Below are 105,398 nucleotides of genomic sequence, written 5' to 3' on the forward strand. Positions count from 1 at the left end.
ACTACCTCAACAAGACGCTGGCCGGCTATGTCCCGAAACCCGGTCGTCTGACACTGACGCCGATGCTGACCGAAAAGGGTCGCCTGTACGGTGACCTCACCGTTGCGTGCCTGGCGGATGATCACTTCATGCTGTTCGGTTCGGGTGCGATGCAGGATGCGCACCGCCGCTGGTTCGAAAAGAACCTGCCCGAGGATGTGAGCTATGCCAACGTCTCAGATGATTGGCACGGCATTGCGCTGTCCGGTCCAAAGTCGCGCCAGTTGCTGGCCCGCATCACCCGCGAGGATGTCAGCGCTGATGCCCTGAAGTTCCGTGATCTTCGCCAGACATTTGTCGGCGGGGTGCCAGTGATCCTGAACCGAATCTCGTTCTCGGGCGAGTTGGGTTTTGAGATCTACTGCCGTCCGCAATACCTGCTGCGTCTGGCCGAAGCGATCGAAGAGGCTGGTGCCGATCTGGACTATCGTTGGTACGGTGCACGGGCGTTGATGTCGCTGCGCCTTGAGAAAGGCTGGGGCGTCTGGACCACCGATTTCCGCCCTGATTTCAACGCGGTCGAGTCCGGGATGGATGCCTTCATCAATTGGAAGAAGGACTTTTTCGGCAAGGACGCGACGCTGGCCATCAAGAAGGAAGGTGTCACCCGCAAGCTGGTGACAATGACAATCGACGTGGACGGCATCGACGTCTCGAACGATGAAGCGATCCTGAAGGATGGCGAGGCCGTGGGATACGTGTCCTCGGGTGGTTATGCGCATCGCGTCGGCAAATCGATGGCGATGGGGTATGTGTCCACAGACAGCGCGATACCGGGCACAAAACTTCAGGTCGAGATTTTGGGCGATCTGTATGATGCCGAAGTGTTGGGCGCACCGATTTACGACGCCACCGGGGCAAACATGCGCGCGTAAGTTTCGCAAGCAACGGCTGCCAGCAGCCAAAGATCAATCCATTTCTCGCCCACCTGTTCAAGGTGGGCGAGTTACGTTCAGGCCGTTAACCGCCATCAAAGCTTGCCCGTCCTCATCGAAGAAGTGCAGCTTGTCGGTAGGAAAATGCAGACCAATCTGAGTGCCGGGCGTCAGGTCCGTATCTCCGTTCAGACGGACTGTGACCTTGTCCTCGCCGCCACAATCCACAATCAGGAAAGTGTCTGCACCCAGATACTCGATCACCTCGATGATGCCATCTGTTTGACCTTCACCTGCGGCACCGACCTGAATGTGCTCGGGGCGGATGCCAAGTTTTGTGGCCGCCCCGGATCGCGAAAACGGGCCGCTGCGACCGTGCTCCAGGCGGAAACTGTCGCCCTCGGTCGTGCAGGGTAGAATGTTCATCTTCGGGCTGCCGATGAACTGCGCCACGAACAGGTTGGCGGGACGTTCGTACAGCTCGCGTGGTGTACCGACCTGAGCGATCTTGCCGTATTCCAAAACTACAATCCGGTCGGCCAATGTCATCGCCTCGACCTGGTCGTGCGTCACGTAAATCATCGTGCGCTTGAGGCTTTGGTGCAGCTTGGCGATCTCATACCGCATCTCGACCCGTAGGGCGGCGTCGAGGTTGGACAGCGGCTCGTCAAACAGGAACGCCGTGGGGTCGCGGACGATGGATCGACCGATGGCAACCCGCTGCCGCTGACCGCCCGACAGGTCTTTCGGGCGTCGTTCCAGGAACGGTCCCAGCTTAAGAACCTCAGCCGCTCGGTTGACCTGTTCGGCGATGTCCGCCTTGGGGACACCGGCCACCTTCAGTGAGAAGCCCATGTTCTCGGCAACCGTCAGATGCGGGTACAGAGCATAGGACTGGAACACCATCGTCAGGCCACGCTTGGAGGGCGGGTGATCGGTGACATCGCTGTCATTGATCAACAGAGACCCGCGCGAGATATCCTCGAGCCCGCCGATCATGCGCAACAGGGTGGATTTACCGCAACCCGACGGGCCAACGAAGACGATGAACTCACCTTCTTCGATCTTGAGGTCCACGCCCTTAATCACCTGGGCCGAGCCGAACCATTTTTCGACTGATTTTAGTTCGATGCTACCCATCAGGCCCTCCCTGCCCAGTGAAGCCAGACCGCCGCCGTCCAGGTGAAGGCCTTTCCGCCTGCCGGGCTGCCGGTTTTGGGATCGAAGTACTCGGCGAAGCCAAATCCCGAGATCAGATCGCCTGTTTTTTGGCGCAACTGATCTGCTTGCTCGCTATGGCCCAAGTCCTGCAGTCCGAACCCGATCATCATGTTCATGAAGGCCCAGGTGGGGCCACGCCAATAGCGGCGCGCGTCGAACTTCGGCATGTCCGGATCATAGCTTGGAACGGGGTAGGGCACGGTTGCCAGCGTGGTTTTCAACCGTTCCAGCATCTTGTCCGACTCGATACCCGCATACCAGCACAGGTAGGACGCGTTCGAAACGCTGTCGGCCATCTCGCCGGTGTGCGCGTCGCGCGCGTCAAAACTGCCTAGCTCTTCATTCCAAAGGGAATGCGCACCGGCTTCCAGTTTTTCGATGTCTGCGCTGAGGCCTTCAGCGTCCAAGCCAAGCTGTTCGCTGATCACCAACAAGTCCCGCGCAGCGCGCAGCGTAGTGAAGGTCATCGTTGGATCGGCAACACGGAACGGGTTCAGCGTCAGCAGTTCCTGTTGATCCCAGCCCGCCTTTCGGCCGATTTGTACCAGCTTGATGTAGCGGTCATAATCGAACTTCGTCGGGCGATCCTCGCTGTTCACGTGGCTTGTGTCCCGGCGTTGGTACTCGCCCACGTCTGACGCATCCATGCACGCCATGGAGTTGTCCCAGTCAGGCGCGTTGTCGCGGCCTGCTTCCCACGGATGGGTGGTGCAGACGGCCCCAAACTCGTCAAGGCGCCATTTCATGATCCAGCGGTGCCAGGCCAGCAGCTTGGGGAACAGCGCTTTCATCCGGGCGTCTCCGAACCCGGTGTCCTGCTCCCAGATCTTGCGCGTCATCGTGGCCGCGATGGGCGGCTGGATAATGCCCGAGGACGGGATCGGACCATTGCAACCCCAGACATCGGGGCCGGGGAAATACCCCTCGTCCTGCTGGTGGAACAGGATATGAGGCACCATGCCATCATCCCATTGCCCGGTGAAAAGCGTCTCGATTTCCGTCCAGGCGCGGTCGAGGTCGAACTGGGCAAAGCCAAGCGCAGCTATCGCGCTGTCCCAGTTCCATTGGTACGGGTACAGCCCTTCGGTCGGGATGGTGTAGCCGCCACGATCATTGGCAATCAGGATGTTGCGCGCTTCGCGGTCGGGGTTCGTATGTTGGTTCATCTGTGTCATCCTTTGACAGACCCCGCTGTGAGGCCTTTGGTCATGAAACGTTCAAGCCCCAGGAACAGCGCCATGATCGGAACGGTGGCGATCACCGCACCGGCCATCAGGTGCTGACGGGGAATTTCTGAGGAGTTCAGCATCGTGACCCCTCGGGTCAGGGTGAACTTCGACGGATCGTCCAGCAGCATGAAGGCCAGCAGGAATTCATTCCAGGCGATCATGAAGACATAGAGCGACACCGACGCCAGCGCCGGCAGGCTCAGCGGCAGGGTGATCTTCCAGATCACTGCCAGACGGGACAGTCCGTCCATTAGCCCGGCCTCTTCCACCTCGGTTGGCAGACCGCGGAAGTATCCTTGCAGCATGTACAGCGCGACGGGGATCGTGGTGACCGGGTAGATCATCACGATGCCGAGGATCGAGTTGCGCAGGCCCGTTACCGAGAATGCAATGTAGATCGGCAGCGCCAGAACGATCATCGGCACCATGTAGATCAGCAGGATCGAACGTGAGAACGCCTTTTGCCCCTGAAACCGGAACCGAGCCACGGCATAGGCACCGGGGACGCTGAACAGCAGCGTGATGAACACGGTCAGGACCGAGACATAGAAGGAGGTCCAAAGGTAGGTGCCGAAATTGAAATCCTGGAACAGCTCGGTATAGCTGCGGAACAGGGCCGTGCCCTGAGACAGGTCGACCGAGAAATCCAACGGGTTCTGTAACAGCGCCTGTTGGGATTTCAGGCTGGTCATGACCATCACGTAGAAGGGGATGACCACGATCGCCGTGAAAAAGATGTAGCCGAAACCGGTGCAGAACCGGATGACCGCGTCCTCATATTCGTGGCGCGTCAGCTCGCCGAACGGGGTTTCTTTCAGGATCGCGGCCATCGACAGATGCATAACGACGGCAATCGCGATGACCGTGACCAGCACGGCCTGCAAAGACGTGTCAGAGCCGATCAGTACGGGCCCAAATCCGCTCAGGCCGGACAGGCCTAACAGGGCCGAGATGCCCAGTCGCGCAGGCGCACGTTGTTCTGGGAAACGGACGTAGACAAGGCCCGCCAATGCGCCCCAGATCAGGCTCAGCAAAACCTGCGGACGGAACGCATCGCCGGTTGAGAAAGACATGGTGATGGCCGCAGTGGTTGCGATCACCACCATCCACAATGCGCCCAGAACCGGGCCAGTTATATACCCTTTGCGCATCACAGACCCTCCTCTCGGCTGATGAAGCGGAAGAAGACGAAGCTGAAGGCAATCAGACACATCAGGATCACGACGGCGACGGCCGCACCCGCGCCGATGTTCGAGATTGCGAAAGCCTGTTCATAGACATTCACGGTCAGCGTGCGCGTGCCCGCATTGCCGCCGGTCAGCAGGAAGATGTCGTCGAACTTGTTGAACGTCCAGATAAAGCGCAGCAGGAACAGCACCGACAGGATGCCCAAAAGCTGCGGGATGCTCAGTAACCAGAACTTCTGGAACGGTGAGGCCCCGTCCATGTCCGCCGCCTCGTACATGCTGGAGTCGATGGACTGCATCCGCGCCAGAATGAACAGGAACGACAGCGGGAAATACCGCCAGATTTCGAACACGGTGACCATGATCAGCGCCAAAGGACGTTCGCCGAAGAAGTTGATCGGCTCGCTGCTCAGGCCCATCTGCACCAGCAATGCGTTGGCCGAGCCCGAGAAAGGATCGAACAGCGTGACCCAGGTGAAGGCAACGGCGATCACGGGGGCGACGTAGGGGAACAGGTACAGACCTCGGATAAAGCCCTGGCCCTTGAAGCTCTTGTTTAGAAGAAGCGCGGCGAACAGGCCCATGACCAGCGCGCCGATCGTGCCGAAGACCGTGTAGAACAGCGTGACCCACAGGACGCCCCAGAACTCATCCCCGTCAAACACGCGGGCATAGTTTTCAAGGCTGAATTCAAAGTTGGTCAGAACGCTGGACCCGCTGCCGGTGACACGCGGTTCGGACCCTTCCACAGCATCTTCGAAAGCGTCAGGGTCGCCGTCGATGGTGACAGGAACCCGGATACGTTCGCGTTGACCGCCTTCCAGCGTGCCAAAGTCACAGAACAGCTCTTGCCCGTCCAGAACACAGGGTTCGATGATCTCACCGGCGTTAACGCCGTCCGGCAAGACATCGGTCAGTGTCACGCCGTCAATGGCGATTTCCTGACTGGAATTGCGCAGGCGGTATTCGATCCGCAGATCGTCGCCAGATCCTCGCAAACTTTCGCGTACAACCGGGGCCGGCGGGCGCAGGTCAGATAGGGTAAAGGGTTTGAAGCTGATCCAGATGATCGCCAGAAGGGGCAGGATCACAACCAGCGACACACTGATAATGGTCGGAGCCAGCAGCGCCCAGGCCAGACGCGCCTCGCGTTTGGCTAACGCCCCGGTTCCGGTCGGTGGGGTGGCCGAAGTCATGGGGTACCTCGAAGGGTTGGGTGCAGCGGCGCGACCGCCGCTGCAGATGCCAGTGAGTGGTGGCGTTACTCGACCTTGGCGAGTTCTTCATTCATCGCCGCAACGGCTGCGGCGGCGTCAATCTCATCATCGATATACTGACGGACGACGCGGTTGATCGCCTGGCTGTTGATCATCTTCGATGCCAGTGCCAGCTGACCTTCGGCCACGCCCCAACGCTGAGCGACGTCCAGGCCGCCGACGATCTCGTCGATCATAGACTGTTCGTACAGCTCACCCAGCGGTGCCTTGCGGTCGACGCCTACGGGCAGTTCGGACCAGGCCTCAGAGAACGCAGTCGGATTGTCCGCATTGCCGCGACGCACTGGGAATTTGCCCTCGGGCGCAATCGCCAGCGTCTGGGTATAGCCGTCATCCATCGCGAACTTCACGAATTCCATCGCCGCATCGGTGTCCGCGTCGTTTGTGATGCCAAAGTAACGGACGTCACCCCATGCCGCGCCATCGGGGTTCGACGGGCCGGACAGTTTGGTTACGATGCCGGTTTTGCTGGCCAGATCGCGTGAGGTCGGGTCGTCATTGATGGTTGGCGGAGCACTGTCCCGCAGACCGGCCAGTTCATCCAGAATGAAGGGCGACCAAATGATCATCGCGGCCTTGCCGTCAAAATACAGCTCGCGCGATTGCTTCCAGAACAGTTCACCCGGAGGAGACGCCTTGGAGATCGCTTTGTAGAAATCCAGAACCTCGGTGGTCTTGGCTTCGTCCAACGGTTGGAACCCGTCGGGACCAACGGGCGAAACGCCATTGGCCAGGAAAACATGTTCCAAAACCTGGCTCATGAAGTTTTCGTCCACCTTGGTGGCCGAGACAAAGCCATACATCTCTGGCGGGTTGTGCAGTGCTTCCAACGCGGCCTGAATGTCGGCAAAGCTGTCGGGTGCTTCCAGACCGGCTTCGTCGAACAAGTCTTTGCGATAGACCACCATCTGGGTCCAGCCGTCGACCGGAACAGAGGCCGTTTCACCGTTGAACGCCGCCATACCCAGCGCGCCCGGTGCAAACGTATCGGCACCCAGTTCTTCGATCACCTCAGAGGCCGCTTCGGTGTCCAGGATACCGGCTTCGGCCCAGGGCAGGGCGTATTGCAGCGGGTGGTAAACCACATCCGGCAGGTCACCAGCAGCAAAAGCAGCGGTGGCGCGCGTGCCCAGATCGGTTTCTGTAACCGGGATCACCTCAACCGTGGTACCGGTTTCGGCCTTGAACTGGTCGGCCATCTCTTGCTGCTTCGCCAGACGTTCGGGCTGTTCCTCGGTGGTCCAGAAACGGATTGTGTCCGCCTGCGCAGACACGGCAGCCAGCACCAGCGCCAGCGATGTGCCCAGCATCAAGCGCGATGCTTTAGGTGTGAGTTTCATAGTCGGTTTCCTCCCCGGTTATGATCGTTGGATTAGGTTGATTTTTCGCGCCAGTGCCTCGGGTGTCAGCCGGGGTGGCCCGTCGGATTCGCGTGCGATAAGCACGGCGTTGCTAAGTTCGCGCAGGGTTGCGGGCTCTTCACCTCGGGTTTGGCGGATCAGAAGTGTGGCCAGGCGCTCTCCGGCGCGTCTCGAATCCACGCTGAACGTTGTCAGTCCCGGATTTACGTATTGGCATTCGGGAATGCCGTCATACCCCACGATAGACACGTCATGCCCGATCTCCAAACCCAGCTCGGTGCAGACAGGATAACATCCCAGCGCCGCCAGATCGGTGGCACAGACAATTGCCGTTGGTGGGCTGGGCAACTGCATCAAGGCCCTGGCTTCGGCAGCACCTTCCTCGCGTGTTCGCGCGCCTTCGCGTACCAGGTCCGGGTCCATTGTCAGACCCGCGGCCTGCAGCCCCTGCAAGTATCCGTCGCGGCGCAGGCGGCTATAGTTGAACTTGGGATCGCTGCCGATATACGCGATGCGGTGGTGCCCAAGATGGGCCAGGCGGGTCACGGCATTCTCGGTTGCTGTTTCACCCGAAATATCAAACCACGAGATATCGTCCTGCGGGTCCGTTTCGCCGTATCCGGTGCGGCCATAAAGAATGAAGGGAACTTTCAAGTCGCGCAAATAATGGACGCGCGCATCGTCGACCTCGGTTCGGGGCAGGATGAACCCATCCGCTTTACGTTCCTCGACCAGCCGTCCCAACACGTCCAGCATGTCCTTTTCGGACTTTGCAGTCGAGATTGTCATTGTCCAGTCAGAGGTGCTGGCAGCCTCGCAGGCACCTGCAAGAAAGTCCTGAAGGAACGGGTTGTTCCGGTCCGGTTCCCAGCTGTTGATAACCATCGCAATCGCGCGAACCCGGCCGGTTCGGATCGCCTGCGCGTGGCTGAGGGGGCGATACCCCATTTTCCGCGCAGTTGCTTCGACCCGCTTCCTGGTGGTGTCCGAGATGTCCGAGTACCCGTTCAAGGCCCGCGAGACGGTGCTTTTTGAAAGCCCAAGAATGTCCGCAAGCTGGTCCAGCTTAACGCGCCCCGAAGCCGGGGTTTGCCGAAGCGATGATTGTCGCTTTTGCGGTCTTGGATTCGTCATCATGTCATATTAGTTTGCTCCGAAACCGGTTTCGGCAACGAAAAAGTTTAGAAATTTGCAGCAGCCGGCCGCTATCTTGCACAAATTGTCAGCAAGAGTTGGATCTATTCAGTGCAAACTTGGAAAGGCCAGCGTGGTTACCAGAGGCTTTTCTGGGACAAGTGACCCGGATGCGTTGTTTCAAGCGTCCGTTCTGGCGCTATTGGTCGGCAAGGGTGTTTTTCCCGATGCGCTTGCAAAAGCCAGTAGCTGGCGGTTGAACTCCGCGGCGCGTTCAATGTTGACCAGATGACCGGTGGCCGGAAAACGGTGCCATCTGACGTTCGGAAGCGTTTTTTGCAAAAATGCGTTCGTTTCTGCGACCAAGTAGTAATCGTCGTCCCCGGTGATCAGCATAACCGGTTTGTCAAACGCCTGAAGTCGCGCAGTGTCCTCAAACAGAGAACGTCTGTTCCAGTGCAGGGTAGATAGAACGTGGGCTGCCCCTTCGGCCGACTGCCCGCGCAGATTGCTGGCGTAAACCTCCCAACCTTCGGGGTCGTCTTTAATGAAAGACTGATAAGCCGGGTCGTCTTCAAGAACCTCGACCGCGCCATCCCCGCCGCGTTCCTCGCGCAAGCGGATTTCGTGCCCGATCCAGTTGCTGCGATAGCTGGCCTGTTCGGCCGGATCGCGCGGGCCAGAGCTGTTGCCCACCAAAGTCAGGCTTGTGACCCGATCTGGGTGATTCAACGAAAAGTCCAAACTTGTGAAGCTGCCCATTGAGGTGCCGACAAAGTGCGCTGTCTCAAGCCCAAGATGGTCTGCCAATGCCAAGAGGTCGTTGGTGGACTGGCGCTGCCCGTATTGATCGCGCTCCGAAGGAACCGCCGAAGGCAGAAACCCGCGGGCGCAATAAGTGATACAGCGAAAGGATTGCGACAGAACCGGAATTTGGCGATGCCAACTGCGGTAATCGCCGCCGAATTCGTGAACGAAAACGATCGGCTCACCAGTGCCGGTTTCTTCATAAAACAGTGTGATGCCGTCGGCGGTTTGGAATTCGGCCATTTGGGGGTCCTGTCGGAATCGCAAGAAGTAGTTGTTAGCGGGTCAAAGCCGCGATCGCCTCGGCATCATAGCCCAATTCAGCCAGAACCTCGCCAGTATGTTGGCCAAGCTCTGGGGCTGGGCTTTCCTGGAGGGTGGGGTCGGCAATCGGGTTGCGGACAAACCGCATGTCGCGACCGTTGGTGTGCACCGTTGAAAATGCGGCGTATTCTTCGGAAATGGGATTTTCTGCGATGGTTTGGATGTTTTCCACCATCGAACAGGGAATGGCATTGTCGATGAGAATCTGAGTCCAATGGGCTGCCGTGCGCTGTTTCAAATGTGCGCTCAGAACGTCGTCCAGTGCGTCACGATTGGCCAGCCGCGCCTCGTTCCCCTGAAACCGCGTGTCATCCAATAGCTCTTCATACCCGATGGCTTTGCAGAACCGCGGCCAGTCCTTGTCGCTACCCAGGCCGATGACAATGTCGCGGTCCGCGGTTGGATAGGGTTCAAAGGGTGTCATGGACGGGTGGCGCGACCCGATCGGCCCTGGCACGATCCCTGCGTTCAGGTATCGGGCAAAGGCGTTTTCCAGACACACCCACTGGCAGGCCAGCATGGACACGTCCAGATGGCTGGTATCGCTCGCCCCCTTTGCGTCGCGTTCATAAAGGCGCTGAAGAATGCCGATGGTGGTGAACAACGCCGCCGAGATGTCGCCGACCGAAAATCCAACGCGTGTCGGCTGGCCGCCCAATTCACCATTGATGCTCATCATACCACTCATGGCCTGCACAACGATGTCATAGGCAGGCCGATGCGAAAGACTGCCCGTCTGGCCAAAGCCGCTGATCGAGGCAGAGACGAGGCGAGGGTTGATCCGTTTCAGATCGGTATCGCTGCATCCAAGGCGATCACGCACGCCCGGACGCATGTTTTCGACGAACACGTCTGCCGTTGCCAGTAGTTTATGCAGAGCCTCTTTGCCTTGGTCGGTTTTCAGGTCCAGCCTGACCGAGCGCTTGTTGCGGTTCAGGGATGCAAAGTAGAGGCTGATGTCGTCTTCAAACGGCGGAGTGGTGCGGGCGAGATCTCCGGCCGGGTTTTCCACCTTGATAACGTCGGCACCCATGCTGGCCAGCAGCCAGGTGCAGAATGGTCCGGATAAAACAGACGTCATGTCGACGACGCGGATGCCTTTCATCGTTCATTCCTCCCGAGCATGGCCTTGAGCGTTTTCAGATGTGTATTGCTTGCGGCCAGCGCTGTTGCGCACAAGGTGCGACAGATTTCCTCCAGAGAGTCGTTGGCAACCATGTAGTCCACCAGCCCCCACGCGAGGGCATCCCGTGCACTGACTGTGTCGCCTCCCAACAGGATTGCAGCAGAACGTCCCGGACCGACAAGCGCTTGCAGCCGGTCCACATCATATTGGCCGGGCAGCACATTGTTCTTGAGTACCGGATAAGAAAACCGCGCCTCAGGAATGCAAACGCGGATGTCGCACCCCAACGCCAACGTAAGCCCGCCCCCCATGCAAGGTCCATTGACAGCGGCCATAGTTATCACCGGAATTGCGTGCAGCGCCCGCGCCATGTCCTCCCAGAGGTCTGGCCCGTCCGTTTCCTCATAAAGCGTATTCAGGTCCGCGCCTGCACAGAACACGCGCCCACCCGCGCCTGTTATGACTACTGCGCGCAGTTGTTCATTGTGGGCGGCGTCTTGAAAGATGCGGGTTAGCACGACCAGCATCTCAGGCGTCAGCGAGTTGGCTTTTTCGGGCCGGTTGATGGTGACCGTAAGGCAGGCCCCTTCCGTTTGGGTCAGAATCAGATCGTCGCCACTCATGACCGGTACTCCGCCGCCGTCCGGTCAAGCATCCGGATCAGCGCTGGCCATTGGACGTCGCCATGCGGTCCGTTTGCCGGAGACCCCCAATCGTGCAGGGCGCTCATCGCGTCGTCGGTTATTCGGATCGGCTTGTCGGTTGCGGCAAGGATGTTGACCTGAATTTTACATGCCATTTCAAGGTAATAATGGTAGATAAATGCTTCGGCTGCTGTGCGTCCGACCACAAGCAGGCCGTGGTTTTGGAGGAGCATTGCGAAGTCGCTGCCCAAGTCGCGAGCCAGAAGGGCCCCTTCATCCTCGACTGCGGTCGAGTCCTGATATGGATGGCTCGACAGAGTGCCCAACACAAAACCGGCATGCTGGGACAGCGGCAACAACCCATCGGGCATGGCGGAAACGGCGACACCTGCACGAGTATGGCTGTGGATGATGTAATTCACGTCGGGTCGCGCCGAAAGGATGCCTGAATGGATAATGTGCCCAGCCAGGTTTACGATCTTTCCGCTGCCTGGCTTGTCGTCCACCGCGCGTCCGTCAAAAGACATGCGCGTCAGGTTCGAGGCCGTGATTTCGTCGAACATCAGGTCATGCGAGTTCAAGAGATAATGGTCAGGATCGTCCGGCAGGCGCGCTGAGATATGGGTCGATGTCAGGTCGGTCCAGCCGTAGTGATGAGCCAGACGATAGAGCGCGGCCAAATCCTGGCGGATCAGGTTGCTCATCCTGTCTCTCCCAACGCATCACGATAAAGATTGTGGAAATGGCGCAGGCCTACTTCGCTCATCGCGCCGCATCCGTCGCCGATAACATAAGGTCCGGGCTCGAATGCGCGGCTTTGCATTCCTTTCTGAATCTTCGATACCACGACCTCGTCTTCGGCGCCCGTGGTTTCCTTGTGTTTGTGCATCAGGGTGATCACATCCTCGTCCGCGATATCACCGCTCGAGAACCAACGATAGCGGTAGATCGTCTTGTTCCAGGCAACAGGCAGGAATTGCCGGATGGTGAAATAGCCCCCCGGATAGCAGCACATCGAAACGTTGGGGAAGATCCAGTAGGCACCATAGTCATCCGCGCGCGGGCTGGCCGTAAGGTCGTAGTCATACTGTTTTTCGTTTTTCGTTTGCGCCTTACCATCATGCCATATGGTCTTGCCGCGCGGCACGGTGGTGTACCCGTCCATTTCGAGCACGCCATGGGTCAGCGAACTCGCGTGTACGGTCGGGCAGTGGTAGCATTCGTTGTAATTCTCGACCGAGAGCTTCCAGTTGCTGTCATGTGCAATCTCGGTCTCGCACACAAACTTCAGCTGGGTCGGGTCGGGGTGAAAGCTCAGCAGGTTTTGCTTGTATTCTTCTAAATCCGGGGCCATGGCGTTGGCGTTCTCATCCAGATTGACAAAGACAAAGCCGCAGAATTCCTCGACCCTAATCTTGCGCAAGTTGATCTGATCGCAGGTCAGCCCGTCACTCTCAACCGAGCCCGGCGCGCGTCGCAATCGTCCGTTAACTTCGTAAGTCCAGGCATGGTAGGGGCAAACCAGCACTCTTTTTCCTTTGCCGGTTCCCTCGACCAGCGGGTGACCACGGTGGCGGCAGATGTTGTAAAACGCATTTATTCCGCCATCCGGTTCGCGAATGACAAAGATATCCTCGTCTACGATTGTGAACGTTTTAAAGTCGCCCGGGTCGGCGATTTCGGATACGTGGCACACGCATTGCCAAGTGCGGAAGAAGATCCTTTCTTTGTCGATCTCGAACCAATCCGGCTGGGTATAATACTGGGCCTGCAGTGGTGTATCACCTGGCATCTGTTCCCCCACAAAGTCGCGTTCTTTTCGCTGCCGAGCATTAGTCTGCCTTGCTCTGATGGTTCTGCATAGGTAAAGAATTTTCGAACCTAGGGTAATTTCAAGTTGGCCTGTGGATGACCGACTATATACATCAACCTCCGCTTGGGGCCGTTCGCGTTTTTGCCGTTGCTGCCCGCTTTGGAAACTTTAAACGGGCCGCCGCCGAATTAGGCGTGACGCCAACGGCTGTCAGTTCGCAGGTGAAATCGCTTGAGGCCCATCTGGGCTGCTCATTGTTTGATCGTAACGCTCAATCGGTGACGTTGAATGAAGCCGGTCAGCAGTTCGCGGAAGCCTGCGATACAGTCTTTGCGCGGCTGGACAAGGCCGTGCAGGACGTGCGCCAGACCGCCAATCGAACGTCGATCACGGTTGGGGTGGGTGCGCTGATTGGCTCGCAATGGTTGTCGAGGCGGCTCTTCAGTTTTTGGCAAAGATTTCCAGAGACCGGGCTACACCTGCAATACAGCCCCGGCGGAGTGGAATTCTCGGACGGGTTGACAGATATGATGCTGGCATGGGGCGACGGGCGTTGGCCTGGGTTGGTATCTGAGGCACTGCTCCGGTTCCGCACCTCGCCGGTTGTCGCTCCGACAATGCTGGCGGGAAAGTCGCCTCCGGCCGAGCCTGCAGACCTGTTGAATCTGCCGCTGCTGCACTGGAAGGATCAGTTCGACTGGTTGGAATGGTTCGAGGCGAATGGCGTTGAAACCGGTGGTCACCTTCCGGGAGTCGTTATTGACGATTCCAGTGTGTTGCTCAGGGCAGTTTTGTCGGGGCAGGGCGTATCACTCGGGCTTTTGCCGCTGATCGAGGGCGAGTTGCATTCTGGGCAACTGATCCGACCGTTTGCCAGCGATTTCAAACCGTCAAGGTCGTACCACCTTGTCTATCCGAAAGGTGCCTTGGATCAGCCGCAGCTAAAGGCTTTCAGGGATTGGATCGTCGAAGAAGCAGGTCTGCCACGTTGAGCCATCGCAATTTTTGCTGAGGTGCGAACCGGGTTGTTCGCTTTCCCAACCGGCTCAGGCAGCAACTTTGGGGCAAGGATGCGACCGCAAGAACTTTTGGATTTTGGTTGGGGGTTTTGGTAGCGGAGGAGGGACTTGAACCCCCGACACGCGGATTATGATTCCGCTGCTCTAACCAACTGAGCTACTCCGCCATGAGTGAGAGGCGATTTAAGCGAGGGGCCCGAGAGGGTCAAGGGGGAAAACAACTACAAAGCAGGATTATTTTCATCCTTCGCTCAGACCGTCTTGGTCGCGGAATTGGGGGGGCTTCCTGCGTGCTCGGCCATTCTGCGAATGAAGGCGGCGCACGCGTCAGGTGCGGTGATGGGGATCATATGCCCCAGGCCCTCGATCTTTTCGTTGCTCAGTCCGAACCGGGTCATCGGGTCACCATTGGCCGAGGGTGATAGGATCGCGTCCTGCGCGCCATACAGGATACCCCCGTGCACCGAGAGGTCGCCGTAGCGGGCAACCTGTGCGGCAATGCTGACGTCCACTCCGACAACATCCTGAGATGCCGTAATGAAGGCCGAGGGGCGCAGGCCCAGGGCTCCGCCTGCGCGGTCCAGAAAGTCTTCGGGCGGTTGTTCCGGGTCAAACACAGCGCTCAGTGCATGTGGGGCGGTTTTGGCTGAAATTGGCACGGCAATCGTGTTTCCAATAAAGCCACGCAGCCACTCGGTGCGGATTTCCAGCGGTTTGAACACCTGAGGGGTCTCTGGCAGCTTTTGGGTCAGCGGTGCCAGCAGGGCGAGCGCTTTTGTCTTCCCGGGGTGATCCAGCGCCATGGCCAAGGATACGGCCCCGCCAAGCGAATGGCCGACCAGAACGGCATTTGTAATGCCTTTGGTATCCAAAAACTCCTGAATCATGCGCGCCTGCGCGGGCAATTGACCCAAATCGGCGGCATCGCGTGTGGAATAGCCGCATCCGGGCCGATCAACCGCGATCACGTGATAGTCGTCGGCCAATAGGTCCATAATGGCATAGGTGAAATGCTGCAGCTGTCCCGCGAGCCCGTGGATCATGACGATGGACTGATTGGACGGATCACCCTTTTCGACATAGTGGATGCTGCCGCCCTGAACGGGGACAATCTGGCCAAGCTTTGGGACACGATCCAACCCCTGTCGGGTCAGTCGTCGGGTCCACAGGTTCATGCCGACAAAGAAGCCGGCAATCAGCAGGACGATAACGAGGAAAGTGGTCATTTCATCAAGCTCCGCCTGAAGGTGGGACCGGAAGATAGTGCTCCAACCCGGATTGCGCCATACGCTTTTCATACTCGGAAACGGTGCCGGGCCAAAGCGTCGTATTTCGTCCTTGCGCGTCCTGATACCACGACGTGCACCCGCCAACCTGCCATACACTGTTCAGGTGTCGGTCCTTCATTTCCTGTTCGAACGCAGCCTGTTTCTCTGGCCTTGGCGTTATGGCCTGCACCCCGTCTCGCTGCATCTGATCCAGAACCCGGCCGATATGGCGAACCTGCGCCTCGATCATCAGAACGACCGAGTTGTGGCCAAGCCCGGTATGCGGCCCAAGCAAGATGAAGAAATTTGGAAAACCCGCAATGGCAGTACCCAGATGCGCCTGCATCCCTTCCGACCATGCCTGCCTCAGGGTCAGGTCGTTTGACCCTGTGATGTCCAGATTCTCGATAATATCAGTGACGTGAAAGCCTGTGCCCCAGACCAGAACATCGGCCTGCGTGCGGGTGCCATCGGCCAAGATAACCTCATCGCCCTCAATCGATGCCACGCCCTGCGGGATCAAAGAAACGTTGTCCCGCGCCAACGCTGGATACCAATCGTTCGAGCTGAGGATGCGTTTGCAGCCGATCTGGTAGTCTGGGGTCAGTTGTGCGCGCAATTCCGGGTCGGCGATCGCGTTTTCCAGCGATCGCCGCCACATCTTCATGGCAAAGCGCACCATTCTCGGCTCGCCTCGGAAAACGCGATGGCGGAATTCGAACGTCATGTAGATCAGTTTGCGGCGTATCCGGGGCAGCAGCGGGATGCGATGATAGAGTCGGCGCAGCCAGGGTGCGATGGGACCATCGGGCCGGGGCAGGACATAGGGGGCACTTCGCTGAAAGACAGTGACATGGGCGGCGGTTTTGGCGATCTCCGGAACAAACTGGACCGCAGACGCGCCCGTCCCGACGACAGCGACCCGTTTCCCCGACAATGAAACCGAGTGGTCCCACTCGGCAGAGTGAAAGCGCGGCCCCGGAAAGCTGTCAGCGCCCGGAATGTTCGGAATGCTGAGCACGTGCAGGGCCCCTATTGCCGAGACCAGAAATCGCGCAGACCAACGCTGCCCATCTTCGGTGACGACTTGCCATCGTTCACCATCCCAGCGGGCGGCTTTCAGTTTCTGGCCAAAATGGCAGAGATCATAAAGGCCCTCGTCACGGCATATCTTTTGGAGGTAGGCCTGAATCTCTGCGCCTCCGGCATAGGCGCGGCTCCAATCCGGGTTCAGATGCGTGGCCATGGAATAAAGGTGCGAGGGGATATCGCAGGCGACGCCGGGATAGGTGTTTTCGCGCCATGTCCCACCGATATCGTCGGCTTTTTCAAGGATCGCGATGTCGCGGATGCCGCGTTCGCGCGCTTCGATTGCCATCGTCAGCCCGGAAAAGCCCGCGCCGACGATCAGCATGTCAGTGTGATGCTCCATGCGACCGTCCCTCCCAAAACGACCGTTGGCTTGGGCCAGACTATAGGTGCGGAGGGTGGTGTGAACAGCCTCTCGTAAGGTCAGGTGCTGTTCACCGTTCTATCAGCCGCGCAGGATTTCCCCTTTCGGATCAAAGGGCGGCTCGTGCAGGATGGTCGCTTTGTGTGGCCGTCCCAGCACCATCACTTCGACCGCATCGCCGGGTTTGGCACCTGCCACGTAGCCAAGTGCCAGCGACATGCCGACCGAATAGCCATAAGCGCCCGAGGTTACGCGACCGATCCCCTGACCATCTTTGAAGATCGGCTCGCCACCAGTTGCGTCAGCGTTTGAAGCAGCGGTATCGCCTTCGTCCAGATGCAAAAGGACAAGCTGTTCGCGGGCAGGGTTGGCTAGGACCGCTTCGGCTGCTTCTTTGTTCAGGAAATCTTTGCCGAACTTGCACAAGCGATCCAATCCAACCTCATGCGGCCAGTATTCCGGGCTGTATTCGCGGCTCCACGAGCCATAGCCTTTTTCAACGCGCAGGGACATCAGCGCGCGGCTGCCCACCGAACCGGCACCAAACTCGCGACCCGCTTGGACCAAAGCGTCATACAGGCGCGCCTGATCCTCGGTCGCGCAATGCACCTCCCAGCCCAGATCGCCCGTGAACGAGACGCGCAGGGCCAGCACCTCAATCCCGGCCAGTTCGATTTTGGCCGAACGCATGAATGGGAAATCTTCGGTGGCGAGCGAGGTGTTGGTCAGACGCTGCAGGATCTCGCGCGATTTGGGGCCAGCGATGTTGAACCCGCACACTGCTTCGGTACGGCTTTCAAACGTCGTGCCTTCGGGCAGGGGAATCTGTTTGAAGAACCGCTTGTGATAACGCTCGGCCATGCCCGAGCCGATGATCCAGAATTCGTCCTCGGCCACACGGGTCACGGTAAAGTCCCCGGCAATGCCCCCGCGTTTCGAGATCAGAGGCGTTAGACAAGATCGCCCAACCGCCTTGGGCATGGTGTTGGCAAACACGGCGTTTAGCCACTCTTCGGCCCGCGGACCCTTGCAGACGTATTTCGCGAAGTTTGAGATATCGATGATACCCGCACGTTCGCGCAGCATGCGGCATTCGTCACCCACTGGCCCCCACCAATTCTGGCGCGTAAAGCCATTGGTGTCGGTGGCACCTGGCGTGTCCGCGAACCACAAAGGGTGCTCCCACCCCGCGTTCAGGCCGAAAACGGCGCCCATCGTGGCCTGCGTCTGATAGATCGGGCGCGTCCGCGCGGGGCGTCCGGCGCTGCGTTCTTCGTTTGGGAAGTGGATGGCGAACCGGTGGGCATACTGATCCTGCACGCGGGCCATGGTGAATTCCTTGGTCGCCCAGCTGTCGAAGCGGGCCATGTCCCACGCGAACATATCGTACTGCGTCTCACCTTCGATGATCCACTGCGCCGCCATCAGGCCCATGCCGCCGGATTGTGAGAAGCCGGGGATGATGCCGTTGCAGCAGAAATACCCATCAACCTCGGGCACCGGGCCCATCAGAACGTTGGAGTCTGGGGACCAAATCATCGGGCCGTTGATAACGCGCTTGATCCCTGCCTCACCCACGGCGGGCAGGCGTTCGATGGCGTTCATCATGTTCTCTTCGATCCGCTCCAGATCGTCGGGGAACAGATCATGCGCAAAGTCCAGAGGCGTGCCTTCTTCGGCCCAGAACTTCATTTCTTTTTCATAGGCTCCAACCAGCAGTCCTTGGCCTTCCTGACGCAGGTAGTACTCGCCATCGCGATCACTGACCGAGGGCAGGCGGGTGCCGTGTGCTTCGACATCGGCTATGGTTTCAGTGACAAAATACTGGTGTTCGGTCGGCTGCAGGGGCAATTCGATGCCGGCCAGCTTGGCCACCTCGCGCCCCCACAGGCCTGCGGCGTTCACGACCCAAGGGGTGCGGATTTCACCTTTGGGCGTCCGTACGATCCAGGTGCCGTCCTTTTGCTGGTCCGTCGCGGTGACCGGGGTGAACCGATAGATCTGGGCCCCGCGCTGCCGAGCGCCCACCGCATAGGCATTGGTCACACCCGAAGGGTCCACGTTGCCGCCATCGGGTTCGTACATCACGCAGCGAATGCCGTCATAATTGACCAGCGGGTTCAGGCGCTGCGCCTCTTCGATGCTGATCTCATAGAAATTCATGCCATAGAGCTTGGCCTTGGCGGCCTGCAGCTTCAGCTGATGCTCACGCTCTTCCGTCTGGGCCAGATACAGTGATCCGGGTTGGAACACGCCACAGCTTTGGCCCGTTTCGGCCTCAAGCTCTTTGTACAGGTTCATCGTATAGTGCTGGATGCGGCTGATATTGGTGCTGTCATGCAGCCCGTGGATGTTCGCTGCCGCATGCCAGGTCGAGCCTGACGTCAGCTCATCCCGTTCCAGCAACACCACATCCGACCATCCCAGTTTGGTCAAATGATAGAGGATCGAACACCCGATCACCCCGCCGCCAATCACCACTGCCTGTGCATTCGTTTTCATGAGCCTGCCGTATCAAAGTTGGTCCCGCGGTCATGTGCCCCTATCGCGGCGTCACCGACAACGGACATAAATTTCATGTTGGGTTGAGCGGTTTTAATCCGAGGCTAATCTCAGAATTCCAGCTTATGCGCCCGACCATACGCGACCAGTCGTTGGTTCAGTGCATCCGCCTCAGGCGCGCCGGATTCCAGTGCGAAAACAAAGGCATGGGTCAGGTAGAAGCAAGCCGCATCGATATCTTGCGCCGCTTCACGCTCGTCCGCGGCCATAGTGTAAAAACGGATCAGATCGGCAGGATCGTTTCGATCATGCGCGTCCAGCAAAAGGCGATCCAGTTCCTGTTTGTTCATGGGCGTCCACTTGCACCGGGAAATCGGCCTGCCATAACATAGCAGGCCGATCCAAAAGGGTTACTCCGCGCGGCCGTTTTCGACCTGCGTCGCGACCCAATGGTGGAAGTTATGCGTCGGTCCGTCCATCGCGGGCGAGAATCGTCCGCCATCAAACAGCATCCCGTGACGACCCTTCTGCATGCCTTCGACCACAAAGACGTCTTCTTCGAAAACGGTCTTCCACAGCTGAGCGTTTGACGCTCGCAGCCCGTCGTGTTGCGGCGTGTCTTCCACGCTTTTCGCGTAATAGAGCTCAATGTGTTCGACAGTGTTTTCCTGATCTACGGGTTCTAACACAATTGCAAAGGCATGGTCCCGCTGAACACCCAACAGAACGTTCGGGTAAACCGCAATGTACTCCGCGCCTTCGTTCCACTTGTCGCTGAGACCGTCAAAATCTGGAAAGGTCGCGCCGTCCTGATCCGTCAGCTGGCGATAAACCAGCGTGCCCTGACCAGAGTAGTGGCCCCGCGCTTCGATGTTGTAGTGATCTTCCAGCCGGGAATAGCTGTTCAGGCCGGGATGCACCCAAGGCAGGTGGTAACTTTCGCAGTAGTTCTCGACCGCCAGTTTCCAGTTGGTTTTGACTTCAAGCTTGAATGAGGACGTCTCACCGCCATGAAAGACGGGTTGTTCAAACTCTTTCCAGCGTTCCAGCAAGGCACCGTGGACCTCTTCAAACTCGGGCGCGCTGCCGTCGACATTCACAAAGATCACGTCGCGCCAGACATACGAGCGCACGCGTACAAGGCCCAGATCCTCACGTTTGACGTCATCGTGCTTGTTCTGACCCGGACCGCCGACGTGCGGGGTTGCGCGCAGTTCACCTTTCAGGCTGTAGCACCAGCTGTGGTACGGGCAGCGGATCGCGCCGCCGATCTTGCGCGGCGTGTCCACCAGAATCATCCCGCGGTGACGGCAGGTGTTCTGGAAAACCCCGACCTCGCCATCCTTGTCGCGAACGATCAGCAGGGGCATTCCCAGAAAGTCGACCGGCTTTGCATCACCTTCTTCCGGGACGTCCTTGCCAAATCCGATCCCGGACCAGTTGGCATAAAGCACAGAGCGTTTTTCCTCGCCGAAAACAGCCGGGTCGATATAGTGTTCATTAGGCAGGCCGTTCGCGACGTTTACATCGGCCAGAACGGAAGACAGCGCGCTATGCTTGTTCATCGGGCTCTCCTGAGGTTTTGCTGGATGCGTCCTGTTCCTTTTGGCGGATCGTATCTTAATGCCTCAATATCAGAAAAGCTCATCGGTGGGTGATCTCACCTAAACTGAACCTTCTTGAACCTCCTGAATGATCCAGTTTTTCAGGGCGCGGGCGCTGTCCGACAGTTCGTCATCGGGGCGACCCACCAGATAGAACTGGTTTGGCGCCGCCAGTTGGTGAGATCCGATTGGAACCAGTTTGCCCGATTGCAGCATCGGTTGGATCAGTCGTTGCCATCCCAACGCCAGACCTGCGCCTTTGCGGGCAAGCTGTAACGCAACCGAGTAGCTGTTTACGCGGGATTCAATCGGAACCGTTCCTTCATACCCAAGCTGCTGAAACCAGTCCGGCCAGGTCGTCCAGCTTCGGTCTTCGGAGTCCAGGTGGATCAACCGCTCACGCGTCAAGTCCTCCAAATCGGCATCCGCTAGCCGGTCGGCCAATTCTGGGCTGCCGACAGGGACCAGGTGATCTCGAAACAATGGCGTGTGCGATAGGTTGGGATCGCTATCCCTGCCATAGCGAATGAAAAAGTCGACGTCCGGTCGATCCCGGAAAGGGCGGTCCTGTGAAAGCTGATCGACATTGACCTCAGGCATCTCGCGCCAGAACCGAATGACGGCCGGCGAGAGCCACAGCGCCGCCACCGCTGTGGTCGAGCCCACGGTCACCTTTCCCGCCGTGGACCGGTCGCGGATCATGCTGAGCGTTTTCGAGATGCGGCCAAAGGACGTAGACAATGCCTCGTACAGCGCTTTGCCGTCCTCGGTCAGATCGACGCCGCGATGCTTGCGCTGAAACAGGGGTGTATCCAAATCGCCTTCAAGCGCTTTGATCTGATGGCTGACTGCACCCGGCGTGACGGACAGTTCTACGGCAGCGTTTTTGAAGCTGAGGTGGCGAGCTGCAGCCTCAAAGGCGGACAGAGTTGTGAGCGGCGGCAGGTTATAGTGACGTCTGGACATTTCAGCAGGTAAGTTTTTGTCGGCTTTGGTTTAGTTTTGATCAACTTAGTTTTAATTTTTTTGAAGGTGAAAGCCAGAGCCGGTCACGAGATTTGGTGTTTTTTTGCTTCACGTTTGCCGTCGATGTCGTATTTTTCGTCAATACGTCGGTTCTGGCCGAATTTAGTTCTGCCCGTCGCTGTAGTCGTTTTGACCAACAATTATTGCGTTTGGCAGGGTTTTTGGGCGAAAATGCCCGACGCCGCAAGGTGCTTCCGCCGAAATCGACGCACCAACTGACCGCCGGGACAGGCCGAAAGGGAAAGTGATGGAGGCGCGAAACGTATCCCCGGTTGGTTTGCGTATGTATCACCTGAGATTTCCCTGTGTTGAATTCATTGCAACTCAGGATGAGCCGAACCATCGCCTGACACGACAGCAAGGGCGCAACGCAAATACTTTAGGACTGCAGATTTAGGGCCTTTGGCGATGGATTGATCGTCTGCGCCCGGATTAACGGGCCGACTGCATAGGCACCGAGACAACTACAATAAGAACGCGACACCACGGAGGAGAAACATGTCGATACCCGAACCTTTTACGGACGTTGAAATAGAAACGGCCGATGACGGTTTCTATGAAAACTACAGCGTCCCAATCGCCCTGATAAGTAAAGGCATCATGGTGGCCCTTGTACTTTGGGCACTGGTCTTTCCGGCGAACGCTACCAGTACGCTGGGCACATTGAACGGCAAGTTGCTGGAAGTCTTTAACAGCTTCTACATCATCATTGTCGGCGCGTTTTTCTTTTTCCTGGCCATTGTCGCCATCCTTCCGGCCACTGGTCGCCGGATTATGGGAACGCCGGGTGAAAAACCTGAATTCTCGAACTTCTCGTGGTTCTCGATGATGTTTGGCGCCGGTCTGGGCGTTGGTCTGATGGTCTTTGCCACGGCTGAACCGCTGGGCCTGTGGGGGTCGAACCCTGTGGTTGTTTCCGGCGCGGTCGAAGGCAACACGCCTGAGGCTTTGCAGTCGGGGTATCGCTTCACCTTCCTGCACTATGGTTTCCATGCGTGGGCAATCTATGTCGTTACCGGCCTGTCGCTGGCTTATTACGCCTACACGCGCGGTATGCCACTGACCATTCGCTCGGCCCTGACCCCGCTGTTTGGTCGCCTGATGAACGGGTTCCTGGGTCACGTGGTTGACGTTCTGGGTGTTGTCGCAACGATCCTTGGTGTCTCGGTAACCATCGGTTACGGCGTCAGCCAGTTCATCGACGGTGTCTACGCGATCACCGGCATGGGTTGGGTCATGGATCTGGGTGGCGAAGTTCCGACCCCGAGCAAAGTGGGCCTGATCACCGGTCTGGTCGTCATCATGGGCCTGTCGATCATCTCGGCCGTGTCGGGTGTTGGCCGCGGCGTGAAATACCTGTCGAACCTGAACTTGGTTCTGTCGATCATCCTGCTGGGCACCTTCGTGGTCTTTGGTTCGTTCGTCTTTGCCATGACCACATACGGCACGGCGATGGTGGACTACATCCTGCACTTCCTGTCGCTGAGCTTTAATGCCTACGGTCCGCTTTCGGCCGAGGCGTTTGCGGCAGCCTTGCCAGCAGAGGCACAGGCGCATGCCAACGCTCTGATGGGCGGAGCAACCAACGCTTGGGGCAGCTTTGACGGCTTCAAGAGCGGTCTGGAAGGCGCGGCAGCGCAACTGGACGAGGCAACCCTGACTGCAGCCTATGCTGCCGGTGAGCAGGGTCGTCAGTTCGGATGGCAGGCAGGTTGGACCACGTTCTACTGGGCCTGGTGGATCGCCTTCTCGCCCTTCGTCGGTTTGTTCCTGGCGCGCATCTCCAAAGGGCGTTCGGTGCGTGAGTTCATTCTGGGCTGTGTATTCGCACCGGCACTGGTGTGCTTTGCCTGGATGACCATCTTGGGCGGAACCGCAATTGATCTGGAACTGGCAGGCGCTGCCGAGGGTGCGATCATCGGTGCGTCGAACACCAACAAGCTGTTCACGACATTGTCCTACATGATCGATGGCGGGCTTCTGTCCATGCTGAACATCATGTGCGTGATCCTAATCATGACCTTCCTGGTCACCTCGGCGGACTCGGGCATTCTGGTGATGAACACCATCATGTCCGGCGGCAGCCAGGAAACCGGTATCAAGCACCGCATCATCTGGGGTGTGATCCTGACGGCTGTGATCGGCGCTCTGATCTTGGCGGCAGGGGACAACAACCCGATGGACGCACTTCGCAATGCGATGATAATCGGCGCGCTGCCCTTTACCATGGTGATGGGTCTGATGTGCGTGTCGCTGGCCAAGGCGCTTTACCGCGATAGCCTGCGGGACAAGCATTCTGCTGAAACTCAGGCGGCTGAATAAGGTCTGAGTTCCAATAAAGCTAACGCGCCGCCCCGACCGGGGCGGCGTTTTTCGTTCCGGGACGGTGTCGCTTCTTGCAAGCAGATATCGCAATCAGTGAGGTGAGCCGCCGCCGAATCCGCCAGTCTGAGTGCAAGATTGGAGGATTGCCCCGTGAACATTCGCACCACGACACGCGCTGGCGGACGCTCTGCCCGCAGAGCAATGCGCACCGCCCCGAACTTTGAAATGCTGCCTGGCCTGACGCGCGGTATCCCTCTTTGCGAGGTGATGGACGGTAGCCAGGTTGAACGCATCGATAATGCTTCGATGGATATTCTTGAGAATGTCGGCGTTCAGTTCCGCGACCCCATCGCCCTAGAAGACTGGAAGAGGGTCGGTGCCAAAGTCGAAGGTGAGTTGGTTTACCTAGATCGCGGACTCGTGCGCGAACTGATCGCCACCATTCCAAGCGATTTTACCTATCACGCGCGGGATCCGAAAAAGAACGTGCGGTTGGGTGGCAAGCACTCGATCTTTGTGCCGATGACCGGCGCGCCGTTCCTGCGCGATCTGGACGACGTCCGCCGCAACCCGACGCTGGACGATCTGGCGATGTTCCACAAGCTGAGTCACATGATGCCCGCGTTGCACAGCTCGGCGCATCATATCGTGGAACCCTACGATCACCCGATCAGCCAGCGGCATCTGCGGATCACGTATTCCTCGATGAAGAATTCGGACAAGACGTTCATGGGCATGACCACTAGCCCCAAGAACGCCGAGGATGTGATGGAGATGTGCGCCATTCTCTTCGGAGAAGAGTTCCTTGAGGACCACCCCGTCACCACAGGCAACTGCAACGGCAACTCACCGCTGGTATGGGACGAAACCATGCTGGGCGCGATGCGCGCGTTCTGCCGCCGCAAGCAGCCTGTTCTGTGCTCGCCGTTTGTATTGGGCGGGGCAAATACCCCGGCATCCGTTCCGGCCACCGTTGCCCAGCTGAATGCCGAAGCGCTGAGCGCACTGGCCTACACGCAGGTGATCCGCAAGGGTGCGCCTGCGATCTACGGTCACTACCTGTCGACCGTTTCCATGAAGTCCGGTGCGCCGATGGCGGGGACGCCCGAGATCAGCTTGATGAACTTTATGATCGGCCAGATGGCGCGGCACTACGATGTGCCGTGGCGCACCTCGAACACGTTGGGCGGGGCCAAGACGTTTGATGCGCAGGCCGGCTATGAGTCCGCGACCACGTTGCAGGCGGTTGTTCATGCAGGGGCTAACTACATTTGGCATAGCGCGGGCTGGAACGAGGCCGGGATGCACTGCTCTGTCGCCAAGTTCATCGTCGATGCCGAACAATGCGCGATGGCCTACCGCATGGCTGAAGGCCCCAAGTGGCACGATTTCGACCAGGCCATCGCGGCGGTCCCCGATGTTGGCCCCGGCGGACATTACCTTGGCCACCCCCATACGCAGGACAACTTCCAAAGCGCCTTTTTCATGCCGGAACTGTTCGACAACAACTCGATCGAGCAATGGCAGGCTGAGGGCAGCGTCGAAATCACCGAACGCGCGCTCAACCGCGCCCGTACGTTGTTGGCCGAGTATCAAGAACCCAAGCTTGATGAGGCCAAAAACGAAGCCTTGTTGGACTACATCGCCCGGCGCGAACGAGAAATCCCTGCGGCTGATGAGCTGAACCAAAGCTACTAGGCTAATTTTCCCCGAAACTCACCCGCCCGGACCATAGGGCGGGTTTTTTCCTTTCAAGAACGCCACGGAAATCAAACAGTGAAAATCGCCGAAATTCACATCTATAGCCACGATCTGCCAGTCAAAAACGGGCCCTACACGATGGCCAACGCCGAGGTCTGGGCGCTGGATACCACGCTGGTCAAACTGGTTGCCGACAATGGCCTGATCGGTTGGGGCGAGACCTGCCCGGTCGGCCCAACTTATGCCGAGGCGCATGCAACCGGAGCCCGCGCCGCGTTGGCATTGATGGCCGAAGGTTTGGTCGGCGCCGAAGTCTCTGTGCTTGGTCTGCACCGTCAGATGGACAGCCTGCTGAACGGCCACAACTATGCCAAAGCGGCCATCGACATCGCCGCGCATGATTTGCTTGGTAAACAATTTGGGGTCAGCGTGTCGGACCTGCTTGGCGGCGCTGCGGTGGACAAAGTGCCGTCTTACTATGCGACCGGTGTGGGCGCACCGGACGACATCGCGCGTCTGGCGGTGGACAAGTTGGCCGAGGGTTATCCGCGCCTGCAAATCAAGGTCGGGGGCCGGCCGGTCGAGCTGGACATCGAAACCATCCGAAAGGTCTGGGAGGCAATCGGCGGGTCCGGTATGCGCCTGGCCGTGGATGGGAACCGAGGCTGGACAACCCGCGATGCCTTGCGCGTCAGCCGGGAATGCCCGGATATTCCTTTCGTAATGGAGCAACCCTGTAACACGATCGAAGACCTGCAGAAAATCCGCCCACAGGTGAGCCATCCGATCTACATGGATGAAAACAGTACCAGCCTGAACACGGTCATAACGGCGGCGGGCACCGGTCTGGTGGACGGGTTCGGCATGAAAGTCACCCGGATCGGAGGCCTCCAGCCCATGCGCGCCTTCCGGGACGTATGCGAAGCGCGCAATCTGCCCCATACCTGTGATGACAGCTGGGGCGGTGACATCATCGCAGCGGCTTGCACGCATATCGGCGCGACCGTGCGGCCTGAACTGTTGGAAGGTGTGTGGCTGGCCGCGCCCTACATCGACGGCCACTATGATCCCGAAAACGGAATCCGCATCGAGGCTGGGCATATCAACGTGCCAACCGGTCCGGGTCTGGGCGTTGTGCCGGACGAGACCCGCTTTGGCGCGCCTGTGGCATCGTTCTGAGGGAGCAGCTTATGGAATTCGAAGGAAAAACTGCATTGGTCACCGGGGCTGCTGGCGGGATCGGAGCCTCTCTGGTCCAGCGCCTACGCGCCGCAGGGGCCCGGGTTGCTATTGCTGATCGCACGGTCGAGGGGATTGAGGCCGAGGCGCATTTGCCCGGTGATCTGCTGGACCCGACTTACGCCGATACTCTGCCGCGGAAGGCTGCGGATGCGCTGGGCGGGCTGGATATCGTGGTCAACAACGCGGGCGTTATCACGCGTGGTGCGGTCACCGAGACCTCGGATCAGGATTGGTCTTTGTCGCTGGGCGTCAACGTCGAAGCGCCGTTTCGGGTCTGTCGCGCTGCGATCCCGATCATGGCCGCAAATGGCGGAGGTGCGATCGTGAACACTGCATCCTGCTGGGGTCTGCGGCCCGGTCCGAACCATGCGGTCTATTGCATGACCAAGGCGGCCATCGCCTCTCTGACACAGTGCATGGGCATGGACCACGCACATCAGGGCATTCGGATCAACGCGGTCTGCCCAAATGAGGTGAACACGCCGATGCTGCGCTCGGGCTTTACCAAACGCGGGTTCGACCCGGACAGCGCCGTGGCCGAGCTGGGGCAGACTGTCCCACTGGGCCGCATCGCCGAGCCTGAAGACATTGCCGACGTGATCCTGTTTCTGGCCTCGGACGCCGCGCGCTATATGTGCGGAGCGTTGGTCGAAGTGAACGGAGGCAAGCCGGTATCATGACCCGATTTGAAGGCAAGACCGCCCTGGTCACCGGAGGGCGCAGCGGCATTGGTCGGGCCATTGCCGAACGGTTGCGGCAAGACGGGGCGCGGGTGTTCACCGCGCAGCGTGGAGAAGACCCTGAGTTCGAGGGGATCGAGGCGGATTTCAGCGATCCGAATAGCCCGGCAGATGTGATCGCACATGTCATCGACCGGGCAGGGCGTCTGGACGTCCTGGTCAACAATGCGGGTATGATGCAAGAGGCGCTGGTCGAAGAGATGTCGCTTGATGATTGGCACCGCAATCTGTCGGTCAACCTGACGGCGCCTTTTCTGCTGATCCAAGCGGCATTGCCTCATCTGCGGGAAACACTGGGCAGCATCGTCAATATCGGTTCTATCGAAGGGCTGGGCAGCAATCCCGGCCACGCCGCCTATTGCGCGAGCAAGGCGGGCCTGCATGGCCTGACGCGGGCCGTGGCGGTGGATCATGGCGCCGAAGGCATCCGGTGCAACGCCGTGGCGCCCGGCTGGATCGACACGGAACTGAACATGAATTTTATTGAAACGCAGCCAGACCCTGAGGCTTTTCGCCGAGACATCGGCCGCATTCATCCCTTGGCCCGGACTGGTCGCCCCGAGGAGGTGGCAGCCATGGTCGCTTTTCTGGCGTCGGACGAGGCCAGCTTTGTCACCGGTCAGGTCTATACTGTGGATGGGGGGCGCATGAGCAAGCTCAGCCTGCCCTGACGGGCAGGTTCACTCCTTCCCCGATCTCCACTCTTTCCAGATCAGATAGCTGTTTGCACCCAGTGAGGCGAAGGGCTCTGGCGGAAGGCGCGGGGGCATGGGCTGGGCCAGGAAATGATCGGCGATGTCCGAGCCGCCCTGCGCGACAAGTTCTGCAACCCCCATACCCTGCAACGTGCCACGAGCGATGCCCAGACCGTTCTGGCAACAGGCCGAGAAAACGCCGGTATTCAGCTCGCCAAATGCCGCCGATCCGTTTCGGCTGAGGCAAAGCATCCCAGCCCAGCGGTGCTCCATCTTGACGTCCGGCAAATGCGGAAACCGTTCCCGGAACTTGCGGTCATGCACCCAGCCAGCGTTGCGCAGGCGCATGGGGCTGGTCTCGATCGTCGGGTGAAAGGTCGAGCATGTGCGGATCAGGATCCGGTCGCCGTAACTGCCCGAAACGCGCCGGACCGAGGTGCCCATCGGATCAGCGGGCGTGACGGACCAACGGTGTTGGCCGCCCAGCGTCTTGATCTGTTCCGGTGTCAAACGCTCGGTGATCGACGCATAAAGGCAGATGTGCATCAGCCTGCGTTCATAGAAGCCAAAGCTTTCTAGATGACCGTTATTGGCCAGAACAATCCGACCCGTTGAAACCTGCGCTTCGGGTGTTTTAACCAGCCATCCCGCACCTTGTTTTTCGAACCCAGTAACAGGTGAGTTTTCGAACAGATCGACCTGTTTTGAAAGATCAGAGGACAAGGCCCGAATATATCCGGCGGGTTGGATCATCACCGTGCCGGGCGCAAAAAGGCCGGATGTGTAATGCGGGCTGCCCGTGATCTCTTGCATCTGTTGGCGGTCGTACAGCGTACAGGGCTCGCCCAACCGCTCCAGATGAGCGGCGAATTCCTGGTTGTGCCGATCCCCGGCCCGCGTGGCGGCGGCATTGAATTTCCCGCAAGGGTCAAACATTTCCTGTGGCAGGTTGCAGTCCTGCGCGACCTCTGTTGCGAACCCAATGGCACGCCGGTTCAACGCAATGGTTGCCCGGTCCGCCTCCAGCCCATCGCCAGCATAATTGTCCGATGCCAGATCATGCGGCAGGTCGATCATGAAGCCCGAATTGCGCCCGGCAGAGCCATCGGCAAAACGCCCGGCCTCTAACAGAACGACCTTCAGTGTCGGATCAAGCTGGTGCAGCCGCCGCGCGGCTGTCAGGCCCGCAAACCCTCCGCCGACAATGGTGATATCCGCCGATAGGTTCCGGTCCAACTGTGGCAATGGGGTCTGAGGTGGCAGAATGGCGTTCCATCCTGCCGGTCCTGTCTGCCGTGGCAGCCGCTTTGCCGTGTAGACCGTCAATCGACTGCCTCATCCGCATCGTCGGCCAGATCAATCCAGATGGTCTTCAACTGGGTGTACTGATCATGCGCGTGGACCGAGTTGTCCCGCCCCCCAAAACCGGACTGCTTGTAGCCACCGAAGGGTGTGGTGATGTCGCCTTCGCCAAAGCTGTTGATCGTCACGGTGCCCGCCCGGATCGCCCGCGCGCCACGAATGGCGCGTTTCGCGTTGGCTGTGAAGATCGAGGCACACAAGCCATACTCGGTGTCGTTGGCGATCTTGATGGCTTCGTCAAATCCCGAAACTTCGATCACTGAGAGGACCGGGCCAAAGATTTCCTCGCGCGCCAGTGTGTTGTCATTGCCGGGAACTTCGACCACGGTAGCTTCGACAAAGCCTTTGTCAGCTTTGCCGCCGATCACCACGTTCTCGGCCTGATCCAGATAGCCGCACACCTTGTTGTAGTGGTCTTCGCTTACCAATGCACCCATGCGGGTCTCCGGGTCCAGCGGGTCGCCGATGTTCCACTGCTTGGCGTGATGGGCGATGCGCTCCAGCAACTCCGCCTTCACACCCTTATGCACGATCAGCCGGGACGAGGCCGAGCAGTTCTCACCCATGTTCCAGAACGCGCCGTTGACGATATGCGCGGCCACGCGGTCGAGGTTCTCGGCGTCGTCCATAACGATGGCGGGGTTTTTGCCGCCCATCTCAAGTACGACCTCTTTGGCGTTGCTTTCAGCGGAATAGGTCAGAAACCGCTTGCCGGTGACGGTCGAGCCGGTGAAGGAGACCATGTCGATATCCATATGCCGTCCGATGGGTTCTCCTACCTCGGCCCCACCGCCGGGGACGATGTTCAGGACCCCACGGGGCAGACCGGCCTCCATCGCTAGTTCAGCAAGGCGCAGGGCGGTCAGTGTGGTTTCTGCAGCCGGTTTAACAACCACCGAACAGCCCGCCGCAAGCGCAGGCCCGATCTTCCACGCCAGCATCAGCAGGGGAAAGTTCCAGGGCAATACTAGACCGACAACGCCGATCGGTTCGCGCACGACCATCGCGATGTGATCGTCGCTGGCAGGGCTGACCTGATCGTAGATCTTGTCGATCGCCTCGGCGTGCCATTTTAGGCAGTGGATCGTCTCGGGCACGTCAACGGTTTCGCAGTCGTAGATGGTCTTGCCGCTGTCGATGCTTTCCATCACCGCCAGTTCGCGGGCGTTGCGGGTCATCAGCTTGCACAGCCGGATCAGCACGTCCTTGCGGTCCGAGGGGTGCAGCTTCGACCAACGGCCATCGTCAAAAGCCTCACGCGCCTTTTCGACGGCAAAGTCTAGATCCGCAGCGCCACAGGCCGCGATGTCGGCCAGTTTTTCGCCAGTTGCGGGGTTCACTGTCTCGAACGTGTTGCCAGAGATCGCCGGGCGGTACGCGCCATCGATGAAGGCGCTTGTGGGCAGGGTCAGCCCTGCGGCGATGGATTTGTATTCGTCTTGTGTCAGTAGTTCCATTGCTCAGCCCTCCGCCACGATGTCAGCGATTGTTTTCTTCAACACACGCGTCACCTGTTCCAATGCGCGCTTGTCGTCCTTGTTTAGGCCTTTCAACGGAGGCCGCATGGCACCTGCGTCGATGCCGTTCATGGTCACGCCATGTTTGATGGTCTGGATGAACTTGCCACCCTGTTCCAGAACCCGCATCAGCGGCATCATCGCGGACATGATCCGGCGGCCTTTGGCGAAGTCACCTTCGATCACGCAGGCCTGATACAGCGCCACGTGTTCCGCAGGCAGGAAGTTTGACCCGCCGCACACCCAGAATGGCGCGCCCCAGGCAAAGAACTCCAGCGCCTGATCGTCCATCCCGCAGCCCAGCTGGATATGCGGGTAATCGCGGGCCAGCAGATGTACCCGGTTGATATCGCCCGAGCTTTCCTTGATGCCGCAAAAATTCCGGCTGCGGCCGACGCGGTCCAGGAACTCTTCGCCCATCATCGTGCCGGTACGGTGCGGATAATTGTACAGCATTACCGGCAGATCAGCGGCTTTGTCGATGGCTAGCGCGTTCAGAGCGTTTTCGCGATCGGTTGGCACCGAATAGGGCGGGCTGGCCAGCAGGATCGCATCGGCGCCGATCTCTCGCGCACCCGCTGCCAGCGCAATCGAGTCCGGGGTCAGCATCGCGCCTGTACCAACGACCAAAGGCAGGCGACCTTTCAACTGCTGATGCGTGAATTTCGCCAGTTCCAGCCGCTCTTCCACCGTCTGGGCATAGTTCTCGCCGGTTGATCCACCCGAGATCAGGCCATGCACGCCGTTTTCGATCAGGTATTCGATAACGCTGGACAAGGCGTCCCAGTTCACGCCGCCATCCTCGTGATAGGGCGTGACCACAGGGGTATAGATCCCCTCAAACTTGAAAATCGGGTTCATTCCGTCCTCATGCAGGTTTCGAAAGGGGCGGGACGCCCATCGGGACATCCAGCGCATCAGGCATCACGAACAGCTCAATCTGATCGCGTGACAGGTTCCAGTGGTCCTCGGCCAGCTGCGCTGCAGCCGCCTCGTCGCCCGCCTCGATGGCGGCGATGATGGCGTCATGCTGGTTGCTTGCCTCGGACAGGTTTTCGGTCATCTTCGCTGTTTGGGGCCGGTAGAAGGTCATCCCGATCCGAGCATGGTCAATCAGCAGCCGGTTGAAGGACGGCAGCAGATAGACATTGCCCGACATCTCTCCGGTCACATCGTGAAAGCGGTTATTGGCCAGCGCACGATCCTCGGCAGACCCGGATCGCAAGGCAGCTTTGAAGGCCTGCTGCGCCTCTTTCAGGGCGTCAATCTGGGGCCGGGTCGCGTTTTGTGCTGCCAGCCGCAGGATCGCGCCGTAAACCATCGGTGCGGCCAGAAAGAAGTCGCGCAAAGTGGTGTAGGACATTTCTGACACCCGGGCACTGCGGTTGGTGCGCAGGTCCAAATACCCCTCACCGGCCAATTGCCGGAAAACCTCTCGCAGCGGGGTGCGGGACAGGCCGAAGGCGTCCGACAGATGTGCCTCGTCCAGATCCGTTCCGGGCTGCAGGCGTAGGGTCAGGATCGAGACCTTCAGGTGCTCTGTCAGCTCAGCTTTCCGGGATTTTGCGTCGTCTTTCATCCGTTCCTCCAACGGCTGCGCGAATCGTGATTGTCACTTCGTGCACTCTCTGTATTCTATAAAAATACAACTTGTATACAGAAAAAAATCGTGCAGCATGGGCCGTCGACCACGCCAATCTGAATCGGACGTCTATGCGCCAGCCCCGCCACATCACTTTCATTCTGATCGAGGAATTCTCGCACCTCGCCTTTTCCTGCGCGGTCGAGCCGCTGCGGATCGCGAACCTTGTCAGCGGCGAGGACCTCTATGCATGGTCGTTTGTATCCGAGCATGGCGAACAGGCTGTGTGTTCGAATGGATCGGTGACGTTGGTGCATCACGGGTTGGACGCACTGCCTAAAACCGACCAACTGTTTGTGCTGTCGGGCATCCATATGCGTAACCATGTCTCGCGCCCGTTACTTGCGACCCTGCGCCGCGAACGGGCGCGTGGAACCGCTATCGGAGCATTATGTTCCGGCGCGTGGCTTTTGGCCGAAGCGGGTTTCCTGGACGGAATGCAGGCCGCCATTCATTGGGAATATCACGACGCTTTTATGGAGGCGTTTCCCGAGGTGAATTTGGTGCGCAGCGTTTTTGTGGCGGATGAAAAGCATATCACCGCCTCGGGTGGGACGGCGACAGCCGACCTGATGCTGCATCTGATTGAAAAGGACCATGGCGAGGAACTGTCCGTCGCAGTGGCCGATCAGATGGTCTACAACGCGGTGCGCAACGCCACTGCTAAACAGCGGGTGTCTCTGCAATCGCGCAACGGGATGCGTAACGCGCATCTCGCCAAGGCGATCCACATCATGCAGGATTGTATCGAAGCGCCCGTGTCACCCTCGCAGATTGCCGAAGAACTGGGAATCTCGACGCGGCAGTTGGAACGGTTGTTTGGCAAGTACCTCAACACCTCACCAAAGAAGTATTTCATGGAATTGCGGCTTGAGCGTGCGCAAAAACTGCTGCTGCAAACCGAAGCCTCGGTGACCGAGGTCGCCATGGCCTGCGGATTCGAAAACCCGGGGCATTTTTCACGCGTTTACAGGTCGAGTTTCGGTGTGACGCCGCACGCGCAAAAAAACAAAATAGATTAAGAAATCAAAGCGGGGGGAGCGTCTCTGCCGTAAGGCGAGCCTGGCCGGGCAGGCGCTCACCCCCTGGTCCTGCTTCGTACCCCCTCGTTAAAACTGTACTGGTAAACTGGATAGCAGGATTGAGTATTCATAGATGCCGAAGTTGGCATAAGTTTTACGAGATCGTGTCAGATATGTGTGCGATTTGGCTAAAACCTTAATGTTCGCCGCATTTCAACTGTTGACCCAAAGGTGCAAAACAGGCCAACTTAACAGGTGAATTTGTCTGGACATAGTTTTGATTTGGCCACAAAAATTTTTGGATTGGGAAAATCTGGCGAAAAATCCCATTCAAGCCAAGGCATCAGACCTCATATCTTCATCATCTGATTTCGATGGAGGACAGCATGCATCTGGAACACGGTAAATCTGAACACCGCCCCGCCAACGGTGCCGTCGCGATCGCAAACCGCGAACGCCAGATTTGTGATGCTTCCAGCGCAGCAAAGTCCGCTTTTTCCGAAATGACCTCAAAGGCTGGGTACTCGCCAGAGATGGCTGAAGTTCAGCATCGCGTATTCCAGATTTTCCGCTGGTATTTTTTGTCGGCCTATTGCTCGCGCCTGCTGAGCGATGCCTCAAATCGTTTGGAGCACCACACCTTGCAGACCTCGGTCGACGTGTTCAGCGCCGTCCGAATGGCTCTTACTGAAGCCGAGGTGGAAGCGGCAATGACGCTGGTACAGGATGATGTGACGACGATTGCCGCAGCGCGGGCCAACAAAATTGGTTGCCGCGGGCATTCCGCTGGCTGGACTGCCGCAACTTTGCAGCAACGAGGTCGCGAGGTTCCGGCGGAAATCAAAAACGCGCTTGCGGGTGCGTTGTCGGCATCGGTTCGCTTAAACTGATCCACAGAGCCGATAGGTAGCAAAGATCAGGCGCTCGGCGATCTCATCACAGGTAAGTCATAGCGGCGTTCAGACAGCCATTTGGGCAGTCGGATCAGCCATTCGAAACGTGTGCCAGTCAATATCCGACAAAACGCGATCCCGAACACCACCGCCACGGCGACACAGATAGGAATAACGAACAGAGGTTTTGTCACGCCAACAATCTTCGTGAGTATGATCCGCGTCCCGGTGACCGACAGGAAATGCGTCAGACTAAGATAATGGCTGTGGCTACCGATCAGGCCCATCCACTGGGCGCGGCCAGCGTGCGATGCAAGGACGATGGCACCGATGATCGCTGCGACAGAGAGGGCGGGCAACTTGAATAATACGAGTGGTACGTTCTGAAGGTCAAAACTGGCGGCGAGAACAACCAGCACACCAAAACCCGCCGCGCATAGGACAATCACTGTTGGCAAGGCGTTTGAGGCATGGGTCCTGATCCATTCCGATGCATAGGCACCGATAACAAAGTAGACGAACAGTTTGGCCAGTTTGTCGGCGATTACCGCACCTTCAGGCCAGACACCCAAAAGGAACTGGGCCTGAATGATGGCTGCGACATCGACAACATAGACGGGCGGTACAATCCGCAGCAGCCTAAGAATGACAAAGGACAGCGTGAGCGCGTACAGAAACCAAATTGTTGGAAGCGGATCCCAGAGGATCAGAAAGATCTCCCACCAGTAGGTGACCGAATTGGTGATCGGGTTATGGTGTTCTCGTGGCGTTCATCGCGCCGGTATTGCTCAAACGCCTGCCGCAGTGCTGAGTGCCGTTGGCGCAAAACGCGGGCAAAAACAATGTGGCAATTGAGGAACACTGCCGTTTGTTAATCGCGCAGCGTGATTGCCAGTCATTATGCAAACCCATCGCTAGAGAATCGAGCGTTCGAAGACAAACCGAATGACACGAGCCTTCGGCTGTAACAAGATGATGGTGGAGGTGTAAGTCATGGCGGATGTTTTCGACCGCATTGCAGATTGGCTGCAAAAGCTGGCCTTTTTTGATGCTGATCTTGGTGGGCTAGTCGAGCAGTTAAGTAACAGGCTGATCGATGGTGGCGTGCCGGTCACGCGTGTTTCCTTGGGTCGCCTGATGATGCACCCTGTAATTGGATTGCTCGATGCAACTTGGGATGCATCGAACCATCGAATTGAATGGACCGTTCTTCCACGCAGCTCAGTAACGGCTGATCTCTTCGACAAGGCACCCTTCGGAGAGAATTCGAAATTGGCCAATGAGATTGCGAAACAACACTTTAACAAGGAAGTATGGGACTTGGCGGACGGACTTGCGAACGGCACAATCAAGTTTCCTTTCATGCGAGCAAATCTGACTGACCAAGCGACCCGTGACAAATTTCCGCTATTCCGAAAACTCGCTGAAGCAGGTGTTACCGACTATGTCGTATGCAGTGCACCATTCGGCAATCGTACTGTTGTCTTTGACGGAGAGATGGAGTGGGCTTTGGGCGCGTCCGTGTCTTTTGCTACAAAGCGTCGTTCTGGCTTTACAGACCGTGAGGTAGATGGCCTGTCGCGGCTATCGTTACCTTTGCTTGGTGCAGCGCGTGTATTGTCGGAGCAGTTCTTGGCAGCTGAGTTGATGGAGGTCTATCTAGGTAAGTTGTCCGGTCGATCCGTACTGAACGGTCAAATAGCCCGGGGAGATGTCAGCATAATTGACTGTGCACTCTTGTTCAGCGATATGCGCGGCTCTACGGCTTTGAGCCAGCGCTTGTCATCGGAGAAATATGTCGCGACGGTTAACCAATTCTTCGATTGTGTCGGTGGGGCGGTACACGATCACGGCGGAGAAGTTCTTAAATTCGTTGGCGATGGGTTGCTTGCGATCTTTCCTTTTGATGGTCAACGAAGACTACCGGAAGACATGTGCGAAGCAGCCCTGTCCGCGGCGCGCGAAGCATTTCAAAGGAACGAAGAGCTTGATCCATCAGACCGTGCTGAATTTGGGGTTGGGTTGCACACGGGCGCGGCTGTCTACGGGAATGTTGGCACTGAAAAGCGCTTGGATTTTACGGTAACTGGCCCATCAGTTGCGATAGCCAGCAGGTTAGAGGGCCTGACGCGAAAACTGGAGGCGCGGCTTTTAGCAACGGGCGATTTTGTGAACTTGGTATCTGAAGAGCCTAAAAAAATGGGGCGGCATTCTTTGCGGGGTTTTGAGGAAGACTTAGAGGTCTTTTCTTACGAAATTTTCAAATAACGCTCAATTGCGTTGGGCCATTAGCAATCATTCGTTTAGGCGCGTTTTGAGGCGCAGGTACTGGAATGAAACCGGTGAGATTTGGGCTCAAAACGGTCGTTCGCGCCAATTTGATTGAAGGTTTGCTTTGCGGACTTTGCACTCATCCGCATTCTTACTCCAATGGACCGCGGCCAGCCCAAAGCGGACGTTAAACTGGTGTTAATAGGCCAGTAGCTTGAGGATGGAATAAGAGGCTAAATTCAGCTAGCAATTTTTGGCAAGTATCGATCTAGCAAAGCGTCGACCAACCCCTCTTGCAGTTGGTTGCCGGTAGCTTCGTCCACACGCAAGATGTCTTCAAGAATAACAAGTTGTTCCATGCCCGTCGTCATGGACAACCGCTTGGCCAGATCGTCAGTTTCCTTTGGCTCCATCAATGTGTGAACTGGTGCAAGAGCTTCGGTAAAGGCCGCCACTCGTCTGGCACCACGCATTTTGACCGTTGTATTCTCCAGTGATGCCTTTAGCGATTCAGCCAGAAACTGCCGGAAGTGCGCCTCATGAACCCGAGAAAAATCCAGATAGTAGCGCGCGACGACATGTACACGGTTCCTAACGTCATCCAGTCCCTCAAGAAGTTCTGACGTCGGCATGACTTCAAGATCGAGCGTCGCATCCAAAGCCAAGACACTTGGGTCAGAAAAGTAACGATAGACCGTCGCACGGCTGGTTTTGGCGCGTTCAGCGACTTTTGCCAGCGTGACTTCCTTGCCTTCCGACATCAGGTCTCGTGCAGCGGAAAGAAGTGCTTCGCGCGTTCGGTTGATTTGATTTGTTCGGGGCGCCAATTTCAAGCCTTTTGTGATACATTTGTCTCATAAGTAGATTTATGTATCATATTAGCAGTGTGTTTCAAGTAAAGGGAGTCGCAGCAATGACTGAACCTCGCCCGCGAATTTATCATCTTCTTGGGAACCTTTTGACCTTTCACGCCTTTCCCAGTGAGACAGGGGATCGTTGCACAATCGTTGAAATAAAGACGGCGCCAGGTGCCGGTGCACCGCCCAATCATCATGCTGGCGAAGACGAGAGTTTTTATGTGCTCGATGGTGAATTCGAGTTCTATTTGAATGGGGAGACCGTCAACGTCAAAAGTGGTGACTTCGTCAAAATCCCGGACGGCGCAGTGCACGCATTTACTTGTACCGGAGAGCGACCTGGCCGGCTACTTTGCATAAACGCTCCCGGCGCGATGCATGACATATTCTTTACTGAAGCCGGAGAGGCGATGCCTGACGGAACGACAGACATCCCGGCGCCAGATGGACCGCCGGACATTCCGGCGATCATGGCAGTAGCAGGTCGAGTAGGAATGACGATCCTAGCGCCTGCGGATGCTCCTAGCTGACGAAGGCGCTTCATTCCGCGCGCGTTGCGCTGTAATCCTCGTCTGAGACGTGCTCCATCCAATCCGCAGTCTTACCCTCGACAGCCGTCTGCACAGCCAGATGGGTCATCGCGCAGTCTGGCGACGCGCCGTGCCAATGCCGCTCTCCAGGCGCGAACCACACCGTATCGCCAGGGCGCAACACCTGCACTGGCTTCCCCTCAGACGCAGCCAGGCCCAAGCCCGATAAAACATGGAGCGTTTGACCGGCAGGGTGCGTGTGCCAAGCTGTCCGTGCGCCAGGCTCAAAAGTCACTGTATGGATCTTGACCGGCGAGGGATCGTTCCCCGTCACAACGGGATCAAAGCGGACCTTGCCGGTGAAATACTCATTGCCGGGAAATTGAGAAGGCCGGCCCCCGGCGCGGTGAATTTCCATGATGTGCTCCCTTGCTGCCCCTGGAGACTTAGCAGAGTTCCGATTTCGAACCCAGAGGCTCGCAGGGTCAAAGCGGTCATTTTAGCAACATTGCCGATTGCCCAGAAGAGCCTGGAACCGGTCATTGGTTTTAATAGGGCCTACGTCCGAGTTGCGAGACAAAGCAGGCATGTGGAAAGACTGGTGACTTACCCTTCTACCGATATCCGTTTGGGTCGTGAACCAAGCGGACCAAAAAAGCGCTGAACCAACTATACGCAAACGAACAGTCGGATTCAGCGCGGAGACAAATTGGAAATGAGAGTATCCAATCACGGGGAATACAAACTATACGAAACAAAGCGGCTCGCGGATTACAAATGCCTGGAACACTCGTTAGGACTGCGGAGCGGACCATAGCTGGATATGAAGAGCGTCAGCTGTGTCCTAATCGGTACAGATGGGGTGCTGAAACCACGCCAAAGGATTTCAGCGTGCGCTATATATGCGCCACGTGTGAGCCTTCTATTTGGATAGCAGGTCGATAACTCATAAAAAAAATGGTGCTGCTGGAGAGAATTGAACTCTCGACCTCTCCCTTACCAAGGGAGTGCTCTACCTCTGAGCTACAGCAGCGCTGTGGGCGGGTGATTAGACTCAAACGAAACGGGGCGCAAGGGTGTCTGGACGGTTTTTTTCGCCTCCTGTAGAGAAAGATCATGACGGATAAAAATTCACCCAAAAAACACGGTAAATCCGGGGACGCGCGCGAAGAGCGGCTGAAGGCCGCCTTGAAGGCGAATATGGCGCGTCGCAAGGCGCAAGCAAAGGCGCGCGCTGCATCCGGTGACAAGACCGGCAAGGACGAGGGATAAGAGCAGATGGATTCGATTCTGGTGACGGGCAACGGCCCGTTGAACGGGCAGATACCTATTGCGGGGGCCAAAAACGCATGTCTGACCCTGATGCCTGCGACGTTGCTGAGCGAAGAACCGCTGACGCTGACCAATGCGCCACGGCTGAGCGACATCAGGACTATGACCGCTCTGCTGCAATCGCTCGGGGCCGAAGTGTCGTCTCTGCAAGACGGTCAAGTGCTGGCCATGTCCAGTCATGACCTGACCAGCCACACCGCGGATTATGAGATCGTGCGCAAGATGCGGGCCTCGAATTTGGTTCTGGGGCCTTTGCTGGCCCGGTTCGGAGAGGCCGTTGTGTCGCTGCCCGGTGGCTGCGCGATCGGTGCGCGACCCATGGATCTGCATGTCGAAGGGCTTGAGGCGCTGGGCGCTGAGATCGAGCTGAAGGATGGCTACCTGCACGCCAAAGCCCCCGGCGGGCTAAAGGGCGCAGTGCATGAGATGCGCTTTGCCTCGGTCGGGGCGACAGAAAACATCGTTATGGCGGCGACGCTCGCCAAGGGCACGACGGTTCTGAAAAACGCCGCGCGCGAGCCAGAGATCGTCGATCTGGTCGAATGCCTGCGCAAGATGGGCGCCCAAATCGCAGGCGAAGGAACCTCGACCATCGAGATTCAGGGCGTCGACCGGTTGCATGGTGCGACCCATCAGGTCGTAACCGACCGGATCGAACTTGGCACCTATATGCTGGCTCCGGCCATTTGTGGCGGTGAGGTTGAGCTGCTGGGCGGACGGATGTCTCTGGTTGACTCCTTTGTCGCCAAACTGAATGCAGCAGGTGTGAATGTCACCGAAACCAACAACGGTCTGAAAGTCAGCCGCAAAAATGGTCGCGTCAACGCCGTGGATGTGGTGACCGAGCCGTTCCCCGGTTTCCCGACTGATCTGCAGGCGCAGATGATGGCGCTGATGTGCACGGCCGAGGGCACCTCGGTTCTGGAAGAGCGTATTTTCGAGAATCGCTTCATGCACGCGCCCGAGTTGGTGCGCATGGGCGCGAGTATCGAGGTACATGGCGGCACAGCTACGGTGACAGGTGTGGACCAGCTGAAAGGTGCCCCTGTGATGGCGACCGATTTGCGGGCTTCCGTCTCGCTGATCCTCGCAGGGCTGGCAGCCGAAGGCGAGACGACAGTCAGCCGGGTCTATCATCTGGACCGCGGATATGAGCATGTGGTGCGCAAGCTGGAAGGCGTGGGCGCAAAGATTGAACGGATCAAAGGCCAATGACAGACGCGATTTTTGAAGATGGACGTGAGGCCCCGCTGAACCTGGGGGCCGAAGATGCCGATGACCTTCAGGTCATTTCGACCCTGACGCAGGACGCGGTGTTCCCGATCACCGAGATGACATGGCGCCCGTCCGAGCGCCGTTTTGGCCTGTTGCTGAACCGGTTCCGGTGGGAGGACAAAGACGCCGCAACGCGCCGCGACCGCCCGTTCGAGCGGGTGCAATCGGTTCTGGTGTTCGACTCAGTGTTGTCTGTGGCCAGCCAGGGCGTTGACCGCAGCGACAAGGATATGGTGATGTCCCTGTTATCGGTCGATTTCGAACCCGGCGAAGACGGCGCGGGCGAGATCACGCTGACCTTGGCGGGCGATGGTGCAATTCGTCTGTCCATCGAGGCACTGGATGTCACCCTTAAAGATGTGACCCGGCCCTATCAGGCCCCATCAGGTCACGCCCCGCACCATCCAGAATAAGCGCGGCATAGCTCAGGCGTTCTCGGCGCCGTCAGCGGGGCTGAGCATCCGCCCCGCGACCGTGTTCGACGTTTTTGACCTCAGCCGCATTCTGATCCGGTCGATTACGAAACTGTGTATTGCCGATCATGCGGATGATCCCGAGGTCATCGCTCAGTGGACTGCCAACAAGAACCCGGCGACCATCCGCGGCTGGATCGACGCAGGAGCGCAGATATGGCTGGTCGAACGGGCCGGGCAGCCTGCCGCGGTTGGGGCGCTCGGGCAGGACGGAGACATCACGCTGCTGTACATTGACCCCGATCAGACAGGCGTCGGTGTGGGGCGGGCACTGTTGGAAAAGCTTGAGCAGGAATTGATCAGAGCGGGGTATGCCGAAGGCCGTCTGGAGGCGACCAAAACAGCGCAGGCGTTTTATGCACGGCATGGCTGGCAGGCGACCGGCGGATGTAGCCAGCGCGCAGAACTGTCCTGTTTGCACATGCGCAAATCGCTGCACCCCCAGCACTGAGGGTTGAGGCCAGCCCATCCGGGCGATATGTCCCGGTCAAACGCCCCGGAGTGCCAGAATATGCCCGTTTTCCTCGACACGACGTCGCCCGAGTTTGAAACCGCTTTCGCCACCTTGCTGTCCGCCAAGCGCGAAGACAGCCCGGATGTGGACGCGGTGGTGGCCCAGATCATCGAAGATGTGCGGTCCCGGGGCGATGCTGCAGTCATCGAGTTGACGGCCAAGTTCGACCGGTTGGAGCTTACGCCTGCAACACTGGCATTCAGTGCGGATGAGATCGCGGCGGCGGTCACGCAGGTCTCAGATGAAGATCGTTCAGCGCTGGAATTGGCCGCTGACCGGATTCGTGCCTATCACGAAAAGCAGCTGCCAGAGGATCAACAATGGACCGACGCCGCGGGTGCGACACTGGGCTGGCGCTGGTCTGCGGTTTCTGCGGCTGGTCTTTATGTGCCGGGTGGGTTGGCGTCCTACCCGTCGTCGGTCCTGATGAACGCGATCCCGGCCAAGGTGGCAGGCGTCGAGCGTCTGGCCATCGCGGTACCAACGCCCGACGGGCAGGTGAACCCTCTGGTTCTGCTGGCCGCACAGCTATCCGGCGTTGATGAAATCTATCGTATCGGCGGTGCGCAGGCGATCGCCGCGTTGGCCTATGGCACCAACAGCATTGCGCCCGTGGACAAAATTACTGGCCCCGGGAATGCCTTTGTGGCTGCAGCCAAACGGCGTGTGTTTGGCAAGGTTGGCATAGACATGATCGCTGGTCCGTCCGAGATTCTGGTGATCGCCGACAAGGACAATGACCCTGACTGGATCGCATTGGACCTGCTCAGCCAGGCAGAGCACGACGAAAGTGCGCAGTCGATCCTGATCACAGACGACGCGAGTTTTGGCCAGGCTGTTGCCGAAGCGGTCGACATACGGTTGGAAACCCTTCAGCGCCGGGCCATCGCAGGGGCAAGCTGGCGGGACTTTGGTGCCATCATCGCAGTGCGCGATCTGGACGAGGCTGCAGCGTTGTCAAATCGCATTGCTCCCGAGCACTTGGAGCTTTGCGTGGCCGACCCCATGGCACTTAGTGCCAAAACCATCCATGCCGGTGCCATCTTTTTGGGCCAGTACACCCCCGAAGCCATTGGCGATTATGTCGGTGGGTCAAACCACGTTCTGCCGACGGCGCGTTCGGCGCGGTTCTCTTCGGGTCTGAGCGTGATGGACTTTCTCAAGCGCACAACGCTCAGCCAGATGACCCCCGAAGCGTTGCGCGCGATAGGCCCAGCCGCCGAAAAGCTGGCACAGTCCGAAAGCCTTGAGGCGCATGGCCTGTCAGTAACAGCGCGATTGAAACGCCTGAACGGCTAAGGAGTTTATGGCCCGCAGGTCACACCTGAGGTGAACCTGAAAGACCGCTAGGCGATTGTGCTTGAACCCGCCTGCCTTTGCCCGTCGCTTTGGCTGCAAGATTTGGTGCGAAGGAACTGAGCTTGGAACGCGTGGCAACCTTGTGGATCGGCAAACGGTTCAGCTTTCTTGAACACCTGTGCCTCAAATCCTTCGCGGATGTGGACCAGACGCCCATCGTCTACCACTATGGCGATCTTGAGGATGTCCCTGACTATATCGAGGCCCGCGATGCGCGAGAAATCTTTGACACGCCCGAGATCTACCGCGACCCGATCATGCGCTCGGTCGCAGTGCACGCCGATCTGTTTCGCCTGAAACTGATGCAGCAGACCGACTATATCTGGGTGGATGCGGATGCCTATGCGGTTCGGCCGTTCGAGACCAAGCAAGGTTATCTGTTCCCCAAAGCCAATCTGGCCCGCCAACGCATGATGAACGGTGTTGTGGCCCTGCCCAGCGACAGTCCGGCCTTGAAGAAGATGTGCGATTTCGCCTTCGACAGCGACCTCGTGCTGTTCTGGTGGTCGGATGACAGAAAGCACGCCTATCGGAATATCTACGGGCAATCCACTTACTGGAGCCTGCCTTTATCAGCGCTTGGGCCGCCGCTGTTTTTCCACAGCCTTTACGGGACGCCGGAGCATGACATGAGCTTGCCGAGAGTCGAGCTTTACGCCGTTCCACTCCGGCATCGCGCTTTGTGGAACGAGCCCGACATGTCCAAGCTGGAATTTCTGAATTGGCAAAGCAAAATGTCGATCCATTTCTTCGGCTCGTGGTTCCGGAGAATCTTCGCCAACAAGGAAATAGCCAAAGGATCGCTGGTCGATACCTTGCTGACCAAACACCGGATCGACCCGTCGGATCACTCGCTCTAGGCCCAGGGCACCGGCAGACCCGGACTGCGTTGCCCAATCAATCCTCTTGCGATAAGTCTGGCCTGACCTGAACGGACGAAGCTGAGAATGACCCGCATTTCGCATATCGAACTGGACGACCGAAACCTGCCCCCGCCGACCCCCGAGATCGAGCAGGAGCGCAAGGTTGCAATCTATGACTTGCTGGAAGAAAACAGCTTTGCGCTGCCTACGCGCGATGATCGTGTTGTACCCGATGGTCCGTACCGGGTGCAGCTGTCAATCCGCGACAAGCGGCTGGTTTTTGACATAGCCACGGAGGCTGAGGAAAAAGCCGCTGAGTTCCATCTGTCGCTGGGGCCGTTCCGGCAGGTCGTCAAAGACTATTTCCAAATCTGCGAAAGCTATTTCGACGCGGTGAAAACCCTGCCGCCCAGTCAGATCGAAACCATCGACATGGCGCGTCGTGGCATTCACAACGAAGGCAGCCGCGTTTTGCAGGAGCGACTTGAAGGTAAGGCCGAGATTGACACAGATACCGCGCGTCGCTTGTTCACGCTAATCTGCGTGCTGCATTTCGGAGGCTGACGCGTGAAGCCTTTGCCGCAGTCGGTCCTGTTTTGTTGCGACCATAACGCGGTTCGGTCTCCTATGGCCGAAGGTCTCATGAAGAAATTCTATGGCACCGGGACTTATGTGCAGTCGGCAGGTGTTCATAATGATCTAGAAATCGACGGCTTTTGTATCGCTGTTTGCCAAGAGGTCGGTGTCGAGCTGTCCCGTCACCGTTCCCGCTCGTTCGACGAAATGCAGGAATGGGGCGACGATCTCAGCTCGTTTGATCTGATCGTTGCCTTGTCACCCGCCAGTCAGCGTCGGGCGTTGGAACTGACAAGGATTTTCCATCTGGATGTCGATTATTGGCCAATAATGGACCCTACTGGGATGGGCGAGACACGAACGGATAAGCTAACCCACTACCGACAGACCCGCGATCAGATCATTCAGCATCTGCGAGACAGGTGGGGCGAACCAACGGAGGGGACATGAGCGAGACCGTCAAAACCTATTTCACTGCCTTCAACGCCGGCGATGTCCACGGCATGCTGGCTTGCCTGTCCGATGACGTGGCCCACCACGTGAACGAAGGCCAGATACGCATCGGCATAGACCAATTCGCTGCGTTTTGCGCGCATATGAACCGCTGCTACAAGGAACATCTGACCGATATCGTGGTGTTCGAAGCCGAAAACGGTACCCGCGCAGCGGCTGAGTTCGTCGTGAACGGAACCTATCTGCAAACCGACGAGGGCCTGCCCGAAGCGCATGGGCAGACCTATCGCCTGCCTGCCGGGTCGTTCTTTGACCTGAAGGACGGCAAGATCACTCGTGTCACGACGTTCTATAACCTTGCGGACTGGACCAAGCAGGTTTCAAATGGCTGAGGTCACCGCCGTCCGCCCCTTGGTCGGAGCGGCTCTGGCAGAGGCTTTGGATGATGTGGCGCGCCTGCGGATCGAGGTGTTTCGGGCTTGGCCGTACCTTTACGATGGCGACCTGGAATACGAACGCAAATACCTGCAGTCTTACCGCGATAGCGACAAGGCTATTGTGGTCGGAGCCTTTGACAGCGACCGCCTGATCGGAGCTTCGACCGGCGCGCCACTGGTTGACCATGCCGACGATTTTGCAGCTGCGTTCGAAGGGTCAGGGCTGGACTTGTCCGAGATATTCTATTGCGCCGAATCCGTCCTGCTGTCCGACTATCGCGGCCAAGGCGTTGGTCACACTTTCTTTGATCTGCGCGAGGCTTATGCCCGCGAGCTTGGATTTAAGAAAAGCGCGTTTTGCGGGGTGCAGCGCTCAGCCGATCACCCGCTGCGTCCAGAAAACTATCGTCCTCTGGACGCCTTCTGGCGGTCGCGGGGTTATGAGCCACTTACGGGCGTATTTGCCGAGTTTTTGTGGAAGGATATCGGAGAGCAGGGCGAGACGCGGAAGCCTCTGCAATTCTGGATTCGCGATCTGTGACGCTGCTCTGTTGAGAATCTCTCTGAATTATAGCGCGATCCAGAGACACGCTGAACTCAGCGGTTTCCCCGCCGGTATCATCTCTGAGGTCACAACGACTATCGACCCGACGACTGCCGGTTGATTGGCGCTGTACAGCGCGCAGTATCCCCGACTATTGTCTGGTGATTTTGACTGAATGAGGATGCCGCCTGTGAAAGTCGCCACCGCCGCCTACAACCTCGATTGGCTCGACAGCTGGGGCCAGTACGAGGACAAACTGGACCGCTGGGTCTCGGACGCGGCGGGGCAGGGTGCCGAGTTGCTGGTGTTTCCGGAATACGGCGCGATGGAGCTGTCGACACTGGACGGAACTGAGGTTGCAGGTGATCTGGAACGTTCGATCCGCGCGGTGTCTGACAGGATGGAGGACGTGCAGGCCTTGCATGCACGCTTGGCGCAGGCCCACAAAACGCACATTCTGGGCGCATCCGCCCCGGTTGTGGATGGTCCCGGTCAACCGGTAAATCGCGCCGTTCTGTATGCACCGGATGGCCGTCAGGACCATCAGGACAAACAGATCATGACCCGGTTTGAACGTGAAGACTGGGACATCGCCGCTGGCGGTCCGCTAAAATTGTTCGACACAGCGCTTGGCAAAATCGGTGTGTTGATCTGTTACGACAGCGAGTTTCCTCTGCTGGGTCGGGCGTTGCGGGATGCGGATTTCATCCTCGTCCCGTCCTGCACCGAGGCTCTGTCGGGATATTGGCGGGTGCGGATCGGGGCGATGTCCAGAGCGTTGGAAAATCAATGCGTTACCATAATGTCGCCGCTTGTGGGCAACAACGAATGGTCTCAGGCTGTAGACATGAATACCGGAACAGGCGGTGTCTTTGGCCCGCCGGACAAGGGATTCCCGGCAACCGGAGTACTGGCAGAAGGCACTTTGAATCAGCCGGGTTGGACCTATGCCGAGGTCGATCGGGCAGCCATCGCCAACGTGCGCGCGGACGGCCAGGTCCTTAACCGAACCCACTGGGACGAGCAGTTACCCCGAGTCGATTCGGTCACATTATCCGCCCTTTAGGTGATTCCGCCCTTGAAATAAGGCCGAAATAGGCTCATTTAAGCGCACATCCCCGCAGATTCTGCGGGTGCAACGTAATGATGGAGACAACATGGCCAAGGAAGATACGCTCGAATTTCCCGGTGTCGTGAAGGAACTCCTGCCTAATGCGACGTTTCGGGTCGAGCTGGAAAACGGCCATGAGATCATCGCACATACGGCAGGCAAGATGCGCAAAAACCGCATCCGTGTTCTGGCCGGCGACAAGGTTCAGGTCGAGATGACCCCCTATGATCTGACCAAGGGTCGGATCAACTACCGCTTCAAGTAACGCCTGCCGAAATGGCGTTTATCTTAGGATCGGGCAGCCCAAGGCGGCTGGACCTGTTGGCCCAGCTTGGCGTGCAGCCCGATGCAATTCGCGCGCCCGACATCGACGAAACGCCTTTGAAAGGCGAGTTGCCGGTGCCCTATTGCAGCCGCATCACGCGCGCAAAAGTTCAGGCAGTTCAAGCCGATAGCAATGACGTTACCCTGTGCGCGGATACCACCGTGGCGCTCGGTCGTCGCATCCTAGGCAAACCCGAAGACGCAGGACAAGCCGCAGAGTTCCTGCATGCTCTTTCTGGTCGGCGGCACCGCGTGATCACCTCGGTCGCAGTTCGGCGCGGGGATCGGGTGCTGCAGCGTGATGTGGTTTCTAAGGTCAAGGTCAAGCGCCTGTCAGACGCTGAGATCAACGCCTATCTGGCGACCGGAGACTGGCAAGGCAAAGCAGGGGCCTATGCTATTCAAGGCCCGGCCGGAGCTTTCATTCCGTGGATTTCCGGCTCGTTCACCGGCATCGTGGGCTTACCTCTGTCTGAAACCGCCGCCCTTTTGCAAGGCATCGGCTATCCCCTGTATCGTGAGGCATCATGAAGGGTCGCACCATCGTTCTGGACCGCATCGAAAACCGCGAAGCCGCGGCGCTTATGGTCGACGGTCAGTTGGATGATTTCCTGATCGCGGCTGATGCACCCGCGCCGGGTACGATATACCGCGCGCGCGCGGACCGGCCGGTCAAAGGTCAGGGTGGTATGTTCCTGACCACGCCCGACGGACCGGCCTTTCTGCGGCAGGTTAAAGGATTGGCCCCGGGCGCGCTGATGCTGGTTCAGGTGACCGGTTACGCCGAACCCGGAAAAGCGTTGCCGGTGACGGATCGCGTTCTGTTCAAAAGCCGTTATGCAATCATCACGCCCGATGCACCGGGTCTGAATATTTCTCGCTCGATCCGAGATGAGGACGAACGCGACCGCCTGCTTGAAATTGCGCATGAGAGCATGGAAGGCAGCGATTATGGGCTGATTCTACGCTCGTGCTGTGCTGGCGAAGATGCGGGCGAAATCGCCGATGACATCGGTACGATGCTGGCGCACGCAGATCAGGCCCTCAATGACTCCGGAACCGAGCCAGAGATGCTTCTAGAGGGCGACGGCCCCCATGTCCTTGCGTGGCGCGACTGGACCGATCCGGCCGAGGTTGTGACGCAACCGGGCAGTTTTGAATCCCACGGCGTTCTGGACGCATTGGATGTCGTGCGCGGGGTTTCGGAACCGCTATCCGGCGGCGCGCATCTGTACATCCAGCCCACCCGCGCTTTGGTTGCCGTGGACGTCAATACCGGGTCGGATACGTCGCTGGCAGCAGGAACCAAGGCGAACTTCGCCTGCGCCAAAGCTCTGGCGCGTGCCTTACGCGTTCGAGGTTTGGGCGGGCAAATCACCCTGGATCTGGCGCCGATGCCGAAAAAAGACCGCCGAGGGTTCGAATCCGCCCTGCGCGCCGCTTTTAAGGCTGATTCCATTGAAACCACGCTGGCGGGCTGGACACCGCTGGGTCACTACGAACTGCAACGCAAACGCGGTCGTATCCCATTGGCTGAGGTGTTGAAATGAGCTGCCCAATCTGCGGAGAAGAGACGATAACCAAGTTCCGCCCTTTCTGTTCGAAACGCTGCGCGGATATCGACTTGGCCAAGTGGCTGAACGGTTCCTACGCCGTTCCATCGCAGCGCGAAGAGGAGCTGGATGCAGAAGTTTCGGACGTTGAAACAGAGCAATCGCGTCCGCATTGAAAAAATGTAAAAAAGCCTCTGGACACTGCCTGTAGCAAGTCATAGAAGGCCTCCACCCAACGGCAAACGCCGTTCCCGTGCCCGGGTAGCTCAGGGGTAGAGCAGTGGATTGAAAATCCTCGTGTCGGTGGTTCGATTCCGCCCCCGGGCACCATTCCCAACAGGTAAGCTACTGTTTCCCTTCAGCTTTAACTGGAGCTGACCAAGGGCGTAGTACATGCTGGAGAACAAAACCGTTCCCTTCTCATTTGTGAAAGCAGGTGTCTTCTACTTCACACGACGGGTCCCGAAGGACCTCGATCACCACTATACCACCGGAAAAATATCCTTCTCGCTGCGGACAAGATCAGCGGCGGTCGCAAAGTCCCGAGCGCAAAGAGCTGCTCAGCAACTGGATGAACACTGGTATCACCTACGCATCCAAGACGTAGACCTACCGGGCAAGCATCTTCTGAGAATGGGAGCTGCGGTTGAGTTTGGGTCTTCGATGTCATGCGCCAATCAAGCCAGCGTTGACACTGTAAAGCTCGCAGAAGCCGTATCAGTCTATCTGCAGCTGAAGAAGGGGCAAGACGTCCAATCACCTTCCACAGGGCTGCTGAGCGGTCGTGTGGCGATATCGTGGATGTCTGCGGGGACAAAGACATCAGAAGCTATACCAAGGCGGATGCCAATGCGTTTCGCGACGAGCTGGTTAAGCGAGAATTGGCGGGTAGCAGTATCACCCGCATCTTTGGGACCGTCAGATCAGTCATCAATTTCGCTGCTTCTAAAGCCGGAATCAGACTGACCAACCCATTTGCTGGTGTGTACAACGACAGAAGTGCTGGTGTCGAAGATCGTGAACCTATGCCAATCGAAGCGATCCGCTCTCTGCAATCCAAATGCCGGTCCCTTGATGATGACTTGCGATGGCTGGTTGCTCTGGTCTCGGACACAGGGATGCGACTTGCAGAAGCTGCGGGTTTGCTCAAAGAGGATTTCGATCTGAATGACCCAGTGCCTCACGTAGTTGTCCAAGAGCATCCTTGGCGTCGGCTGAAGACATCAGGTAGTAACCGAAAGGTGCCTCTGGTCGGGGCGTTACTATGGGCCGCCAAGCGCTTGCTCTCTGAGAACACTGACAGCCGGTTTGCTTTTCCCCGATAAAAAAATCGAAAACTACGAACGCTAATTCTGCCAGTGCCGCGCTGAACAAATGGATGAAGCCATATGTACCGAGACGTTGCACCATGCACAGCTTTCGTCATTTGATGCGTGACAGGCTTCGCGCTGTCGAGTGTCCGTCCGACATCCTTGGCCAGATAGGTGGCTGGCAAACCGAAGGCGTAGGGCATGGATATGGTAAGGGTTATCCGCTTGAGGTTCTCAGCAAATGGCTGGAAGCAACGGCATAGCGCCAGCATGTACTACGCCCTTGGTCAGCTCCAGTTAAAGCCGAAGGGAAACAGTAGCTTACCTATTGGAAATGGTGCTCGGAGTCGTGCCCGCAAAAACTGCCAGTAGGCCATTATACGAGTCTCCGCAGGCCTCTCCGCGCGCCGTCTGTGATCATCCTAAAATTGGCTGGATGGTCACCCCTGGAAGGGCGGAGGCAAATACCACGACCTGTGGAAGGCCCAGAGATATTTGCGCGCAAATTCTTCGAGTCCGGCGAAGGCAGTCTGGTAGAGACCGCGTTGCATCTCGCCGGATGCCTTGGAGACAGCAGCTAGGCCACTCTTAGCGCTTAATTGGAAACCCAACACCCGAGCCCGCAATGGTCTTGAAAAGCTACATGGCGCAATCTGGCGCCCACAGGGAGGCGGGCGTTGCGCTTTTGACAGAACTTATGGCGGCAGCACTGACCGATGCTGTATTAGGGGACAATGCGACGCCGTTTCCCGGTGCTGCAGACGGCCCCCGCCAAAAGAACGCCGGATTCTTTGCAGTTGATCACGATGTCACAAGGAATGGTCTGCTAGAGAGTAGTGTTTTTACCTTTCGGAAGCCATGCGATCACAGGAAGGGCGTGTATTCCGGGTGATAGGCGTCGGCCAAACGGAGTCTTTCTGGTACGGAAAGCGTAGAGATAAATGCTGTAATCCTTGCCAAGATCAAAGTGCTTCTGAATTGAGTTGCCGTACCCCGACATTCTGGTTGATCAGGTTTTTGGTGCCTCGAAAACGGTTCAGCCAAAGGTTGAGTGTCGAAGTGATAGTAAATATGCGCTTTACATGTTGCATTTGCGCAATGGACCAAAAATTACTCTTCACAATTCAATTCTAACCAAGGCTATCTGGATAGCCTTGCGTATATCTTGCTCCGAGGTGTGATGGGGAAACTTGCGTTGTAGGCTGCCGTTCTGTCCGAACAAGGCGTGCCCCCATTTTGTTTGACTGTGACGTATGCGGGGTGCCAGGGTGTCGAAGAAATCAAGCTTGCTATTGGCGGTGTCATTTTTCGCTTTGATTTCAAACCCTTTGTTTGCAGCTCCGACTGCAGATTCCAAGGTTGGCGACACTGTGACCAATCCGGTGACAGGCCTCGATACCACCGTCAGCGCGCTGATTGTTGACCCCGCCTCGACGCCAACGGCCGGAACAACAGCCTTTGTCGAAACTGCAGATGGCTACGTTTTTCTGGTCAAAGAAGTCGGCGATACAATCTACAATTCTGACAATCCGCCGCTTGCATTTGACATTGTTTCCATTAGCGGGACAACTGCTCAAATAAGCAACTCTGGCGCGACTGGAACGGCCAGTCTGTCAACGCGGTTGACCCTCTCGCAGTACAATAGCAACTTTAACAGCGCTGGTACTCCTGGTGCTGTGACGCCGCCCGAAGATGTTTCTGGACCAAACGGTGTGAACCAGGTTGTCTACGGCCAGGATGGCAGCAACGGTCGGGATGGCGCATTGGTCGTTCCGCCAAGTTCGGGTGGCAATGGTGCGACTGGACCGACACAAACAAAAACACTCAGTAGCGATGTCAATGCCACAAGCAATATCGGTTGGCAGGTCGGCAGCGTCGGAGGAGACGGCGGCGACGGCGGCGATTCATACCTGAGTTTCTGGGACGGGCGCGATGGCGGCGATGGCGGCAAAGGGGGGACCGTCAACGCAACACAATCCAGCAGTAGCACGATACAAACATCAGGTGGTAATAACGAAGGTATCTTTGCATTCAGTCGCAGCGGCAAAGCTGGCAACGGTGGCAGCGGTTTTGCAGCACCAGGGGGCGGTACTGGCGGGCACTCGGCAGATGGTGGCAATGTAACTGTTACGCAGCGGGGGGCAATTTCCACATCCGGAGATTCGGCCGACGGTATTTATGCGCTGAGCGTTTCAAACAATGGTGGTAATGGCGGGTCGCAGTGGGGGCTGGTTGGATCCTCAGGCGACGGCGGGTACGGGGGCAGCGGCGGAATCGTCACCGTAAACACGGCATCAACCGCTAGCCTCCTCACGACGGGCAATTATGCAAATGGGATATACGCGCAGTCCATCGGGGGCTCAGGCGGGTCCGCGGGTACCAGCGGCAACCTGTTGGTTTCATTGATCGGCGGCGCGGACAACGGCGGTAATGGGGGCGCTGTCTCCGTTTCTCATGCCGGTGCGATAGAGACACAGGGTGACTTTTCGCGTGGCATTGTAGCTCAGTCAATTGGTGGCGGCGGCGGTTCCGGCGGCACCGCGGGTGGCCTGGTATCGCTTTCGCTGGGTGGCGTCGGATCGAATGGGGGCAGCGGTGACACGGTCAGTGTCACGGTTCAGGGCAGCGGTAGTATTCTGACTTCGGGTAAGGGTGCTGACGGGGTCATGGCGCAATCCATTGGTGGCAGCGGCGGGACCGGTGCGAACTCCTATGGTTTGGTCGCAATAGGCGGCACCGGATCCAGGGGCGGTACGGGTGCTGCGGTAAGTGTCCGAAATTATGGTCAAATTGTAACAGGCGGCGACAGCGCTCGGGGCATTATTGCGCAATCCATCGGTGGTGGCGGTGGTGATGGCGGTTCCTCCGGCGGTATGGTGTCGGTCGGAGGAAATGGCAACGGAGGCGGCGCCGGTTCGACCGTCACCATCGTCAATGACGGTATCATCACCACAACCGGAGACGATGCGATGGGCATACTGGCCCAGTCCATCGGCGGCGGTGGTGGTAATGGTGGCTCCTCTGGCTCGGTCGGTGCATTCGTGGGTGTGGCCATCGGCGGCGATGGCGGGGCCGGGGGAAAAGGCGGTGACGTCAACGTTACTCTGTCCAATACTGATAGCAGTCAGCCATCTTCAATCCAGACATCGGGCGACCGTTCGACGGGTGTGTTCGCACAATCTGTCGGCGGCGGTGGGGGCAATGGCGGCGGCGCTGTTTCGGTAGCCGTGGGCGCATTCGGCGCGGCCTCGGTGTCAGTCGGCGGCTCTGCAGGAAATGGCGGCGACGGCGGGGATGTTTCGATTAGTGGCAGCGGTTCTGCTTCGGTGCAGACCGGAGGCGACGACGCGATCGGTGTCATGCTGCAATCCGTTGGCGGCGGCGGCGGTAACGGAGGTTACGCGGTTTCTGTCGCAGTCTCGGGCGGCCCGGTATCGGGTTCACTTGCGGTTGGCGTTGGCGGTGAGGGCAGCGCTGGGGGCAAAGGTGGAACTGTTACGGTTGGCGAATTCAACAGCAGCGGTGTTGCAACGGCTTCTGGTTTCGATGGCACGGTTGTCACAACCGGAAACCGCTCGACAGGTATGTTGTTCCAATCGATCGGCGGCGGTGGGGGTAATGGAGGTCTTGCCGTGGCGGCGACCGGCGGCGCTTCCGCATTGTTTTCCGGAAATGTTTCGGTGGGTATCGGCGGACAGGCGGGCAGCGCCGGAAATGGCGGCGACGTTCAGGTCAATAACAAAGCGGATGTTGCTACGACAGGGACCAACTCCAGCGCGATGATCGCGCAGTCTGTTGGTGGCGGCGGCGGTAACGGCGGAGGCAGCATCGCCGCCGGCATCAGTGCCAGCGGAGGTGCAGCAGTCGGAATCAACGTGGGCGTTGGCGGCAATGGTGGCGGCGCAGGTATTGGCGGTGACGTCACACTGATCGCTGGCGGCAATACCATTGAGACCAGCGGAGCTTTTTCTAGCGGCGTGGTCGCACAATCTGTTGGCGGCGGCGGCGGCAATGGTGGTTACAGTATCGGGGCCAGTGCCGATATTGGCGGCGCAGCGGCAGGGTCGGTCAGAGTAGCCCTTGGTGGTAAAGCAGGCGGCGGCGGCGCTGGCGGAGCAGTGACGGCTCAGGTAGACGCGAACGTTACGACCCGAGGTGACGACTCCGGGGCCATTGTGGTGCAATCCATCGGCGGCGGTGGCGGCAATGGCGGTTTCAGCGTTGCCGCTGGTCTGGCTGCAGGCGGTGCAGGTGCCGGAACAGTTGATGTGGGGCTGGGCGGTGACGGTGGCATCGGCGGCATCGGCGGAAACGTCACCGGTGTTCGTGTCAATGGAGATGTGCGCACCGAAGGGATGCGTTCGACCGGGGTTGTAATCCAATCGATTGGTGGCGGCGGCGGCAATGGTGGCTTTAACGTCACCGCAGGTGTTGCAGCTGCAGGCGCCGGGGCAGGATCTATCGGCGTCGGACTGGGTGGTAATGGCTCTGTCGGTGGTAACGGTGGCGTGGTGGAAGGCCAGGTGGCTGGCAACGTCGTAACGCTTTCAGACAATTCCAGCGGCGTTGTGTTCCAATCCATCGGCGGCGGTGGTGGCAACGGCGGCTTCAACGTCGCTGCCGGGATCGCAGGGGCAGGGGCAGGTGGCGGGGCCGTCACAGTAGGCCTGGGCGGCGGCGGATCCGGCGGCGGTATCGGACAATCGGTGACCGGGCGGGTGACTGGCTCTATTGCCACTGGCGGAATGGACGCGACGGCTGTTCTGGCGCAGTCTGTCGGCGGCGGTGGCGGTAACGGTGGGTTCAATGTCAGCGCTTCTTTGGCAGGTGCCGGGGTGGCGAGCGGTGCAGTTTCGGTCGGCCTTGGCGGAGACGGTGGCAGTGGAGCTGTCGGCGGTTCGGTCAATCTGACGACAACGAATTCCATTGTCACAGCCGGTGATCGTTCTTCCGGTATTGTTGCCCAGTCCATCGGCGGCGGCGGCGGCAATGGTGGATTTAACGTTTCAGGCACCGGATCAGGCGCGGGCGTCGGATCCGGCGCAGTCAGCGTTGGGTTGGGCGGTACCGGCGCAGGTGGAGGTAATGGGGGCACGGTCTCGCTGACATCAGGCGGAACGATCCTGACCCAAGGCGACTCGGCGACAGCCTTCCTCGCCCAGTCCATCGGCGGCGGCGGCGGCAATGGCGGTTTCAATGTCAGCGCGTCAGTTCAGGGGTCGGGTACCGCTGGTGGTGCTGTGTCCGTGGGGCTTGGCGGCTCTGGCGGCGGCGGCGGCGATGGCAATACCGTGATCGCCACTTCCAACAATGCGGTCGAAACGCGAGGCGATCAATCTTCGGGCGTCGTGGCGCAGTCCATTGGTGGCGGCGGTGGCAATGGCGGGTTCAACGTTGCTCCCGTCCTGTCCGGTGCGGGAACGGCCAGCGGAGCAGTTAGCGTTGGGCTGGGCGGCTCCGGCGACACCGGCGGTAAAGGTGGCAATGTCACTCTGACTTCCAACGGAACGATCCTGACGGACGGGTTTGCCTCAAGCGGCTTTGTAGCGCAGTCGATTGGCGGCGGCGGCGGCAGCGGGGGCTTCAATGTTGCTCCGACTCTGTCTGGTGCCGGAACGGGTGCCGGGTCGGTCTCTGTTGGCTTGGGTGGCTCAGGCGACGGAGGTGGTGACGGAAGTCAGGTCACCGCCGGAACCACTGCCAATGTCGTTACTAAAGGGGATGCATCGGTAGGCATTCTGGCGCAGTCCGTTGGTGGCGGCGGCGGTAACGGTGGCTTCAACGTTTCTCCTGCACTTGCGGGTGCTGGCACAGGATCTGGTGCTATCAGCGTCGGACTGGGCGGATCTGGCGGCAGTGGCGGAAATGGCGGCATCGTGGGCTTGACGGTTCAGAACAGCGTTCAGACCGAAGGCGCACAGTCGAGCGCGGTCGTTGCACAGTCGATCGGCGGTGGCGGCGGCAATGGCGGGTTTAACGTCTCGGCCTCGGTGGGTGGCGCAGGAACCGGCTCGGGCGCGGCGGCCGTGGGTCTGGGGGGGCGCGGAACCGGCGGTGGTGATGCCTCTGCCGTTACAGCGAACGCCACTGGAAACCTTATAACGCTGGGAGACACATCCAGCGGTCTTCTGGCGCAATCCGTTGGCGGCGGCGGTGGCAACGGGGGAATGAACATCTCGGTCGCGGTTGCCGCGGCGGGTACAGGCTCTGGTGGAGCATCTGTCGGCCTGGGTGGTGCGTCCGGCACCGGCGGCAATGGTGGCACGGCTGAGGCCACCCTGACCGGCAACGTATCAACACAGGGAGATGAGTCCGGCGGCGTCATCGTGCAGAGCCTTGGCGGCGGGGGCGGCAATGGCGGCATGAATGTCTCGGCCACGGTCACGGTTGCAGGGACCGGCAGCGGTGGTGCATCGGTTGGCCTTGGCGGAAGTGGCGGCGACGGCGGTAACTCGGATACCGCCACTGGCACTGTAATTGGCAATGTAAGCACGGCTGGTGACAATTCCGGCGGTGTTCTGGTGCAGTCCGCGGCAGGCGGCGGTGGGAACGGTGGGCTGAATGTCTCGGCTGCCGTGAACCTTTCCGGAACGGGCGGCGGAGCGATTGGCGTTGGTGTTGGTGGATCCGGCGGTGACGGCGGGAATGCAAGTACGGCCACTGGCTCGGTCACCGGAGACGTCACTACGTCAGGCGATAATGCGACCGGTGTATTGGTTCAATCTGTCGGCGGCGGCGGTGGCAATGGCGGCGTCAATATCTCAGGCGCGCTCAGCCTTGCGCGTACTGGGTCCGGCGCGGCAGGTATCGGTGTCGGCGGCTTTGGTGGCAGCGGTGGCACGAGCGGTGTGGTCAGTAATACGTTCTCAGGCAATGTCAGCACCTCGGGCACACGTTCGGCGGGGATCATCGCGCAAAGCCTTGGCGGTGGCGGCGGCAATGGCGCCACGAATATTTCTGGCGCGATTTCGGTGGCCAGCAACTACTCCGGCGGTCTTGGGATTGGTGTTGGCGGATTTGGTGGCGACGGTGGTGCCGCGGACAGCGTCACGCAGCAAGTCACCGGGGATGTCACAACAACCGGGGATGACTCGGTCGGCATTCTGACACAAAGCCTTGGCGGCGGTGGCGGCAATGGCGGAACCAACATTTCGGCCGCTTTGTCCTTGTCCCGGTCAGCCAACGCGGCCGTTGGGATCGGTGTTGGCGGTTTTGGCGGCGGCGGTGCCGATGCTGGTGCGCTTGTGCAGTCGACAATCACCGGAGGTGTTTCCACCAGTGGAGATCGCAGCACCGGTATTCTGACACAGAGCCTGGGCGGCGGCGGCGGCAACGGCGGCACGAATATTTCAGCCTCTTTGGGTATCAGCCAGCAGAATGGCGGATCGGTCAGCCTTGGCGTGGGCGGCTTTGGCGGCGGCGCTGGCAATGCGGGTGCAGTCACCAGCACGGTGCGTTCCCGCACAGATTCTGGCGGAACGACCTCGATCGTGACGACCGGGGTGGACAGCATCGGCGTCATGGCACAATCCGTCGGCGGCGGAGGCGGCAACGGTGGCCTGAATGTCTCAGGCGCGGTGAACCTGACGGGCAAATCGGGTGCAGCCGTTGCTTTGGGTCTTGGAGGCTTTGGCGGTGGCGGAGGTGACGCCGCAGCGGTAACTCTGGATATCGAAAGCGATGTGGTTACGGCCGGCGATGGGTCGTATGGCGTGTTTGCGCAGAGCCTCGGTGGCGGCGGTGGCACTGGCGGCGTGAACATCTCGGGTTCTTTGGCACTGACAAAGCCTTCGGGGTCGGACACGATCTTCTCGGTCTCGGCTGGTGTTGGCGGCTTTGGCGGTTCGGGTGGCGACGCAAGCGATGTTGATCTGGACTATACTGGCAACATTCAAGCCGTTCCCATGGTCCAGCAATCCGAAGGCACATTCGAGGTTGATCAAAGCAAAGGCGCCAGCGGCATCATTGCTCAGTCCCTCGGTGGCGGCGGCGGTAACGGGGGAACCAATGTATCCGGCGGTATCGCGATCAGCGGCAAGCCCGGCGCGGGCCAGACGGATAGCAGCAAGTCCTACGCGGTGGTCGTGGGTGTTGGTGGCTTCGGGGGTGGCGGCGGTGATGCAGGAAACGTCGACGTAAATATCGGCGCGGGCAGCACGATCAAAGCGCACGGCACCGGACAGTCGGGACTGCTGGCCCAATCCCTCGGTGGCGGCGGCGGCAACGGCGGTTTGAACGTGTCGGGCGGCATCGTATCCGACAGTTCCCTGATTGTCGGCGTCGGAGGCTTTGCGGGTGACGGCGGCAAGGCCGGCGACGTCACGGTCACATCGCAGGCTGAGATCACGGTCACGACGAATCCGGACGATATCTCGATCCCAAATACAACAACGTTCGAAGATAAACTGCGCGATTTCCTTGGCGATATGATTGTCGATGACACCGAAGAGCTAGTGTCGACTTTCGGTCTTGAACGCCTGTTCATAGATATGGGCGTCTTCAACGAGGAAAAACCGGACACCGATGGCTCGGCCGGGTTGATGGCACAGTCTATTGGCGGCGGCGGCGGTAATGGCGGGCTGAATGTCTCTGGCGGTATCGCACTCAGCAAGGATGGCAAGATTCCTTCGGTTACTTTTGGTGTCGGCGGCTTTGGTGGCGACGGTAACGTTTCGGGGAATGTGACTGTGAACCACACAGGCGCAATTTCCGTTGCGGGCAACTGGAAGCACGGCGTTCTCGCGCAGTCCATTGCAGGCGGTGGCGGTAACGGCGCATTGAACGTGACCGGGCAGCTGAACTATGGCGACTCGAACAATTCCGACGGCAAAACCGACCTGAGCATCGTAGGCGGTCTGGGTGGTCACGGCGGAACCGGTGCGGATGCGGGCAACGTTTCCGTTACGCAATCCGGCAATATTTCGACAAACGGATATCACGCCCGAGGCCTGTTTGCCCAAAGCCTTGGCGGCGGTGGCGGCACCGGCGGGATCAACGCAACCTTTGTGGGTACGAAAGACAGCTCGCCGATTGCGATGGGCATAGGCGGCTTTGGCGGTGGTGGCGGAGACGCGGGCGATGTCACAGTTGCGCGCGGAACTGCCGTAGCTGCGGCGGGAACGATCACGACGGATGGCGTTGGCGCGCACGGAATCGAAGCGTCAAGCATCGGCGGTGGCGGTGGTGATGCCGGTATTAACGCGGTTGTGGGCATCAGCAAAACAACCGGCAACCAGAGCAATGGCGGCACCGGCGACTCGACGGACCGAAAAACACCCACCAACACGGGCGTCGATGACTCGGTTATCGCCAACTACAACGCCGTTCTTGATGAGCTGGAAGGCAAAGTGAATCCTGCGGATTCATCTGGCAATAAAACCGGTATGTCGGCTGTTATCGCCATCGGCGGTGATGCCGGAACAGCCGGAGACGGCGGCACAGTCGATATTGATCACTATGGCGATATCGTGACTAAACAGGACGGCAGCCACGGGGTCTTCGGCCAATCCATTGGCGGCGGTGGCGGAAACGCGGCCCTGAACCTGGCATTTGCTTATGAACTGTCCTCAGACCAAACCAACAAGGGTTTTGGTATTGCCGTCGGCGGCGGCACGGGTGAGGGCGGTATCGGCGGGGCCGTCGATGTGCGCAATACCGGCGATATCTCTACCCTCGGAGCGGATTCACATGGTCTGTTCGCCCAATCCGTTGGTGGCGGCGGCGGCAATGCGGGGTATAACTCGGCCTCGACCTCGGTGGATGGCGGCAACGTCAACATCCAGATCGGTCGGACCGGAGGCACCGGCGGCAGCGGCGGCACTGTATTTGCCAGCTCGGACGGCGTTGTCAGCACCACCGGCGACCGGTCTTACGGGTTCTTTGCCCAATCCATCGGGAACGGCGGCGGCAATTCGTCCTCGATCTCGGCCAGTATCGGTACGCCAAAAACCGGCGACAGCAAAGGCAACAAGGCCAGTGTGTCGGTCGGTTTGGCGGGTGGCACCGGCGGCGCGGCAGGCGACGTAACTTCCGTTATTGCGGGTACGGTGGTCACGCAGGGCGACGACGCCCATGCGGTGTTCGCGCAATCCGTTGGCGGCGGCGGGGGCAATGGCGGCAAGGCCAGCAACTCGGCCGGTGGCGGGATTTCGGCATCACTTTCCATCGGCGGCACCGGCGGAACCGGTGGCGTTGGGGGCAAGGTCGACGTGACAAGCTCTGCGCGGATTTCAACGACAGGAGAGCGCTCGATCGGTCTGCTGGCGCAATCGGTGGGCGGTGCTGGCGGTACAGGCGGCATGGTGCAGGCGGGTCAGAGCAATCTGGACACGATCAAATCCTTCGTCAGCCCGTCAACCGTAGGGACGGCAGCGTCGATCAACATCGGAGGCACCGGTGGGGACGGTATGACCTCGGACACAGTAACCGTTGTGAATGATGGAATCGTCACGACCGCCGGCATGATGGCGCATGGTATCTATGCACAATCCGTTGGCGGTGGCGGCGGCATGGGTGGTCTGGTTGAAAACCGTATCATCAACCTGCGGAAAGAGATCGGTAACACCGCGACGATTTCCATAGGCGGCAATGGCGGCACAGGAGCGATGTCAGCGGCAGTTTCCGTCACAAACCGCGAGTTAATTCAGACGACTGGCGACAAGTCCGTCGGCATCTACGCGCAGTCCATCGGTGGTGGCGGTGGTGATGCGCAGCAGGTGCGCAACATCATCTTGGGTCGGTCCTCGGACGGGGCGACAACAAATGCAATTCTCATTGGTGGCACTGGTGGCACCGGCGGATCCGGCGGCACGGTGACCGTCGTCAATGAAGCCGACGCAACTATTCGCACTACTGGCAAAGAAAGCCACGGTATTCTGGCTCAGTCCATTGGCGGTGGCGGCGGCAATGGTGGTTCCACGATTTCGGTCGACGGGCGCTATGGTGGGGCCGAGGCCAGCACACGGCGCGCCCTGCAATTCGGTCTGGGCGGATCGGGTGGCACCGGCGGCATGGGCGGCAACGTCTCAGTAACCAATGCCGGAACAATCGTGACAACCGGTGAAGGCGCGCATGGCATCTTTGCTCAATCCATCGGCGGTGGCGGCGGCAATGGCGGCAGTTCGATCACAGGGACGCTGCGTCTGAAAACGGGCGACAACAGCTCACCGACCGCGCAGCTGAACATTGGTGGTTCGGGCGGCAGCGGCAATGTCGCTGGTGATGTGGTCGTCACGAACAGCGGTGACATCCGCGTCGACGGTACAGAAGCTTATGGCATCATGGTCCAATCCGTTGGTGGTGGCGGTGGCAATGGCGGTCTGGCCGTTGCAATGGATGTCAACGACCTCAAGAACACCATGACCGGCAAGTCATTCTCGAAAATCGCCATTGGCGGTTCAGGCGGCGACGGCGCAGACGGCGGAGACGTTATGGTCAACCATACTGGCGCAATTGTTGTGAATTCGGAAAACGGGTTCGGAATCTTTGCGCAATCTGTTGGGGGCGGTGGCGGCAATGCCGGGTATTCGGTGTCTTCCCCGCTGGTATCGGTGCTGGACTACACAGTGTCTCAGCTGCTGGGCGCGCGTGAGGGAACGACTGGATCTGTGGGAACCGTTACAGTCAATTCGACCGGCGACATTCTGGTGAATGGCGCGGGCAGCGAGGCTGTTTTCGCCCAGTCAGTGAATGGCGGCGGCGGCAACGTTGTAACCTCGGTTGATTTTGCGGCGTCAACTGCTGGCACGGATGGAACAGGATCCGTCTATACCAGCGATATCTCTCTGGGCGGCGACGAAGTCTCTGACACGGCAGGCAACCGGATTACGCAGTCGCACACCGGCAACATCGCGACGACAAGTGACCGGTCAACTGGCCTGATGCTGCAAAGCGTTGGCGGTGGTGGTGGTACATCCGCGGCGAACGTAAGCATGCAGGATGGCGATGGTATCGACATCACGGCGCGATTGGGTGCGATCAACACCGATGATGCCAGCGGCGGCGACGTAACCGGCGGCCGGAGTGGAGATGTGGGAACCGACGGCGCATTCTCGTCCGCGGGGGCTGCGCAGTCCATCGGCGGCGGAGGTGGTAAGCTTGTGCTGAACAGCACTGGCGCGGCGGATGCGAACAAAGCAGCTTCCGTGATCCTTGGGTCTGACCCTAGTTTCCGCAATGACGGCGGTGACTTCGACCTGTCATTGAACGGCGACGTCACGACCACCGGTAATCGGTCTTTTGGTCAGAGCGTTCAAAGTATTGGTGCAGGAGGCGGCGAAGTCGTAGTCGCGGGCCTTGGACGTCTGGACGTCACCTTGGGCGCGCAGGACGACTCAACCGGTGACGGCGGAAACGTTGATCTTGTTAATACCGGGGGTATTGCAACCAGCGGTGCCGGGTCACATGGGTTCGTCATCCAAAGCATCGGCGGCGGCGGCGGTCTGGTTTCCACAGACTTGGATGCAAGCCAAATCACCGTCAACCTCTCGCCCGCCAACGGCGGTAACGGCGGTGACATCGTATTTTCTCAAACCGGAAACATCGTTACCACTGGTGAAAACGCGATTGGTGTCGTGGCCCAGTCGTTGGGCGGCGGCGGCGGCATTGTGGATTCGGTCTTCCGTGGATCCGCTGGCGGTGCAGGCGCTGGGGGTGCCATCGACATGGTGCTCGACGGTAACATCCTGTCTGTTGGTGAAGGCGGTATCGGCGTGCTGGCGCAATCCCAAGGGCGCGATGGCGCGGGTGGGATCACGCTAAGCTTTGACGGTGTCGTCATGGGCGGGACAGGGCAGGCGGACGCGGTCGCTGCAATCGTTGTAGATGGCGGTGCGGACAATACGCTGTCGTTGTCCAAAGAAACAATGCTGCTGTCCGGGAACAACCAACTGGTGAATGGCGGAGACGGCAATGAACAAATCTCGCTTGCAGGTGCAGCCTTGGGCAATCTCAACCTTGGAGGGGGCACCAATGGTCTGACTGTTGAGGAAGGCGGCGCTTTTTATGCGCTCGATAAGGTCAATCTGGGCACTGCCGGATTGATGCAGGTGAACGGCAACTTTGTATTGGGAGCGAACTGGGGTCTGAATACGGATTTGACGCCAACTATTCAGTCGGGTGACTTTGTCTTTACTGGAAACGTCAGCCAGACCACGAACCTGACCGGAAGTCTGGCCTTCGGCGCTACGGCATCTTCGACCTTCGACGTGTATTTCTTGGCCACAGGCGCATCTGGTGGCGATAGCGATCTGGTCAATGTCTCCGGTGATGCCACGATGGGTGGCACTCTGACGCCGCAGCTCAACACACTTCAACGGGCGTTGCCCCTTGTCATTGTTAATCCGGGTGGTTCGGCCGCAGATGCAGGGACTACGATTCAGGACACTGTGGTGTTGGATTACTCGATCGGTTTGAATGGCTCGACTTCAGACGGCAGTTCGATTGATCTGGTGATCACACCGGACTACTCGACCGCCAATATGAACGCGAACCAGGCGGCCGTTGGTGATTACATCAATCAAGTTCTGAACGGGCAGGGTTCGGCGGCACAAGGCGAGCTGTTTGCCCTGATAGGGAACATGACGTCCGAGGCCGAAGTGATCGAAGCTACGAGCGAATTCGCAGTGGCGGATTACGCCGCGAATGCGGTAGACACCTATAACGGCGCGCGTGTATTCGCAGATGCTTTGCATAATTGCGAACGGTTTACTGATTATCAGGCCGGTGATGATCCGCGCAATTGCGTCTGGTTCTCCGGGGGCAGATCCTTCTACGACCGAGACCAGACCAATATCTACGATGAGTTGGACATCAACAACACCAACCTGTCCGCCGGCGTCCGTTTGCCGGTCGGGGACGAACTCTACGCCGGTTTTGCGCTGGGTTATGACCAGATCAGCTTGCGGAATGGGACGCAGTACAACGCGACCGGTGATCGGTTCAATCTGGGCGCGTCGCTGAGCAAATACATCGGCCCTTGGGAGTTTGCGGGTGTGCTTTCAGCCGGTTGGTCGGACTATGATACAGACCGCTCGGGAGGGATCAGTGGCGTTCTGCCCAACGGAAATGCAGTGAACACCGTTGGCGTCAGTTCGATAAAGCATAAGATGAACCACCAGAGCCTACGGTTGAGTTTTGCGTATGACCACAGGTTTGCCGGTGGCAGCTCTTACCTGCGGCCCGAGATCGCCGCTGACGCAACCCGCTTGGCGACCGAAAGCAACGGCGACGCAACACTTTCGGGGATCGTTTTGCAGGGAGATAGCGAAATGATCTATTCGCTGACGCCGTCGCTTGAGATCGGGACGGAACAGATCCTCAGCGCTTCTCAAAAACTGCGCGCAAGTTTCCGGGCCGGTGCGATCATCTCGTCCAGCGATACCGTGTCAGTTCGCGCCGGGTTTGCGGGTGCCAATGCAGCCGATGGCGGATTTACAAACACCAGCTTTATCGGAGACGCTCATGGGTTGGTTTCGGCGCGACTGGGGCTGTTTGCTTTGGATGACAGCAGCTTTATCAATCTAAGTCTGGACCACATGTTCGGAGATTCGACTGAGGCTCTGCAAGTTGGTCTCGGGCTCGGGATACAATTCTAATTAATGAGGGACAGAAGAATGAAAAACTGGCTAGGCGCTTTGGGGGTATCATTCGGTTTAGCGCAACCGCTAGCCGCGCAAGATGGCGCCGGGCCGTTATGGTCGGTCACTTGCAGCAATTTGGTGAGTGTAAATGAGCTGGTCTGCGAAATGACCCAAAGCATCGTCCTCAGCGAAAACAATCAAAGGCTGGCTTCGATCGCTTTTGTCAAAACCTCTGGCAAAGACGAAACCGAGGCCGTGCTGACCTTGCCGTTCGGGTTGTCGTTCCCGGAAGGTCTGGTTGCTAAGGTTGATGACGCACAGGTTGCAGAGCTCGAGTTTCTGACCTGCGAAGCGCAAGGCTGTTTGGCTCGTTCTCCCGTTTCGTCAGAATGGGCATCAACGATGCGTGCAGGCGCGCAGTTGCGGATCGAGGCACAGAATTCTTTGGGCGAGCCAATCACATTCGGCTTTGATCTGACGGGGTTCAGCCAGGTCTCCGACCTTCTGCCGTAACTAGAAGTGGTGGGTTTCTTAACCGAATAACTGCACCAGAAACCCAATATGAGAGACTTGCTGAGGACGTCGATGACGAATTGAAATGCTGGTGAGTTCGTCGATACCATCTTCCAGATTCAAACTCGAGCGCGAATCAACAGGTATCGCGATCGAGTTTTATCCTGCATCCGAGGAAAGCTGTTTGCCAAGCAACGCTCTGCCACCAGACTGAATTTCACCGGCCGCAGGACGGCTGCTGCTGTAGGTACGACCCTCGCATCAACTTCCCAAGAAATTTCCCAAGACTCCGAAGGCTTCGTCACGCGTCCTATGACTATTTTTGTGGCATCCTAGAGTTGATGTTGGGTTGCTTCGAAAATTCTCTGATACGGGTTGCTTGCGAAAGCGGTATCCAATGGGTCGGGCGCAAGACTCGGCTGTACATTGGCCAGAACTCCAGATAGAGGGCGGTCCTTACCCATGGATGATGCGCTGAGTTCTAGGCTGCATTTCCCGCCTTACGCAAAGAATACCAACGTGAAAAAAACCATCGCTGACGCGCTTGCCCGCAAGGGTTATTACACTTTGACACAAGTCCAACAGGCTGTGACGCAGCCTGATTTGGAAGGGCGCGATATGTTGGTGTCGGCTCAGACCGGCTCAGGTAAAACCATCGGCTTCGGGCTGGCGATTGCACCACAGATCCTGAGCGACGGTGACACATTTGGGCAGTCTGGTGCCCCCTCGGCTCTGGTTGTTGCGCCGACGCGGGAACTGGCGTTGCAGGTAAAGCGGGAACTGAGCTGGCTCTATGCGGACGCTGGCGCTTATCTGGCGTCCTGCGTTGGTGGTATGGACATGCGTGATGAGCGCCGCGCGCTGGCGCGCGGGGCTCATATTGTTGTCGCGACACCCGGGCGGCTTCGGGACCATATCATGCGCGGGTCCATCGATCTGACTGCGATCCGTGCCGTGGTTCTGGACGAGGCTGATGAAATGCTTGACCTCGGGTTTCGCGAAGATCTGGAGTTCATTTTGGACGAAACTCCTGCTGATCGCCAAACCCTGTTGTTCTCTGCCACCGTTCCGCGCGCCATCGCCAATCTGGCGACAAAGTACCAGCAAGACGCAGCGCGGGTCAGTACGGTAAGCGAACAGACGCAGCATGCCGATATCGAATACCGTGCGATGATGGTTGCCCCGCGGGACGGTGAAAATGCGATCATCAACGTGTTGCGATATTACGAGGCACCGAAAGCCATCGTCTTTTGCAACACGCGGGCAATGGTGTCCCGTTTGACCACGCGGTTGTCCAACCGGGGGTTCTCGGTTGTGGCGCTGTCGGGCGAGCTGACTCAGGGCGAGCGATCCAATGCACTGCAGTCCATGCGGGATGGGCGGGCACGTGTTTGTGTGGCCACAGATGTTGCCGCTCGCGGGATCGACCTGCCGAACCTGGATCTGGTTGTGCATGCCGAATTGCCGAAGACCCATGAAACACTTTTGCACCGTTCAGGACGTACGGGGCGGGCCGGCCGCAAAGGCGTCAGTGCGCTGGTGGTCGAACCGTCCTCGCGCAAAAAGGCTGAACGTATCCTGAAGTTTGCCAAACTCACTGCGGATTGGGGGACGGCGCCATCGGCGGATGAGGTGAACGCGCGCGATCAGGACCGGATGTTTGCCTCAGATGACTGGCAGGTCGAGATCACGGAGAGCGAACGCTCGGCTGTTCAGCATCTGGTCGATACATTTGCGCCGGAACAGATCGCAGCGGCCTATCTGCGCCAGTACAAACTGCGCCATTCGGCACCGGAAGAGTTGGCCTCGGTGACGGCAGAGCGTCCGAAACCGCGTGCGGCTTTTGGACCAAGCGTTTGGTTTTCCTTGTCGGAAGGGCGCAACCAGAACGCATCGCCCCGGCATTTGTTGCCTATGATTTGCAAAGCAGGCGGTTTGACCAAGGATGATATCGGGGCCATCCGAATTGCCGATGATCTTTCTTATGTTGAAATCCGCGAAGACAGTGTTTCCGGTTTTCTGACCGCATTGGGTTCTGAGATGATGATCGAAGGGTCCAAGGAGGTCATGCAACTGGAGGGCGCGCCCGATATCCCGGCCTTTGAGCGGTCCAAGCCGGGGCGCGGTCCCAAGGGAAAACCACGGCCAAAGACCGGTAAACCCGATTGGAAAGAGACCCCGCCGCGCCGCAAGGACGCTTCGAAACCCGACGGTCGCAAACCTCGCGGGTACACGGAGGGTAAGCCGAAACCGGCAAGGCCCGAGCGCACCGACCCCGGCGAAGGTAAGTTTCAGGCTAAAGGCGTCAAATCGAAACCGCGCAGCCCGCGCGATGATAAAGCCAAGGACGGCAAGCCGAAGTTTGGCGGCAAGGTTGCAAAAGGTCCGCCACCTCCAAAGGGTAAACCAAGTAGCAAGAAGAACCGTGCCCGTGCCGCAGCTGCCAAGGCTGGTAAGGGTGGGGATGCGGTGCCGAAACGGCGAAAAAGCTGATTTTGGGCCCGACCTATGGGTCGAGCAACTGGAAAAATTGTGCATCGCGGAGCTGCCGATCTGGCCGCTCCGCGTTTGCGTTTTAGGGTTCAATTCCTTTGCGGCAGGCACCTGACTGGCTCGTAAACCACCCAAAAACCGAGAATTCCTTTACTCGTGCTTCGTATATCTAAATTTCGAAAAACAAAAACTCACCTATGATAATTCCGAATAAGGGGGTTTGTAGGAGGTAACCCTTGATGGGTGGCGCGTCCGCGTGCTTGAATTTTGGTGTCAGCTGGGCGCGCTGCGCCGTTGACCAAAAAAACGGGGGAAGTAACGGCTTTCCGACACTGTTTGTAAGGTGCGCAACTGCCCATGGGCACGGAAGAACGGCACCGCAGACGCCCAACATGGAGACACCAAATGAACAAACTAGCCACGTTACTGGGAGGCGCATCCGCTGTCGTCGCCGGTCCAGCTCTTGCCGCAGACATTGTGATCGGCGTGCCGAACTGGGCCTCGGTGAATGCCACCGCGCATATCCTTGAAGTCGTGATCGAAGAGAACCTGGGCTTGGATGTAGAGCTTCAGAACGGAACAAACCCAATCGTGTTCGAGGCGATGGATTCCGGTGCAATGCACGTTCATCCGGAAGTCTGGATGCCGAACCAGCAGAACCTGCACGACACGTACGTCAAGGACAACGGCACCGTTGTGATGAACGAAAACCCGGTTCAGGCCGAGCAGGGGATGTGCGTTCCGACCTATATCGCCGAGCAGAATGACATCACTTCCATCGATGACCTGAGCGATCCGGACAAGATGGCCATTTTCGACACGGACGGGAACGGAACCCCGGAAGTTTGGATTGGCGCGCCCGGATGGGCCTCGACCGTGGTCGAGAAGATCCGGGCCAAATCCTATGGCTATGACCAGATCTTCGATCTGACTGAATACGAAGAAACCATTGCCTACGCCAACCTTGCGAATGCGACAAAGGCCGGCGAGCCTTGGATCGGGTTCTGCTACAGCCCTCATTATATCTTCGTTACGCAGGACCTGACCGTTTTGGAAGAGCCAGCGCATGATCCGGCCACTTGGACCATCGTGCAGCCCACCGACGACCCGGATTGGCTGAGCAAATCCGAGGCTTCCAGTGCATGGAACGGCGCGACATTGCACCTGCACTATGCCAAGGAGCTGGAGGAGAGTTACCCGGAGGTAGCGGCCCTGTTCCGGAACTACCAGATGCAGGGTGACGACCTGAGCGCGATGGGTAAAGCGCTGGCCGTGGACAATGTCGAAGCGGCTGATTTTGCCAAGCAGTGGGTCGCTGATAACGAAGACACCGTTATCGGTTGGCTGACCAACTAAAGCACGCACTCTTAGGGCCGTCGCGAAAGTTCGCGGCGGCCTTTTGCGTATTTGCCGGGGATAGTCTCCGTAGATGAGGGGCAAATGGACGAACCTGTCGTAAAGCTAGAAAATGTATGGAAAATCTTTGGCGCGAGGGCTGAAGAAGCCATGGCAGCGGTTCGGAGCGAGGGGATTGGAAAACCTGAAGTTCTGGAGAGATTTAACTGCGTCGTCGGGGTGCAAGGCGCGACTTTCGAAGTGCCGCGAGGCGAAATCTTTTGCATCATGGGCCTGTCCGGGTCCGGTAAGTCGACCCTGGTGCGCCACGTCAATCGCCTGATCGAACCGACCGCCGGCAAGATCGAAATCATGGGACGGGATGTCTCCAAAATTTCTGAGGCCGAGCTGCGCCGCATTCGGGCTATGCAGATCGGGATGGTATTTCAGCATATGGCGCTGATGCCGCACCGTTCGGTCCGCGATAATGTCGCCTACCCGCTGGAAATCCGGAAGGTTTCGAAATCGAAACGCTGGGCGGTTTCGGATCACGCCTTGGGGCTGGTGGACCTGACAGGTTACGAAGATCGCCTGCCCAAAGAATTGTCGGGCGGGATGCAGCAGCGGGTGGGGATTGCCCGTGCCCTTGCCTCGGACCCCGAGATTTTGTTGATGGACGAGCCGTTCTCGGCCCTTGACCCCCTGATCCGCCTTCAGCTGCAGGATCAGTTCAAGGCGCTGGTGGCGCAGTTGAAAAAGACCACACTTTTCATCACGCACGATCTGGATGAGGCCATTCGCATTGGCCACCGCATCGCCATCATGAAGGATGGTGTGATCGTGCAGATCGGCACGCCCGAGGACATCGTCATGAACCCTGCGGACGACTATGTGCGCGAATTCGTGCAGGGCATTTCAAAGCTGAAACTGGTCAAGGCGCATTCGATCATGGAGCCGCTGGACAGCTATTCTGGCCCGACCGAGGGCGCGCCGCGCGCGGATGAAGGGGCTGATCTGGACCAGTTGATCGACCTTGCCGTCAATACCGACCTGCCGGTCATCATAACCGATTCAGGCAGTGATGTGGGCGTGGTGACAAAACCGCGACTGCTGCGCGGAATCCAAGGGGGCAAAAATGACTGATGCAACCACCGAACTGAAGGTCACCGCCGCCTCGGATATCGAAGTCGATCGCGAAACGCTGGATCGCTCGATCCACGAATTTGCGGGGCCAAACGGCGAGTATTACGTCAACGCGTTCCACAAAATTCACGATGCGACCAGCGGTATTCCCAATACGTTCAATATCTGGGCAGCTGTTCTGGGGCCGTTCTGGTCGGCCTCTCGTGCGATTTGGGGGATGTTCTGGACGTTCCTGATCCTGGAAATCATCGCATGGGTTCAGATCGGACGCGGTGCCTGGGGGAACCCCGGCGCGGATCTGGCGGAAAGGGCCGAGCGCCAACAGGCCCGCGCCAATGAACTATTGGAGCGTGCTGCTGCCGCCACCGAAAAGGCAGATATCGACCGGTTCAACAAGCTGGCGGCGAATATCCAAAAGGCGGCAGATGCCAGCTTGGAAAAAGCCGCCGCGGCTCAGTCCGAGGCGTTTGGCATCATGGTCACTGGCTTGCTGATGCTGCTGGTTTTCAAGCTGGTGCAAGGGTTTTACGCGGATCGTGTGTACGAAAAGCAATACTCGAACTGGCGGATTAACCCGGACAAGACCGAAAGCGGTCGTTCTACGCGCAACACGGTTCTGGGTGCAGTTCTTGTCGCCGCCATTGGGCCATTGATCGTCTACAAGTTCACCGTTAATGCGTCGCTTCCGCTGCTGGATGCATTCCCCGAACAGCAAGTGTCGGCGATGATCCTGGGCGAAGGCAACGGAACGTTGTTCTCGACTGTAGCAAGCTGGATGGAGGCGCAGATCGACGCTGCCGCTGCGGCGGGTGGTGACGTCTTTGACGGTATCGTGGCTGGCGTGCGATCAGTTCTGGACGCGCTGACGGTTGCCCTGATCGGCTCACCTTGGCCGGTCGTGATGCTGGTGATCTGCGTGACTGCGTGGCGGGCCGCTGGACCTCGGGTGGCGATCTTTACCGCCGCTTCGTTGGCCTATATCGCGCTGCTGGGCTATTGGGATGTCGCGATGGAGACGGTGGCTCTGGTTGGTGCAGCAGTTCTGCTGTGCGTAGTCTTCGGCATCCCCTTGGGTATTTGGTTTGGCAAATCCAAACGCGCCTATCGCGCGGCCGAACCGGTTCTGGACCTGATGCAGACGCTGCCCGCGTTCGTGTACCTGATCCCGATTATTGCCTTCTTTGGCACCGGTAACCCTCCGGGAATTTTGGCCACGATCATCTTTGGTATGCCGCCGGTGATCCGCCTGACGGCCTTGGGGATGCGCGGGGTGCCCGAAAGCATCAAAGAGGCCGCTGTGGCCTTTGGGGCCTCGAAATGGCAGTTGCTCAAGGATGTTGAAATCCCGCTGGCCCTTCCGTCCATTATGACGGGGGTAAACCAGACCATCCTGATGTGTCTGTCGATGGTGGTCATCATCTCGCTGATTGGTGGCGGCGGTCTTGGCAAGGAAATCCTTGAAGCTCTGCAATACGCGGCCAAGGGTCCGGGCCTGCTGGGCGGGTTTGCGATCCTGTTCCTGGCCATGGTCATGGACCGGATCGTCCAGGGTGCCTTCCGGCGAGAAGACGAGAAAATCTGAATTCCAACGCCCCCGGTTCCGATCGGGGGCGTTTTTCTTTGACCGGAGGTGCAAATGGCTGACCGCTATGAACAGTCTATGATGGACAACCTGTATTGGTGGGGCATTCCGACGATGTTCCGCTGTCCAAACGTCGGGCCCGAGGGGCAGGATATCGCTTTGATCGGCGTGCCTCATTCCACCGGCAATGGCACGACTGAGCGGGATCAGCATTTGGGGCCACGCGCATTGCGCCATGTTTCGGCCGTACAACGTCGAGTGCATTCGGTGTTCGAGATTGACCCGTGGACCAGTGCGCGGATCGCCGATGTTGGTGATGTTCCGTTTCCCAAGGCCAATGACAACGAAGACTGCATTGAGCGCATCACCCAATTCTACAAGGATATCGACGCAGCAGGTGCGCGACCCGTGTCAATCGGTGGCGATCACTCAATCACCGGCGGCATCGTTCAGGCGCTCGGTCGTGGGAAACTGGCAGGCGGTGAGCCGATCAGCTTTCTGCATCTGGATGCCCATACAGACGTGTTCACAAAGGTCGATCACTTTCTGGGCGCCAAGAAGTCGGCGGCGCATTGGGGCGCGTATCTGGCCGACCAGGGACAGGTGGACCCCACGCGATCCATGCAGATCGGCCTGCGTGGCCATCCTCGCAGTTTGGATTGGCTGCAACCGTCCTACGACTATGGCTATAACATCGTCACGATGCGCGAGTTTCGCCAGCGCGGGCTTGAGGATGTCGTGGCCCAGACCAAAGAAGTTCTGGGCGACCGACCGGTTTACATCACCTTTGATCTGGACTGCCTCGACCCGACCGTCGCGCCCGCCGTGTCCAATTTGGAACCCGGCGAGAAAGGGTTCGATATAGACGAGGCGGTTGGTATTTTACGCGCCGCGCGCGGGTTGAATATCGTGGGTGGAGACGTGGTTTGCATGATGCCGACCAAGGACAGCCCAAACAACATCACCGCTCTGACGGCAGCAGCGGTCATGTTCGAGATGGTTTCGATGATCGCCGAAAACGTCAGTTAGCGCCGCGCATCAACGGCCTGTGCCAGAACACACAGCAGTTCGAACATCAGCGAAATGCCCAGCCAGGCTGTGCCTCCGTTCGGGTCGAACGGGGGTGATACCTCGACCAGATCGGCACCGATCAGGTTGACCCCGGACACTTGCCGGATCACCTGCTGGGCTTGAAAGCTGTTCGGTCCGCCGATCTCGGGCGTGCCTGTACCGGGCGCATAGGTCGGGTCAACAAAGTCGATGTCATAGGTGCAGTAGGTCGGTTCTGTGCCGACGATGCCACGCACCTCAGCCATCACGTCGTCGATACCCCGATTAAACAGCTCTTCGATGCGGATGATTCGGATGCCCTGCGCCTCACCCCATTCGATGTCTTCGGTGTTGTAGGCAGTCCCGCGGATACCAACCTGCACAAAGCGCTTGGGATCGACCAGGCCTTCTTCGACGGCGCGTCGGAATGGGGTGCCGTGGGTGAACTTGTGACCGCCGAAATAGCCGTCGAACAGGTCCGTGTGGCTGTCGAATTGGATCAGGCCCACCGGGCCATTGGCGGCCAGCGCGCGAAGAACGGGCAGCGTGGTCAGGTGGTCCCCGCCAGCTGTGAGAGGAGTGATGCCTTTGGCGTGCAAGGTCGCATAGAAGTCGGTAACCCGGTTCAGGGTGTCTTCGATATCCACGGGGTTGGGCGCGACATCGCCCAGATCGGCGCAATTGACCAGCGAGAACGGTGCGACACCGGTCACCGGGTTCATCGCCCGGATCATCGTGGAAAAGTCGCGCAACTGCCGCGGCCCATGCCGTGCACCGGGACGATTGGTGGTGCCGCCGTCCCATGGAATGCCGACCAAACCAACCTCAACATCTGAAATGCGGTCGTGTTCCATATCCAGACTTGGCAGGCGCATGAACGAGGGGATGCCGGCAAACCGCGCAAGCTCCATCGCCGATACTGGTTGGAAAAATGAATCGGCCATGGCCCCATCCTTTGCTGTTATTCTCGGTGACCCTAACGGCTCAGATCAGAATACGGAAACGTTTGCGTATTTCGGCATCTTGCTCGGCAGTAAGGTATTGCGGGTGGTGGCTGGTCAGGACCTCTTTGGCGTGGTTGCGGGCGGATGACCACGCGTCCTTTGCCCCATCCTCCTGCCATGTACGCGGCTCTTGCCGGTCGGCGAGTTCGGGGTAGAAGTAATCCCGCTCCATCGCCGCATAGGTGTGTTCGCTGCCAAGGAAATGCCCGTCCCCAAGAACTGACTGGCAGATAGCGTCAAAGCCCAAGTTTTCGTCGGTCACCTCTATCCCGCGCAAAGCCCGATAGGTGTGCGAGTGCATTTCATTGTCCAGTACAAACCCTTCGAAACTGGCCCCCAAAAGGGATGCGGTCATGCCTGAGCTTTCGTAGATCAGATTCCCTCCGGCCAAGGCAGCGGCCAGAGAGGTCATCCCTTTTTCTGCGCCGTACTGCGCGTCGATTGCTTTGGCGTCTGTCATCGAGGCTGCGACGCCCGAAGGCAGACCCAGCCAGTTGGTGATCTGCGCCGAGGCCGCGTTCAAGACGGCGGTTTCTCCGCTGCCACCAGCAAAGGACCCGGTGCGTAGATCCACTATGAAAGGCCAGTTGGAAAACACCATGGGAAAGCCCGGCTTGATCGTGTTGACCATCACAAGGCTCGCCAAAGTCTCGGCCAGCGATTGCGCCAGAAACCCGGCCAGCGTCGCAGGGGCGGTGGCACCGGCCTGCGCTGCCGTGATGCAAGACATCGGGATGTTATGCGCGACGCATTCGTAGACAACGTCCACTGCATCTTCGCCGTAACGCAGCGGCGAAATTACCGGGCTGATATGGGCTTTCAAAAAGGGACGTTTGGCAAATTCGCCCGGACCGCCAGCCACGATGTCCAGCATCTCGACAATGGGCCGGACATGTTCAGCCAGAGTGAAAGACGTCGCCACAGGTTTGGTTGTGTTGCGGACCAGTGCGTAAACCGTGTTGACGTCTAGATCGTACACATCTGGCACGTCCGTCGCCACACAGCATCGGGTGAACCAACTAACATTGGCTAGCGTGTCCTGCAACCGGGTAAAATCGTGCAGGTCGGCAAGCGTCGACGGACGGTAAAGCCCACTGTCGATGTCCAGCGTCTGCACCGCGGCCCCTCCGGTCCCGAAATAGACACGGTCACCTCCCACTGTGATCGAGCGGCTCTGGTCCCTTCCGTGGAACACAAAACTCTTGGCGGCGGTATTGATCGCGCGCTGTACCATTTCGCGCGGAAACAACAGTCGATCCTGCGGGCCATCTTGCGCCCCTGCTGCCCGAAGATCGGCGGCCAGGCGGTCGGGCACATTGCCCATGCCAAGGCGTTCCAACAGCTGCAGAGCGGTGTCGTAAATCCGTTCGATCTCGGCCTGGGTCAGTGGTTTGTACGTCCCGCCTGTCTGACCGGGCGGGCAGGGATCAATGACAGGTTTTGCGGCACGTTGCGCATGCCGTGCTTTTCGTCCACTGCGTTTAGATCCCTCGGATGTCATCCGGCCCGACCCCATATTGCGGTTTTCGGCAGCGTAAGCGGCAGGATAACCCGGCAGCAAAGAAGAAATGCTGTTTTCAGAATCCGAAATCGCAGTTTCGATTTTTCAGGACGCGCATCTGCGCGGTTGTCGCATGAACCCGTTCTTCCGCAAGGTTTGGCCAGACCTAACGGAGCAAAGCCAATGAAGTCGCGCACCCGAGTTGTTGTGATCGGTGGGGGGATCGCCGGATGTTCAACTCTGTATCATCTGACGCAGGAAGGTTGGACCGATGTTGTGTTGGTCGAACGGAATGAGCTGACTTCGGGCACAACATGGCATTCCGCGGCGCAGGTGACCAACTTTGGTATGAACCAGACGATGGTGGGCCTGAAATCGCATTCGATCCGACTGTATAAGGAACTGGCCGACGACCCGGACTATCCGATCAACTATCACCACGGGGACGGCGGGATACGCCTGGCGAATACCGAAGGGCAGATGCAGGGCTATCGCCATTTCGCCTCAATGGCGCGTGGCATGGATGTGCATTTCGAAGTGATTGACGCCGATGAATGCGCGCGGCGACACCCGCTGATTTCAACCGAGAACCTGATCGGCGGGCTGTGGGATCCCTTGGACGGCGACATTGATCCAGCGCAACTGTGTCAGGCTTTGGCCCGTCGCGCCCGCAAAGCCGGAGCCGAGGTGTATCGCAACACGCCTGTCACGGGGCTGGTGCAACACAGCGATGATACATGGACGGTGCAGACCGAGCATGGCGACATTGATTGCGACATCGTCGTCAATGCCTGCGGTTACCGGGTCAACGAAGTCGGGGCCATGATGGGTGTGCACCACCCCGTCTCGTCGATGGAGCATCAGTATTTTCTGACCGAAGAGATACAGGCGATCCGCGATGCCGGGCATCGGATGCCCCTGCTGCGCTGCCCGATCAGTGACTATTATTGTCGACAGGAGAAGAATGGCCTGCTCGTCGGTTTTTACGAACAGGATTGCAAGACCTGGGGGATGGACGGGATTGATCCGAACTTTGTGAATGCCTTGTGCCCGGATGACCTAGATCGGGTAACGGACGTGTTGGAAGGCGCGTTTGCGCGGATGCCTGCTCTGATGGAGGTTGGCATTCATACCGTGGTCAACGGACCGATCACATACACGATCGACGGAGCGCCGTTGGTTGGGCCAATCCCGGGCAAGCGCAACGCCTTTTGCATCATTGGTCTGCGCGCCGGTCTGGGTGAGGGCGGTGGTCACGGTTGGTTGTTGGCCCAGCAGATCGTGCATGGTGAGGCGTGTTATGACACCTGGTGTCTCGACCCTCGGCGCTTTACTGGGCATGCGAATGTAGAGCTGACAGCGCTTAAGGCCATCGAAGACTACCAGAACGAGTTCCGGTTCCACTTTCCGCACGAACATCGCCCCGCTGGGCGTCCGGCCAAGACGACACCTCTGACACCCGTTCTAGCGGCTGAGGGGGCGGAGTTCACAGTGGTCAATGGGTGGGAGAGGGTAGATTACATCAAGCCCGCGCCAGATTTCGAACCAACGCATAGTTTCGATTTTGACGAAACCTTCGACGTAGTCGCCGCCGAGGTTCGGAACATCCAAACCGGCGTCGGTCTGGCCGAAGTGAACGGGTTCAACCGGATTGAAATCACCGGCGCAGATAGGCACGCCTTTCTTGACCGGATGTTTTGCGGTGTCGTAACCCGTCGCGACGGTCGCGTCGGGTTGGGGTATCTTTTGAACCAGCACGGGATGGTCAAAGCCGAAGCCACGGTTGCCAATCTGCCAGCAGGTGACCGGGGGCTAGCGCGCGTTTGGTACGGTTCTGCCGCGGCCAGTGAGTTTCACGACATGGATTGGCTGCGCCTGCACGTTCAGGACGGTGAAGACGTGCACCTGAGAAGCCTCACGAACGATCAGACTATTTTGGTCCTCGCAGGCCCCAAAGCGCGGGATGTGCTGTCGGCTTGCGCGCGTGGGGATTGGTCCGCGGCTGCATTCCCTTGGCTCAGCTTGCGCGAGTGTTTCGTGGGATTTGCCCCAGCCACAGTCATGAACCTGAGCTTTTCTGGAGAGTTGGCTTATGAAATCCACGTGCCCAACGCCTCGCTATACGCTGCATACCTCGCGTTGCGTCAGGCGGGTGAGGCGTTCGGGCTGAAATTGTTCGGCGCACGCGCGGTCGACTCCATGCGGATGGAAAAGAGCTTTCTGCATTGGAAAGGGGACCTGATCACAGAGTTCGACCCGTTTGAGACCGGATTGGACCGGTTTGTTCGGCTAGAGAAAGGTGATTTCGTCGGGCGAGACGCGCTGCTGAAGCGACAATCAGAGGGCCTGAGGAAAAAGCTTGTCGCACTGCAGATCGGCACAACCCGCGGCCCGGCACATCCCGGTGCATCGTTGATGCAAGGTGATCGGGTTGTGGGCACCGTCACCTCGGGTGAATGGGGCCATCGCACGGGCCTGAATCTGGCGCACGCCTTTGTTGACCCAGCGTTGTCTGAGATCGGTTGTGAGATGGAGTTGGATAGCTGCGGGGAACGCGTCCGGGCGACCGTCATTCCGCCGTCCCCCTACGATCCGGGCTTTGATCGGATGAAGGGTTAAGGGGAATTTCACCATTGCCGTGCCGAAGTTTCTCTGCTTCGTTGTTTCGAATAAATCGAAACAATGGTCTATGCCCATGTCCAAATCCCTGAGCCTGAGATGGCTGGAAGTGTTCCAGTTGATTGCCAAGTCCGGGTCGATCCAACAGGTCGCCTCTGAAACCGGGCTGTCGATCAGCACGGTTTCGAACCATCTACGCAGCCTCGAAAAGGCGCTGGGCATCGAGCTGGTCGACCATGGGCGCAGGCCCATGGGGTTGACCCCCGCAGGCGAGGTCTTTTCGCGTTATGTCCGCGATGGTCTGATGGTCCTGAAACGTGGTGAGGCCGAAATCCGCACTGGCAATTGGCAGCATGCAACCGACCTTCGACTGGCACTTATCAACGATTTCGATAACCAGATCGCGCCCGATCTGGTCCGCTTCATGGCGCAGGCTTTGCCACGCTGCAATTTCCGTCATTTCACGCGCCCCAGCCACGAAATCATTGCCAAGCTTGAGGAGCACAAACTGGATGTGGGGGTCGCTACGCGACCGACCGAGCGCACAGAAGGATTGATCGAGTATCCCTTGATGCGTGATCCGTTCATAGTCGTTTTGCCCAACAGCTATAACGGCACGACCGAGGACTTGTTCGATGAGGATGCTAATCTGCCATTGCTGCGGTATTCACGAGACTACATGATCGGAAAGCAGATCGAGACTCAGCTGACCCGCAGCAAGTTCAGTCTGCCGAACAGGTTCGAGCTGGAGTGCAACCAATCCATAATCGGGTTGGTCGCGCAGGGCAGTGGCTGGGCCATAACGACGGCAGCCTGTTTCCATCGAACACAGCGTTTCCATAACAGTGTCAAAGCCATGCCATTCCCGGGCAGAAACTTTGTGCGCACCGTATCGCTGTTCACGACCGAGGTTTATCCCGAGGCGACGTCGGAGCTGCTTCAGAAAGTTCTGGTCAAGCTGATCCGGCAGCATTTTACCCGACCGATGTGCGCCAAACATCCCTGGTTGAAAGATGATTTCCGCACGATGGAGGGTGAGGCGGCCTAGGTTAACGCAGGTTTGCCCAAGGATGGGCGATTGACGATATGCGTCGCCAGTTGCTCACCTTCGGCAGCGGTTTGGTTCTCGACCATATCAATCAACTGTTGGGCCGCTTTGCGCCCCATTTCACGGTGGGGGACATGGACGGTTGTAAGTGCGGGCGAGACAATCCGGGCCAGTTCGATGTCGTCAAATCCGGTGATCGATACGTCGCCGGGCACGTCCAGCCCCATCTCTTGCGCCTGCCGCAAGGCACCAACGGCGAGAACGTCGTTGCCGCAGAGGATCGCGGTTGGCGGCCTTTCGCGCTGCATCAGGTCACGAAATGCGCTGGCACCGTTTTCAATCTCATAAGGGGTTTCGATAAGTGCCAGGGCGTCGGCACCCAGCCTGTTGACCGCGTCGCGAATACCCTCGACCCTCATCCGGGCACGGTCATTGCCTTCGACGATGCCCGAAATCACGCCGATCCGTTTGTGCCCCAGTTGGATCACGTGGCGCGCAAGCTCGAACATGGCCGCGCGGTTGTCAAACCCGACCGAAGGCACCGGGGCCTCTGGTGCATAGGACCAGGCGCTCAGAACCGGGATTTTCCGTTGATTTAGATAGTCATAGATCTTTGGGTCGCGATCATGACCAATGAGCAACAGCCCGTCTGCTCCGCGCGCGATCAGAGTGCGGATTTGTTCCTCTTCAATCTCGGGCTTATAGGCGGAGCTTGAAACAAGCAAAGTGTATCCGCGCTGGTGCAGCTCTTCCTGAAAAGCTTGAAGGCCACGGGCGAAAATCGCGTTCTCCATGGTCGGAATAATCGCACCGATCGTGAAAGACCGTCTGGCGGCCATCACTCGTGCCGCAAAGTTGGGTGTGTATCCTAGTGCATCAACTGCTGTCTGAACGCGCTGGCGTGTTGCTTCGACCACGCGGTCAGGATTGTTGAGGCAACGCGACACCGTTGCCGTCGAAACACCTGCCATCTTGGCAACGTCATCCAAGGTCGGCGCCGACCGAAGTTTCGCCATTTCCAAACCCGCAATTTGCTTTTGCCTATAAGTTTAAACGTATCCGCCGTCCGATGAAAGCAATTATGTAAGCGCTTGCATTTTACATGTAAGCGCTTACAAGTGATGCAGGGCCGAATCCAAAAGGAGTCCAAGAGATGTTTCTGGCTGCATCCATAATCGTGTTTGCCATCTACTTTGCGAACGTGGCGATGGGGGCGTTTGCCAGCAGCGCATTTCTTGGAGACGTGGGAGAAATGTTGGTCCTGTTCGCGGCGTCGATCCTGTTCGTTGTCGCAATTCTGAAAAAAGAGGCTGACCGCGACGCAGAAAGCGACAGCTGAATTTTCGCTTGGGAGGGCACTAAATGAACAACGACAGAAACGAATTGGCGTCGGAAGAGCGTCGCAATTTCCTGAAGCTTAGCGCCAGTGGTGCATTTACGGCTGCTCTGGTCGCCGGGGCAGGGGGCGTATTGTGGTCGTCCGAAGCCGCAGCGCAAACCGCCAAGGAAGAACGCGAGCGCGAGCAAGCCGCCGATCACGTGATGACCGTGGCCACGGCCTATGTGCTGGGTGCATCGCGCAGCTATCCGATCATGCAGCTGGATCTGAAGGAAAACATTCAGAATGCCACCAACGGCAAGGTCTACGTCAAGCTGGCCCCCGGTGGGCAGTTGGGTGCAGGCGGTGCTTTGGTGCAGAAGGTGCAGGGCGGAACTATTCAGGCCGCGCAGCATTCGCTGTCCAATTTCGCGCCATTTGCGTCAACCGTAGACCTGATCAACATGCCGTACCTGTGCGGTTCAAACCAAAAATTCACCAACCTGGTGCACTCGGACACCTGGCAGAACGAGGTGCACCCCAAGGTCGAAGCCGCCGGGTTCAAAGCGCTGTTTTATGTCGTGATCGACCCGCGTGTCGTTGCCGTGCGTCAGGGTGGAAACGCCATCATCACTCCGGGCGATATGAGCGGTATCAAATTCCGCGTTCCGGGATCGAAAATGCTGCAGCAATATTATCGTATGGTCGGTGCAAACCCAACGCCTGTTGCCTGGGGTGAGACCCCCTCGGCCATCAAGCAAGGGGTCGCGGATGCGTTGGATCCCTCGGTTGGCGCGCTGTATGTGTTCGGCTTCAAGGACATCCTCAGCCATGTGACCTTTACGCAGGCCGTGCCTGACAGCCAAGTCTATTCCTGCAATCTGGAATGGTTCAATTCGATGCCGCCGGACGTGCAGGAAGGCATCATGTGGGGGTCGGAAATGACCAGCCACCAAAACCTTGCCAAAGTACCGTCAGCCCGTGCCTATGCAATGGCCGAACTGAACAAGGCTGGTGTGGAATTCCATTCGCTCAGCGCGGATCAACTGGCCGAATGGGAAAGCGTTGGCGGATATCAAAACGCCGATTGGGATCCGTTCAAGACAGAACTGGCCGGATCAATGGACGCCTTCGAGAAACTCGTCGAAGCCGCCGGGACGCAGGGCAAATACTACGTCCACGACGCCTGATCCTAATTTCGCGGACGTCATTCGGGCGTCCGCGTTCACCCCAATTCAGTCAGGCCAAAAAAGGCCCGAAACAGAAGGCTTGCGCCTGACTGTTCTTTCGCCGAGGGACGTGATGACCTTACTTCAAAACATAGACCGCAACGCCGAACGCTGGCTGTTGCTGGTGTTCTACGTGATGCTGGTCATCACCATGGCCATCGAGGTTCTGCGGCGCGAAATTTTTGCCTATTCCTCGATCTGGGGCGAAGAGATCGTCCGGTATTCCTTTATCTATCTCGCCTGGATCGGGGCGGCGGCAGCGGTCAAGGAACGCGCGCATATCCGCATTGATGTGATCATGCATTACCTCGGACCGCGCCCCAAAGCGCTGCTGTATATCTTTGGCGATCTGGTGATGTTCGTCGTGGCTGTCATCGCGCTCTACTGGTCGTATGAGGCGGTTCACGTCTCAGCCAAGTTCGGATCGGTAACGGACGGACTTCGGGTGTCAAAGGTCTGGTTCCTGATGGCGGTCCCGACCGGTTTTGCACTGATGATCTGGCGTCTGATCCAGTCCCTGATGCGTGACCTGAAATGCCTGCGAGACGGAACACCCGTCTTCGAAGGCGACAAGCTGTTTGACTGAGGGAAACGCTGATGCTTTGGAATTCTCTCAACCAAACCGTTGAACTGGGATGGGATTTTTACGTTCCCGTTATCCTGTTTGTTGCCTTGATCGCGATGGCCGTCCCGGTCTGGGCCGCTATTGGTTCAGCCGCAATTGTTATGCTGGTCATGTCCGGGGATCTGCCGCTAAGCCTGGTCGGCGAGAGCCTGTTTACCGGCATCGACGCCTTTGCCCTGACCGCCGTTCCGTTGTTCATCCTGACTGGCGACGTGCTGGTCCGCACCGGGTTGTCGCGAAAATTCTTGGACGTCGCTGAGGCGCTAACCTGCTTTGCCAAGGGCGGCTTCGGTTCAGCCACTGTTCTGGTCTGCGGCATGTTCGCCGCGATTTCGGGCTCGGACGCGGCTGGTGCTGCCGCTGTGGGGCGCATGACGATCAATCGGTTGGTCGAAAGCGGCTATCCGCGCCCCTATGCCTGCGCACTGGTCGCGGCGGGGGCCTGTACCGGCATCCTGATCCCGCCGTCGATTGCGTACATCATTATTGGCCTTGTGCTGGGTATCTCTGCATCGACCCTGTTCCTTGCGGCGCTGATCCCCGGTCTGGCCATTCTGGTCTCGATCCTGATCACCAACATCATCATGAACCGTCTCTACGCCTACGAGGGCGGTGGCATGATGACCATGGGCGAATGGCTGGCCAATCTGGGCAAGGCTTTGAAGTCCGGCTGGTACGCCTTCATCGTGCCCGGCATCATCTTCTATGGTATTTTCTCGGGCCGTCTGACCCCGACCGAGGCCGGTGCGACCGCCGTCGTTGTAACGATCATCATGGGCTTCATTCTGCGCACACTGACACTGGCAGATTTCCCGTCGATGCTGGTCAGTTCCGCCAAGGTGAACGGTGTTATCCTTCCGATCATCGCGTTTTCGGCACCGCTGGCCGAGGCGCTGGCGATCATGGGGGTGCCTCAGGGCTTCGTCGCCTCAGTCACCGCCATGACGGATGATCCCTACCTGCTGATCCTTTTGATGATTGGCATCCTAATCGCTGCGGGCTGCGTCATGGAAACGACGCCAAACATCGTTATCCTTGCGCCGATCCTGAAGCCGTTAGCGGACAATATCGGCATGAACGAGATCCAGTTCTGTATCATGATGATCACCGCGTTGGGCGTCGGGTTCATCACCCCGCCGCTGGGCCTGAACCTGTTCGTCGTATCTGGTATTACGGGTGAGTCCATTCTGAAGATTGCCGCCCGGGCCGTGCCTTTCGTACTGACGATGCTGATCGTTGTTCTTCTGATCGCCTACGTTCCGGCGGTCTCGACCACCTTGCTACCTGAAATCTACCAATAGGACCTGCTGACCATGCCTCGTGACTATCTGAAAAAGGCGACCCTGACGGCGCAATCCCATGCCTCCGAGGTGCATGATACGGTCAAGACCATCCTGGCCGATATCGAGGCCGGTGGTAATGCCAAGGCGCTGGAGTACGCGGCCAAGTTCGACAAGTTCGAAGGCAATGTCCTGATGACTCAGGACGAAATCGACGCGGCAATTGCGAAGGTGCCGGAAAAGCTCAAGGCCGACATCCGCTTCGCCCACGACAATGTGCGCCGTTTTGCTGAAACGCAGAAAGCCACTGTGTCTGATGTGCAGATGGAGATTGTGCCCGGCTTCATCGCTGGTCAGAAGGCTATCCCGGTCGACGCCGCGGGGTGTTATGTACCCGGGGGCCGCTATAGCCACATCGCCAGCGCCATCATGACGGTGACCACGGCCAAAGTTGCCGGTTGCCGCCATATCACCGCCTGCTCGCCGCCCCGGCCGGGTGAGGGTGTTGCGCCCGCAATCGTCTACGCGGCACATATCTGCGGGGCGGACAGCATTCTTGCGATGGGTGGTGTTCAGGGAGTGGCTGCGATGACCTATGGATTGTTCGGTCTGCCGCGCGCGAACATCCTAGTGGGTCCGGGCAACCAGTTCGTCGCTGAAGCCAAGCGTATACTCTACGGCAAAGTCGGCATCGACATGATTGCGGGCCCGACCGACAGTTTGATCCTGGCGGATGGTTCAGCAGATGCGATGGTGGTGGCCACCGACTTGGTGAGCCAGGCCGAGCATGGCTATAACTCACCTGTCTGGCTGGTGACAGATGACCGCAATCTGGCGCAGAAAGTCATGGAATTGGTGCCGACATTGATCGACGACCTTCCCGAACTGAACCGCGAAAACGCTGCCGCAGCGTGGCGCGACTATGCCGAGGTCATTGTCTGCTCGGATCGCGAAGAAATGGCAGCCTGCTCTGACGAATACGCGCCCGAGCACCTGACCGTTCAGGCCGAGGATTTGGATTGGTGGCTGGGCCGCCTCACATGCTATGGGTCATTGTTTCTGGGCGAAGAAACAACGGTGTCTTATGGTGACAAGGCGACGGGCACGAACCATGTGCTGCCGACCTCTGGCGCGGCCAGCTACACCGGCGGTTTGAGCGTCCACAAGTACATGAAGATCGTGACCTGGCAGCGCGCCACGCGCGAAGGGTCAAAATCCATCGCCGAGGCAACCGCGCGTATCTCGCGTCTTGAAGGGATGGAGGGGCATGCCCGCGCGGCTGATATTCGATTGGCAAAGTACTTCCCCGACGAACAGTTCGACCTGACCGCCGATGGATGACCCGCGTGCGTTGTTTGATCTGACGAGGCGGGTCGCTTGTGTCACCGGGGCAAGCTCGGGCCTTGGCCGACGGGTTGCGCTGGTGCTGGCTGCCGCTGGCGCGCGTGTGGTCGGCGTGGCGCGTCGGGCAGAGGCATTGGCCGAACTGAAGGCTGAAGCTGGCGACAACGTAGAGACTGTTGCCGCCGACGTTGCGGACCGGTCCGGCATTGAAAAGCTGGTTGATCAGATCGCCCAACCCTTTGGCGCACCGGATATCGTTGTCCATGCTGCGGGTATCAACACACGCGAAATGGCTGATGATGTGACTGCCCAAGGCTGGGACCAGACGCTGGCGCTGAACCTGAGCGCGCCGTTCTTTCTGAGCCAGGCCATGGTGCCAATGATGAAATCCAAAGGGTGGGGTCGGATCGTGAATTTCGCCTCGTTGCAGACCACCCGCGCTTTTCCCGGCGGTATCGCTTACGGGGCCAGCAAGGCCGGGGTGGGCCAGTTGACCAGGGCCATGGCCGAAGCGTGGTCGTCGCATGGCATCACGGCCAACGCGATTGGGCCGGGTTTCTTCCCGACCGAGCTGACCCAGACCGTGTTTGATGACCCTGACCGCGCCGCCCGCAACGCGGCGCAAACCTGTACGAACCGAAATGGACGTCTGCAGGACATAGATGGCCCGATCCTGTTCCTGTGCTCACCTGCCTCTGACTATGTCACCGGGCAAGTGCTGATGGTTGATGGAGGATTCACGGCGAAATGAAAGCGGTTGTGTATCAAGGTGTTGAAACTCTGGCCTACGAGGATGTCCCCGACGCCACACCGGCATTCGGTGAGCATCTGATCCGGATCGAGGCCGTCGGAATTTGCGGCTCGGACATGCATGCTTACCTGGGGCACGATGCGCGCCGTCCTGCGCCTCTTATACTGGGGCATGAGGCTGCAGGTACCATCGTTGGCGGCCCACGCGACGGGGCACGTGTGACGATCAACCCACTGGTGACGTGTGGCGTTTGCCCGGCCTGCAAAGCCGGACGGGAAAACCTGTGCCCGGATCGCCAGATTATCTCGATGCCGCCGCGCGAAGGGGCCTTTGCCCAGTTTGTCGCCATGCCAGAATTCAACCTCGTCGAGGTGCCGGATCACGTGAGTTTTGAACAAGCTGCGCTGGCCGAACCGCTGGCCGTCAGCTGGCACGCCGTCCGTTTGGGCCTTGAGGCGCTGCACCCCGCGATGGACCGACAAGCCCTTGTAATCGGTGGCGGTGCGATCGGGGTTGCCGCGGCCTTGGCACTGAACGCCTCGGATGTTCAGGATGTGGTCATCGTTGAGCCGAACGCGGCAAGGCGGGCTTACCTGCAAAGGTTTGGCGCATTCCGTGCATTGGAGGCCACCACTGAAAGTTTCGCGCTGGTGATCGACGCGGTGGGGTATTCCGCAACCCGTGCCGCCGCCTCACAATTGGTCGCGCCGGGTGGTGTGATTGCTCATGTTGGCCTTGGCGAAGACACCGGTGGTCTGGATGTGCGCCGTATGACCTTGCAGGAAATCACATTTATCGGCACCTATACGTATACAGCCGAGGATTTTCGCAACACCGCGCAAGCCATTTTCGATGGGCGTTTAGGTGCGCTGGACTGGATCGAACAGCGCGCTTTGTCTGACGCACCAGATGCGTTTCGGGAATTACGGAGCGGCGCGGTTGCCGCCCCCAAGATCATCCTCGCACCCTGGGATTAGACCGGGCAGAAACGGAGGTAATCATGTATAAGAAAATTCTGGTACCAATGGCATTGGATCATGGAATTTCCCCGCACACGCTGGAAGTTGCGCAGGCCTTGTCGGCCGAAGGGGCCGAAATCGTCGCTCTGCATGTCTATGAGATGCCACAGGGGAGCGTGAGCGCTTATCTCGACAAAGATGTGGTTGCCGAAGGGTTCCGCGACGCGCGCAATCTGCTGCGTGACAAGGTTTCAGGGCTAGAAGGTGTTCAACCCGAAATCGTCAAAGGGCACACAGCCCGGACCATCATCGACTATGCAACAGACAACAGCTTTGACTGTATCGTCATCGGCTCACACAAGCCGGGCATCAGCGACTACTTTCTTGGATCGACCGCCTCGCGCGTCGTCCGTCACGCGCCTTGCGCCGTGCATGTGCACCGCAGGCTATAACCCGTCAATCGCGCCTCGTGCGCCCCATACAGGACTGACATATCGGATATGAACATAGACAAGAAGATCACCGACGATCTGGTGGCCAACGACATCTCGTTCGTCACCACGGTTCCGTGCAAGCAATTGGCCGGGGTCATCGCGGAAATCGACGAGCGAGATGGTATCTATCACATTCCCTCGAACAAAGAGGACGAAGGGATGGGCCTGTGCGCTGGTGCCTGGATGGGTGGAAAACGACCCGCCATCATCATGCAGAACACGGCCATCGGCGTGACCATCAACACGCTTGCAACGCTGATTCAGTACTACCGAATGCCGTTGCCGATGCTGATTTCGTACCGAGGTGAACTGCGCGAGCCGATCGCCTGTCAGGTCGAAATGGCGGTTCACACCAAGGCGCTGCTGGCGCAGCTGAACATCCCGACCTATCACTTCCACAATCAGGAAGATGTCGCGGAACTGGACGCAATCTTGAAATACACCTTCATGTGCAACAAGCCGGTCGCCATTCTGACCGATGCCAATTTCTGGGGAGGCTACGGCGACCAATGATACGTTCTGAAATCCTGAAAGAAATCGCGCCGATCCTGCGGGACCAGCTTGTGGTATGTAACATTGGTATTCCCAGCCAGGAATTGCATGCGATCGACGATCAGCCGACCAATTTTTACATGCTGGGCACAATGGGTCTGGCCTCATCCATCGGTCTGGGGCTGGCTCTGTCGCAACCTGAGCCGGTGATCGTAATCGATGGTGACGGGTCGGTTCTGACTAACCTAGGCACGCTGCCAACCATCGCGAACAATGTGGCTGACAACTACATCCTGCTGATCGTCGACAATGGCTCTTACGGTTCGACCGGGGATCAGCCCACTTATGCGGGACAGAAAACCTCATTGGCGAAAATGGCCGAGGCGGCTGGCTGCGACCGGGTCATCGAGTGTCAGGCCGAAGACACAGGGCGCGTTCTGCAAGAGGCATTGGACGCCAAACAGATGACGATCATCGTCAGTAAATGTGACAGCGGAAACGCCAAGATGCCGCCGATCACGATGGACCCGGTGGTGATCCGCGACCGGTTCATGAAGGCGGTGCAAGCAGGCTAAGTGCGGCACCCGAACTCAAACGCCGCCCATTCCAGGGCGGCGTTTTCCTTGCTGCAGGTTAGGCAAGCCAGGTTCAGCGGACGGGCAGTCTTGGCAGGAACCGGCTGGTCGATACGTCAGAATCGATAAGTCGCCCCAATCACAGGCCCCGATTGCGAGAACTTGAAATCGTTTCCGTTGATTTCATGATCGAATGAGATGTAGCGGTATCCGAGCCGAAGCAGCCATCGTTCGTTGATTGCATAGTCGGCCGTCAGCAACACCTGCCAGGTTTCACTGTCATTGGTGAAGCCGCCATAGTCAAAAAAGCCGGTGCCCGACCACCTGTCGTTAAAGGCCGTGCGAGCTCTGATCCCGATCACCGGATCAGTCCAGTTGGAGTTTACGTTGACAGATCGACCTGGTGCGGTGCCGGGCAGCACGGTGAAGCCTGTTTCTGTTTTGAACCAACGGAAACCACCAGCCACGTCGACCAGGGTCGTATCGCTTGAATAGACTCGGTAGCCAAGGTAGCCGCTAAAGAACTGAGTGGTGAGGGCGGTTTCAACCCCTGAGCTGACGCCCCCCGGAGTGTCATTGCTGAACGTCAAATCCGTATAGTTATAGTCCGCCAGAATCGACCAGCGCCCGTTCGTAGCAGAAAAGGTGCCCATAAACGCCAAGTCAAGATTTTCCAGCGCGTCCGAGAAACTGAGCGTACCTTCCACCTTGCCCCGTGCCGTTTGCTGAGAGACGTCTGTTTCGGGCGTAAACAGATAGATGGTCGCCGCATAGGACCAATCGGACAGTTGCGCCCACGAGGCCGTGGCCATTGGCATGTAGGACGCCGCTGCAATTGCGGCAGTTGTCAAAAACCTCTTCAAGACCATTTTGCCCCTCCATTTTTTCCAAAATATCAGTCTTACTGAATTCAATGTTATTCGGCAGCTTCATCAGCCTGCTGCGCGCGTGGTCCGACGCGGTTGATATCGGTTTCCGGAAAGAATTCGGACCAGACATGCCAGAAAATACCTGCGCGCAGGGTTTCGACGCGCTGCAACTTTCCGCGATCCGACATCCCCCAGAAATCGCAGCGGGTCACGGGCTGCCCGCTGTCGTTGTACCAAACGCCAAGGCTTTCGTACTTTGGGTCCAGGCTGACAACGACGTCCCGCCCGCCGACATTGGCATTCACGATCCAGTTGTTCTCGACCACGAAATCATCGGTCCAGCAGGCGGCGTCCTGTCCAATCGTTATGCCCCAGACATAGGTCTTGTTCGGCAGCCGATCGTCCGAGCGGTCCATGTTGTCCATGACCGGCGCGTCCTCTTGATGTTGACGCGCAATCCCCCAGCCAAAGGTGATCTCGGTCACCATATCCAAGAGCCGCAGCAGAGGGTTGGACGAAGGGACGTTCATATACACCTCACCGTCCGGATATGCCTTTTGAAAGCCTCGAAATGTCATTCGAAATGTTGGCCAAGGCTGCATCTTGGCCTCGGGGCGCAGAGGGCATGCGGGGCCGTCGGCGTCGGCGTCGCGATCCGCCTCGCGAAACCCGTATATCTGTTGGATCGGCTCTCCGGTTTCGTTGTCCCGCAGGATCAGGTTGTTGCCATGCTGCGCCAGAACTTCAAGGTCCAGACGGTTTCCTTCGATGCGCGGGGCGTAACCTTGTCCCAGGTTCGCCATTGCGCAAAAGGTCATAACGATGTCCTCGCCGCCCAACCCATCGGCGTTCCCGGCCAAATGAGGGCGCATGATTTGCGCATCGGGGTGGGCGCGGGCATGGCCATTGTTTTCGATCACGATTACGGGCGCGGTCGGGCCGATGTATTTTCGGGCTTCGGAGATTGGGAAAAAAGCCGCGTCATTCAGCTGATTTCGCAGCCCCAAGTGAACCCAAACATAAGGAAATCCATAGAGCACCAACACCAGCATCGCGCCAACAAGCCACAGCCAGAACGGACCACCGCCCAGCAGGAAATGCGCGAGCGTTGCGACTAGAAATCCGCCCAATCCAACCGCGATCAGGCGGTATTCGTGCCGAATGAATCGGATCATGTTCTCGCGCTTAACCTTCAGCAGCATTTGCGAGACATCGCCCAGATCGCGAAAATAGACGAACCCGATACCCAGCGACACAAGCAGCCCCAGAGCGAAAATGATGTTTCCTGCCATTTGGATACCCTAATCGTTCAAATTCGAAAGCCAAACGGGCGCGCTGCCCGATTGGCCGGTTGTTATTGCTGGGGCGAGGCGCGTTTGATCATGAAGGCCTCGACCGCCTGCTGCGTTTCCGGTCGCAAGTTTTCGATCCCTTCATAGGGCACGCCGTAAGCGGGCGCTGTGTCAGGGAACTTTTCCTTTCGCGCCATGTGACGCCCCAGAATTCTGGCGAACTCCTGTCCGCCCCACGCGCCAACTTCGGTCGAGACCGAATACTGTTCGCGTGTGTCCCGATAAAGGTCGAAAAACTTTGCCAGAATTGCGCTTTCACCCGGCCCCGGCAGTTTCAGCTTAAGCTGATCCTTCACGATCGCCTCGGGCTTGTTGACCGAATAGATGATGACGTGGTCGCGGCGCGATTTGGTCTCATCGGCAAACAGCAGCGCGGCGGACTGATCCACGCCATCCACCAATCGGTCCCTCGGTATAAAGGGCTCCGCCCCTGCGAAGCGCGAGAGCGTTGTGTAAAGATCTGAGACATGGATAATGCTGTTCAGCAGCCCGTCAGCCTCAATCATGCCGGGCCAGCGGATGAACGCATCCACGCGGACGCCGCCCTCTGTCGTGTCGCCCTTGCCGCCCGCGTAGATGAGCGGAGTGAAGCCGGACTGTGGCGCGTATTTGGTGAAATGGCCGTTGTCGCCCATGACAACTACGACGGTGTTCTCGGTCAGCCCGAGCTCGTCCAGCCGTGCAAACAGATCGCCGAGCCATTCATCCAACAACTGCATCTTGTCCACATAGAGACCGCCATTCACGCTTTCAGGCCCTGACCGGCCAGCGCGCGTGTTATCGAGTGGGATCATCGGCCAATACTGAAGGAAGAAAGGCGCGTCGCCAGCTGCCAGGCGGTCCAGTTCCTCCAGTGTCTTGTCCTGAAAGGCCTGGTTCATCTCATCGTACTTGGCGGCATTCCAGCGCTCGCCCGGCTCCATTCGAATCTCGCGGATGGGGCCGCCGGTCTCGCCTTCGATCACGGTCATCATCGCGGCCGCATCCGGGCGGAACCAGCTGTCCAGAGTGTACTTGTCATCATAGTCTTTGATCGCGACCGAGACCTGTTCCTTGATCGCATCATCATTGAAGATCGTCAGTTGGCCCTGCTGGTGAATGGCGTGCTGGGCATAATCGAACCCTTGGTTCATCGCCCAGCTTTCAGCGATGTCACCCATGTGCCACTTTCCAACATGGCTTGTGGCGTACCCGGCCTGTTTCAGCACTTCGGCCAGCGTCACCTCATCGCCCGGCAGGCCGAACCCCGCTATGTCGACGGTTGTGTCGCCCATGCCCATGCGAACGGGCAGCCGCCCAGTCATCTGCGCCACGCGGGTAGGGGTGCACGAAGGTTCTGTATACATTCGCACCATGCGCATAGCTTGATCGGAAAAGTCGTTGATGTTGGGTGTCTCATACCCGCGCACTGCGTTCAGTTCGGGAATACCCATGTCGCCAAAGCCCATGTCGTCGATCAAGACACTAACGATGTTCGGCGGTTTTCCTGCGTTTCCGTCCCGAAAGGCGGCCAGAGCATCATCGACAGCGGCGTCGTCCTGCGCCCATTGCTCTGCGTGCTGTGCCTGCAGGATGTAAAACTCTGAATCGTGCTGAATTGGGCTTTCCTGAGCAACAGCCGCCGATACAGCAAGGCCTATCGGTAGAAGGGCCAAACATAGAAACTTCATTCCAATCTCCCCCAAGCGCCCCTGATTTTACACTGCTGGGCGCCTTTCACATTGAGATATTAGTATGTTTTCAGAAGAATTTCTACGCGCTGTTCAATTTGGTGAGATTGGGCAGGGGCAAGGCGCACGGGCGCGTGTTTCGGCGCTGTTGACTCAATATGTATCCAAGTGTATGCAACTGGACGCAAGATGACAAAAGAGCCCTCGATGACCATTCAAGACGCCTCTATGCAACCCGGCCCGCAGGGCAATTCCGCGTATCAACGCCTGCTGGACGAGATTCGGGGCGGCAGCCTTCTGCCCGGAGATCGCCTGCGCGAGATTGAGTTGTCAGAACGGTTGGGCGTCAGTCGCACGCCGGTGCGCGAGGCGATCCGGCAGTTGGAGGCTGACGGGCTGGTGACCCATGTCCCAAGGCAGGGTGCAACAGTGCGAAGCCTCGACTACGCCGAAGTCATGGAGCTTTACGAGATGCGCGCCGTGCTTGAAGGCACCGCAGCCCGTCTGGCTGCTCGCGCGGCATCGGACGTCGAACTGGACGAATTGGACGTGCTGAATGACCGACTGGCCGAAGCAGGCACAAGCCAGGATGCGGCGGGGCTCAACCGGATTTTCCATGCCACGCTGTTGGATGCGGCCAAGAACAGGTTTCTTTCGAAATCCATGCTGTCCCTGCAAAAGGCGCTGCTGATCCTCGGTCCATCACAATTGCTGGACGGTGATCGCGCCGAGGCTGCCGTTGCTGAACATCGGCGCATCATGGCTGCATTGAAGGCCCGCGACGGCGCAGCGGCCGAGACAGAGATGCGCGCGCATATTCAGGCTGCGCAGCGGATGCGTATCCGCGCGTTGCAGGACCGCGACCGCTCAATTGACGAAAATCAGTAGGTAGACAGGATATGGCCACCCACAGGGAAGCTTACGATATCGCTGTGATTGGGGGCGGCAACGCGGCCCTCTGCGCCGCGATGACAGCCGCGGAGGCTGGCGCGCGCGTGTTGATCCTGGAAACGGCTCCGAAACCGTATCGCGGGGGAAACTCTCGCCACACGCGCAACTTTCGTTGCATGCACAAATCGCCGTTGGGCCCGCTCATCGAGGAATACAGTGAAGATGAGTACCTCGCGGACCTGCTTAAGGTCACAGATGGCAAAACGGATGAGCATCTTGCGCGATTGGCAATCCGCACATCAGAAGAATGTTTGCCCTGGATGGAAGAGCATGGCGTCCGCTTTCAACCATCGCTTTCCGGGACATTGTCGCTGGCGCGGACCAACGCCTTCTTCATGGGGGGCGGGAAGTCTCTGGTGAATGCCTATTACCGCACAGCGGCAGCTTTAGGCGTGGATGTTCTTTACGAAGCTGCCGTGACGCATCTTGAGCTGAACGGCGACCAGATCGATTGGGTCGACTACACCTATGAAGGCCAGTCTCATCGCATCACGCCCAAGGCTGTCATCGTTGCCGCGGGCGGGTTTCAGGCCGACACGGATTGGCTCACCCGTGCATGGGGAGCGCCTGCAAAGAACTTCCTGATCCGGGGAACGCCCTATAACCGGGGGGTCGTGTTGGCTGATCTGTTGGATCAAGGCGTCGAGAGCGTCGGCGATCCGACCCAATGCCACGCGGTCGCCATTGACGGGCGCGCGCCGAAGTTCGACGGCGGCATCGTCACCCGTTTGGACTGCGTGCCGTTTTCAATCGTCGTGAACAAGAATGCCGAACGGTTCTATGACGAGGGCGAAGACGTCTGGCCCAAACGCTATGCGATTTGGGGGCGTCTGGTCGCCGCGCAGCCGGATCAGGTGGGCTATGTGATCATCGACGCGAAGTCGCTGAACTTGTTCATGCCCTCGGTGTTCCCTCCGCTAAAGGCGGACACCTTGGAAGACCTGGCTGGAATGATGGATCTGCCTGCGGACAAGCTGAAGGCAACCGTTGCTGAATTCAACGAAGCATGCGGTGATACCAGTGGATTTCATCCAACCGAGTTGGATGGGGTCACCACCTCGGGTCTGACGCCACCCAAGACCAACTGGGCTCGTCCGATCACCGATCCGCCCTTCTACGGCTACTCGCTGCGCACTGGCGTGACTTTCACCTATCTGGGGCTGAAGGTCGACGATACGGCCCAGTGTTCGACCCACAGCGGCAAGATCAAAAACCTGTGGGCCGCAGGCGAGACGATGGCGGGTTCGATCCTGGGGCAGGGGTATCTGGCCGGCTTCGGCATGACCATCGGAACCGTTTTTGGACGCATCGCAGGACGTGAGGCTGCAGCCTATGCAAACTGATCTTATTCAAGAAGCCCGCCGTCAGGCCGAGATCTGCAACGCCTGCCGGTACTGCGAGGGCTATTGTTCGGTTTTCCCGTCGCTGCACGCGGAACGCGCGTTCTCGGATGGAGACATTACGCAACTGGCTAACCTGTGCCACAACTGCAGGGGGTGTTACTACGCCTGTCAGTACACTTCTCCGCATGAGTTCGATCTAAACCTGCCGAAAGCTCTGGCCGAAGTGCGGCGGGACAGTTGGGAAAGCTTCGCCTGGCCGCAACCTTTGGCGCGGCGGTTCCATACGCACGGTGGCGCGATCGCGCTGGCCCTCGTCATCGGCTTTGCCCTGCTGTTCTGGGCCATCCGCACCATTGGTTCCAGCGGAGGCGAAGGGTTCTATGCCGTCCTGTCCCACAATGCGATGGTTGCAATCTTTGCGCCAGCATTCTTGGTGCCACTCTTTAGCTTGGCTATCAGCCTGAGGCACTATTGGGCCGAAGTTGGCGGCAAACCCATCCAAATGTCAGACCTGACTGCCGCGTTCAAACGCGCTGGCAAAATGCAAGACTTGGCCGCAGGCCACGGCGAGGGTTGCAATTTCGAGGACGAAGACCGTTTCAGTCAGGGCCGACGCCACATTCACCACGCCATCATGTACGGCTTCCTGCTGTGCTTTGCGTCAACTTCGGTTGCGACGATTATGCACTATGGGTTCGGGTTGCACGCGCCCTACGGGTTCTGGTCCCTGCCAAAACTCTTTGGGGTTTCCGGAGGCATTCTACTGACATTGGGTTGCGGAGCCATGGTTCTGCTCAAGCAAAAGTCGGATCGCGAGCTTGGCGATCCGTCCGCGTGGGGCGGTGATATCGGCTTCATCCTGTTGCTCGGGTTTGTTGGGCTGAGCGGGCTGGTCCTATACGCACTCGGTTCAACTGCTCTGATGCCCGCGCTGCTTGCCATCCACCTTGGAGCGGTTCTGACATTCTTCCTGCTGACGCCTTATACCAAAATGGCTCATGGGTTTTACCGTTTGGCTGCGCTTGTCCGGGATGCGCAAAGGAAACGTGGGGCTGAAGCAAATTGACCGACTGAAAATCACCCCATCAAACCTTCTTGGTTGTAGCTTTCTGAGATGCGGCGAAGTTCTCGTTCGGGAAAAAGCTCATGATAGAAACAACCTCCCAAGCTTCTGTCGTTGGGGAGCGCTCGCAACTGGTCTTTCGGAAAATGGTGGCTGGGTTGATAGGATTCTACATTTCGTTTCGGAGATTTAGGGAAACTTCAGGATGTGTGTTTGTTTGTCAAATGGAAAAGCTGGTTTGAGACTGGTGGTCATACATGTAAGTCGCCCAGCCACCAAAAGAGTGTTCAGATGAACCAGCCGGGCGAGCAAACTTGCACTGGCCCCCAGGTGAGTGTCTGGTATGTTCCCAAAAAACACTTGGAGAATACCAATTGAAAAGTGACCAGACACTTCATGGTTTCGATCCCTTGTCGTCACTCGAGGAAGAGGGAACGACTACAGCAATCTTCGAGGAGGCAAACAGGAGGATCGTTCTTAATGTTCTGAAATCCTATACGGGATACTTCGACGTATTTAACGAATTGATTCAGAATGCGCTCGACGCTGTCGAAAAGAGAGCCGCTGTCGAGGATGACGGTTATCAACCTAAGGTTTGGATCACAGTCGACTTGCAAAATAGGCACGTCAAGGTTGTTGATAACGGCGTGGGAATGACGCTCGAGGAATTCAAATACTTTGTTCGACCAAATATCAGCTTCAAGAAACAACGTGAAACTCGAGGGCACAAAGGCGTTGGCGCGACGTTTCTTGCATACGGCTTTTCCGCAGTTCGTATTCAGACCAAGCAAGAAGGGTCACAATGGTCTGTCGCGATGAGGCAAGGTCGGCAGTGGGCTGAAGACAGAACAAATAGTGTGCCGCGACCAAGCTTTGAAGAGATCGAGCCATTTGCGGAAGAAATCGTGCCAGAGTCTTCAGGAACTGCAGTCGAAGTTGTTTTGGGTAACGAACCTGGCGTTCGTCCCCGTGATCTTGGTTGGCTGGGAGCACAGAACGCATCCTCATGGACGGATGTTCTTCGATTAAAGACACCTGTGGGTGGTGTGTATCTCGTTACATCAGCATTTAGTCCTACCATTGAGGTAAAGGTTATTGATGTTCATGGAGTTATCACCAGAGAAGACCTGAAGAAACCGGAGTACTATTATCCACATGAATTTCCCGGCTTTAAGTCTCAGGATGTTTCGTCTCTTGAGCAAGCTTTGGCCAGTATTCAAGGAAGCACGGACGAGAGATTCGCTAAGCTGGATTCAGAGTTCAAAAGGCTGAACTGTTTATACGAAATCTATGATAAAGACGATCTTCTCGAAGAGGCTTCACCGTTTGCTTCTGCGTTGAATGAGGAAGACAGGCAACTCATCGAGAAGCACCAAGTCAGCGTCTATGCAAGTTTCCTATCTTCCGCAAAGCTCTGGGGGGCGTTTAACGACGACACACTGAAGCTGCGGAAGGGGCAAAGGATCGTTCATGGTGGCCTGCAAATGGCAAGCGATAACATGGTGCAAGGAGACTTGTCGGTCATTCCCCTTACCAGCGAGATCGGATATCAAGCTAACTCCCATGTTATTGTTCACATGGTCGATGGAAACCCAGATATGGGGCGAAAAATATTCCAACCCGAACTTCAGTCGCTCGGCACGAAACTTGCCGTTCGATGCGTCAACATTCTGAAGAAGTACAGACAAAACTTGAAGCCTGATACTGGTTCGACCCGGGTCGCTCCGGACAAGGAACTGCACGAGTACAAAAAAAATCAAGAACAATACAGGGACGAGAAACCACTGTCTATTTCGTGGACGGATGGAAAGGCATACATCTCGGCAATTCCGCAGCAAGAACAAGATGTTATCGCGTTGTTTCATCAAATGATCGGTGGAAAACTACTGCGTGGGTACGAATTCTACGCCACGAGCCAAAGTGAACGATATGACTCGCTTTTTCAGCTTAACTACAGTGATGACGACAAGGTTAAGTTTGAAAGAGATTCCAATCCACTTGGTGTGGGGGTGGATTTTCACCCACCATATTCTTCCCACCCTAAGGTATTGGAATACAAGTACGACCTTGATGCTTTAGTTCGAGATATCGATAAAGAAATCAAATATGCTAAACACATCGATCTGGTTGTATGTTGGACCGCTGAAAAGCAGTTCAAGGAGCGATATTACCTGAATTCGCTTCTGGTTTCGGACGAGGGAGCAAGCAGGGAGAATTTTGGCGCCACTCACCAGGCTTTTCCGACTGGCAGCAATCAACCAGATTTTGAAGTAGTTGTTCTTGAGGACTTGATCAACTTCTTGAAAGACCCTGACGCTGAGAAAGCCAGGCAGAAGCAAAAGTATGATGCATAAGGTGATCTTCCGCCGCTTGTATTTGCTTAGTCTTTGCTAAGAGATTTCCTTCCGAACAGACGGACAAACCAAAGCCCCTATTGGGGGCCTTGGAAAGACAAGACTCCAAAACACGACTTGTTCACCTTCCGAAAAGACGAAGACGGTGTTTTGCACGTAGACCAGCACGGTGAAGACGCTATGACCAAGATCTTCGGCAGCGAGAGCCCTGCCGTTAACGAAGGCCTCTTCCTTCAGGGATACATGACCCTCAAGCCTACCGAAGTCGAAGACGGCACCACAGACATGCGGGGATTTATGCCCGCGATCGTCCGAGAAATCGCGCCGCGCGACGGTGTCGAACGCATGCTAGCGGTGCAAATGGCTACCACGCACGTCGCTTTGATCCGACAAGGTGGCCGCATGGCGAATGCCGAGCAACTCCCTCAGTTCGAGGCGCACGAACGGGCATACAACAAGCTTGCTCGAACCTACACGTCTCAGGTTGAGGCGCTGCGCAAGTATCGCAATGGCGGCAAACAAACGGTCACAGTACAGCACGTCAATGTTGAAGATGGCGGACAGGCCATTGTCGGAAATGTTGAGACCCGGGGGAGGGGCGTACATGAAAAGTGACGCCAGCCCCATGAGCAAGGCGCATGCAGCGCCAAGATGCACGGCAAAGTCAAAACGAACTGGAGAGCGATGCAAAGGCCCCGCAGTAAAAGGGTGGACGGTGTGCCGGTTCCATGGTGCCCGCGGCGGCCACGGCCCCGGCAAGGCCAACCCGGCTTACAAACACGGGATGCGGACGCGAGAATGGGAAGAGATGCGCAAGGCGATCAACGATCTGGTGCGGATGGAAAAAGATATCGAAGAACTGATTTCTGAGTGATCGCAGTAATTCAATGTCGGCTTCTGTTCCAAACCCGTCATCTGACGAAATGACTCAGATGTCGCCTTCGAGCCCTAAGTTCAAATTTCTGCACCGTGCATCAATGCCGAAAGTGCAGAAGAAAGCTGTCGTTGAGTGTTATATTCAAACCGCACCTTCTTCACTTTTTAGGTTGTGCTTTTGCTCCCAAGGGGTGTCTCATACAAATTGTAATGTGATCATTGGATCTTAGCCGTGTTCGACGCGTCGACATACCTCGCGATAACATCGATTGCAGTCATCGGCACTGTTCACGTCTTCTGCGTGTCTTTTTACCGGAGATTCCCCGCCCTAGCAGGCTGGCTTTCTGATTTTTCATCAGGGATCGGACTTGGCTATGCTTTTCTTTTCCTGCTGCCAAAAATTGGTGAATTGTCCACCGGTTTAGCTGCAAGCGGGAAATGGGAAAACTCGCTGTTCGGTTATTCGCTCCTAGGATTTCTCATTTACTACTTGCTGGAGGCCAGTCGCGACGTAGGGGCCGACAACAAGTTGTCGCTTGGCTTGGACACAGTGGCCCTCGGGACCTATAACTGCTTGCTTGCCATTACCGTCATGCAAACGACGGGAACATCACCTGAGCTGTACGCTGTTGGAACGTTGGCCTATTCATTGCATTTGTTTGGGGTGAATATCTTTCTCTATAAGACCCACCCCGGACACATGTCTGGATGGCTACGCGCATACTTTGTCGCGTCGCTTGCGGTCGGCATATTGATCGGTCTCAACGCAGACAAAAGTAGCATGATCTATTCAATTTCGACTGGGTTAACAGGGGGTGTGATAATAGCCCTGTCTCTTCGGGTTAAACTACCCAGCCTTTCGGCAGTGAATACAAAAGCTCTGTTGATTGGTGTGGTGTTTGCTGCGGTCGCAGTCGAGGTCACCCGGTACTAACCCGACGACACTGTTAAGTCTTTCCGTAGTATAAGCCGAGCCATTTGGCTCAGCTTACTAGATTTAGATAATCTGAAATTCATTTACTCAAAGTCTCTGCAATACCTTTCATCACAACCATAGAGTCCAGGTACATAGGTGTATTTTGAACGTCTGGCTGGCTTGATAGCTTCACCATAACCACATTGGCTTTTTGGTTCACATACAACAGCTGCCCATAGACACCAATGCCGTAAAACGCACCTTTTTCTCTGTCTTTCACCCAAACTTGATTACGGTAGTGGAAGCCTTCAAACACCTCCGCGTATGCGCTTTTCTCATAAGCTGCGATAACGTCATCATTTGCTTGAATCGTGTCAGCTATCCAATCTGGAGGAATAACTTGAGTGTCGTTAACCTTTCCGTTGTCCAGCATCATTATGCCAAATCGCAATAGGTCACGAGAGCTGGTAAATAACCCACCACTCGTTTGCACAATCCTTTTGGGTCCTAGTTCGCTATATGCAGGGTCCTGAGCACCGATGTCCTGCCACAACTCGGCCAGTACATCCAGATAGCTTTCTCCAGTCGCCGACTCGATAACCATACCCAGCAGCGCAGATAGCACTGAACGGTAACTATAAACTTCACCGTCTTCTACCAAGGTCTCGCGATCACTAAGAGAGATCATGTACTCCTTAACGCCAGACTCTGTATCACAAATTTCAACTTTTTCAGAGAGGTCCTGACCAAACGCACAGAACAGATCACCGGCGTCGTCTAAGTAGCCGCTAGAAGCATCTTTCCAATCAACAGCAGCGGTCATATCAAGTAGGTGTCTAACCGTTGTATTTTTGAATGCTGGGCCTTCCAACTCTGGCAGGTATTCGGTGATCAGCTTTTTGGGATCTAATTCTCCCGCCTCAACCGCCAGCCCTGCTGCCATACCCAACACTGTCTTGGTGATCGAGTGAATGCGGTGAGGCGTATCAGCTCTCATGCCATTGAAGTACTTTTCAGCGACCAATTTGCCATCGTGATAAATCAAAAAGCTATCGGTATGTGTTTGATGCAACCAATCGTTGATATTCTGTTCTTCATTATTGCTAGCTGTGAAAACAAAAGTCTCAAGCTCAGTTGGGTATGCCGCTTTTTCCAAAGTACGTACCCAATCTGACGGTGGAACTCGTGCCAATTCGCCAAAAACATTTATGCCTTCAAATATCCAAGGGCTTCTATCTACAGACTCAACGGTTTCATCCCAGAAATAACCAGCCTCTGCGCTTGCTGGTTGTGTAGAAGCAGTAAATACCGCACCGGAGGCCAAAAGAGCGATAGCAATAGCGGAGGTCACTAACGGCTTGTTTGCATGACTTTTCATTTTTGGGGATCTCCGAAGGATTGGGCAATCTCCAAGCAACCCAGCCATGCTTCAGCTCTGGTGTCTAGCCCCTTGTGTCTGGACCACGGAGCGGTCAGACGACTGCGAACTACTCTACGATAGGACAGCTTAGTAGTCGCAAGCGGTTGTGGGCTGATAAAATTGCGCTGGTCGCCTCATGCAATGCCCTCTTGGTCCGCATCTGTGAGGATGTAAAGCTCGCAATGAAGGTCCGCTTCCGGGCTGCGACCGGTTATCAGAAAGCGATGAGCATAAGGCGGCTTTGTCCGCATACCGGAAATTGGCCCAATATTGCCGAACGTCCGCTCTTGTTGAAAGCAGACATCGAAAACAGAAGAACCGGTTTCGTGGACTTGAATGTCTGCTTATGCCGAAAGCGGTCGCTCCGGAATACTTGCGCAAGTTCCGCTTTGCGGACTTTTCCGCCGGTCGCCGTTGCAGCGAAATCCGCTTCAACACGACGTCCTGTTTTCGGACCCTAACGCGGCAACGCAGCACGTTTTCCCGAAACCTGACATTCAAAGGCGTGAAACAGGCTGAAATCCAAACCTGCCATTCGCTGCACCTACGTCCAATGTCTCACATGCGGACAAAACAGACTTAAGCAGTGGTCTACTTTTCCGGTGGGACAGCAGCTACGGCGGTTTGACACACGTCAAGTCTGCGTTCCAAACTCTGTGACAGAATATCGTGATAAAAAAGAAGAATAGTACCTGGAGGGGAGATATGATTTTCGGCAGGCGGGCAAAAACTTTGCTAGCGATCGTTCCGATCCTATTGACTGCGGGATTTGCTTTCCCACCGACTTCCGCAGCGCAGGTGACATCAACTGTTGAAGGAATTGTTGTACCCGCGCGGGCATGGGACGTTTCAGCCGAAGTCAGCAATAAAATCAACCGGTTGCATTTTGTGGAAGGACAAGTCGTTGCGAAGGGTGACTTGTTGGTTGAATTCGATACTGGCTTCAAAGAGTTGGAGCTTGCCTTGGCAGAAGCGCAACTGAATGAAGCATTGGTCGCAGTTGAAAAAGCTCAGGAAGATTTTGCACGGCAGCAAGAACTGAAAGACCGCGAAACTGTTTCAGAGGCTCAATATCAGGAAGCTTTGTTCGCGTTGCGAGCTGCGCAAGCTTCCGCACAGACACTACGCGTGCAGAGTGACATGGCGGCATCTTTGCTAGCTGCGCAAAAGCTTTACGCGCCGTTCAGCGGGCAGATGACATCGCCCAACTACCGTGAAAACGCTAATGTGAATATCAATCGTGGCCGGGAAGTTGCCACACTTGTACAGCTCGATCCGATCCATGTACGCGCACCCGTTCCAATAGATCGCGTTATGGAGCGCGTATTGTCAGGAGAAGATGAAACGGCAATACATGCATCAATTACTGTGCGGCTGGAACTCCCGGATGGGACGGAGTTCCCCCATACCGGACGAATTATCTCGGCGAGCATAGGATTGAACCCCGACACAGATGAAGCGGCGGTCTTGGTGGCCTTCCCAAATCCGGAGCATGTGTTGAGACCGGGAATGGACGTCGTTGTTACGGGCTATGAAAACTAGGGTGTGCACCCTCCCGAAAGCGAATTGTAGAAGAGGAGTGTTTGAGATGTCGAAGTTATTTTGGAGCGCCATGGCCCTGACCGCCAGTTGCATAATTCAAGGTGAAATGACTACGGGGGCTTCGGCTGACACCTATGATCTGGTTATTCTGAACGGCCGTGTCATGGACCCTGAAACAGGCTTTGACCAAATTGCCAATGTCGGGATCAGCGACGGCTGGATTGTCAAAATTACGACCGCTCCAATTGAAGGCGAAGATACCGTGGATGCCACTGCGCATGTAGTGGCGCCGGGTTTTATTGATAGCCACACACACTCCAGTCAGAAGTATGCCATCAACATGAGTATGATGGACGGTGTCACGACAGCCTATGACAGCGAAGTTGGCGCCATCAACATCGCCGACTGGTATTCCCGCGAAGAAGCCACTTGGCCGATGAACTACGGCACCTGCGTGTCGCATGAAATCGCCCGCATGGTCGTCATGGACGAGCTTGAGATTGATGTGCCCGTCGACGCTTCGAACTTGTTCGCATTGCGCGCTTTGTCGAGTTCAGAAGACGGTGTTGCGGATTGGTCTGTTACTCGCGCAAGCGTCGAACAGATGAACCGGATCATGCAAATCGTGGACAAAGGCTTGCAAGAAGGGGGGCTGTGTGCAGGTTCGACGGTTGGGTACGCGGGCGTTGGTATCAGCACTTATGAACAGTTTGAGTTGCAACGCACGGCGGCCCGCTACGGACGGGCCACGGGGGTACACGGCCGGTTTCATACCTCGGCGACGAACCCGGAAGCTCCGCTTGGCTTTGCGGAAGTCTTCACCAACGCTTTCTTACTCGATGCTCCTCTCCTCTACAGCCACAACAACGACTATGGCTGGTGGGAGATAGAAGAGAAACTCCAGATGGCGCGCGCCAAGGGATTAAATATGTGGGCCGAGTACTACCCCTATACAGCCGGCTCCACCTCGATCGCCTCTGATCAGCTAACCCCGGACGCTATCGCTGCCCTTGGGCTCAAATACGAAGACATTATGTACGACCCAAGTCAGGACCAATTCCTGACGATTGAAGAGTACAAACAGGTCGCAGAAGACGATCCGGGTCGCACTGTGATCGTCTTCAATCCCGCGAGGGAGGAGTGGTTGCCGCAATGGCTCCGAGTGCCGAACATGGTCGTGGGCAGCGACAGCATGTGGTACACGGAAGACTTGGGATTGCGTGGCGATCCGCTCTTGTTCGCCGGGCACCCGCGCACCTCGGGTTCACATTCGACCGTTCTCAAGCTCGCGCGTGAGGAAGGCGTGCCGCTCATGTTTACGTTGTCGCAGCTTAGTTATTGGCCCGCCTATCATATGGGGGCTACCGGGGTGGAGTTCCTAAACGTGCGCGGTCGTATGCAAGAGGGTATGGCAGCAGACATCGTCATCTTCGACCCTGAAACTGTCGGTCCTGGATCGGATTATCAGAGCGGCACCCAGGGGCTGCCTCCTCGCGGCATGCCTCATGTGGTCGTCAACGGCGTCTTCGTAAAACGGGACGGTGCGGCGACAGGTGCGTTGCCTGGAAAACCAATGCGCTTTCCACCAGAAAACCAACCACGGCATGAACCGGTCGACACACAAGTCTGGCAGGAAACGTTCACACTTCAGGACGCAGCTTTGGATGGAACCGGGCCGGGTTTCGGCGAAGGCGACTAGCTGCTTATTGTAACGTCTGTGTTGGGCTCGGTGCGGTCGGTTAGTCCGATTTGTGCGATCGACAGCTTCCGAAAGCTGAATGTCGGCGTATTCGGCCAAGCTGATGTAAACGCCAGATCATCTTGGTTTTCGCTATGTCTGCTTTAGGGAATGGGGCGCAGCTTGACCCGCCGCATTGCCGCAAGGCAGCTCGGAGCCCATAGTGACCGATGCTGCGCGATCAACCGACGGCGGCTATGCGCAGAAAGCGGACTTTGCAAAGTCTTGTGTACAGGTCGCAACGGAAGTCTATTTTCTCAGTATTCCGGGCCTATGTACGGGTCCAGATCAAAAAATGTTCTTTGTGTACGAAGCGCTGGTGAGCTCCGAAACGCTTCAAGATCTCTTGGTCATTTGGCGCATTTTCCGGGAGGTCATTCGAAGAATAAGACGTTGAGGGTATCCAAAAGGGGGAAGAATTGCGGTTTTAGTTTCCGGAACGGCTTTCTATCTGTTCCCAGCACCAACTGATCACGAATGATAGGCCTCCGACTAAGAGGACTATCATCGCCGCCGCTTCTATTCGGAAGACCGCAAACT

88 protein-coding genes, 3 tRNA genes and 1 pseudogene (1 of these 92 running past the window's edge) are annotated in these 105,398 nt (G+C 57.8%); 59 read left to right on the forward strand and 33 right to left on the reverse strand.

Annotation, left to right across the window (positions count from 1 at the left end; translation table 11 throughout):
- Positions 1-914, forward strand: the 3' end of a protein-coding gene (locus GOV53_RS17620) for a GcvT family protein (protein WP_170468806.1). It extends 1,537 nt beyond the left edge of the window; the window shows 914 of its 2,451 coding nt (coding positions 1,538-2,451); the start codon falls outside the window, past its left edge; it ends in the stop codon at positions 912-914.
- Between the two features lie 57 nt (positions 915-971).
- Here the strand turns inward: GOV53_RS17620 and GOV53_RS17625 are convergent, their stop codons facing one another.
- From GOV53_RS17625 to GOV53_RS17675, 11 genes are all read right to left on the reverse strand, one after another.
- Positions 972-2,054: an ABC transporter ATP-binding protein gene (locus GOV53_RS17625; protein WP_170468809.1), complete on the reverse strand. Its 1,083-nt coding sequence runs from the start codon at positions 2,052-2,054 to the stop codon at positions 972-974.
- Positions 2,054-3,301 (reverse strand): MGH1-like glycoside hydrolase domain-containing protein, encoded by a 1,248-nt coding sequence (locus tag GOV53_RS17630; protein ID WP_367648795.1) that lies wholly within the window; start codon positions 3,299-3,301, stop codon positions 2,054-2,056. Before GOV53_RS17630 ends, GOV53_RS17625 begins: the two co-directional genes overlap by 1 nt.
- A gap of 5 nt (positions 3,302-3,306) precedes the next feature.
- Positions 3,307-4,515 carry a carbohydrate ABC transporter permease gene (locus GOV53_RS17635; RefSeq protein ID WP_170468815.1) on the reverse strand — a complete coding sequence of 403 codons (1,209 nt, stop codon included), beginning with the start codon at positions 4,513-4,515 and terminating at the stop codon, positions 3,307-3,309.
- Positions 4,515-5,747, reverse strand: coding sequence for a carbohydrate ABC transporter permease (locus GOV53_RS17640; RefSeq protein ID WP_170468818.1), 1,233 nt, complete (start codon positions 5,745-5,747; stop codon positions 4,515-4,517). The genes GOV53_RS17635 and GOV53_RS17640 overlap by 1 nt, the downstream gene beginning before the upstream one ends.
- A 65-nt stretch (positions 5,748-5,812) precedes the next feature.
- Positions 5,813-7,168, reverse strand: coding sequence for an ABC transporter substrate-binding protein (locus GOV53_RS17645; RefSeq protein WP_170468819.1), 1,356 nt, complete (start codon positions 7,166-7,168; stop codon positions 5,813-5,815).
- Positions 7,169-7,186: 18 nt separating this feature from the next.
- Positions 7,187-8,326 (reverse strand): LacI family DNA-binding transcriptional regulator, encoded by a 1,140-nt coding sequence (locus tag GOV53_RS17650; protein WP_254439324.1) that lies wholly within the window; start codon positions 8,324-8,326, stop codon positions 7,187-7,189.
- Positions 8,327-8,503: 177 nt separating this feature from the next.
- Positions 8,504-9,373: an alpha/beta fold hydrolase gene (locus GOV53_RS17655; protein WP_170468822.1), complete on the reverse strand. Its 870-nt coding sequence runs from the start codon at positions 9,371-9,373 to the stop codon at positions 8,504-8,506.
- A gap of 34 nt (positions 9,374-9,407) precedes the next feature.
- Positions 9,408-10,559 (reverse strand): CaiB/BaiF CoA transferase family protein, encoded by a 1,152-nt coding sequence (locus tag GOV53_RS17660; RefSeq protein WP_170468825.1) that lies wholly within the window; start codon positions 10,557-10,559, stop codon positions 9,408-9,410.
- A complete protein-coding gene (locus GOV53_RS17665) occupies positions 10,556-11,203 on the reverse strand; it encodes an enoyl-CoA hydratase/isomerase family protein (RefSeq protein WP_170468828.1) in 648 nt (215 codons plus the stop codon). The genes GOV53_RS17660 and GOV53_RS17665 overlap by 4 nt, the downstream gene beginning before the upstream one ends.
- Complete coding sequence (locus tag GOV53_RS17670; RefSeq protein ID WP_170468831.1) at positions 11,200-11,928, reverse strand: class II aldolase/adducin family protein; 729 nt, start codon at positions 11,926-11,928, stop codon at positions 11,200-11,202. Before GOV53_RS17670 ends, GOV53_RS17665 begins: the two co-directional genes overlap by 4 nt.
- Positions 11,925-13,016 carry an aromatic ring-hydroxylating oxygenase subunit alpha gene (locus tag GOV53_RS17675; RefSeq protein ID WP_170468834.1) on the reverse strand — a complete coding sequence of 364 codons (1,092 nt, stop codon included), beginning with the start codon at positions 13,014-13,016 and terminating at the stop codon, positions 11,925-11,927. Before GOV53_RS17675 ends, GOV53_RS17670 begins: the two co-directional genes overlap by 4 nt.
- Positions 13,017-13,132: 116 nt before the next feature.
- Here GOV53_RS17675 and GOV53_RS17680 point away from each other — a divergent pair, with 116 nt between their 5' ends.
- Entirely contained in the window at positions 13,133-14,029 is an 897-nt protein-coding gene (locus GOV53_RS17680; RefSeq protein ID WP_170468837.1) for a LysR substrate-binding domain-containing protein, read from the forward strand.
- Between the two features lie 117 nt (positions 14,030-14,146).
- Here GOV53_RS17680 and GOV53_RS17685 read toward each other — a convergent pair.
- The 7 genes from GOV53_RS17685 to GOV53_RS17715 form a co-directional block, all read right to left on the reverse strand.
- Positions 14,147-14,223 (reverse strand) — tRNA-Met (locus GOV53_RS17685).
- Between the two features lie 84 nt (positions 14,224-14,307).
- The gene (locus tag GOV53_RS17690) at positions 14,308-15,282 is read right to left on the reverse strand and encodes an alpha/beta fold hydrolase (protein ID WP_170468839.1); all 975 of its coding nucleotides are present in this window, start codon (positions 15,280-15,282) and stop codon (positions 14,308-14,310) included.
- Positions 15,283-15,286: 4 nt separating this feature from the next.
- Entirely contained in the window at positions 15,287-16,756 is a 1,470-nt protein-coding gene (locus tag GOV53_RS17695; RefSeq protein WP_170468843.1) for a flavin-containing monooxygenase, read from the reverse strand.
- Between the two features lie 102 nt (positions 16,757-16,858).
- Positions 16,859-19,279: a GcvT family protein gene (locus tag GOV53_RS17700; RefSeq protein ID WP_170468848.1), complete on the reverse strand. Its 2,421-nt coding sequence runs from the start codon at positions 19,277-19,279 to the stop codon at positions 16,859-16,861.
- Between the two features lie 110 nt (positions 19,280-19,389).
- Positions 19,390-19,629 carry a hypothetical protein gene (locus GOV53_RS17705; protein ID WP_170468851.1) on the reverse strand — a complete coding sequence of 80 codons (240 nt, stop codon included), beginning with the start codon at positions 19,627-19,629 and terminating at the stop codon, positions 19,390-19,392.
- A 60-nt stretch (positions 19,630-19,689) separates the two neighbouring features.
- Positions 19,690-20,844 (reverse strand): aromatic ring-hydroxylating oxygenase subunit alpha, encoded by a 1,155-nt coding sequence (locus GOV53_RS17710; RefSeq protein ID WP_170468854.1) that lies wholly within the window; start codon positions 20,842-20,844, stop codon positions 19,690-19,692.
- Between the two features lie 99 nt (positions 20,845-20,943).
- Complete coding sequence (locus tag GOV53_RS17715; RefSeq protein ID WP_170468857.1) at positions 20,944-21,849, reverse strand: LysR substrate-binding domain-containing protein; 906 nt, start codon at positions 21,847-21,849, stop codon at positions 20,944-20,946.
- Positions 21,850-22,407: 558 nt separating this feature from the next.
- Here GOV53_RS17715 and GOV53_RS17720 point away from each other — a divergent pair.
- The 5 genes from GOV53_RS17720 (at position 22,408) to GOV53_RS17740 (ending at position 28,588) form a co-directional block, all read left to right on the forward strand.
- Positions 22,408-24,231, forward strand: coding sequence for a BCCT family transporter (locus GOV53_RS17720; protein WP_170468860.1), 1,824 nt, complete (start codon positions 22,408-22,410; stop codon positions 24,229-24,231).
- 153 nt (positions 24,232-24,384) lie between these two features.
- The gene (locus GOV53_RS17725) at positions 24,385-25,932 is read left to right on the forward strand and encodes a trimethylamine methyltransferase family protein (RefSeq protein WP_170468863.1); all 1,548 of its coding nucleotides are present in this window, start codon (positions 24,385-24,387) and stop codon (positions 25,930-25,932) included.
- 78 nt (positions 25,933-26,010) lie between these two features.
- On the forward strand, positions 26,011-27,114 hold the full coding sequence (locus GOV53_RS17730; RefSeq protein ID WP_170468866.1) for a mandelate racemase/muconate lactonizing enzyme family protein: 1,104 nt from the start codon (positions 26,011-26,013) through the stop codon (positions 27,112-27,114).
- Positions 27,115-27,125: 11 nt separating this feature from the next.
- Positions 27,126-27,857 (forward strand): SDR family NAD(P)-dependent oxidoreductase, encoded by a 732-nt coding sequence (locus GOV53_RS17735; RefSeq protein ID WP_170468869.1) that lies wholly within the window; start codon positions 27,126-27,128, stop codon positions 27,855-27,857.
- On the forward strand, positions 27,854-28,588 hold the full coding sequence (locus GOV53_RS17740; RefSeq protein ID WP_170468872.1) for an SDR family NAD(P)-dependent oxidoreductase: 735 nt from the start codon (positions 27,854-27,856) through the stop codon (positions 28,586-28,588). The genes GOV53_RS17735 and GOV53_RS17740 overlap by 4 nt, the downstream gene beginning before the upstream one ends.
- Before the next feature lie 9 nt (positions 28,589-28,597).
- On the opposite strand, the gene GOV53_RS17745 is transcribed toward GOV53_RS17740, so the two are convergent.
- Genes GOV53_RS17745 through GOV53_RS17760 form a run of 4 tightly spaced genes read right to left on the reverse strand, consistent with a single transcriptional unit; the run spans position 28,598 to position 33,070 of the window.
- Positions 28,598-29,938 carry an NAD(P)/FAD-dependent oxidoreductase gene (locus tag GOV53_RS17745; protein WP_170468875.1) on the reverse strand — a complete coding sequence of 447 codons (1,341 nt, stop codon included), beginning with the start codon at positions 29,936-29,938 and terminating at the stop codon, positions 28,598-28,600.
- Entirely contained in the window at positions 29,935-31,431 is a 1,497-nt protein-coding gene (locus GOV53_RS17750) for an aldehyde dehydrogenase (RefSeq protein WP_170468878.1), read from the reverse strand. Before GOV53_RS17750 ends, GOV53_RS17745 begins: the two co-directional genes overlap by 4 nt.
- 3 nt (positions 31,432-31,434) lie before the next feature.
- On the reverse strand, positions 31,435-32,352 hold the full coding sequence (locus GOV53_RS17755) for a dihydrodipicolinate synthase family protein (protein WP_170468881.1): 918 nt from the start codon (positions 32,350-32,352) through the stop codon (positions 31,435-31,437).
- A 7-nt stretch (positions 32,353-32,359) separates the two neighbouring features.
- Positions 32,360-33,070 (reverse strand): GntR family transcriptional regulator, encoded by a 711-nt coding sequence (locus GOV53_RS17760; protein ID WP_170468884.1) that lies wholly within the window; start codon positions 33,068-33,070, stop codon positions 32,360-32,362.
- A 134-nt stretch (positions 33,071-33,204) separates the two neighbouring features.
- Between GOV53_RS17760 and GOV53_RS17765 the strand changes: the two genes are divergently transcribed.
- Positions 33,205-34,155 (forward strand): GlxA family transcriptional regulator, encoded by a 951-nt coding sequence (locus tag GOV53_RS17765; protein ID WP_170427254.1) that lies wholly within the window; start codon positions 33,205-33,207, stop codon positions 34,153-34,155.
- 386 nt (positions 34,156-34,541) lie between these two features.
- Positions 34,542-35,045: a hypothetical protein gene (locus GOV53_RS17770; protein ID WP_170468887.1), complete on the forward strand. Its 504-nt coding sequence runs from the start codon at positions 34,542-34,544 to the stop codon at positions 35,043-35,045.
- A gap of 26 nt (positions 35,046-35,071) precedes the next feature.
- Here the strand turns inward: GOV53_RS17770 and GOV53_RS17775 are convergent, their stop codons facing one another.
- Positions 35,072-35,620: a hypothetical protein gene (locus GOV53_RS17775; protein WP_170468890.1), complete on the reverse strand. Its 549-nt coding sequence runs from the start codon at positions 35,618-35,620 to the stop codon at positions 35,072-35,074.
- 421 nt (positions 35,621-36,041) lie between these two features.
- Between GOV53_RS17775 and GOV53_RS17780 the strand changes: the two genes are divergently transcribed.
- Complete coding sequence (locus GOV53_RS17780) at positions 36,042-37,316, forward strand: adenylate/guanylate cyclase domain-containing protein (protein WP_170468893.1); 1,275 nt, start codon at positions 36,042-36,044, stop codon at positions 37,314-37,316.
- Between the two features lie 242 nt (positions 37,317-37,558).
- Here the strand turns inward: GOV53_RS17780 and GOV53_RS17785 are convergent, their stop codons facing one another.
- A complete protein-coding gene (locus GOV53_RS17785; RefSeq protein WP_367648796.1) occupies positions 37,559-38,152 on the reverse strand; it encodes a TetR/AcrR family transcriptional regulator in 594 nt (197 codons plus the stop codon).
- Between the two features lie 80 nt (positions 38,153-38,232).
- Between GOV53_RS17785 and GOV53_RS17790 the strand changes: the two genes are divergently transcribed.
- Positions 38,233-38,706 carry a cupin domain-containing protein gene (locus GOV53_RS17790; protein ID WP_170468899.1) on the forward strand — a complete coding sequence of 158 codons (474 nt, stop codon included), beginning with the start codon at positions 38,233-38,235 and terminating at the stop codon, positions 38,704-38,706.
- 10 nt (positions 38,707-38,716) lie between these two features.
- On the opposite strand, the gene GOV53_RS17795 is transcribed toward GOV53_RS17790, so the two are convergent.
- Complete coding sequence (locus tag GOV53_RS17795) at positions 38,717-39,124, reverse strand: (R)-mandelonitrile lyase (protein ID WP_170468902.1); 408 nt, start codon at positions 39,122-39,124, stop codon at positions 38,717-38,719.
- A gap of 540 nt (positions 39,125-39,664) precedes the next feature.
- Positions 39,665-39,739 (reverse strand) — tRNA-Thr (locus GOV53_RS17800).
- A gap of 83 nt (positions 39,740-39,822) precedes the next feature.
- Between GOV53_RS17800 and GOV53_RS17805 the strand changes: the two genes are divergently transcribed.
- The 26 genes and pseudogenes from GOV53_RS17805 (at position 39,823) to GOV53_RS17920 (ending at position 73,504) form a co-directional block, all read left to right on the forward strand.
- The gene (locus GOV53_RS17805) at positions 39,823-39,978 is read left to right on the forward strand and encodes a hypothetical protein (RefSeq protein WP_170427241.1); all 156 of its coding nucleotides are present in this window, start codon (positions 39,823-39,825) and stop codon (positions 39,976-39,978) included.
- 6 nt (positions 39,979-39,984) lie between these two features.
- Positions 39,985-41,253, forward strand: a complete 1,269-nt coding sequence (gene murA, locus GOV53_RS17810; RefSeq protein WP_170468905.1) for a UDP-N-acetylglucosamine 1-carboxyvinyltransferase — start codon at positions 39,985-39,987, stop codon at positions 41,251-41,253.
- Entirely contained in the window at positions 41,250-41,726 is a 477-nt protein-coding gene (locus GOV53_RS17815; protein WP_170468908.1) for a DUF2948 family protein, read from the forward strand. Before murA ends, GOV53_RS17815 begins: the two co-directional genes overlap by 4 nt.
- Before the next feature lie 61 nt (positions 41,727-41,787).
- A complete protein-coding gene (locus GOV53_RS17820) occupies positions 41,788-42,237 on the forward strand; it encodes a GNAT family N-acetyltransferase (protein WP_367648797.1) in 450 nt (149 codons plus the stop codon).
- A gap of 60 nt (positions 42,238-42,297) precedes the next feature.
- Positions 42,298-43,599, forward strand: a complete 1,302-nt coding sequence (gene hisD, locus GOV53_RS17825) for a histidinol dehydrogenase (protein WP_170468910.1) — start codon at positions 42,298-42,300, stop codon at positions 43,597-43,599.
- Between the two features lie 122 nt (positions 43,600-43,721).
- Positions 43,722-44,519 (forward strand): hypothetical protein, encoded by a 798-nt coding sequence (locus GOV53_RS17830; protein ID WP_170468913.1) that lies wholly within the window; start codon positions 43,722-43,724, stop codon positions 44,517-44,519.
- 87 nt (positions 44,520-44,606) lie between these two features.
- On the forward strand, positions 44,607-45,086 hold the full coding sequence (locus GOV53_RS17835) for a UPF0262 family protein (protein ID WP_170468915.1): 480 nt from the start codon (positions 44,607-44,609) through the stop codon (positions 45,084-45,086).
- A gap of 3 nt (positions 45,087-45,089) precedes the next feature.
- The gene (locus GOV53_RS17840) at positions 45,090-45,548 is read left to right on the forward strand and encodes a low molecular weight phosphatase family protein (RefSeq protein WP_170468918.1); all 459 of its coding nucleotides are present in this window, start codon (positions 45,090-45,092) and stop codon (positions 45,546-45,548) included.
- Complete coding sequence (locus tag GOV53_RS17845) at positions 45,545-45,943, forward strand: ketosteroid isomerase-related protein (protein ID WP_170468921.1); 399 nt, start codon at positions 45,545-45,547, stop codon at positions 45,941-45,943. Before GOV53_RS17840 ends, GOV53_RS17845 begins: the two co-directional genes overlap by 4 nt.
- Positions 45,936-46,529 carry a GNAT family N-acetyltransferase gene (locus GOV53_RS17850; protein WP_170468924.1) on the forward strand — a complete coding sequence of 198 codons (594 nt, stop codon included), beginning with the start codon at positions 45,936-45,938 and terminating at the stop codon, positions 46,527-46,529. The genes GOV53_RS17845 and GOV53_RS17850 overlap by 8 nt, the downstream gene beginning before the upstream one ends.
- Positions 46,530-46,722: 193 nt before the next feature.
- Entirely contained in the window at positions 46,723-47,598 is an 876-nt protein-coding gene (locus GOV53_RS17855; RefSeq protein ID WP_170468927.1) for a carbon-nitrogen hydrolase family protein, read from the forward strand.
- Positions 47,599-47,689: 91 nt separating this feature from the next.
- A complete protein-coding gene (gene infA / locus GOV53_RS17860) occupies positions 47,690-47,908 on the forward strand; it encodes a translation initiation factor IF-1 (protein WP_005978431.1) in 219 nt (72 codons plus the stop codon).
- Between the two features lie 11 nt (positions 47,909-47,919).
- Complete coding sequence (locus GOV53_RS17865) at positions 47,920-48,498, forward strand: Maf family protein (RefSeq protein WP_170468930.1); 579 nt, start codon at positions 47,920-47,922, stop codon at positions 48,496-48,498.
- Positions 48,495-49,517, forward strand: a complete 1,023-nt coding sequence (locus GOV53_RS17870) for a ribonuclease E/G (protein WP_170427230.1) — start codon at positions 48,495-48,497, stop codon at positions 49,515-49,517. The genes GOV53_RS17865 and GOV53_RS17870 overlap by 4 nt, the downstream gene beginning before the upstream one ends.
- Complete coding sequence (locus tag GOV53_RS17875; protein ID WP_170427229.1) at positions 49,514-49,696, forward strand: DNA gyrase inhibitor YacG; 183 nt, start codon at positions 49,514-49,516, stop codon at positions 49,694-49,696. The genes GOV53_RS17870 and GOV53_RS17875 overlap by 4 nt, the downstream gene beginning before the upstream one ends.
- A 79-nt stretch (positions 49,697-49,775) precedes the next feature.
- Positions 49,776-49,850 (forward strand) — tRNA-Phe (locus GOV53_RS17880).
- Positions 49,851-49,913: 63 nt separating this feature from the next.
- Positions 49,914-50,054: pseudogene (locus GOV53_RS21540) on the forward strand (DUF6538 domain-containing protein); the annotation flags it as partial.
- Positions 50,055-50,317: 263 nt separating this feature from the next.
- Positions 50,318-50,845: a site-specific integrase gene (locus GOV53_RS21545; RefSeq protein WP_367648798.1), complete on the forward strand. Its 528-nt coding sequence runs from the start codon at positions 50,318-50,320 to the stop codon at positions 50,843-50,845.
- 83 nt (positions 50,846-50,928) lie between these two features.
- Positions 50,929-51,093 carry a hypothetical protein gene (locus GOV53_RS21365; RefSeq protein WP_254439325.1) on the forward strand — a complete coding sequence of 55 codons (165 nt, stop codon included), beginning with the start codon at positions 50,929-50,931 and terminating at the stop codon, positions 51,091-51,093.
- Positions 51,094-52,098: 1,005 nt separating this feature from the next.
- Positions 52,099-65,424 (forward strand): autotransporter outer membrane beta-barrel domain-containing protein, encoded by a 13,326-nt coding sequence (locus GOV53_RS17890; RefSeq protein ID WP_170468933.1) that lies wholly within the window; start codon positions 52,099-52,101, stop codon positions 65,422-65,424.
- Positions 65,425-65,442: 18 nt separating this feature from the next.
- Positions 65,443-65,922 (forward strand): invasion associated locus B family protein, encoded by a 480-nt coding sequence (locus tag GOV53_RS17895; protein WP_302477707.1) that lies wholly within the window; start codon positions 65,443-65,445, stop codon positions 65,920-65,922.
- A 519-nt stretch (positions 65,923-66,441) separates the two neighbouring features.
- Complete coding sequence (locus GOV53_RS17900; protein ID WP_367648799.1) at positions 66,442-68,415, forward strand: DEAD/DEAH box helicase; 1,974 nt, start codon at positions 66,442-66,444, stop codon at positions 68,413-68,415.
- 405 nt (positions 68,416-68,820) lie between these two features.
- A complete protein-coding gene (locus tag GOV53_RS17905; protein WP_170468941.1) occupies positions 68,821-69,771 on the forward strand; it encodes an ABC transporter substrate-binding protein in 951 nt (316 codons plus the stop codon).
- 84 nt (positions 69,772-69,855) lie between these two features.
- Complete coding sequence (locus GOV53_RS17910; RefSeq protein WP_170468944.1) at positions 69,856-70,893, forward strand: quaternary amine ABC transporter ATP-binding protein; 1,038 nt, start codon at positions 69,856-69,858, stop codon at positions 70,891-70,893.
- On the forward strand, positions 70,886-72,475 hold the full coding sequence (locus GOV53_RS17915) for an ABC transporter permease (RefSeq protein ID WP_170427209.1): 1,590 nt from the start codon (positions 70,886-70,888) through the stop codon (positions 72,473-72,475). The genes GOV53_RS17910 and GOV53_RS17915 overlap by 8 nt, the downstream gene beginning before the upstream one ends.
- Positions 72,476-72,529: 54 nt before the next feature.
- The gene (locus GOV53_RS17920; protein WP_170468947.1) at positions 72,530-73,504 is read left to right on the forward strand and encodes an arginase family protein; all 975 of its coding nucleotides are present in this window, start codon (positions 72,530-72,532) and stop codon (positions 73,502-73,504) included.
- Here GOV53_RS17920 and GOV53_RS17925 read toward each other — a convergent pair.
- Both GOV53_RS17925 and GOV53_RS17930 read right to left on the reverse strand, forming a co-directional pair.
- Entirely contained in the window at positions 73,501-74,469 is a 969-nt protein-coding gene (locus tag GOV53_RS17925; RefSeq protein ID WP_170468949.1) for an agmatinase, read from the reverse strand. The two genes, GOV53_RS17920 and GOV53_RS17925, sit on opposite strands and share 4 nt — an antisense overlap.
- A 40-nt stretch (positions 74,470-74,509) precedes the next feature.
- The gene (locus GOV53_RS17930) at positions 74,510-76,030 is read right to left on the reverse strand and encodes a trimethylamine methyltransferase family protein (RefSeq protein ID WP_170468952.1); all 1,521 of its coding nucleotides are present in this window, start codon (positions 76,028-76,030) and stop codon (positions 74,510-74,512) included.
- A 183-nt stretch (positions 76,031-76,213) separates the two neighbouring features.
- Between GOV53_RS17930 and GOV53_RS17935 the strand changes: the two genes are divergently transcribed.
- A complete protein-coding gene (locus tag GOV53_RS17935; RefSeq protein WP_170468955.1) occupies positions 76,214-78,649 on the forward strand; it encodes a GcvT family protein in 2,436 nt (811 codons plus the stop codon).
- 76 nt (positions 78,650-78,725) lie between these two features.
- Entirely contained in the window at positions 78,726-79,697 is a 972-nt protein-coding gene (locus tag GOV53_RS17940; protein ID WP_170468958.1) for a LysR family transcriptional regulator, read from the forward strand.
- On the opposite strand, the gene GOV53_RS17945 is transcribed toward GOV53_RS17940, so the two are convergent.
- A complete protein-coding gene (locus tag GOV53_RS17945; RefSeq protein WP_170468962.1) occupies positions 79,694-80,713 on the reverse strand; it encodes a LacI family DNA-binding transcriptional regulator in 1,020 nt (339 codons plus the stop codon). The two genes, GOV53_RS17940 and GOV53_RS17945, sit on opposite strands and share 4 nt — an antisense overlap.
- Positions 80,714-80,850: 137 nt before the next feature.
- Here GOV53_RS17945 and GOV53_RS17950 point away from each other — a divergent pair, with 137 nt between their 5' ends.
- The 10 genes from GOV53_RS17950 (at position 80,851) to comE (ending at position 88,764) form a co-directional block, all read left to right on the forward strand.
- Positions 80,851-81,036, forward strand: a complete 186-nt coding sequence (locus GOV53_RS17950; RefSeq protein WP_170427202.1) for a hypothetical protein — start codon at positions 80,851-80,853, stop codon at positions 81,034-81,036.
- Between the two features lie 23 nt (positions 81,037-81,059).
- The gene (locus tag GOV53_RS17955) at positions 81,060-82,205 is read left to right on the forward strand and encodes a TRAP transporter substrate-binding protein (protein WP_170427201.1); all 1,146 of its coding nucleotides are present in this window, start codon (positions 81,060-81,062) and stop codon (positions 82,203-82,205) included.
- Between the two features lie 112 nt (positions 82,206-82,317).
- Entirely contained in the window at positions 82,318-82,830 is a 513-nt protein-coding gene (locus GOV53_RS17960) for a TRAP transporter small permease (RefSeq protein ID WP_170427200.1), read from the forward strand.
- A gap of 11 nt (positions 82,831-82,841) precedes the next feature.
- The gene (locus GOV53_RS17965; protein WP_170427199.1) at positions 82,842-84,170 is read left to right on the forward strand and encodes a TRAP transporter large permease; all 1,329 of its coding nucleotides are present in this window, start codon (positions 82,842-82,844) and stop codon (positions 84,168-84,170) included.
- Between the two features lie 12 nt (positions 84,171-84,182).
- Positions 84,183-85,490 carry a histidinol dehydrogenase gene (hisD, locus tag GOV53_RS17970; RefSeq protein WP_170468965.1) on the forward strand — a complete coding sequence of 436 codons (1,308 nt, stop codon included), beginning with the start codon at positions 84,183-84,185 and terminating at the stop codon, positions 85,488-85,490.
- Positions 85,483-86,244, forward strand: a complete 762-nt coding sequence (locus tag GOV53_RS17975; protein ID WP_170468968.1) for an SDR family NAD(P)-dependent oxidoreductase — start codon at positions 85,483-85,485, stop codon at positions 86,242-86,244. The genes hisD (GOV53_RS17970) and GOV53_RS17975 overlap by 8 nt, the downstream gene beginning before the upstream one ends.
- Positions 86,241-87,221, forward strand: a complete 981-nt coding sequence (locus GOV53_RS17980) for an alcohol dehydrogenase catalytic domain-containing protein (protein ID WP_170468971.1) — start codon at positions 86,241-86,243, stop codon at positions 87,219-87,221. The genes GOV53_RS17975 and GOV53_RS17980 overlap by 4 nt, the downstream gene beginning before the upstream one ends.
- Before the next feature lie 23 nt (positions 87,222-87,244).
- Positions 87,245-87,655 carry a universal stress protein gene (locus tag GOV53_RS17985; RefSeq protein WP_170468974.1) on the forward strand — a complete coding sequence of 137 codons (411 nt, stop codon included), beginning with the start codon at positions 87,245-87,247 and terminating at the stop codon, positions 87,653-87,655.
- A gap of 48 nt (positions 87,656-87,703) precedes the next feature.
- A complete protein-coding gene (gene comD, locus GOV53_RS17990; RefSeq protein ID WP_170427194.1) occupies positions 87,704-88,210 on the forward strand; it encodes a sulfopyruvate decarboxylase subunit alpha in 507 nt (168 codons plus the stop codon).
- On the forward strand, positions 88,207-88,764 hold the full coding sequence (gene comE / locus GOV53_RS17995; protein WP_170468977.1) for a sulfopyruvate decarboxylase subunit beta: 558 nt from the start codon (positions 88,207-88,209) through the stop codon (positions 88,762-88,764). Before comD ends, comE begins: the two co-directional genes overlap by 4 nt.
- A 116-nt stretch (positions 88,765-88,880) precedes the next feature.
- Here comE and GOV53_RS18000 read toward each other — a convergent pair whose 3' ends face one another.
- The 3 genes from GOV53_RS18000 to GOV53_RS18010 all read right to left on the reverse strand — a co-directional run bounded on the left by GOV53_RS18000 (position 88,881) and on the right by GOV53_RS18010 (position 92,655).
- Positions 88,881-89,633, reverse strand: coding sequence for an outer membrane protein (locus GOV53_RS18000; RefSeq protein ID WP_254439327.1), 753 nt, complete (start codon positions 89,631-89,633; stop codon positions 88,881-88,883).
- A 47-nt stretch (positions 89,634-89,680) separates the two neighbouring features.
- Complete coding sequence (locus GOV53_RS18005) at positions 89,681-90,925, reverse strand: DUF3179 domain-containing (seleno)protein (RefSeq protein ID WP_170468980.1); 1,245 nt, start codon at positions 90,923-90,925, stop codon at positions 89,681-89,683.
- Between the two features lie 62 nt (positions 90,926-90,987).
- Positions 90,988-92,655 carry a sulfatase-like hydrolase/transferase gene (locus GOV53_RS18010; RefSeq protein WP_170468983.1) on the reverse strand — a complete coding sequence of 556 codons (1,668 nt, stop codon included), beginning with the start codon at positions 92,653-92,655 and terminating at the stop codon, positions 90,988-90,990.
- 207 nt (positions 92,656-92,862) lie between these two features.
- On the opposite strand from GOV53_RS18010, the gene GOV53_RS18015 reads away from it, so the two are divergent.
- The 7 genes from GOV53_RS18015 to GOV53_RS18045 all read left to right on the forward strand — a co-directional run bounded on the left by GOV53_RS18015 (position 92,863) and on the right by GOV53_RS18045 (position 100,176).
- A complete protein-coding gene (locus tag GOV53_RS18015) occupies positions 92,863-93,543 on the forward strand; it encodes a GntR family transcriptional regulator (protein WP_170468985.1) in 681 nt (226 codons plus the stop codon).
- 11 nt (positions 93,544-93,554) lie between these two features.
- Positions 93,555-94,949, forward strand: coding sequence for an FAD-dependent tricarballylate dehydrogenase TcuA (gene tcuA / locus GOV53_RS18020; RefSeq protein ID WP_170468988.1), 1,395 nt, complete (start codon positions 93,555-93,557; stop codon positions 94,947-94,949).
- Positions 94,939-96,015 (forward strand): tricarballylate utilization 4Fe-4S protein TcuB, encoded by a 1,077-nt coding sequence (gene tcuB / locus GOV53_RS18025; RefSeq protein WP_170468991.1) that lies wholly within the window; start codon positions 94,939-94,941, stop codon positions 96,013-96,015. The genes tcuA and tcuB overlap by 11 nt, the downstream gene beginning before the upstream one ends.
- A 371-nt stretch (positions 96,016-96,386) precedes the next feature.
- A complete protein-coding gene (locus GOV53_RS18030) occupies positions 96,387-98,366 on the forward strand; it encodes an ATP-binding protein (RefSeq protein ID WP_170468994.1) in 1,980 nt (659 codons plus the stop codon).
- Positions 98,367-98,546: 180 nt separating this feature from the next.
- Positions 98,547-98,981: a hypothetical protein gene (locus tag GOV53_RS18035; RefSeq protein WP_170468997.1), complete on the forward strand. Its 435-nt coding sequence runs from the start codon at positions 98,547-98,549 to the stop codon at positions 98,979-98,981.
- Positions 98,971-99,240 carry a hypothetical protein gene (locus GOV53_RS18040; protein ID WP_170469000.1) on the forward strand — a complete coding sequence of 90 codons (270 nt, stop codon included), beginning with the start codon at positions 98,971-98,973 and terminating at the stop codon, positions 99,238-99,240. Before GOV53_RS18035 ends, GOV53_RS18040 begins: the two co-directional genes overlap by 11 nt.
- Positions 99,241-99,474: 234 nt before the next feature.
- A complete protein-coding gene (locus GOV53_RS18045) occupies positions 99,475-100,176 on the forward strand; it encodes a hypothetical protein (protein WP_170469003.1) in 702 nt (233 codons plus the stop codon).
- Positions 100,177-100,255: 79 nt separating this feature from the next.
- Here GOV53_RS18045 and GOV53_RS18050 read toward each other — a convergent pair whose 3' ends face one another.
- A complete protein-coding gene (locus GOV53_RS18050) occupies positions 100,256-101,536 on the reverse strand; it encodes a serine hydrolase domain-containing protein (RefSeq protein ID WP_170469006.1) in 1,281 nt (426 codons plus the stop codon).
- A 747-nt stretch (positions 101,537-102,283) separates the two neighbouring features.
- Here GOV53_RS18050 and GOV53_RS18055 point away from each other — a divergent pair.
- The 3 genes from GOV53_RS18055 to GOV53_RS18065 all read left to right on the forward strand — a co-directional run bounded on the left by GOV53_RS18055 (position 102,284) and on the right by GOV53_RS18065 (position 105,255).
- Positions 102,284-103,120, forward strand: coding sequence for an efflux RND transporter periplasmic adaptor subunit (locus GOV53_RS18055; RefSeq protein ID WP_170469009.1), 837 nt, complete (start codon positions 102,284-102,286; stop codon positions 103,118-103,120).
- A 46-nt stretch (positions 103,121-103,166) separates the two neighbouring features.
- Positions 103,167-104,819 (forward strand): aminoacylase, encoded by a 1,653-nt coding sequence (locus GOV53_RS18060; protein ID WP_170469012.1) that lies wholly within the window; start codon positions 103,167-103,169, stop codon positions 104,817-104,819.
- A 202-nt stretch (positions 104,820-105,021) separates the two neighbouring features.
- Positions 105,022-105,255 (forward strand): hypothetical protein, encoded by a 234-nt coding sequence (locus GOV53_RS18065; RefSeq protein WP_170469014.1) that lies wholly within the window; start codon positions 105,022-105,024, stop codon positions 105,253-105,255.
- Positions 105,256-105,398: the final 143 nt, after the last annotated feature.

The organism is Ruegeria arenilitoris (assembly GCF_013035315.1).
GTDB lineage: Bacteria > Pseudomonadota > Alphaproteobacteria > Rhodobacterales > Rhodobacteraceae > Ruegeria > Ruegeria arenilitoris_D.

Excerpts from the sequence above, each read along its gene's own strand:
- GOV53_RS17625 (WP_170468809.1), bottom strand. The coding sequence starts at position 2,054 with ATGGGTAGCATCGAACTAAAATCAGTCGAAAAATGGTTCGGCTCGGCC.
- GOV53_RS17630 (WP_367648795.1), bottom strand. The coding sequence starts at position 3,301 with ATGAACCAACATACGAACCCCGACCGCGAAGCGCGCAACATCCTGATT.
- GOV53_RS17635 (WP_170468815.1), bottom strand. The coding sequence starts at position 4,515 with ATGCGCAAAGGGTATATAACTGGCCCGGTTCTGGGCGCATTGTGGATG.
- GOV53_RS17640 (WP_170468818.1), bottom strand. The coding sequence starts at position 5,747 with ATGACTTCGGCCACCCCACCGACCGGAACCGGGGCGTTAGCCAAACGC.
- GOV53_RS17645 (WP_170468819.1), bottom strand. The coding sequence starts at position 7,168 with ATGAAACTCACACCTAAAGCATCGCGCTTGATGCTGGGCACATCGCTG.
- GOV53_RS17650 (WP_254439324.1), bottom strand. The coding sequence starts at position 8,326 with ATGATGACGAATCCAAGACCGCAAAAGCGACAATCATCGCTTCGGCAA.
- GOV53_RS17655 (WP_170468822.1), bottom strand. The coding sequence starts at position 9,373 with ATGGCCGAATTCCAAACCGCCGACGGCATCACACTGTTTTATGAAGAA.
- GOV53_RS17660 (WP_170468825.1), bottom strand. The coding sequence starts at position 10,559 with ATGAAAGGCATCCGCGTCGTCGACATGACGTCTGTTTTATCCGGACCA.
- GOV53_RS17665 (WP_170468828.1), bottom strand. The coding sequence starts at position 11,203 with ATGAGTGGCGACGATCTGATTCTGACCCAAACGGAAGGGGCCTGCCTT.
- GOV53_RS17670 (WP_170468831.1), bottom strand. The coding sequence starts at position 11,928 with ATGAGCAACCTGATCCGCCAGGATTTGGCCGCGCTCTATCGTCTGGCT.
- GOV53_RS17675 (WP_170468834.1), bottom strand. The coding sequence starts at position 13,016 with ATGCCAGGTGATACACCACTGCAGGCCCAGTATTATACCCAGCCGGAT.
- GOV53_RS17680 (WP_170468837.1), top strand. The coding sequence starts at position 13,133 with ATGACCGACTATATACATCAACCTCCGCTTGGGGCCGTTCGCGTTTTT.
- GOV53_RS17690 (WP_170468839.1), bottom strand. The coding sequence starts at position 15,282 with ATGACCACTTTCCTCGTTATCGTCCTGCTGATTGCCGGCTTCTTTGTC.
- GOV53_RS17695 (WP_170468843.1), bottom strand. The coding sequence starts at position 16,756 with ATGGAGCATCACACTGACATGCTGATCGTCGGCGCGGGCTTTTCCGGG.
- GOV53_RS17700 (WP_170468848.1), bottom strand. The coding sequence starts at position 19,279 with ATGAAAACGAATGCACAGGCAGTGGTGATTGGCGGCGGGGTGATCGGG.
- GOV53_RS17705 (WP_170468851.1), bottom strand. The coding sequence starts at position 19,629 with ATGAACAAACAGGAACTGGATCGCCTTTTGCTGGACGCGCATGATCGA.
- GOV53_RS17710 (WP_170468854.1), bottom strand. The coding sequence starts at position 20,844 with ATGAACAAGCATAGCGCGCTGTCTTCCGTTCTGGCCGATGTAAACGTC.
- GOV53_RS17715 (WP_170468857.1), bottom strand. The coding sequence starts at position 21,849 with ATGTCCAGACGTCACTATAACCTGCCGCCGCTCACAACTCTGTCCGCC.
- GOV53_RS17720 (WP_170468860.1), top strand. The coding sequence starts at position 22,408 with ATGTCGATACCCGAACCTTTTACGGACGTTGAAATAGAAACGGCCGAT.
- GOV53_RS17735 (WP_170468869.1), top strand. The coding sequence starts at position 27,126 with ATGGAATTCGAAGGAAAAACTGCATTGGTCACCGGGGCTGCTGGCGGG.
- GOV53_RS17740 (WP_170468872.1), top strand. The coding sequence starts at position 27,854 with ATGACCCGATTTGAAGGCAAGACCGCCCTGGTCACCGGAGGGCGCAGC.
- GOV53_RS17750 (WP_170468878.1), bottom strand. The coding sequence starts at position 31,431 with ATGGAACTACTGACACAAGACGAATACAAATCCATCGCCGCAGGGCTG.
- GOV53_RS17755 (WP_170468881.1), bottom strand. The coding sequence starts at position 32,352 with ATGAACCCGATTTTCAAGTTTGAGGGGATCTATACCCCTGTGGTCACG.
- GOV53_RS17760 (WP_170468884.1), bottom strand. The coding sequence starts at position 33,070 with ATGAAAGACGACGCAAAATCCCGGAAAGCTGAGCTGACAGAGCACCTG.
- GOV53_RS17765 (WP_170427254.1), top strand. The coding sequence starts at position 33,205 with ATGCGCCAGCCCCGCCACATCACTTTCATTCTGATCGAGGAATTCTCG.
- GOV53_RS17770 (WP_170468887.1), top strand. The coding sequence starts at position 34,542 with ATGCATCTGGAACACGGTAAATCTGAACACCGCCCCGCCAACGGTGCC.
- GOV53_RS17780 (WP_170468893.1), top strand. The coding sequence starts at position 36,042 with ATGGCGGATGTTTTCGACCGCATTGCAGATTGGCTGCAAAAGCTGGCC.
- GOV53_RS17790 (WP_170468899.1), top strand. The coding sequence starts at position 38,233 with ATGACTGAACCTCGCCCGCGAATTTATCATCTTCTTGGGAACCTTTTG.
- GOV53_RS17795 (WP_170468902.1), bottom strand. The coding sequence starts at position 39,124 with ATGGAAATTCACCGCGCCGGGGGCCGGCCTTCTCAATTTCCCGGCAAT.
- GOV53_RS17805 (WP_170427241.1), top strand. The coding sequence starts at position 39,823 with ATGACGGATAAAAATTCACCCAAAAAACACGGTAAATCCGGGGACGCG.
- murA (WP_170468905.1), top strand. The coding sequence starts at position 39,985 with ATGGATTCGATTCTGGTGACGGGCAACGGCCCGTTGAACGGGCAGATA.
- GOV53_RS17815 (WP_170468908.1), top strand. The coding sequence starts at position 41,250 with ATGACAGACGCGATTTTTGAAGATGGACGTGAGGCCCCGCTGAACCTG.
- hisD (WP_170468910.1), top strand. The coding sequence starts at position 42,298 with ATGCCCGTTTTCCTCGACACGACGTCGCCCGAGTTTGAAACCGCTTTC.
- GOV53_RS17835 (WP_170468915.1), top strand. The coding sequence starts at position 44,607 with ATGACCCGCATTTCGCATATCGAACTGGACGACCGAAACCTGCCCCCG.
- GOV53_RS17845 (WP_170468921.1), top strand. The coding sequence starts at position 45,545 with ATGAGCGAGACCGTCAAAACCTATTTCACTGCCTTCAACGCCGGCGAT.
- GOV53_RS17850 (WP_170468924.1), top strand. The coding sequence starts at position 45,936 with ATGGCTGAGGTCACCGCCGTCCGCCCCTTGGTCGGAGCGGCTCTGGCA.
- infA (WP_005978431.1), top strand. The coding sequence starts at position 47,690 with ATGGCCAAGGAAGATACGCTCGAATTTCCCGGTGTCGTGAAGGAACTC.
- GOV53_RS17865 (WP_170468930.1), top strand. The coding sequence starts at position 47,920 with ATGGCGTTTATCTTAGGATCGGGCAGCCCAAGGCGGCTGGACCTGTTG.
- GOV53_RS17870 (WP_170427230.1), top strand. The coding sequence starts at position 48,495 with ATGAAGGGTCGCACCATCGTTCTGGACCGCATCGAAAACCGCGAAGCC.
- GOV53_RS17875 (WP_170427229.1), top strand. The coding sequence starts at position 49,514 with ATGAGCTGCCCAATCTGCGGAGAAGAGACGATAACCAAGTTCCGCCCT.
- GOV53_RS21365 (WP_254439325.1), top strand. The coding sequence starts at position 50,929 with ATGCACAGCTTTCGTCATTTGATGCGTGACAGGCTTCGCGCTGTCGAG.
- GOV53_RS17895 (WP_302477707.1), top strand. The coding sequence starts at position 65,443 with ATGAAAAACTGGCTAGGCGCTTTGGGGGTATCATTCGGTTTAGCGCAA.
- GOV53_RS17905 (WP_170468941.1), top strand. The coding sequence starts at position 68,821 with ATGAACAAACTAGCCACGTTACTGGGAGGCGCATCCGCTGTCGTCGCC.
- GOV53_RS17910 (WP_170468944.1), top strand. The coding sequence starts at position 69,856 with ATGGACGAACCTGTCGTAAAGCTAGAAAATGTATGGAAAATCTTTGGC.
- GOV53_RS17915 (WP_170427209.1), top strand. The coding sequence starts at position 70,886 with ATGACTGATGCAACCACCGAACTGAAGGTCACCGCCGCCTCGGATATC.
- GOV53_RS17920 (WP_170468947.1), top strand. The coding sequence starts at position 72,530 with ATGGCTGACCGCTATGAACAGTCTATGATGGACAACCTGTATTGGTGG.
- GOV53_RS17925 (WP_170468949.1), bottom strand. The coding sequence starts at position 74,469 with ATGGCCGATTCATTTTTCCAACCAGTATCGGCGATGGAGCTTGCGCGG.
- GOV53_RS17930 (WP_170468952.1), bottom strand. The coding sequence starts at position 76,030 with ATGACATCCGAGGGATCTAAACGCAGTGGACGAAAAGCACGGCATGCG.
- GOV53_RS17935 (WP_170468955.1), top strand. The coding sequence starts at position 76,214 with ATGAAGTCGCGCACCCGAGTTGTTGTGATCGGTGGGGGGATCGCCGGA.
- GOV53_RS17940 (WP_170468958.1), top strand. The coding sequence starts at position 78,726 with ATGTCCAAATCCCTGAGCCTGAGATGGCTGGAAGTGTTCCAGTTGATT.
- GOV53_RS17945 (WP_170468962.1), bottom strand. The coding sequence starts at position 80,713 with ATGGCGAAACTTCGGTCGGCGCCGACCTTGGATGACGTTGCCAAGATG.
- GOV53_RS17950 (WP_170427202.1), top strand. The coding sequence starts at position 80,851 with ATGTTTCTGGCTGCATCCATAATCGTGTTTGCCATCTACTTTGCGAAC.
- GOV53_RS17955 (WP_170427201.1), top strand. The coding sequence starts at position 81,060 with ATGAACAACGACAGAAACGAATTGGCGTCGGAAGAGCGTCGCAATTTC.
- GOV53_RS17960 (WP_170427200.1), top strand. The coding sequence starts at position 82,318 with ATGACCTTACTTCAAAACATAGACCGCAACGCCGAACGCTGGCTGTTG.
- GOV53_RS17965 (WP_170427199.1), top strand. The coding sequence starts at position 82,842 with ATGCTTTGGAATTCTCTCAACCAAACCGTTGAACTGGGATGGGATTTT.
- hisD (WP_170468965.1), top strand. The coding sequence starts at position 84,183 with ATGCCTCGTGACTATCTGAAAAAGGCGACCCTGACGGCGCAATCCCAT.
- GOV53_RS17975 (WP_170468968.1), top strand. The coding sequence starts at position 85,483 with ATGGATGACCCGCGTGCGTTGTTTGATCTGACGAGGCGGGTCGCTTGT.
- GOV53_RS17980 (WP_170468971.1), top strand. The coding sequence starts at position 86,241 with ATGAAAGCGGTTGTGTATCAAGGTGTTGAAACTCTGGCCTACGAGGAT.
- GOV53_RS17985 (WP_170468974.1), top strand. The coding sequence starts at position 87,245 with ATGTATAAGAAAATTCTGGTACCAATGGCATTGGATCATGGAATTTCC.
- comD (WP_170427194.1), top strand. The coding sequence starts at position 87,704 with ATGAACATAGACAAGAAGATCACCGACGATCTGGTGGCCAACGACATC.
- comE (WP_170468977.1), top strand. The coding sequence starts at position 88,207 with ATGATACGTTCTGAAATCCTGAAAGAAATCGCGCCGATCCTGCGGGAC.
- GOV53_RS18000 (WP_254439327.1), bottom strand. The coding sequence starts at position 89,633 with ATGGTCTTGAAGAGGTTTTTGACAACTGCCGCAATTGCAGCGGCGTCC.
- GOV53_RS18005 (WP_170468980.1), bottom strand. The coding sequence starts at position 90,925 with ATGGCAGGAAACATCATTTTCGCTCTGGGGCTGCTTGTGTCGCTGGGT.
- GOV53_RS18010 (WP_170468983.1), bottom strand. The coding sequence starts at position 92,655 with ATGAAGTTTCTATGTTTGGCCCTTCTACCGATAGGCCTTGCTGTATCG.
- GOV53_RS18015 (WP_170468985.1), top strand. The coding sequence starts at position 92,863 with ATGACCATTCAAGACGCCTCTATGCAACCCGGCCCGCAGGGCAATTCC.
- tcuA (WP_170468988.1), top strand. The coding sequence starts at position 93,555 with ATGGCCACCCACAGGGAAGCTTACGATATCGCTGTGATTGGGGGCGGC.
- tcuB (WP_170468991.1), top strand. The coding sequence starts at position 94,939 with ATGCAAACTGATCTTATTCAAGAAGCCCGCCGTCAGGCCGAGATCTGC.
- GOV53_RS18035 (WP_170468997.1), top strand. The coding sequence starts at position 98,547 with ATGACCAAGATCTTCGGCAGCGAGAGCCCTGCCGTTAACGAAGGCCTC.
- GOV53_RS18040 (WP_170469000.1), top strand. The coding sequence starts at position 98,971 with ATGAAAAGTGACGCCAGCCCCATGAGCAAGGCGCATGCAGCGCCAAGA.
- GOV53_RS18050 (WP_170469006.1), bottom strand. The coding sequence starts at position 101,536 with ATGAAAAGTCATGCAAACAAGCCGTTAGTGACCTCCGCTATTGCTATC.
- GOV53_RS18055 (WP_170469009.1), top strand. The coding sequence starts at position 102,284 with ATGATTTTCGGCAGGCGGGCAAAAACTTTGCTAGCGATCGTTCCGATC.
- GOV53_RS18060 (WP_170469012.1), top strand. The coding sequence starts at position 103,167 with ATGTCGAAGTTATTTTGGAGCGCCATGGCCCTGACCGCCAGTTGCATA.